At 32.1% G+C, this 115343-nt stretch carries 88 protein-coding genes and 1 riboswitch (1 of these 89 running past the window's edge); of the genes, 24 read left to right on the top strand and 64 right to left on the bottom strand.

Features of this window, described 5'->3' with window-relative positions:
* The 9 genes from ACO6OL_RS00710 to ACO6OL_RS00670 form a co-directional block, all read right to left on the bottom strand.
* A protein-coding gene (locus ACO6OL_RS00710; protein ID WP_485501797.1) for an HAD family hydrolase crosses the window boundary here: on the bottom strand, positions 1-345 show its 5' portion. 321 nt of this gene lie to the left of the window's left edge; the window shows 345 of its 666 coding nt (coding positions 1-345); its start codon is at positions 343-345; its stop codon lies beyond the left edge, outside the window.
* 170 nt (positions 346-515) lie between these two features.
* Positions 516-1166: a nitroreductase family protein gene (locus ACO6OL_RS00705; protein ID WP_314159781.1), complete on the bottom strand. Its 651-nt coding sequence runs from the start codon at positions 1164-1166 to the stop codon at positions 516-518.
* A 252-nt stretch (positions 1167-1418) separates the two neighbouring features.
* On the bottom strand, positions 1419-2093 hold the full coding sequence (locus ACO6OL_RS00700) for a hypothetical protein (protein ID WP_485501796.1): 675 nt from the start codon (positions 2091-2093) through the stop codon (positions 1419-1421).
* Between the two features lie 26 nt (positions 2094-2119).
* Positions 2120-3010, bottom strand: coding sequence for a DNA-processing protein DprA (dprA, locus tag ACO6OL_RS00695; protein WP_485501795.1), 891 nt, complete (start codon positions 3008-3010; stop codon positions 2120-2122).
* A 12-nt stretch (positions 3011-3022) separates the two neighbouring features.
* Positions 3023-4072 (bottom strand): competence protein CoiA, encoded by a 1050-nt coding sequence (locus tag ACO6OL_RS00690; RefSeq protein WP_314159784.1) that lies wholly within the window; start codon positions 4070-4072, stop codon positions 3023-3025.
* Positions 4073-4141: 69 nt separating this feature from the next.
* The gene (locus ACO6OL_RS00685; RefSeq protein ID WP_314159785.1) at positions 4142-4420 is read right to left on the bottom strand and encodes a hypothetical protein; all 279 of its coding nucleotides are present in this window, start codon (positions 4418-4420) and stop codon (positions 4142-4144) included.
* A gap of 44 nt (positions 4421-4464) precedes the next feature.
* Positions 4465-5280, bottom strand: a complete 816-nt coding sequence (locus ACO6OL_RS00680) for a methyltransferase domain-containing protein (RefSeq protein WP_485501794.1) — start codon at positions 5278-5280, stop codon at positions 4465-4467.
* Positions 5281-5705: 425 nt separating this feature from the next.
* Positions 5706-6170, bottom strand: a complete 465-nt coding sequence (gene tadA / locus ACO6OL_RS00675) for a tRNA adenosine(34) deaminase TadA (RefSeq protein ID WP_314395788.1) — start codon at positions 6168-6170, stop codon at positions 5706-5708.
* Positions 6171-6520: 350 nt separating this feature from the next.
* The gene (locus ACO6OL_RS00670; protein WP_485501793.1) at positions 6521-7558 is read right to left on the bottom strand and encodes a YdcF family protein; all 1038 of its coding nucleotides are present in this window, start codon (positions 7556-7558) and stop codon (positions 6521-6523) included.
* A gap of 400 nt (positions 7559-7958) precedes the next feature.
* Here ACO6OL_RS00670 and ACO6OL_RS00665 point away from each other — a divergent pair, with 400 nt between their 5' ends.
* Positions 7959-10487 (top strand): LPXTG cell wall anchor domain-containing protein, encoded by a 2529-nt coding sequence (locus tag ACO6OL_RS00665; RefSeq protein ID WP_485501792.1) that lies wholly within the window; start codon positions 7959-7961, stop codon positions 10485-10487.
* Between the two features lie 64 nt (positions 10488-10551).
* Here ACO6OL_RS00665 and ACO6OL_RS00660 read toward each other — a convergent pair whose 3' ends face one another.
* From ACO6OL_RS00660 to ACO6OL_RS00620, 9 genes are all read right to left on the bottom strand, one after another.
* A complete protein-coding gene (locus tag ACO6OL_RS00660; RefSeq protein ID WP_485501791.1) occupies positions 10552-12873 on the bottom strand; it encodes an ABC transporter ATP-binding protein/permease in 2322 nt (773 codons plus the stop codon).
* A gap of 390 nt (positions 12874-13263) precedes the next feature.
* The gene (locus ACO6OL_RS00655; protein WP_485501790.1) at positions 13264-13878 is read right to left on the bottom strand and encodes a DUF1648 domain-containing protein; all 615 of its coding nucleotides are present in this window, start codon (positions 13876-13878) and stop codon (positions 13264-13266) included.
* A complete protein-coding gene (locus ACO6OL_RS00650; protein WP_456916017.1) occupies positions 13865-14137 on the bottom strand; it encodes an autorepressor SdpR family transcription factor in 273 nt (90 codons plus the stop codon). The genes ACO6OL_RS00655 and ACO6OL_RS00650 overlap by 14 nt, the downstream gene beginning before the upstream one ends.
* A gap of 994 nt (positions 14138-15131) precedes the next feature.
* Entirely contained in the window at positions 15132-16571 is a 1440-nt protein-coding gene (pyk, locus tag ACO6OL_RS00645; protein WP_314159793.1) for a pyruvate kinase, read from the bottom strand.
* A gap of 109 nt (positions 16572-16680) precedes the next feature.
* Positions 16681-17643, bottom strand: a complete 963-nt coding sequence (pfkA, locus tag ACO6OL_RS00640; RefSeq protein ID WP_314159794.1) for a 6-phosphofructokinase — start codon at positions 17641-17643, stop codon at positions 16681-16683.
* 131 nt (positions 17644-17774) lie between these two features.
* Positions 17775-21044 (bottom strand): DNA polymerase III subunit alpha, encoded by a 3270-nt coding sequence (locus ACO6OL_RS00635; RefSeq protein ID WP_485501789.1) that lies wholly within the window; start codon positions 21042-21044, stop codon positions 17775-17777.
* A gap of 40 nt (positions 21045-21084) precedes the next feature.
* Positions 21085-21672 (bottom strand): flavin reductase family protein, encoded by a 588-nt coding sequence (locus ACO6OL_RS00630; protein ID WP_485501788.1) that lies wholly within the window; start codon positions 21670-21672, stop codon positions 21085-21087.
* Between the two features lie 52 nt (positions 21673-21724).
* Complete coding sequence (yaaA, locus tag ACO6OL_RS00625; protein WP_485501787.1) at positions 21725-22456, bottom strand: peroxide stress protein YaaA; 732 nt, start codon at positions 22454-22456, stop codon at positions 21725-21727.
* Positions 22456-22869 (bottom strand): hypothetical protein, encoded by a 414-nt coding sequence (locus ACO6OL_RS00620; RefSeq protein WP_485501786.1) that lies wholly within the window; start codon positions 22867-22869, stop codon positions 22456-22458. The genes yaaA and ACO6OL_RS00620 overlap by 1 nt, the downstream gene beginning before the upstream one ends.
* Positions 22870-23632: 763 nt before the next feature.
* Between ACO6OL_RS00620 and glpK the strand changes: the two genes are divergently transcribed.
* Positions 23633-25129 carry a glycerol kinase GlpK gene (gene glpK / locus ACO6OL_RS00615; protein ID WP_485501785.1) on the top strand — a complete coding sequence of 499 codons (1497 nt, stop codon included), beginning with the start codon at positions 23633-23635 and terminating at the stop codon, positions 25127-25129.
* A gap of 918 nt (positions 25130-26047) precedes the next feature.
* On the opposite strand, the gene ACO6OL_RS00610 is transcribed toward glpK, so the two are convergent.
* The 3 genes from ACO6OL_RS00610 to ACO6OL_RS00600 form a co-directional block, all read right to left on the bottom strand.
* Entirely contained in the window at positions 26048-26386 is a 339-nt protein-coding gene (locus tag ACO6OL_RS00610) for a DUF6161 domain-containing protein (protein ID WP_485501784.1), read from the bottom strand.
* A gap of 144 nt (positions 26387-26530) precedes the next feature.
* Complete coding sequence (locus ACO6OL_RS00605; protein WP_485501783.1) at positions 26531-27280, bottom strand: protein-ADP-ribose hydrolase; 750 nt, start codon at positions 27278-27280, stop codon at positions 26531-26533.
* 344 nt (positions 27281-27624) lie between these two features.
* Positions 27625-32976, bottom strand: a complete 5352-nt coding sequence (locus tag ACO6OL_RS00600; RefSeq protein ID WP_485501782.1) for a S8 family serine peptidase — start codon at positions 32974-32976, stop codon at positions 27625-27627.
* Positions 32977-33754: 778 nt separating this feature from the next.
* Here ACO6OL_RS00600 and ACO6OL_RS00595 point away from each other — a divergent pair.
* Positions 33755-35989 (top strand): HAD-IC family P-type ATPase, encoded by a 2235-nt coding sequence (locus ACO6OL_RS00595; protein WP_485501781.1) that lies wholly within the window; start codon positions 33755-33757, stop codon positions 35987-35989.
* 136 nt (positions 35990-36125) lie between these two features.
* Here ACO6OL_RS00595 and ftsH read toward each other — a convergent pair whose 3' ends face one another.
* The 4 genes from ftsH to ACO6OL_RS00575 all read right to left on the bottom strand — a co-directional run bounded on the left by ftsH (position 36126) and on the right by ACO6OL_RS00575 (position 40733).
* Positions 36126-38162, bottom strand: coding sequence for an ATP-dependent zinc metalloprotease FtsH (ftsH, locus tag ACO6OL_RS00590; RefSeq protein WP_485501780.1), 2037 nt, complete (start codon positions 38160-38162; stop codon positions 36126-36128).
* A 100-nt stretch (positions 38163-38262) separates the two neighbouring features.
* Positions 38263-38808, bottom strand: a complete 546-nt coding sequence (hpt, locus tag ACO6OL_RS00585) for a hypoxanthine phosphoribosyltransferase (RefSeq protein ID WP_003144217.1) — start codon at positions 38806-38808, stop codon at positions 38263-38265.
* A gap of 4 nt (positions 38809-38812) precedes the next feature.
* Entirely contained in the window at positions 38813-40129 is a 1317-nt protein-coding gene (gene tilS / locus ACO6OL_RS00580; RefSeq protein WP_485501779.1) for a tRNA lysidine(34) synthetase TilS, read from the bottom strand.
* Positions 40119-40733 carry a S1 RNA-binding domain-containing protein gene (locus tag ACO6OL_RS00575; protein WP_485501778.1) on the bottom strand — a complete coding sequence of 205 codons (615 nt, stop codon included), beginning with the start codon at positions 40731-40733 and terminating at the stop codon, positions 40119-40121. Before ACO6OL_RS00575 ends, tilS begins: the two co-directional genes overlap by 11 nt.
* A 604-nt stretch (positions 40734-41337) precedes the next feature.
* On the opposite strand from ACO6OL_RS00575, the gene ACO6OL_RS00570 reads away from it, so the two are divergent.
* Complete coding sequence (locus ACO6OL_RS00570) at positions 41338-41577, top strand: hypothetical protein (protein ID WP_485501777.1); 240 nt, start codon at positions 41338-41340, stop codon at positions 41575-41577.
* A 261-nt stretch (positions 41578-41838) separates the two neighbouring features.
* Here ACO6OL_RS00570 and ACO6OL_RS00565 read toward each other — a convergent pair whose 3' ends face one another.
* The 5 genes from ACO6OL_RS00565 to ACO6OL_RS00545 all read right to left on the bottom strand — a co-directional run bounded on the left by ACO6OL_RS00565 (position 41839) and on the right by ACO6OL_RS00545 (position 47648).
* Complete coding sequence (locus tag ACO6OL_RS00565) at positions 41839-43710, bottom strand: polysaccharide biosynthesis protein (RefSeq protein WP_485501776.1); 1872 nt, start codon at positions 43708-43710, stop codon at positions 41839-41841.
* Positions 43711-44028: 318 nt separating this feature from the next.
* On the bottom strand, positions 44029-44280 hold the full coding sequence (locus ACO6OL_RS00560) for a hypothetical protein (protein ID WP_485501775.1): 252 nt from the start codon (positions 44278-44280) through the stop codon (positions 44029-44031).
* A 2-nt stretch (positions 44281-44282) separates the two neighbouring features.
* A complete protein-coding gene (locus ACO6OL_RS00555; protein WP_485501774.1) occupies positions 44283-45245 on the bottom strand; it encodes a CdaR family protein in 963 nt (320 codons plus the stop codon).
* An 11-nt stretch (positions 45246-45256) separates the two neighbouring features.
* Positions 45257-46063, bottom strand: coding sequence for a diadenylate cyclase CdaA (cdaA, locus tag ACO6OL_RS00550; RefSeq protein WP_485501773.1), 807 nt, complete (start codon positions 46061-46063; stop codon positions 45257-45259).
* 418 nt (positions 46064-46481) lie between these two features.
* A complete protein-coding gene (locus ACO6OL_RS00545) occupies positions 46482-47648 on the bottom strand; it encodes a pyruvate kinase (RefSeq protein WP_314159812.1) in 1167 nt (388 codons plus the stop codon).
* 541 nt (positions 47649-48189) lie between these two features.
* On the opposite strand from ACO6OL_RS00545, the gene ACO6OL_RS00540 reads away from it, so the two are divergent.
* Positions 48190-49527, top strand: coding sequence for an MFS transporter (locus ACO6OL_RS00540; protein WP_314159813.1), 1338 nt, complete (start codon positions 48190-48192; stop codon positions 49525-49527).
* Positions 49528-49763: 236 nt separating this feature from the next.
* Here ACO6OL_RS00540 and ACO6OL_RS00535 read toward each other — a convergent pair whose 3' ends face one another.
* Entirely contained in the window at positions 49764-50858 is a 1095-nt protein-coding gene (locus ACO6OL_RS00535) for an NAD(P)/FAD-dependent oxidoreductase (protein ID WP_485501772.1), read from the bottom strand.
* Between the two features lie 386 nt (positions 50859-51244).
* Between ACO6OL_RS00535 and pepF the strand changes: the two genes are divergently transcribed.
* Entirely contained in the window at positions 51245-53053 is a 1809-nt protein-coding gene (gene pepF / locus ACO6OL_RS00530) for an oligoendopeptidase F (RefSeq protein ID WP_485501771.1), read from the top strand.
* 191 nt (positions 53054-53244) lie between these two features.
* On the opposite strand, the gene ACO6OL_RS00525 is transcribed toward pepF, so the two are convergent.
* Positions 53245-53694: a pyrroline-5-carboxylate reductase family protein gene (locus ACO6OL_RS00525; protein WP_485501770.1), complete on the bottom strand. Its 450-nt coding sequence runs from the start codon at positions 53692-53694 to the stop codon at positions 53245-53247.
* A 295-nt stretch (positions 53695-53989) separates the two neighbouring features.
* On the opposite strand from ACO6OL_RS00525, the gene ACO6OL_RS00520 reads away from it, so the two are divergent.
* Together ACO6OL_RS00520 and ACO6OL_RS00515 are read left to right on the top strand one after the other, a co-directional pair.
* Complete coding sequence (locus tag ACO6OL_RS00520) at positions 53990-55849, top strand: Dam family site-specific DNA-(adenine-N6)-methyltransferase (RefSeq protein WP_485501769.1); 1860 nt, start codon at positions 53990-53992, stop codon at positions 55847-55849.
* Complete coding sequence (locus ACO6OL_RS00515) at positions 55839-57035, top strand: HNH endonuclease (protein WP_485501768.1); 1197 nt, start codon at positions 55839-55841, stop codon at positions 57033-57035. The genes ACO6OL_RS00520 and ACO6OL_RS00515 overlap by 11 nt, the downstream gene beginning before the upstream one ends.
* An 85-nt stretch (positions 57036-57120) precedes the next feature.
* Here ACO6OL_RS00515 and proC read toward each other — a convergent pair whose 3' ends face one another.
* On the bottom strand, positions 57121-57912 hold the full coding sequence (gene proC / locus ACO6OL_RS00510; RefSeq protein ID WP_485501767.1) for a pyrroline-5-carboxylate reductase: 792 nt from the start codon (positions 57910-57912) through the stop codon (positions 57121-57123).
* A 143-nt stretch (positions 57913-58055) separates the two neighbouring features.
* On the opposite strand from proC, the gene ung reads away from it, so the two are divergent.
* On the top strand, positions 58056-58742 hold the full coding sequence (gene ung, locus ACO6OL_RS00505) for a uracil-DNA glycosylase (RefSeq protein WP_485501766.1): 687 nt from the start codon (positions 58056-58058) through the stop codon (positions 58740-58742).
* Between the two features lie 404 nt (positions 58743-59146).
* Here ung and ACO6OL_RS00500 read toward each other — a convergent pair whose 3' ends face one another.
* Together ACO6OL_RS00500 and ACO6OL_RS00495 are read right to left on the bottom strand one after the other, a co-directional pair.
* Positions 59147-59776 carry a sunset domain-containing protein gene (locus ACO6OL_RS00500; protein ID WP_485501765.1) on the bottom strand — a complete coding sequence of 210 codons (630 nt, stop codon included), beginning with the start codon at positions 59774-59776 and terminating at the stop codon, positions 59147-59149.
* 356 nt (positions 59777-60132) lie between these two features.
* Entirely contained in the window at positions 60133-61311 is a 1179-nt protein-coding gene (locus ACO6OL_RS00495) for an acetyl-CoA C-acetyltransferase (RefSeq protein ID WP_485501764.1), read from the bottom strand.
* A 227-nt stretch (positions 61312-61538) separates the two neighbouring features.
* Between ACO6OL_RS00495 and ACO6OL_RS00490 the strand changes: the two genes are divergently transcribed.
* On the top strand, positions 61539-62378 hold the full coding sequence (locus ACO6OL_RS00490; RefSeq protein ID WP_485501763.1) for a hypothetical protein: 840 nt from the start codon (positions 61539-61541) through the stop codon (positions 62376-62378).
* Positions 62379-62547: 169 nt separating this feature from the next.
* Here the strand turns inward: ACO6OL_RS00490 and ACO6OL_RS00485 are convergent, their stop codons facing one another.
* Both ACO6OL_RS00485 and ACO6OL_RS00480 read right to left on the bottom strand, forming a co-directional pair.
* The gene (locus ACO6OL_RS00485) at positions 62548-63816 is read right to left on the bottom strand and encodes a hydroxymethylglutaryl-CoA reductase, degradative (protein WP_485501762.1); all 1269 of its coding nucleotides are present in this window, start codon (positions 63814-63816) and stop codon (positions 62548-62550) included.
* 11 nt (positions 63817-63827) lie between these two features.
* Positions 63828-64997 (bottom strand): hydroxymethylglutaryl-CoA synthase, encoded by a 1170-nt coding sequence (locus ACO6OL_RS00480; RefSeq protein ID WP_485501761.1) that lies wholly within the window; start codon positions 64995-64997, stop codon positions 63828-63830.
* A 464-nt stretch (positions 64998-65461) separates the two neighbouring features.
* Between ACO6OL_RS00480 and ACO6OL_RS00475 the strand changes: the two genes are divergently transcribed.
* Positions 65462-66088, top strand: a complete 627-nt coding sequence (locus ACO6OL_RS00475; protein WP_060914609.1) for a superoxide dismutase — start codon at positions 65462-65464, stop codon at positions 66086-66088.
* A 358-nt stretch (positions 66089-66446) separates the two neighbouring features.
* A complete protein-coding gene (locus ACO6OL_RS00470) occupies positions 66447-67541 on the top strand; it encodes a metallophosphoesterase (protein ID WP_485501760.1) in 1095 nt (364 codons plus the stop codon).
* A gap of 71 nt (positions 67542-67612) precedes the next feature.
* On the opposite strand, the gene ACO6OL_RS00465 is transcribed toward ACO6OL_RS00470, so the two are convergent.
* Positions 67613-68068, bottom strand: coding sequence for a hypothetical protein (locus tag ACO6OL_RS00465; RefSeq protein ID WP_485501759.1), 456 nt, complete (start codon positions 68066-68068; stop codon positions 67613-67615).
* Between the two features lie 2 nt (positions 68069-68070).
* On the bottom strand, positions 68071-68343 hold the full coding sequence (locus ACO6OL_RS00460; RefSeq protein ID WP_485501758.1) for a hypothetical protein: 273 nt from the start codon (positions 68341-68343) through the stop codon (positions 68071-68073).
* Positions 68344-68505: 162 nt separating this feature from the next.
* On the opposite strand from ACO6OL_RS00460, the gene ACO6OL_RS00455 reads away from it, so the two are divergent.
* Complete coding sequence (locus ACO6OL_RS00455) at positions 68506-69720, top strand: lipid II:glycine glycyltransferase FemX (RefSeq protein WP_485501757.1); 1215 nt, start codon at positions 68506-68508, stop codon at positions 69718-69720.
* Between the two features lie 87 nt (positions 69721-69807).
* Here the strand turns inward: ACO6OL_RS00455 and ACO6OL_RS00450 are convergent, their stop codons facing one another.
* Complete coding sequence (locus ACO6OL_RS00450) at positions 69808-71163, bottom strand: MFS transporter (RefSeq protein ID WP_485501756.1); 1356 nt, start codon at positions 71161-71163, stop codon at positions 69808-69810.
* Positions 71164-71427: 264 nt separating this feature from the next.
* A complete protein-coding gene (locus tag ACO6OL_RS00445) occupies positions 71428-71763 on the bottom strand; it encodes a zinc ribbon domain-containing protein YjdM (protein WP_485480771.1) in 336 nt (111 codons plus the stop codon).
* Positions 71764-72061: 298 nt separating this feature from the next.
* On the opposite strand from ACO6OL_RS00445, the gene ACO6OL_RS00440 reads away from it, so the two are divergent.
* Both ACO6OL_RS00440 and ACO6OL_RS00435 read left to right on the top strand, forming a co-directional pair.
* Complete coding sequence (locus tag ACO6OL_RS00440) at positions 72062-73387, top strand: FAD-containing oxidoreductase (protein ID WP_485501755.1); 1326 nt, start codon at positions 72062-72064, stop codon at positions 73385-73387.
* A 210-nt stretch (positions 73388-73597) separates the two neighbouring features.
* Positions 73598-74797 (top strand): dicarboxylate/amino acid:cation symporter, encoded by a 1200-nt coding sequence (locus ACO6OL_RS00435; protein WP_485501754.1) that lies wholly within the window; start codon positions 73598-73600, stop codon positions 74795-74797.
* Positions 74798-75358: 561 nt separating this feature from the next.
* Here ACO6OL_RS00435 and ACO6OL_RS00430 read toward each other — a convergent pair.
* The 10 genes from ACO6OL_RS00430 to ACO6OL_RS00385 all read right to left on the bottom strand — a co-directional run bounded on the left by ACO6OL_RS00430 (position 75359) and on the right by ACO6OL_RS00385 (position 89570).
* Positions 75359-76423 (bottom strand): endonuclease, encoded by a 1065-nt coding sequence (locus tag ACO6OL_RS00430; protein WP_485501753.1) that lies wholly within the window; start codon positions 76421-76423, stop codon positions 75359-75361.
* A gap of 92 nt (positions 76424-76515) precedes the next feature.
* Complete coding sequence (locus ACO6OL_RS00425) at positions 76516-77409, bottom strand: DMT family transporter (RefSeq protein ID WP_314397409.1); 894 nt, start codon at positions 77407-77409, stop codon at positions 76516-76518.
* Between the two features lie 478 nt (positions 77410-77887).
* On the bottom strand, positions 77888-79693 hold the full coding sequence (locus ACO6OL_RS00420) for an ABC transporter substrate-binding protein (protein WP_485501752.1): 1806 nt from the start codon (positions 79691-79693) through the stop codon (positions 77888-77890).
* A 365-nt stretch (positions 79694-80058) separates the two neighbouring features.
* The gene (locus ACO6OL_RS00415; RefSeq protein WP_485501751.1) at positions 80059-81861 is read right to left on the bottom strand and encodes an ABC transporter substrate-binding protein; all 1803 of its coding nucleotides are present in this window, start codon (positions 81859-81861) and stop codon (positions 80059-80061) included.
* Between the two features lie 540 nt (positions 81862-82401).
* On the bottom strand, positions 82402-84204 hold the full coding sequence (locus ACO6OL_RS00410) for an ABC transporter substrate-binding protein (protein WP_314160518.1): 1803 nt from the start codon (positions 84202-84204) through the stop codon (positions 82402-82404).
* A 361-nt stretch (positions 84205-84565) separates the two neighbouring features.
* Positions 84566-85471 (bottom strand): ABC transporter permease, encoded by a 906-nt coding sequence (locus ACO6OL_RS00405; RefSeq protein WP_314160520.1) that lies wholly within the window; start codon positions 85469-85471, stop codon positions 84566-84568.
* Between the two features lie 14 nt (positions 85472-85485).
* Positions 85486-86451 carry an oligopeptide ABC transporter permease gene (opp4B, locus tag ACO6OL_RS00400; protein WP_485501750.1) on the bottom strand — a complete coding sequence of 322 codons (966 nt, stop codon included), beginning with the start codon at positions 86449-86451 and terminating at the stop codon, positions 85486-85488.
* Entirely contained in the window at positions 86451-87383 is a 933-nt protein-coding gene (locus ACO6OL_RS00395) for an ATP-binding cassette domain-containing protein (RefSeq protein WP_485501749.1), read from the bottom strand. Before ACO6OL_RS00395 ends, opp4B begins: the two co-directional genes overlap by 1 nt.
* Positions 87376-88380 carry an ABC transporter ATP-binding protein gene (locus ACO6OL_RS00390; RefSeq protein ID WP_314160523.1) on the bottom strand — a complete coding sequence of 335 codons (1005 nt, stop codon included), beginning with the start codon at positions 88378-88380 and terminating at the stop codon, positions 87376-87378. Before ACO6OL_RS00390 ends, ACO6OL_RS00395 begins: the two co-directional genes overlap by 8 nt.
* A gap of 374 nt (positions 88381-88754) precedes the next feature.
* Entirely contained in the window at positions 88755-89570 is an 816-nt protein-coding gene (locus tag ACO6OL_RS00385) for an MBL fold metallo-hydrolase (protein WP_485501748.1), read from the bottom strand.
* 493 nt (positions 89571-90063) lie between these two features.
* Here ACO6OL_RS00385 and trpB point away from each other — a divergent pair, with 493 nt between their 5' ends.
* Positions 90064-91272: a tryptophan synthase subunit beta gene (gene trpB / locus ACO6OL_RS00380; RefSeq protein WP_485501747.1), complete on the top strand. Its 1209-nt coding sequence runs from the start codon at positions 90064-90066 to the stop codon at positions 91270-91272.
* Between the two features lie 573 nt (positions 91273-91845).
* Here the strand turns inward: trpB and ACO6OL_RS00375 are convergent.
* From ACO6OL_RS00375 to ACO6OL_RS00350, 6 genes are all read right to left on the bottom strand, one after another.
* Positions 91846-93159: an APC family permease gene (locus ACO6OL_RS00375; protein WP_485501746.1), complete on the bottom strand. Its 1314-nt coding sequence runs from the start codon at positions 93157-93159 to the stop codon at positions 91846-91848.
* A 754-nt stretch (positions 93160-93913) separates the two neighbouring features.
* Positions 93914-95113, bottom strand: a complete 1200-nt coding sequence (locus tag ACO6OL_RS00370) for an ABC transporter permease (RefSeq protein ID WP_485501745.1) — start codon at positions 95111-95113, stop codon at positions 93914-93916.
* Between the two features lie 2 nt (positions 95114-95115).
* Entirely contained in the window at positions 95116-96018 is a 903-nt protein-coding gene (locus ACO6OL_RS00365) for an ABC transporter ATP-binding protein (protein WP_455486263.1), read from the bottom strand.
* A gap of 44 nt (positions 96019-96062) precedes the next feature.
* Positions 96063-96605, bottom strand: coding sequence for a hypothetical protein (locus ACO6OL_RS00360; protein ID WP_485501744.1), 543 nt, complete (start codon positions 96603-96605; stop codon positions 96063-96065).
* A gap of 4 nt (positions 96606-96609) precedes the next feature.
* Positions 96610-97125, bottom strand: a complete 516-nt coding sequence (locus ACO6OL_RS00355; protein ID WP_485501743.1) for a DUF2812 domain-containing protein — start codon at positions 97123-97125, stop codon at positions 96610-96612.
* Positions 97118-97450, bottom strand: coding sequence for a PadR family transcriptional regulator (locus ACO6OL_RS00350; protein WP_485501742.1), 333 nt, complete (start codon positions 97448-97450; stop codon positions 97118-97120). The genes ACO6OL_RS00355 and ACO6OL_RS00350 overlap by 8 nt, the downstream gene beginning before the upstream one ends.
* Before the next feature lie 584 nt (positions 97451-98034).
* On the opposite strand from ACO6OL_RS00350, the gene ACO6OL_RS00345 reads away from it, so the two are divergent.
* The 3 genes from ACO6OL_RS00345 to ACO6OL_RS00335 all read left to right on the top strand — a co-directional run bounded on the left by ACO6OL_RS00345 (position 98035) and on the right by ACO6OL_RS00335 (position 102779).
* Positions 98035-98841, top strand: coding sequence for a DUF6612 family protein (locus ACO6OL_RS00345; RefSeq protein ID WP_485501741.1), 807 nt, complete (start codon positions 98035-98037; stop codon positions 98839-98841).
* A gap of 1118 nt (positions 98842-99959) precedes the next feature.
* A complete protein-coding gene (gene glmS, locus ACO6OL_RS00340) occupies positions 99960-101762 on the top strand; it encodes a glutamine--fructose-6-phosphate transaminase (isomerizing) (protein WP_485501740.1) in 1803 nt (600 codons plus the stop codon).
* Positions 101763-101899: 137 nt separating this feature from the next.
* A riboswitch (FMN riboswitch) is annotated at positions 101900-102012 on the top strand.
* 206 nt (positions 102013-102218) lie between these two features.
* A complete protein-coding gene (locus ACO6OL_RS00335) occupies positions 102219-102779 on the top strand; it encodes an ECF transporter S component (RefSeq protein ID WP_314160611.1) in 561 nt (186 codons plus the stop codon).
* Positions 102780-102953: 174 nt separating this feature from the next.
* On the opposite strand, the gene ACO6OL_RS00330 is transcribed toward ACO6OL_RS00335, so the two are convergent.
* Entirely contained in the window at positions 102954-103310 is a 357-nt protein-coding gene (locus ACO6OL_RS00330) for a DUF1310 family protein (RefSeq protein WP_485491558.1), read from the bottom strand.
* A 325-nt stretch (positions 103311-103635) separates the two neighbouring features.
* On the opposite strand from ACO6OL_RS00330, the gene hemH reads away from it, so the two are divergent.
* Together hemH and ACO6OL_RS00320 are read left to right on the top strand one after the other, a co-directional pair.
* Positions 103636-104853 carry a ferrochelatase gene (gene hemH, locus ACO6OL_RS00325; RefSeq protein ID WP_485491557.1) on the top strand — a complete coding sequence of 406 codons (1218 nt, stop codon included), beginning with the start codon at positions 103636-103638 and terminating at the stop codon, positions 104851-104853.
* A 309-nt stretch (positions 104854-105162) separates the two neighbouring features.
* Entirely contained in the window at positions 105163-105678 is a 516-nt protein-coding gene (locus ACO6OL_RS00320) for a rhodanese-like domain-containing protein (protein WP_485501739.1), read from the top strand.
* A gap of 231 nt (positions 105679-105909) precedes the next feature.
* Here the strand turns inward: ACO6OL_RS00320 and yidD are convergent, their stop codons facing one another.
* Positions 105910-106161 (bottom strand): membrane protein insertion efficiency factor YidD, encoded by a 252-nt coding sequence (yidD, locus tag ACO6OL_RS00315; RefSeq protein WP_314397461.1) that lies wholly within the window; start codon positions 106159-106161, stop codon positions 105910-105912.
* A gap of 251 nt (positions 106162-106412) precedes the next feature.
* Here yidD and ACO6OL_RS00310 point away from each other — a divergent pair, with 251 nt between their 5' ends.
* Positions 106413-106847 (top strand): Dps family protein, encoded by a 435-nt coding sequence (locus tag ACO6OL_RS00310; protein ID WP_485501738.1) that lies wholly within the window; start codon positions 106413-106415, stop codon positions 106845-106847.
* A gap of 63 nt (positions 106848-106910) precedes the next feature.
* On the opposite strand, the gene yycI is transcribed toward ACO6OL_RS00310, so the two are convergent.
* From yycI to ACO6OL_RS00285, 5 genes are all read right to left on the bottom strand, one after another.
* Positions 106911-107711, bottom strand: a complete 801-nt coding sequence (gene yycI, locus ACO6OL_RS00305; protein ID WP_485501737.1) for a two-component system regulatory protein YycI — start codon at positions 107709-107711, stop codon at positions 106911-106913.
* Positions 107708-109021, bottom strand: coding sequence for a two-component system activity regulator YycH (yycH, locus tag ACO6OL_RS00300; RefSeq protein WP_314160618.1), 1314 nt, complete (start codon positions 109019-109021; stop codon positions 107708-107710). Before yycH ends, yycI begins: the two co-directional genes overlap by 4 nt.
* An 11-nt stretch (positions 109022-109032) precedes the next feature.
* Entirely contained in the window at positions 109033-110964 is a 1932-nt protein-coding gene (locus ACO6OL_RS00295) for an ATP-binding protein (RefSeq protein ID WP_485501736.1), read from the bottom strand.
* On the bottom strand, positions 110964-111668 hold the full coding sequence (yycF, locus tag ACO6OL_RS00290; protein WP_314160620.1) for a response regulator YycF: 705 nt from the start codon (positions 111666-111668) through the stop codon (positions 110964-110966). Before yycF ends, ACO6OL_RS00295 begins: the two co-directional genes overlap by 1 nt.
* A gap of 515 nt (positions 111669-112183) precedes the next feature.
* On the bottom strand, positions 112184-113182 hold the full coding sequence (locus tag ACO6OL_RS00285) for a Tle-like phospholipase domain-containing protein (protein ID WP_485501735.1): 999 nt from the start codon (positions 113180-113182) through the stop codon (positions 112184-112186).
* A gap of 281 nt (positions 113183-113463) precedes the next feature.
* On the opposite strand from ACO6OL_RS00285, the gene ACO6OL_RS00280 reads away from it, so the two are divergent.
* Both ACO6OL_RS00280 and ACO6OL_RS00275 read left to right on the top strand, forming a co-directional pair.
* Complete coding sequence (locus ACO6OL_RS00280; protein ID WP_485501734.1) at positions 113464-114018, top strand: flavodoxin family protein; 555 nt, start codon at positions 113464-113466, stop codon at positions 114016-114018.
* A gap of 601 nt (positions 114019-114619) precedes the next feature.
* Positions 114620-115343 (top strand): YhgE/Pip domain-containing protein (locus ACO6OL_RS00275; RefSeq protein ID WP_485501733.1); only part of this gene is annotated, 724 nt, incomplete at its 3' end.

Here is a 115343-nt window from a genome sequence, read left to right as displayed (position 1 = left end):
TTTTCCATTTGAAGCTACTGCCATTTTTATCCCATGAGTATATAAATATTCCATAAGTTCCGCAATACCTGGTAATACAGGTGCATTATGATAATTATCTAGAATACGCTTAGTAATCTCCGCTTCAAACTTATCATAATCCTCACTAGACATTTCATATCTTTCATTATAGTATCTCTTGCTTGTTTCTTCATTTGTTCCTGAAACATTTTTTATGTAGTCCATTTTATCTAATTTTTGACCTAATACTTCTTCAGTTAAGTCACGCATGTTTTCATAGTAAACTTTTTCCGTATCTACTATCGTTCCATCAAAATCAAATATTACCGCCTCTAATTTTTCCACTTTATTTCTCCTTTTTTCTATTTAAACATATATTTACTATTTTATAATGTATTTACTAAAATTCAAAATTATTTGGACGAAATAAAGAGCAACTTTGAGACTGAAACTTCAATTCCACCTAGTTGCTCCCTTTTATATTTTTCAATATTTATTGCAAAAGTACTATTATATTATTCAAATCTCACTAATTTTTCAGCTTTAATTCTTACAGACGGTCTTCCATCTTTTTCTTTTTTACCTAGTGCAATTAACATCACAGGTACTAAGTTTTCCTCTAACTCAAATAGTTCAGCAACTTTGTCTCTCATAAATCCACCAATAATATTAGTGTCATACCCTTTAGCATAAGCTATATTAGTAAATTGCATCGTCCATAGTCCACAGTCAAAGTAAACACCTTCTCTATTTTTATCAACCGGGATTTTTTCTAATTGAGGAACCATACCTTCTTCAAAGCCGTCTTTAACTTCTTGAGTCATATAACCTTTTTCTACAGCTTCACCATATATCTCATCAAACTTATTATAGTAGTTTAAATCACCTAGCACGATAATCATCGCAGCAGAAGTATCATTTTGAATTTTATTGTAGTTAGCACTACCTAACTTCTCTTTTCCTTCAGGAGTATCTACAACGATATATCTCCAAGGTTGCAGGTTACAAGATGAAGGAGCAATATTCGCTTCATCTAACATCTCTATAATTTCTTCACGTTTAATTTTAACATCAGCATCAAAATACTTAACTGATTTTCTTCCTTTTATCACTTCAAAAAACTCTGGACTCTTCTTACCTAATAGTGCATTAAAAAAGTTTCTCACTTATCTTCTCCTTCTATAAATCTATTTTATATATTCTCTCCGTAAAATCACCTTCTGATCTTAAACAACTTGTAAATTATACTATACTTGATAATTTCTATCAACTAATACAGCTTATAATATAAAAATTAAACAAGTAGCCAATAATATCTCAATCAGCTACTTGCTTTAAACAATAATTTTATATCGCAATAATAATGTGTTCCTTTTACACATCATCAAATTTTCCATTATAAAATTTATCATAATTCTCTATTTCCCTAATAATATATCCAAGATCATCTGTGGTTTTGTTACCATAAGAAGATGATCTGACTCCTCTATTTGCGTATAATTCATCCCTATTAGCTTGAAGTAAGAAAATACTGTAAGTTTATTAAATACATTCCTACTTCTTTTTAATAGTTCTAAATTATCTACCCCCGCATACAAAGATAAATAATCATACTCTGTTTGCGAGTTCGGCCTCACCATATATTCACTACCTTCTTTTCTCAGTTTTTTTAGGATTAACTCCACCAAAAACTCATCTTTCATCTCTTCTACACTAAGTGTCTTTGATAGATATTCTTCTTTACTAGTGAACTTTATCTCTGGTTCAAAATATGTTTTTAACACCGATTCAGGAGGTATAGGTTCTAAGCCCTCAATGATAATTAAATTAACACCATCAAGGTATTCACTAAAAATCTCTAAACCGTTAAGTAAAACAACCGTACCATAAGAAGCAGTTACAATATAACCCCCTCTTCTTACTCTTGTCATTTTATTTAATAGCACCTGCTCAATTTCTTTTTTTGATATAGATTTAAAACTCTCTTCGGTAAATTCAATAAAATCAAAGGTTTGGTCTGGCATATTTTCTAAGACTCTCGCCCAAATATATCTATCCCAACCTAGTGGATTAATAAATAAGATATCTGTCATTATAATCATCCTTTCAAATATCTACACTAAAATCCTAATTCATTACCAAAATCCTCTAATTTATTTACAAGTATCGCCCCCTCTTTAATGTACTCATTCATTGCATAACTCATCTTATCGCCAAATTTTCCCGGTAGGCAGAATACATCAGAACCTACATCTAAGGCGAAATCCACCGTCCTTTGCGTTCCACTTCTCTTTGCCGCTTCCGTCACTAAAAGAGCACATGACAACCCAGCAACAATCCTATTTCTTTCCAGAAATTTATATTTCCTTATAGGCGAAGTTGGAAAATACTCAGATATAATAAGATGGTTTCGTTCTAACTCTTTATAGAGCTTATAACTTTGTTCAGGATAAATAATGTTGTGCCCATGAGCTATTACACCAATAGTGTATCCTTTGCTTTTTAAAGCCCCCTCATGAGCAAGACTATCAACCCCAGTGGCAAGACCACTAACTATTACAAAATTATTCATCGTTAAATACGGCACTATACTATCGAGAGCATCTTTCGAATACGAGGTATTATTCCTACTACCCACTATAGCAATCTTTCTTCTAAATAGAAGTAAATCCTTATTACCTCTGTAAAAGATAACGTACGGATAATCATAAACCCTAAAAAGCTCCTTAGGATAATAAACATCATCACAAAATATATAGTTCACATTATAAAATTCAAAATAACTCTCGAAATCAAACTCCATATTATTATGAAGTTTGGTATAAACTTCCTCAGCATTATCTCCAAAATACACAGATAACTCTGGTATAGATAATTCTAAAATCTTCTCTATGCCATTTAAATCTTTAAACACCCTATGCATCTTTAAAGTTGTAACTTTCTCTATAGCTATTAAAGAAAGCAACACCCTTTTTTGTTCATCTGTAAAACTCTCAATGTACTCCCCCATAATTTTATCCTCTTACTTATCATTTTCTACTAATAAAGCATAATACGCTTTGAATACTTTTAAGAAAATTTCCCCTTGTTGAACATTGTTAATATAAATACTATCTTTAAATTCTATAATATTACTCATTATTCTTATAAGTTCAGAATAACTTTTGCCTTCTTTATAGAATCTATACATTAATCCTTGCCAATAGACAAGCGGCGTTCTAATAAGTACCTGTTCTAACATGTTAACACCAATTACTTCAGGAATATTATTCAACTCTATATGTTGATTATAGAACATGCTTAAAACTTTATTTTTTACAGTTTTATCGAACTTAATTTGTTCATAGACATAATTTTCAACATCCGATGGATACAACTTCGACGTTAAATCTTTGTCCAGTAGTTTTAAATCAAGTGGCACATCAAACTCATCAATACTTAATGAAGTTTTTATACAAACAGCATTTCGTTTTTTTAGATTATGAGCCCAGATTTGATAGAATTCAAATTTTTTGTTTATATTATCCCAACCGTAAAAGAACACTTTCCCTTGATAATAATTTAAAAAATTGTCCACAAATGGTGCATACCTAATATAACTTATACCATCGTAACTTTTTAATTCTTTTATAAATTTGTTTGTATCAATTAACCAGATTAACTTCAATCCAGCTTTCATATATCCTCTTGTTCTAGCTTTAATAAGATCAAAAGGAATAACTGATCTTTGATACTCAAAAGCTATGCTATTATCTTTAATAAATACATCCGCTATTTGAATATCATTATTTTCCCCTGTTTTAAAAATATGTTCGACTTCCACATTACGATATCTTTTTCTAAAATGTTCATAAAGATCTTTCTTCGCTTCTAGATGTTCACTACTCTCTTTCTTGTAAGTTTCAAACTCACAAGAACAATTTTTAGCATGAGCAAAATGCGATTGAATCTTCACACCTTTTTTGAAAATTACTTTCCCTCCACATATCGGACAGTGATACTCCTTATTTTTTTCTATATCGCTATCCAATGCATTAAAAACTTCATCTTTATTATCGTATGCCACGTACATAATGTTTCTCCTCTTTTTTTCGTACTACACTTACAAACTACTTCTAACGCCTCTTATTCAATTGTCAATTTATTTTAAATACCTATATTTTCTATAAACAGAATCATCAACTTCTACTTCTATAAAATCCGTAAGATCCATCCACGTAATCTCATTTTCATGATTATCACTGTCTACTAGGTAAATCTTACTACCCTTCTCACATAGATAAAAGTTTTTCTGTCTATCATACATCCCTTGCATAAAATCCATATCCTCTTCTAAAGAAAAGTCAAGACATCTTTTATACCAAGGTACTTTTGCATGTTTTTTCACCTCTACTACATGATCGTATTTGCTTGCGTTCATAATATCTCCTCCTTCATAATTTTTCCTCTTTTTTTAAACTTATATTACTTTTTACAAACTAAAAGCTCCAAATCTATCGTAATTTCTTTTAGTTTTTCAATATCAGCATCTGTGATAACTTTAGAAAATGTTAAAGGTGTCATCTTTAGAAAACTTGCCGCCTGCGTCTGCGTTAATCGAAATGTATCGCTTACCGTTATCCTCTCCACGATAGTACAATTCTCCTCGATTAGGCTCACAGTATCGCTATTCGTATATTCCTTACCACCGATTAACTCTCTAATTTCCCTTAGATAATTAGCATTAGGAATAACCTTAATCAAATACCCTTCATCTCCAAGCACTCTGAAAAACTCTTCATAATTCGCTGGTGTTAATATATTCAAGATACACGAAACACTGCCATCTTTGAACGGAAGATTAGCCAAGTTAGCAACCATATATGGATTCAATTTATCCTCTTTAACAGCTAATTCTATCGCGTCCTTACTATTGTCTAGACCATAAAAATATTTCTCAGGAAATACTGTCTTTAACTTCTTGATGTAATAGCCTTCTCCACACCCGATGTCTAACACCACATCTTCAGCATACTTTTCAACTAAATTTTGGATATTTTTTAAAACATTCATATAAAAATCATTACCAAAAACTTCGCTACGAGCTTTAAACAACTCTTCACTATATTTTGTAGGCTTATAATTATTTATTAAATGAATATATCCTTTTTTAGAAAAATCATAACGATGATTATTACTACAAACCAAACTAATATTCTCTATACAAGACTCTGATAAACACTTTGGACAAAGGTATATTTTTTCTTGATTAAACTTCTTTATTACATTCTCTATTCTCATTAAAACGCCTCTATACTTTCTAAGTTTATTGTATCAAATTTCCTTCAATATTGATAGCAAAAAACGGCTAAAATATTAGAAAATTTCATTTTTTTCAGTTTTCTTCAAAACTTTATTTTTATTAACTAATTACCGATTTCATTCCACTATTTTAAAACAAAAAATGACGACACAATCCTTTAGAATATTTTTATCGTCATTATATTTATATATTAATATTTTTTATTATTTTATACGGAAGAGACTCAGAAATCGTGATTTCGGAAAAATTGATTTCGTCAAGCCACTTCCGCAGTGGTTTATTAGTTATCGAAAAAGCTTTTATAAAGCGAATGTAGATATCAATAAAACCTTGCATCTATGAGTTTTTATATGAACTTTTAAAAAATTTAAGATCTTTGTATTAACCCTAATATATTAAACCGTTATTTCTTTTTTCGCTCTCTTAACTCTTTAAAAAAATTCTTCATCAGCATAGAGCACTCTTCTTCAAGCACCCCAGAGATAACCTTAGCCTGATGATTAAATTCATTCTCACCTACTAAATCAATGCAACTACCACAGCAACCGTACTTAGGATCACTCGCACCATAAATAACATTTTCAACTCTAGCTTGAACAATTGCTCCACTACACATAACACAAGGCTCAACAGTAGTATACAAATAACTATTGTCAAGTCTCCAAAAACCTTGCTTCTCGCAACCTTCTTTAATAACTAACATCTCTGCGTGGTTCAACGCCTGTTGATTTTCTTCACGAGTATTATGAGCCTTCGCAACAACCTTATCATCAATAACTAGCACAGCCCCAATCGGAACTTCCCCTTTAGCGTAAGCTCTCCGCGCTTCTTCTAACGCCATCTCCATATAATAAGAATGATCTTTCACACCACTACATCCTTCCACAAATACTTTTTTCAATTAATTATATCATATTTAGAAATCAATAGGGGTAAAAAATAGACAGTATAGAAATTCATTTGTTCCCTGAATTTAAAAAGGGAGTGATTCAAAAATCGTTATTTCGAAGAAATCGATTTTTTAGAGTCATCCCCGCACAGTTTATTAGATATCTAAAAAGCTTTTATAAAGTGAACTTAGATATCAATAAACCACTGCGTCTATGAGGTTTTATATAAACCTTGTTAAAATTTAGGGCTTTCGGGGCAGCCACGATAGAAAAAAACTTAACAAAATTAATTTCAAAACTAATTTTGTTAAGTCTCCCCTCTTAAACCCTAGTGATTATTAAGCCAATAATATACATTTAAAAATATAATTATAGCTATAAACAAGAATGTCAGCATCCCTAGAACTATAGCGTGTATTTTTCTTTTGAAATATAGATATCCAATAAATTCTCTAATGAAGGCATTTAGCGTAAAATAGAATTTTGTCGGTGCTCCATAACCAATACATCTAAAACCTAAAGTTCTTGCTTGGACTAATGCTCGGTAGACATGATAATAATTCGTCACCACAGCGAAACTTTTATCAGCTGGAATAAATTTCTTCGAAAAAATAATATTTTCTTCGGTAGAAGTCGATTTATCTTCTAGAATTATATCATTCTCATCAATCCCCTGCTCAAGAGCATAGTTTTTCATCGCAAAGGCTTCAGATACTATTTCATCAGGACCTTGACCTCCCGACATAATTAGTTTACTTCCAGGATTAGCTTTATAAACTTTTATCCCTTTTCTTATTCTACTAGCAAGAAGTGGTGTTACCCTCTCACCAATCAATCCTGCACCCAAGACTACTACATAATCAATCCTTCTCGGCAAAATATTAATGACATTTAGAACACTAGATACTAAGTAAGACATTGCTATACACAAAAAATACAATACTACTAATCCAACATAAGAATAAAGTGCACTCAATGTTAAATTACCATAAGTATAGTCAGCAACACGTGGCCAATATATAAAATAACCTACCAGAAAGAAGAACGTAGCTAGACTCAGTAGATTCCCAATCCTTAATCCTTCTCTTCTAATAAGCATAAATGAATTGTATAAAAACATAATTACTACTACAATTGGTAGCAAAGTGAATATTACCACCGCTATAACAAGTAATACTACACCAAAATTATAAACAAACTTATTACCTGCCGCATTATTAGTGATAAGTGCCATTACATAAAAAATAAAACTCAAACCTGTCGCTATAAAAAATATCCCTAGAAATAAATTTCTTCTGTCGAAATACAGAACAGATAAGAACAACAAAAGAAATATTACAAAAACTATAAACGAACCTATTATCATAAAAACCTCCTGCTTATATACTTATATTATAGATTATATTGTAAACTAACAGACATGTCAATTACACCTAAGAATATAAAAACTCTATTTTCATCTCTCCACTTAATATATTTCATGACAGACTTCAAATCAAACATATTTTTCATTAAAAAGAAGAGACTATATTTATATCAAAAAAATTTTTTATGTTTTTAATTATCAATAAAATATCATTATATTAAATTCGAAATCAAACCGTATTCTCTTTCTATAGACTATTTGTTCTATAGACGAATTATATTTTCAAATATATATTTTATATAAATTTCTTTATTTTTGAGAAAATTTAGCACTATTTAACATAACTCTACTCTGTGCTATAATAATCTTGTAAATTTAATAATAAAAGGAGGAAAGTTACATGCAGAAAAAAATCAAAACTTTTCTAATATTTTTAGGAACATTACTTCTATGTTTCGTTATAAGTAGTCTAGGAGAAAAAGATGCTAAAGCAGACGAAGTTACCACTCCAAAATCCGAAAACACTTTACCTACTACTGATACAAACACCGTTGTTAAACCACCTATTAAAGATTGTACAACAGTATACTTACCTTTATACAACCAAAATAAAGAAGAAGTTATGGACGATCTGACTTTTGAATTAAAAGGGAATAACGAAGTTATAACAGCTAAAAATGACGAAGGAGAAATTGGTGCAAAATTAAAAAATAATGTTAGTTACACTATTACTCTTCTTGAAAATGATAAATATACGTTAAAACCTTTTAGTTTCACAGTAAAAAATGGCTCTCCAATTAGGGATGACAACAACGAACTTATATACAATTTAGATTTAGAGAAAAAAACTAAAGCAGCTGTTGAAAAACCTAAGAGTAGAACTACTCTATATCTTTCTGTCCTAGAAGGCAAAGAAGAATCTGAAACTGACTTAACTTTTGAATTTAAGCATGGCGATGAAACTATTGTCTCAAAAAATGATGTTGGTCAAGTTGGTGCAAAATTACTTAACGATACTAGTTACCTAGTAAAATTACAAAATAATGATAAGTATGATTTCAAAGAATTCAGCTTTACATTAAAAAATGGAACACCTTATCGTGATGACAATAAAGAGCTATTAGTTAGTCTTGATATAATAAAAAAAGCCACTAACTCTACACCGCTACCAGAAGCTCCTAAACCGGACACTCCAAAACCAGAAACAAACAAACCGGATAAAGATCCTAATGATTGCGGATGCGAAACACCTAAACAAGATAAAGTAACTATTAAACAGCTTAAAGTTGTCGATATTAAAGACCCTGAAGGTGATACTATTAAAGAGCCTTTGACATTTGTATTCTTTAATGTATCAAAACAAAAACCTGCAGGAGAGTATACATCAACAGATGGAAAACTTCCAAAAGTTGAAATGTTGGTAGATGATGAATACGAAGTTTACCTTAAAACAAACGATAAATACGGTATGAGACATCGTCACTTCTACGCATTTATGAATCATTATCCAATAGATATGGAAGATGAACACGAAAGATATACTGATAGATTAGAAGTTATTAAAAAAGATAAAGATTATGTAGAACCTAAACAACCTGCAGTAACAGCTAGAATGCAAGTAAGATATAAAGGTAAATTACTAAAAGAACCTGTTACATTCGAATTTGTAAGCAACGGCGAAACACTAAAAGCTACTAGTAAAGACGGTCTTGTATCTGTTGATTTACATGAAAATACAGATTACATGGTAGGAGTTGTAAATAACGATAAATATGATATTGAAACTTTCCCAGTAGTTATTAAAAATAAACAAGTCGGGAAATTCCCTTATGACCACCGTACTTGTTGGTTAGTTGAACACCTTGACCTTTTAGATAAAGGTACAATTTCTACAACTAATCCTCACTATACTATTGCTACAAAAGATGAAAAAGTAAGAATCTCCGGTATGGATTTTAAAGATTTAAACCTTGATGTTAAAACAATTGACCCTACAACTATCCCAGCTTTAAAAGGAATGGATGCATTAGTATATGATATCAGCTTCATAAATATATATAGACATGAAATCGTAAATCTTAAAGGGGATTTCACAGTAACTGTTCCTAAAGATAGAAACAAAAAAGTTAAAGCAATCTACTACATCAATGACTTCGGTAAACTAGAAAAACAAGACGCTATCCCAGGTGAATTTAATAGTGTAATTACTTTTAAAACAACTCACTTTTCTAGATATGCTCTTGTCTATGGAGAAGATAAAGAAACTACTGTAAAACCTAATGAAGATTCTAATAAACCTGTAGCTCCTACAGTTAAACCTAACGATGATTCTAACAAACCTGTAGCTCCTGCGGTTAAACCTAACGATGATTCTAACAAACCTGTAGTTCCTTCAGTTAAACCTTTAGGTGACTCTACTAAACCAGTGAGCATGAACGTTCAAGATGCCCCTAGATTAGAGGTACCAGCATACGGTAATGCTGAAATCAAAAAAATAATAACTCAGATGGAACAAATCATCAACAAAATCAAAGATGGCGAAAAAAATGGAGCTAAAGCTGAGGATATCAAAGTATTAAAAGAAAGACTTGCCAACTTACAAGAAGCTTTCGATACACTAAGCCAAAACTTACCAGCTATCAATAAAGTTCCTGAATTCGACTTAACTAAACTTAGTATACCAGATAAAAACCAACAAGTTGACACTATTGACGAAAACTTCAATCAAACTAATTCTGTAACTAGAGATGAAGCTAATTCTGATGGCAAAATTAGCAATTCATCTAATTCAAAAACTACAACTAAACCGGATATTAAAACAAAAGAAGTATTACCAAATACTGGTATGAACTCTACTAGTTCTGCAGCAATTGGACTAGGATTAATTTCTTTAATAGGACTTGCTATTAGACGCAAACTTGCTAAATAATCAGCTAGTTGCTCTTATAACACAAAAGAGTATGGATTTTGACCTTTCCATACTCCTTTATTTATTATTCAGTTCTCAACGCTTCTACTGGATCTTTCTTCGCAGCTATTCTCGATGGAATGATACTAGCTATAAGTGTTAGTACTAAACTAAGAGCTATTAATCCTATTGAGGCTTTAGCATTTAATGACGCTGTAAAACTCTCCACTTCTAGTCCCTTAGCAACTGCTCTACTAATAGGAATAGATAGAAGCATAGTCACCACTACACCTACAGCACCGGAAATAAATCCAATTAATCCTGCTTCCGCGATAAAGATTCTCGTAATGTCTTTTTTACGAGCACCAATTGCACGAAGAATACCTATTTCTTTCGTTCTTTCTACTACAGATACGTACGTTAGTATCCCAATCATAATAGATGATACAATTAATGAAATTCCCGCAAATGCCGATAAGATTAATGAAATTGTATTAATCATCTGCGACATAATTGTTGTCATCTGCTTCGCCATATCAGCATATGTGATACTATATTTATGATAATCTGAGCTGTCTGATCCATATTTGTCAGCCACTTTCTTATTGAAATTGTTAATAACTTCTGCTATTTTATCACGATCATTGAAAGATTTTGGATAAAGCATAATTGCACTTGGTGTAGATTTTCCACCTATTGTCGCAAGAATCTGATCTGCCATATCCGCATCAATCTTCTGACGCGTCGCCACATTTACAGTTTTATCCTTTTCTTGTGCAACTACAATATCAGATTTAGCCTCTTTTTCCAGCATCTTATTTTGTAATGATTTTGTATATCCGATTGTCATCTGAGGTCTAGTGAAACTATCTTTAGCTTTTAATATTGCCACTACTTTAACCTTAGTTCCCGAATCATACATCTTAGTATCAACATCACGTGGAACAAAACCATCACCGATTTTTCTATAATAGTTATTATTATCTATAACGCTAAATTCTTTTCCAATAATATCTTCATACTTAACTTTTGAATTTTCATCAAAACCTAACGCTTTCAACGTAGATTTGTCAATTTCGTTATTTTTCGCAGTAAATAATACAACTTCATTATCACTAGGATATTCAAAATTATCTTTTGATGATTTTACCACTTCGTATTGATTCATAATCATATTCTTATCTTCTGGTAGTACTCCAAAAATACTCTCACCTAATGCATCTTGATCTTGTTTTACATCAATTACATCACCTTTTGCATTTTTAGTCAACGCCTGAATAGTATATCCTTGAGTAAATTCAATCGCAGAATAATAATCCTTCGCATTATTTTGAATATAGTTTATAAATGTTTCTCCATTTCCTAATGCGTCCACCGAATATAAGTTTCTATGTATATCACGGCTAGACTTCGGTACTAATTCTGAACCATTAGAATCTTTTTCTGAATTGTCATCATCAACACTAAGTCCGAAATTTACCTGATTTGCACTAATCATAATCGGCATCGATGATAAGTTTTCGTTTTGCATTGTTTGAATATATTTATCCATTCCTGATGAAATAGACAATACTAGACCTATACTAATAATCCCTATACTGCTAGCGGCAACCGTCATAAATGTACGAAATTTCTTCGTAAGAAGGTTCTTAAAACTAGATTTAATTGCACTACCAAATGCCATCGAAGTTTTCTTCAGAGAAAATTCATTATCAGCAATCTCGTTAGTCACATAAGGATTTGTATCCTCTTGAATCTCTCCATCTTTAACTCGTACTATTCTATCACTATATTTTTTCGCTATTTCTGGGTTGTGCGTTACCATTATAACTAACTTCGTCTTACTTATTTCTTTAATAAGCTCCATAATCTGAACACTAGTCTTACTGTCTAACGCTCCTGTAGGCTCATCAGCAAGAATAATCTTCGGATCAGTTACTAATGCACGGGCAATCGCCACCCTTTGCATCTGACCTCCAGAAAGTTGGTTAGGTTTTTTATACAGATGCTCCGCTAACCCAACATCTTCTAATACTTTCTTAGCCTTTTCATGATTTTCTGAATTAGAATGCCCTGAGATAGACAAAGCTAATTTTACATTCTCAATAACACTTAAATGAGATATTAAGTTATAACTTTGAAAGACAAAACCTATAGTCCCATTTCTATAACTATCCCAATCTCTATCTTTAAACTCTTTAGTAGAACGCCCCATAAGAGCCATATCCCCTGATGTGTATTTATCCAAACCACCTATAATGTTTAATAGCGTCGTTTTTCCACTTCCACTTGCTCCTAAAATCGATACAAACTCATTTTCTCTAAAATGAATATTTACAGATTTTAGTACTTCTACTTCACTACCACCAGTATTATACTTCTTAACTATATTTTTAAGTTCTAACACTCTATGTCCTCCTAATCTAATTTCATTGAAAATGATAATTTGTTCACATAAATCATTTCCATGATTTCCATTATAACACAAACTTCTAATCTCTAAAAGCAATATCCTAACTGACCAAACATAAAATAAATTTTAAGATAATTCCTAAAACAAGAGGAATGACTAAAAATCGTAATTTCTCAAAAATAGATTTTACCAAGTCACTCCTGCAAAGGATTGTTAAATATTTAAAAAACTTTTATAAAGCGAATTTAAGTATCAATAAACGACTACGTCTACAAGTTCTCATACAAACTTTTTTCGAAATTTAAAACTTTCAATTCTATTCCTCTAACCTAAGAATAATCTTCAGCTATAATCTACTTTAAAAGTTTAAAATACAATAAGCTACTAACCTTTATATTTCTTAACCAGGTAAAAAGGTAAAACCGTAGAGGCAATTGCCGAAATAACTATTAAAACTAACGCTACTGTTGAACTAAAGAATCCACTAATAAATATAGCAACTCCACTAAAGGTCATAAGCAATGCATAGGCTCTAATCACTTTTTGCTCATTGACACCTTTTTCTAAACCAAAAAGATTAAAATTGTATTTTCCCCAAAATTCTTTTTTAGGCAGATAGTTACCAAGTACAATAAACAATATCCCGATAACAAGAGCTGTTAATTTCGTTACATTAAAATTATTATCTAAGGCATAAGCTATTAGACCACCTTGAACTAGGACACTTATTATAGGAGTAATCCCCTTAATTATTAGCGCACCTTTTTTCGGAGTTTTATCAAAATCTACAACTAATGAAATTATAACCTGAACTATAGCAAAGAATATAGGAAGTTCGACAATCGCACGAGTTTTACTCACAAAATTATCTGACTCTCCTTTAGGATTGAAATGTACAGCTATTTGTTCAGGTAATACATCATAATAATAAACTCCTATTAATATCGGTAATAAACAAATACCGACACTTAAAAACAAACTTTTTTTATCTACTCTCATTGTCTTTTCCTCCTAAACCATAGATCCAAACCAGAACTTCTTCGAATACACTAGCATTCAATTCATAGTATATAAAATTCTTATGTCTAGATTCTAATATTAAACCTGCTTTTTTTAATTGTGTTAGATGATAAGAGACAGTAGCTCCAGATAGATTAAATTCCGAGGCTAATTCCCCTGCACTTTTCTTCTCTTCTTTCAACATTTCTAGTATATTTCTTCTTACTGGATCAGATATCGCCTTTAAAGTTTCACTCATCCCATGTATATCACTCCTTTAAAAATTTGAACTGTAATTCTATTTAGATATCTTTCTAAATAGATTATAACTCTATCCTTTTTCAAAGTCAAGAACTATTTAGAAAATTTTCTAAATAGCTCTTGTTATTTTGTTTTTTCCTAAGTTAACTCATAACCTTGTTTCTTTCTAGAATCTACTTTTAGATTTTACTAATAGTTCTTTTTTATAATTTTATATTTTATAAATGCCATTATCTGTAAGTTTGCATATTCTAAATATTTTTATTTAGTCTTTAAATTTCAATTTTTCTATTTGTATATACAAAATGAAAAATAAAATAATATTTTTTAGATTTAATATTTAGCTGTTTTATTTAATTTGACAAGCACTGATAATTTGATACAATAAAGATATAACAGTTATTGAGATAATTTTATCATTAAAATATTTTAGTATAATTAATATTATTCTATTTCTTTTCAATTATACTATTTGTTGCATATAGATATTAATTATTACTGAATTATCTGTATTGTGGGAATAATTCAAATTATATAAATTCACCAGTACAGCAAAAGTTGACAATTTTCCCTAACAATATGTGATATTTTTACATGAGTTAATAGATAAGCGATATACATCTATATATATCATGCAATCTTTTAGATTGTTCTTAAGACTGTGGAAGTGTCGTGACTTCCATTTTGAAGACTATATCATAGTCTAAACTTTCCTTTCGATTGTTAAATTTATTTAACAATAAACTTTTAATTTTATTTCAGGTTTTTCCTGATTTACTACAAAATAACAATTTACCCTAAATTTTATTTTGTGTTCATATAACGAAAAGCGGTCCATTACGGGCCACTTTTTGTTTTTATTATTCAGAATCTGTTTAATATAGCGTAGCTTCCTCCCTAATTTTCAAAATAAACCGCACTTGGCAAAGAGCCAAATATATAGAAAAAGAAGAAATAGGAGTTTTTCCTAATTCTTCTTTTTATTTTTTATATTAGTCGATTACAGAAACTTTTAAGAAGTTTGTTGTTCCTGCGTTACTTACTGAAGTATTGATACCACCAGTAATTACGATAGCATCTCCTTCTTTAGCGTATCCTGAAGATTTAGCGATTTTCGCTGCTGTTACTAACATTTCGTCTGTAGATTTAGCTTGTTCTGAAATTTGAGCATCAACTCCCCATACTAAGCTTAATCCACGAGCAACTTTAGCACTTGGAGTCACAGCTAAGATAGCTGCGTTTGGACGGTATTTAGAAATTAATCTAGCTGTTTTCCCTAATTCAGTGTAAGTTACAATTGTGTGTAAGTCTAAGTTTAGAGCTGTATATCCTACAGATACACCAATTGCATTTGTAATATCTTTAGATACAACTTTCTTAGAGCGTTCTTTTAAGATACGAGAGTAATCTTGCATTTCTTCAGTACGTTTAGCGATTGTAGCCATTGTACGAACTGATTCGATTGGGTAAGCACCCGCTGCTGATTCTCCTGATAACATGATTGCATCAGTTCCATCGTAAATTGCATTAGCTACGTCAGATACTTCAGCACGTGTTGGACGTGGATTTTTTTGCATTGAGTCTAACATTTGAGTAGCTGTGATTACAAATTTACCAGCTGCATTACATTTAGCAATAATGTCTTTTTGCATAATTGGTACTTCTTCTGCTGGCACCTCAACCCCAAGGTCTCCACGTGCGATCATAATACCGTCAGATACTTCGATAATTTCATCGATATTGTCAATAGCTTCTTGACATTCGATTTTAGGGATGATTTGAACGTGTTCGCATCCTTCTTCTTTTAAGATACGTCTAACTTCTAGTACATTTTCTTTTGTACGAACGAATGACGCAGCAACGAAGTCGATATCTTGTTTACATCCGAAACGAATATCTTCTTCATCTTTTGGAGTGATACCTGGTAATTTTGTAGATACACCTGGTACGTTAACTCCTTTTTTGTTTTTAAGTACTCCACCATTTTGGATAGTAGTGTAGATTAATCCACCTTCAATATCAACTTTGTTAACTGTTAATCCAATTAATCCATCATCAAGTAGGATTGTATCTCCAGCTTTCACATCGTGAACTAATTCACCGTAAGTGATTGAGAATTTATCTGTTGTTCCAAGAACTTCAGTCATAGAAACGATAACATCTTTACCTGTTTCTAACATGATTGCATCATTTTCCATGTTGTGAGTTCTGATTTCAGGACCTTTAGTATCTAAAAGGATAGCTAGGTTTGTTCCTGTAGCTTCTCTTACTTCTTTAATTGTTTGGATTCTTGCACCGTGTTCTGCATAGTCTCCGTGTGAGAAGTTAAGACGACAAACGTTCATCCCTAACTCTACCATTTGAGTTAATGTTTCTTTGGCCTCAGACTTAGGTCCGATTGTACAAATAATTTTTGTTTTTTTCTGTATCATAATATACCTCTTAAATTTTAATCTTTTATTATTTTAACTTATTTCCAATTTATTTTCAAACATTTTCCTAAAAAATAGCCATTTTTAGCAAAGAAAACGTTTTTTAAACCTAGATTGAAAGTTGTTTAGACACTTCATAGATATTTAGGTCTACGTTGTGAACATCTCCAAATACATCTTCAAACTTAGTACTTACAAGTTTATTATTTTGGATACCTACAGCACGTCCTGATTTACCAGCTAATAATAATTGAACAGCATAGTTCCCCAAACGTGATGCTAATACTCTATCTTGAGCTGATGGAGTTCCACCACGTTGGATATGTCCCAAGATTGTAGCTCGTACTTCTTCACCAGTACGTTCTTTTAATTCTTTAGCTAGCTCTTGTCCACCCATAACACCTTCCGCTAAAACGATGATTGAGTGTTTTTTACCACGATCTTCTCCGGCTTTAATACGTGCAACAACTTCATCGATGTCTTCTTTTCTCTCAGGAATTAGAAGACTTTCACTTCCTCCGGCGATACCAGCAAATAATGCTAAGTCCCCTGCATTACGTCCCATAACTTCGATAATAAATGCACGCTCATGACTTGATGCTGTATCACGTACTTTGTCAATAGCATCTACAATAGTATTAAGTGCAGTATCGAATCCAATTGTGAAGTCAGTACAACAGATATCGTTATCAATTGTTCCTGGTACACCAACAGTCTTAATGTTCATTTCGTTACTTAAAGCCATAGCCCCACGGTATGAACCATCTCCTCCAATTACTACTAATCCATCGATTCCTAGAGCTTCTAGGTTTTTAATAGCAATTTTTCTAACTTCTGGGTTAGCAAATTCTGGTAAACGAGCTGAGTAAAGCATTGTTCCACCACGGTTAATGATGTTACCAACATCCCCTACTTCTAGTTTTTTAATGTTGTTTTCTACTAGCCCTTTGTATCCTTGATATACTCCATAAACTTCTAATCCATTATAGATTGCTGTTCTTACAACGGCACGCACAGCTGCGTTCATTCCTGGTGCATCTCCACCACTTGTTAAAACTGCGATTTTTTTCATGTAGTCTTTACCTTCCTCATAATTTATTATTAATTATTTTTAAATTTACCTATCAACAATATCATATTTCTAAGATTTTTTCTAGTAAAAACAGAATTTTGTTTTATTTTTGTTCGATTTTTTTTGATTTTTTACATGTATGCGATTTTGATACGTTTTTCAGGGAATTTTTCCAAAAATTTCTGAACAAAATCATGTTCGTTATTGATTGTTATTGTCTTTCCTTTTGTAGAATCATTATCAAGTAGCGCTATTACCTTAACTCCACCAGCATCAACCTTATATTCTCTTAAAAGTGCCAATATTTCCTCATCAACAATTGTATAAATAATTTTTATATTACTAAGACAGTACTCTCTATAATTTTTTAAGCTTGCTATTTTTTCTAAAATGTACTGTTCTCTTCCATTACGAAGTTGTTTTTTCAATGTCATAACCGAAAAACTTCCTACTTTTATAAAAACATTAGCATACCTATATACACTTGGAAACACCGTAACATCATAATCATTTTTCCCATCGTTAACTGTTAGGAATGCCATGTAGTCACCATTTTTAGTCTTAATTTCTTTTTTCGTTATTATTTCTACATAACTATCACTTACTTCTCCACCAATATATTGTAGTGGCAGATAAGAATACTTCTCTTTTTCTACCTGTACCGGGTGTTTTAAAAAATAAGTTCCTGTCACTTCTTTTTCCATCTGAATTTTTTCAGTGATTGAATAGTCTTCTACTTCTTCTACCTTTAATGTCAGTCCACTCTCTGCTGATAAGGCAACGCGCACATTATTTATATATTGCCTATTATCTGAATAGTAGTCATTTACCTTCTTCATCAAAGTAGCTCGATTATATCCAAAAGTATCTAAAGCACCAGCTTTAACTAATGAAACTGCTGCTTGATAGTCAACCTTCTTATTCATTCGTTTTAAGAAATCATCTATATCTAAATATGATCCAAAATTAATTCTATCTTGGACTATTTCATAACTACTTCTATACCCAACATTCTTTATTGCGGTTAAGGCAAATACGATATCATTTTTAAAGACTCTAAAATTAGATAAACTCTTGTTTACATCAGGCTTTACCAAATTTATCCCCAAATTAGTAAGTTCTTGTTTATACTCATTAATCTTCTTCTCACTACTTATAACGTTATTCAATAAAGCTGTCATAAAATACTTAGTATAATAAACCTTTAAATATGCTAAGCGATAAGCTAGCATACTGTAAACAACCGCATGACTCTTATTAAAACCATAATTTGCAAAGGTAACAATAAGATCAAAAAGCTTTTCGGCAACTTTTATATCATAACCAGCAGCAACACTTTTCTCTACGAAGATTCTTCCATAATACTCAAGGTCTTCTTTTTTCTTCTTACTTACCGCTCTTCTCATATTATCCGCTTCGTTAAGGCTCATATGGGCGAAGTTCACCGCAATCAACATAATTTGTTCTTGATAAACAATGACTCCATAAGTATCCTTTAGTATTTTTTCTAAATGGGGGTGTGGATATACTACTTGCTCTTCTTTATTTTTTCTACGTACATAGACTTCGATTTGAGCCATTGGTCCCGGTCTATAAAGAGCATTCATCGCAACAATATCATTAAATTCAGTGGGTTTTAAGAGGTTCAACTTCTCCTTCATCCCACTCGATTCAAACTGGAAGATACCTTCTGTCTTACCTTTTGCAAATAATTCATAGACCTTAGGATCTTGATAATTTATCTTTGTTATATCAAATGTCGGATTCTCTTTTCTAATTTCTTCGACTATACTCGATACCATAGTTAGATATCTAATACCTAAAAAATCTATTTTTAATAAACCTACACTCTCTACATCATCCATCGTCCACTGTGTTAAGTACTTCGTCATGTTTGACTCAGCAAGTGGAGCATAGTTAACGAGCGGTTTATCATCGCTTATTACTATACCAGCCGCATGGACCGATGGATTCTTCGGTAGATTCTCTAAACTCAGTGCTATGCTGAACCAACGCTTATTAACATTACTCTGACCAATAAAACTTCTAAGAGCTTCCGAAGTTTCATAGCACTCTTTTAATGTTCTTGTCGAGCTAATATTACTACTAATAAATTTCAGAGTTTGTTCATCAAACTGCAAGATTCTCGCCGACTCTCTAGCTGCACTTTTCGATTGAAATGTTGTAAATGTAATAATTTGTGCAACTTTATCAGAACCATATTTTTCTTCCACATATTTTATGACTTCATCACGTCTAGTGTCTTGGAAGTCTATATCTATATCGGGCATAGAAATACGTTCTTTGTTTAAAAATCTTTCAAACAGAAGATTGTATTCTAATGGATCCGCTTCTGTTATATCTAGTAAATAACACACTAAACTTCCAGCAGCACTACCACGTCCTGCTCCTACTAAGATTCCATTGTCTTTTGCATATTTCACAAAATCATACACGATTAAGAAGTAATCATTAAAGCCCATTTCATCAATAATGTTCAATTCATAACTATAACGTTTTTTATAATGATATAAATCTTTACCTACTAATTTTTCCTTAACACCTTTTTGAACTAAGTAGTGCAAGTACTCTTTAGAAGATAACTTTGCGAAAATCTCTTCTTTTTCTCCGTAAATATACTTAGGCAAGTGATATCCTGAAAAGTTCAATTCATACTGACAACTATCGATTATTTTCTTTTGATTAGCAAATGATTTTCCAAAAATAATGTGTAATTCTTCATCTCCTGGAGCCAAGATTTCTTCAAAATCCTTTTGTTCTCTGACAAAATCATCTCCAGAGATAGTCGTAAGCTCCTGTATATTAAGCTTTTTATTATCGCGAATAGCGCGACTAACAATGACTTGCTGATAGTGCTCTTTATTTAGATAGAAACTTGGTTTTGTATAGACAATATTATCGTAATCACTATAGGTCCTCTCCTGGAAACTCTCATTAAAACCGAAATAAAAATCATACTTATTTAGTAAATTCTTTAAATAAGAAAACTCCATACTATCTCTAAGTTCATCAACAACGATTAAGACAAAATTGTCCTTATAATCTATCATTTCATTAGAAAAATCTTCTACAGTCCACTCTTCTCCATTCATAAACTTTGTAGAAATCTCTAATAATTTATAAAACATTCTTTCAGATTTACACAATAAATTAAATTTTAGAAGCCCAATTCCATAACCTAAACTAACTTCTAAACCTTGAATTAAATTTATTCCTGCTTTTTTAGCTTGCTTATGAGCTTTAATTGCACCATACATATTCGGATCAACAATAACCACTGATTTCTGATTATCTTTTGCTAACTTTGAGAACAGACTCTCATACTTAATTGTACTATTCAATAAGTCATATGCACTATGTACTTGCATATTGTAATACATACTAATATCCTCCTTTCTTCATTATTTTTGTTCAATTATATTATCCGCAAAGTGGGTTATAATCATCTTCTGAAGAACATCCCATGTTTTCCCCATGGTTTTTGCTCTGTTCATTAAAGTAACGGTAAACTCTCTTATTGTCATCACCCATAAAGTAAATCGGATTAAACTGTGTATATTTCAAACGTCCTTCTTCATCTAAAAGATTCTCACAAACAACCCTACGTTTTATAGATGCTATAAAATTTGTATAATTTCCAAATTCAGAAATACTTTCTACTTTACACTCAAGCGACAATATACATTCATCCATAATCGGAGCATCAACATATTTTGCTGGATCATATGTCATATCTGCCATACCAATTTTATTCTGTCCTGAATGGAAACCAGCAATTTCTACCTTACTAAGTATTTGTTGACAAGGTACATTAACGGTAAATTCTCCATATTCTTTAATATTCTCCACCGCGTTACTTTCTGTCCTAAGTCCAACTGTAATCATATCCCCTAGCGAATACGATGAGCTACAAGTTGTCACATTGTACTTCCATTTTTTATCTTTATAACCTATTAATATTACTGGAAATCCGTAATATAATTTACTGGTTTTAATTTCTAATTTCATCTTCTTTTGTCCTTTTTCTTATTTCTTTTTATACCTATTCTTTCCTATTTTATTATCTTTTTGCTATAAAAGTTAATGTTCTTTCATCTGAATTTTCTACGATAAATTTAAAATCATCAAACTGTATCTTCTTCATTTCATCTACTGATGAAACTTTATTTTTTACAAGCTCAGTTAAAAACTTGCCTCTAGCTTTTTTCGATATTGTAGAGTGCACTTTTAGCACTCCATCTTTTTCTTCCATGAAGTTAATTTTAATAAATTTCTCTCTTTGTTTTTTTGAAAATACTTCTTCAAATTCACTAGAAAGTAATGACACAACTAATTCTTCGCCCTCGATGCTCTTATCGTAATCTTCATGCCAGAAGTTTTTTAAAGATTGATTTTCGACTTTAATATTTTGTAAAAAATCTAGTCTGTGTTCTTGAATCAAGTCATATGCACCTATTACACCATATAAAGATGTTGCAATAAATATATTTTCTTCTACATATTTTTTATCAGACTCGTCAAAACCAGCACGATCTATATTTCTATACATCAAGCCATTGAATAACTCCAGTGCTTTGTAACTATTCGCCGTTTTATTTTTAATAGCCTGCCAACGGAAAAACTCTTCCGCAGCCTTCTCATCTTTGATTTTGTAGACCTTCGCCAAGTCTTCCACACTTAATTTAGCTATTTCACTTACTATTTCAGTACTTTTGTCACTTAGACTTACCGTACCATGCGAAATAGCCTTCTTGTTTAATTCTTTAGCTGTTGGTATTAAGATTTTCATCATTATTCCTCTTCTTCAGGTAATTCTAAGAAGCTATTTTCGATTAAACTTTCCACTTCCATTAGTACAAAGTTGTACTCTGTTGCTTCTAGCGTAGGATCAATAATTAATGTATTAAAGTAACCTACTACAAAATCACGGTTAGCAATCTCTAGTTTAAACATATATTCACTAATTTCATCTACTAAGAACGCTGTTTCTTTTAATTCTTTATCCTCATAAGTGTTAGCGTAGTGTACTGTTTCTAAAAGTCTGCGGATTTCTAAGTCTGCATGCTCTTTAGCAAAACGATCACGAATGTGTTTTGCAAGTTCCTCAGCTCTAAGATCTTCTGTGTTAATATTTTCTTTTTTCAGTACGTCTTTTTCTTCTAATTTTGCTAATAATGCTGTTAAAGATTGGTGTAATGTATTCATTTAATTTTCTCCTATATTTACAATAAATTTTTTAAAACTTCCTCTATATATTTTATAAGAAAAACATGAAAAACGCTAATAATACGCTACACACATAACTACGCTATATTTCAAAGAAATCTATATTATGTACTGTTATTATATTAGTGTAGTAGAACTGATCTAATATACAAATTACTAATGAAAATTACTACATATTGAAATCCATTTTACAATCTTTACTATTTTGGCAACGTTTTCTATAAATGTTCAATATAAGTAGAATATAATATATATTGTACTATATATTTAACATTATTATAAGATAGATTTACCACAAAAAAATTATTATCAATACAACAATAAAAAATTATGAAACTAATTAGAGAGATTTTATATAAGTAATAATAAATTAAAAAGCATAACAGGACTGACCTAAAAGTCCTAAAATTCAACAAAGTTCTCATGAGAACTCATAGACACAGTGGTTTATTGATATCTAAATTCGCTTTATAAAAGCTTTTTAGATATCTAATAATCTATGCGGGGGTGACTCAACAAAATCTTGTTTCTTCGAAATCGCGATTTTTGAGTCACTCCCTATTTTGACAATAATAACTATAATTAAAAGATTAGACTTGATTCAACATACTCTAAATCTCATTCGTAGCAGGATAAAGTACGTCTTTAAAGCAGTTAAAATCACAAATAAAGAGTCCTATTTATCTACGATTTTATTGTAAAAATGGTATAATATAAATGAAATAATTATTCGAGGTGAAGTATGAAAAAATATGTAATGGCAATAGATCAAGGCACTACAAGTTCTAGAGCTATAATATTCAATAAAAAAGCTGAAATAATAACAAGTAGCCAAAAGGAATTCCCTCAGATTTTCCCTCAATCTGGCTGGGTTGAACACGATGCTAATGTAATCTGGAATTCAGTACAATCGGTTATTGCAGAAGCATTTATCGAAAGTGGTATAAAGCCGAATCAAATAGACAGCATTGGAATTACAAACCAACGTGAAACGACTGTTATTTGGGATAAAGAAACTGGACTACCTATTTATAATGCAATAGTTTGGCAAAGTAGACAAAGTGCGGATATAGCTAATAAACTCGTTAACGATGGTTATAAAGATATGATTCATCAGAAAACTGGTTTAGTCGTCGATGCCTATTTCTCTGCAACTAAAATACGTTGGATATTAGATAACGTACCTGGTGCACAACAACGCGCCGAAAATGGAGAATTACTATTTGGAACTATCGATACATGGCTAGTTTGGAAGCTTACAGGTGGAAAAACTCACGTTACCGACTACACAAATGCGGCAAGAACAATGTTATTTAATATTAAAGACTTAACTTGGGATAAAGAAATTTTAAAAATTCTAAATATACCCGAATCTCTACTACCTGAAGTTAAATCTAATTCAGAAGTATACGGAAAAACTATAGACTATCATTTCTACGGTGGTGAAGTTACAATAAGCGGACTAGCAGGCGACCAACAAGCAGCACTTTTCGGGCAACTTGCCTTTGATAAAGGAATGATAAAAAACACATACGGCACAGGTTCGTTCATCATCATGAATACAGGTGAAACTATGGAACTTTCTAAAAACAACCTACTAACAACTATTGGTTTTGGAATCAATGGAAAAGTTTATTATGCTCTAGAGGGTTCAATTTTCATCGCTGGAAGTGCAGTTCAATGGTTAAGAGATGGATTACGTCTAATTAAAAAGTCATCTGAAACAGAATCGTTAGCTTACAACTCTAAAAACAATAACGAAGTATATCTAGTGCCTGCCTTTACAGGATTAGGCGCTCCATATTGGAATCCAGATGCTCGTGGGACTATCTTCGGCTTAACACGTGCTACTACTAAAGAAGATATAGTGAAAGCTACATTGCAGTCAATTGCCTACCAAGTACGTGATATTATCGATACTATGAAAATCGATGCTAAGGTAGAAATCCCCTTACTTAAAGTCGATGGAGGTGCTGCAAACAATGATTATCTTCTAGAATTCCAAGCAAATATCCTAGGCGTTAAAGTTGCGCGAGCTGAAAACTTGGAAACTACAGCTCTAGGTGCTGCATTCCTAGCAGGATTAGCCACTGGATATTGGGAAAGTTTAGATGAACTTAAGAACCTAAATACAGCCGGCAAACTATTTGTTCCTACGATGGAAAAAGCAGAACGCGAAAAACTTTACAAAGGTTGGAAACGTGCAGTAAAAGCTACACAGATTTTTGCGGAGGAATAATAAATAGCCCTCCAAAATTTGTCCAAATTTTGGGGGCTATTACCCTTTGACGAGATAAGATAATTATTTTTTAAAAATAACTTTATCGAGTCACCGTCTTTAAAACGGTGCCCTCTTTATAAATTTATTTTAACATAATTAAATTTATAAAGCAATTATTTTATTATCTTACAAAGTTACACAAACAATTTCTTATAAACTATAACTAGTCTTAAAATATTTTTAAATTCCCTTATTTTTCTTTGAAACCCAATCTATCTTTTGATATAATCAAAGATGGAGAGAGAAGTTAGGGAGTTTTATACTTCCTATAAAGATGGTGGCTACTTCTATATGAAAGGGGATGGTGCTATGCTCGCATACACTAAAATCTTGAAGAAAGGAGTAGCGAATTGTCTGCGTTTGAAATTATACAAACTATTATAGGTGTAAATCTTTTGATTGCAACTGTAGTTGGTGTATGTATCTCAGCATTAAAAAAAGACAATAAAAAATAACCATCTTTATTCTTTGACCGGTTTAAGATGGTTATTTTTAATCATAATTTTATCGAGTCACCGTCTTTAAAACGGCTCTCTCTTTTATGATTTAATTTTAACACAAATCTATATTTAAATCAAAAGTTTTGTTAGATAATATATACAACATCTTATTTTCAGAATTCAATAACTTTAGAAAAACAACAGACCTCAAGATTCAAATGATTTTTGAGGTCTATTGCTTATAAGTATAACTTTAACTACTTCCCCAATTTAGAAAATTAGCTGGGAGTGACTCAAAAATCGTGATTTCGTAGAAATCGATTTTGTCGAGTCACCCCCGCACAGTTTATTAGATATCTAAAAAGCTTGCATAAAGCGAATTTAGATATCAATAAACCACTGCGTCTATGAGTTATCATACACATTTTTTTGAAATTTAGGACTTTTGGGTCAGCCCCGAGTTATCACTTTTAATTAATCCTGTATCTGTTTTTCTAAATAAAGCATTAAAAATTATTAATTTTTCTTCCTTATCTACTTCTTTTCCATCTTGAATTAATGCTTGATAAAATCTTGTTAAAGCTGCCTTTTGTTCATATTCCATAGACATATGTTGACTTGAAACTATAATCTTAACAATAATTCTTATAATATATATTAGAAAAGATATTAATGCAACATAGATAAAAGATTTAGAAATAAACGGTACTTCCTTTACCATTTCTTGTACATAATCATGAATTTTGTCAGCAAAATAACCACCCGATACTAACAATCCCACTATAAAAATAAACAAAACACACGAAAATTTCGTTTTAAAAGTTACTTACTATTTAGTTTTCTAAATAATACTAATTTAACACTGGTTCTCTAAATTCAACTTCAAACTGAATATAATCTGACTATTTTTTTAACTTTCTTAGCCTAGCAATTCTTCATATAACTTCTTATCTAAATCTTTAAACACATTGAATACTACTTTTAAGTTAGCAGCAGGGGTTTCTTTAAGAAATTTCCTAACTTCAGCTACCGCTATTTCAGCAGCAAGATCATTTGGAAATCTAAATTCTCCCGTACTTATACAGCAAAAAGCAATGCTCTTAAGATTATTCTCTACAGCAAGTTTTAGCGAATTTCTATAACATGAAGCAAGAAGTTCCTTATCATCTTCTTCAACGACACGATATATTATTGGTCCAACAGTATGAATAACATGTTTAGCTGGTAAGTTATAACCCGCTGTTATCTTAGCTTGTCCTGTTTTTTCAAAACTTCCTTGAGCTTTTATAATATCATCGCATTCTTTTCTAAGTTGTAGTCCTGCTTGCGTGTGAATGGCATTATCGATGCATCTATGTAGAGGAATTAAACATCCTAATAGAGCCTTGTTCGCCGCATTAACTATAGCATCTACTCGTAGTGTTGTAATATCTCCTTGCCATACATAAATATTATTTTTAATTTCTGTTAAATCTTCTACTCTTGTTATTCCTTTAGCATTTAGAATCTCTTGTAGATATTCATCTTGAACTTCATAGAATTCACTCGGTAACTCCGATACTTTCCATGTGTTCATCAATGATCTAAACAAATCTTTCTTTTCTTGTTCCGTTTCTGGTATTTCTATTTCTGAATTTAGTGTTTTTATTAAATAATCTAGTTTTTCCATATTCTAAATACTTCCTCCATTTCGGTTATTATTATATACCTTATTACACTCCCTGTCTAACATTAAGATGGGGTTGACCCAAAAGTCCTAAAATTTAACATGGTTCATATGAGGACTCATAGACGCAGTGGTTTATTGATATCTAAATTCGCTTTATAAAAACTTTTTAGATATCTAATAAACTGTGCGGGGGTGACTCAAAAATCTTGTTTTCTTCGAAATCGCGATTTTTGAGTCACTTCCCTTATTTTATAAATCCCTACTAAAAGTACTTATTAACACTAAAAATTCGACTTCAGAAGCCAGGGGTTAAATCCTAACTTTTGAAGTCGATATATTTTATCTTATTTTTGTTTACGACGTTTTACATAAACAGTTAATCCTACTAAGGCTAGAACTGCCATCCCAGCATAAGCTGTCACATTATTATCTAACCCTGTTTTCGGTAATAATGAATCAGATTTTGAAACTTTTTCGAAATCTTCATCTACATTAAATGTGCTTTCTTTCTTAGTTTCTTTTCCAACGAAACCACCTAGTATATCTTTGATTGATTTTTTAGAAACTTTTTTCTCCGCTTCTTTTAACTCTTCTAATGCTTTATCTACTTCTTCTTGAGTAGCAGTTGCTGAAGCTAATAGTTCTTGTGCTTTTTGAACTGCATCTAGATAAGCTTTCTTATCTTCTGCACTTGCACTTTCAAAACTATCCTTCTCTTTAACTTCTGCTAAATGACTTAATTGTTCATTTAGGTTTTTCTTATCTACTTTTGGTGTTTCTGGTTGAGGTTTGTTGCCTTCTTTCTTAGGCTCCTCAGGTGTTGGTTTCGGCTCTTCTTTTGGTGTTTCAGCTGCCGGTTTCGACTCTTCTTTTGGTGTTTCGGCTGCTGGTTTTGGCTCTTCTTTTGGTGTTTCAGTCGCTGATTTTGGCTCCTCTTTCTTCGGTGTTTCAGCCGCTGGTTTCGGATCCTCTTTTGGTGCCTCAGTCACTGGTTTTGGATCTTCTTTTGGTGCCTCAGCTGCTGGGTTTGACTCCTCTTTCTTCGGAGTTTCAGGCGTTGGTTTCGGAACTTCTACTTCTTTACCATCAAGAGTATTTTCAGCTTGTTGTAATTTTTCTAACACAGCTGCAACTTCTTTTTCAGTAACATCTTTGTTATCAAGAACTACTGTCACTTCTTTTATAGTATTTATGAAGTTATCTTTTTTATCTTGTCCTGCATTTTTAAATTTAACCTCAGTTTGAAGTTTTTCAGTTTCTTTTAATTTTTCGATTAATTTAGCTTTATCTACTTCTTTCTTCACTTCTGGTTGTTGTGAATTAGCTAATGCTTCTTTAGCTTTATTTAGGCTTGCTACTGCACTGTTTACTTCGTCTTGATTTGCATTTTCATTTTCAAGAACTTTCTTAGCTGCCTCTAATGCTTTGTTATATGCATCTTTTGCTTCGATAGTAGCATTTTTGAACTCTTTAGTTTCATCTAACGCTTTATCCGCTGCTATTGCATTTTGAAGCTCTTCTTTATTCACTTCTGCTTTTTTCTCTACTGGAGCATTTTTTGGAATTAATGCTACGAAGTTACTGAAGCTATCAGTAGTGAATGTAAGTTTACCCTCTGCATAATTAACGCTATTTACAGCTGTTAATTTTCCATCTTTTTCATGGAAGAAGCGCTCTGGAGCTTTCGCTAAATCTAAAGTTACACTTCTATCACCAGGAACTTTAACTTCTTTTCCTGTTGCATCTACAATATGAATGTTAAAGTATTCGACATCATATTTACTTAAGTCTACATTACCTTCTGTTAATTGTTTTTGAATATTTGTTTTCTCTTCTGCAGTTGGCTCTGTTACAACAAGTTTGTAATTATTATAAAGTTTTTTCTCAGTGAAATCCACTGTACCTTGTGCTTTAGAGTTTTCAGTAGTTCCTACACTTGCTACTTTTTCTGCAACATTTAGAACAACTTGTTTCTTATTGTGCCCATCTTTTACTACTAATTCAAAGTTGTTTTCTGCTGGAGTATATCCTTCAGGCGTTACTATTTGAATTGTATATGTTCCATTTTCTAAGTTTTTCTGGAAGGCATTTTTTCCATATAAACTTGTTGGAAGTGATATTTTAGTACCATCTTGAGCTACTGCATAAACTTTTGTTCCTGCTGGCACTTGTTTATCAAAGCTGATTTCTGTTGCATTTCTGCTAATTTCATCTACTCTAAATTCAACCTCTTTTGTTGGTTTATCTTTTGTTATTTCGAAATCAACTTTTGATGGTGTAAGTAGTTTGTACTCTCCATCAACCATTACTACTTCAACAGTATACTTTCCGAATGGTAATGCTTGGTATGTACGTTTATTTCTAGAGAAGTCTTCCCCTACGATTTCACCTTTTTCATTAGTGATTTTGAAACGCAAGCGACGTGAATTATTTCCAGTTCCATCACCTTTCTTAACTTCTACTTCTAGACTTCCTTTACCATTACCTTCAACATTTGATAAGTTAATGCTATCTTTATTATTTGCAAAGTCTTTTACTTCAAAAGTAATATCTTTTAATTCTACACCTTCTGGAATTGTGTAACTTCCGTCTTCATTTGCTGCAATAGTATTTTTCCCATAGCTTAATTTTTTATAGAATACTCCACTTCCATCTTCTAGTACTGGGTATGGGGTGAATTTACGAGTTGCTTCATCGTAGTAACCACCGTTAGCACCTGTAATTTTCGGAGCTTTTCTATCGATTACTACATTGAACGTTGTCTCTTGCATATCTGCACCACTTACTGCTGCACTATAAGAAACTACATATTGATACTCACCGTCTGGAAGAGGGTTACCGTTATTGTCAACACCTTTCCAGTTTGTCATAGTTAATGATGTATACTTCTTACCAGTATTATTGTAGAAGTTTTTGTTACCAGAACCATTACCATTTTGGTAAAGTGGGTTCTTACGTTCTACATCATCCTTAGCATATACTGAAAGTTTTAGGTTTTCGAAGTTACGGTAGAATACCCCTCTCATTCCTATCTCATCATAAATCTCATCACCATTTGGCGAGAAGAAAATTTTATCAGTAAAGAATCTTTCACCAGTAACAGGGTTTACATATGCTCCTGCCAGTGTTCTCTTATCTTTTTTATCTTCTTTATAAGTTGTTAACACTCCTGTGAAGTTCATTTCTGTTAATGAATCCCAGTTATTAGGGTTAGAAGTATAACCATACTCATATGTTGGTTTTTCTCCATTTTTCATAGAATAAATTGGTTTTTCTAATACTGGTAGATTTTGGAACTGACCTTTAAATCCTACAAATGGAATATTAGCTTTTAATGCACTTTCTTCATCATAGAAAGTTACAAATCCCTCTAGATAATAACCATTAGTAAATACTTTTTCTAGTTCTTCTTTGAATTTCGTAGCATCAACTGTGATTTCTACTTCTTTTTCACCTTTTGCTGGAACTTCTACAGTAGCCCAATCGGTTGTCAATAACTTCTTAGGAGTCATTGTAAGTTTACCATTCCAATCTACTCCAGCATCTTCACCATAATAATTATCTGTAGTTAGGTGAGCTGCATATTGTAGGCTTTGAGCCTTATCTGCTAAATTGTGTAATACTAATTTAAAAGTAAATTTATCCCCAACATTTCCTAGAGAAACACTTCCATAGTTATTTTCTCCAGTCACATAAAGATCTCCATATGCTGCTTTATTCGCATCGATTAGACCTGCACCTTGAAGACGTGGTGATCTATATGCTGTTGTGTATCCATCAGAATATACCTGAGGATTTGCCGTACTCATGATTAATCTCTTCGCTAGTCCTTGGATTTCCTCTGCACTTAAGTTCGGGAATCTTTCTGATAATACTTGTTTCACAAGAGTTATTGCTCCTGCAACGTGTGGTGAAGCCATACTTGTTCCGCTGTCTAGACCATATCTTCCATCATTATAAGATGATAAAATATCTCCTCCTGGCGCTGTTACGTCAGGTTTTAAGTATCCATCAACACTCATTCCCCAACCAGTAGATTCATCGAATTCACCTTTTTTAGGATTATCTTGTTTATCCCAAGTGCCATTGAATGTTATTTTATACTCTCCTTCATGTGCAGAAAGTTCATTACCAAATTTGTAATAAGTTGTTACTACAGGGAAATCTTTATCTTGTCCATTTAGTGTAAGATTATAAATAGTATCTCCTTCATTGAAGTAGATTACCGCTCCAGCTGCTCCGTATTGTTTAGCTAGTTTAACTTTTTCTTCAAAGCTATTACCACCACGTTGGATAAGGGCAATTTTTCCAGTTAAATCTTTATCAGCGTAGTTCTCCGCTTTACCAACTCCTACATATACATAATCATATGCTTTTTTCTCGAATTGTTTAGTGTAACTGAAAATTGGCATTTTTCCATTATCGAAATCAGCGTTGTCTTTAAGCTGCTCGATATTCGCCACTTCTCTGTTAAGAACGCTGTTGCTTATATTTGCTACAGAAATTGCATCTTCTGAAACCGATGGTCTTCCCACAGTTCCATAATCAGGATTAGCTGCACTTGGGTTGGTTTGTCCACTAGCGAAGAATGCATTGTTCCCAGCCGCTGCAACTATATTAACACCTGCTTTTTTCGCAACATCCATCGCACGAACTAAACCGTCACCTACTTCTACTACTGAACCAGCCGGTGAACCTAAACTAAGATTTATCGTATCTGCACCTAGTTTAATAGCGTCTTCTATCGCTTTTGTATAAATATAAGACTCTGTTCCTGCATTTTTAGTATCTGAGAATACACGCATAAAAATTAACTGTGCTTCAGGTGCTATACCTGTTACGTAATCACCATTTGTGAATTTCTCCTTAGGATTACCTACTGCAGTCCCAGCAACGTGCATCCCATGTGATTTATATGCACTTTGTTTAATATCATTATTCCAGTCGTTATAGTTGAATGCAAATGGTAATTTTTCACTATACCACTTACCATAGTCTATACCCACTTCTTTTTTTATTTTTTCAATTTCATCTTTAGTTTTATATTTAGATTTTGAATTGTCTGATAATCTAAGCACTGGATGATTCGGATCAAGTCCTGAATCTAATACTGCAACAACTTTTCCTTGTCCTCTATATCCTTTATTCCAAAGAGGTTGTATATTAATAAGATTATAACTATCTAATGCTTTAGAAAAATCATTAGTTTCAGTACTTTCTTTCTTCTCTTCTTCGCTCGCTATATTTTCTGGTTTATTGTAGCTAACACTCATTTCAACAGTATCTACAAAATCTAACTCTTGAATTTTTTTAGCATTTGAGAATGTAGTTTCTAAGGCGAAACCATTCATTAATGTATCGTACTCAAACAATTTTTCATAATCGATACCTTTATCTTTAATATCTTTTAATGCCTTTTCCCTAGGTGCTTTTGTTGATTCGGTAACTTCTTTAATTCCTTCTTTAGTTTTTAACTTATTAGGATCAACATCACCCTTTAACTTAACAATTACTTTTACTTTATCATCATTTTGGAACTTATGTTCTTCACTTTTCGAAACATTTGATAGCTCATCTTTTTTATCTTCGTGAGCTAATGTTATTTTTGATGATACTCCATAATTAAATGTACTGATATTTCCTAGTAGTAATGCTGCACTCAGCACACTAACAGCTGTCTTTTTAGTCAGTGTCATTCCTTCATCTCCTATCTTTTTAAGTGTATTTAAAGCATATTTCTATATTTTAACATATATTATCTGAAAAACAAAGATTATTTTCAGATAAAAACGTTTTTATATATCTAAAAAGATTATATTTTTTAATATTTACAATAAGTTCGTTAGGAAAAATTAAAAACCAAGCATATCCTCTATGCCTGGTTTTTTAATAAAAAAGTTAATAAACGACTTAAAATGCAATCTTTTAGCTCTTTTATACACTAATCGACTAAATTTTTGTCGTTTAAAGTGTAACTATATAAATTAATATTAACTATATATACATCTTAATTATTTCATAATCTTTGAACTTTGTCAAAGCCTAATCTAACAGTACTATTCAAATTATACTTACCCTAGTAATAAATATAAATTGAATTGTTATCTTTAATTTATTTTCTCGAACAAAGATACCCCTCCCGATATATTTTATAGAATTTTAAAGATTACTCTTCTCAAAAAAATACAACAATATTATTTTTAAAGGAGGCTGACCCAAAAGCCCTAAATTTCAACAAAATATATTTGATAATTCATAGACGCAGTGGTTTATTGATATCTAAATTCGCTTTATTAAAGCTTTTTAGATATCTAATAAACTGTGCGGGGGTGACTCGACAAAATCTTGTTTCTCCGAAATCACGATTTTTGAGTCACTCCCTCCTAGGAAATTAACTATGCTTTAGTTTTCAAAACTATACTAAAGTGTGATAAAATAGAAGCTAATTAAAAATATAGTTATGGTGGAGGTAGAATGAAATATTTAACTAGTGAAGAAGTAACTAAAGCGAAAAAAAATATTAGTGAAATAAAACCTTATAAAACTACTAAAGAGATTATCTTTTCTAATATTTTTACTTTTTTCAATGCTATGAACTTAGTTTTGGCAGCATTTATAGCTACAACACTTAGATTTGAAAATATGTTGTTTTTAGGTGTAATTACTATAAATACTGCCATCGGTATTTTTCAAGAAATTCGTTCAAAAAATGCCCTTGAGAAGTTGAGTTTGCTAGGTAGAAGTAAATACCGAGTAAATCGCGATAATGAAATAATAAATATTGATTCTGAAGAAATCGTCCTTGGAGAATATCTACATTTAAATCTTGGTGATCAAGTTCCTGTTGATGCTGAAATCATTGAAGGTAGTATCGAGGTCGATGAATCACTATTAACTGGTGAAAGTGATAATATCTTTAAGACTACTAACGATAAAATAATGAGTGGGAGTAACGTAGTTAGTGGTAGCTGCTTAGTAAGAGCTATTGCTGTCGGAGAGGATAGCTATATTAACAAGCTTGCTAAAAGCACTAAAGAATTTAAAAAATATCCATCTAAACTTCGTGACTATATGGATAAAATTCTAAAAGTTATATCTATTCTGTTAGTTCCTGTCGCAATTATGCTATACATGCGTGGTGCTAGTCTGGGACGTGGTTATGTAGAAATAGTTCTCCGTAGTGCTGGAGCTTTAGTAGGTATGATTCCAGAAGGGCTAATCCTCCTTGTCAGCGTCTCTCTTGCGGTTGCTGCGATGAAACTTGCTAAGAAGAAAATTCTAGTTCAAGAATTATACTGCGTAGAGACTCTTGCTAGAGTAGATGTCCTTTGTTTCGATAAAACTGGAACTATAACTACAGGTAATATGAACGTTGTAGAAATTGATGATGAAGTTGCAGAGAAATTATCAAGTTACCTTTCATATTTCGATGATGAAAATGCAACATCTAGAGCTTTAAAAAATCATCTAACATGTAAAAAACAATGGGATGTAGAAGAATTAGGAGCCTTTTCTAGTAAAAATAAATATTCATTTATAAAACTAAAAAACGGTGGAACATATTTCTTCGGGGCATATGAATTTTTAGGCTTCTCAGCTGAAATGGATGAATATTACGAGAATCTGAAAAAAGAAGGTTATCGAATTTTATCATTAGCCTATACTGAAGATAGTACAAACACCCCTACTAATATGAAACTTGTAGGACATGTAGTTCTATCAGATGAGATTAAGGAAAATACAAAAGAAACATTCAAATACTTCGAATCACAAGGTGTTGAAGTAAAAATAATCAGCGGAGATAACCATATAGCAGTGTATGGCGTCGCTAAGAAAGCTGGTTTCAAAGAAGATGCTAAGGCTATTGACATGACTAAAGTGACTGAAGAGGACTTTGAAAAAACTATTCTTGAGAATGATATTTTCGGACGTGTTACCCCTGAACAAAAACAGAAAATGGTGGCCGTATTACAAAAAGCTGGAAAAACTGTCGCTATGAGTGGAGATGGTGTTAACGATGTTCTTGCCTTGAAAAAAGCTGATATTAGTTTTGCTATGAATGGTGCTACTAGTGCTGCAAAAAGTGTATCGAACACTGTATTCTTAACAGATGACTTCGGAGTATTCTACGATATACTTATGGAAGGTCGTCGTGTTATTAATAACATTCAAAAGGTAGCTTCACTATTCCTAACAAAGACATTCTTCTCGATTGTTTTCTCAATACTTAGTGTAATCTTCGCCCTAGAGTTTGCATTTATACCGATTCAATTTACGATAATTTCAGCGATAACAATCGGTATTCCATCCTTCTTCCTAACTTTTGAAGCGAATAAAGAAAAAGTAAGTAACAACTTCATGAAGGACATACTGACAAACGCTGCAATCGGTGGCGGTATTTTAGTAGCTACAGTACTACTGACAAACTTTGCCATCACAGACAATTCACAAGCAAAATTTATCTGTTTCCTTCTTGCGTTAATAAATGGATTATGCATGGTGGCCAAAGTCAGCCTACCTCTGAATAAATACAAACTTGCACTACTTTCTATGTTAAGTATCGCTGCAATTATAGGTGTGGGAGTTAATATATTTATCCTGAAAAATCACTTTACACCATTAGTATTTTCTCAAGTGATTTATATAATTATTCTTGGATTAGTGATTTCGACAGTCCACTTCTTTACGAGAAGAAAAGTGAGAAAATAGAATTTATCGCTCATTTATCGCTCATTTATCGCTCGCTTTAGATTATTAATATCATCTAAAAACTGGTGTAATAACTTTTCAAAAGAGTATAACAAAACCCTAGACTTGGTTATTTCCAAATCTAGGGTTTATTTTTTTATTCTTCGTCAGAAGGTTTTTCTTTTGATTTTTCGTCTTCTAGGTCTTCTTCTTCAACCTTTTCAACTTTATCTTCTTCGTTTTGAGCCTCTTCTTGAGCTTTTTTCTCAGCTTCTTCTTTGGCTTTACGAGCTTCTTCTTCGTAGTATTTCTTATTAACTACTTTATCTAGTTGATCTGCTTCTCTTTCATCTAAGTCTTTTGGCATTTTTCCAAATTGGTAAAGAGCAACGATTTCTTTTCTATCGATTGTTTCAACTTCAATAAGTGTTTGTGCAATAAGTTCTAATTGTTCTCTGTGAGTTTCAATGATGTGAAGAACCTTAGCGTAACATTCGTTAATAATTTTACGAACTTCGATATCGATTTCTTTCAGCATTTCTTCTGAGTAGTTACCGATACTTGAAAGTTGACGTCCACCATATGGATCGTGGAATGGAGCTTGCATTGGTCCTACAGCATCACTCATACCGTATTCTGTTACCATCGCACGAGCAATAGCTGTTACTCGTTCAAAGTCATTGTGTGCTCCTGTAGATACTTCATTAAAGAAGATTTGCTCTGCAGCACGTCCACCAAGTAATCCACAGATCTTGTCGATTAAATCTGTACGAGTTTGGAAGTATTTTTCTTCTTCCGGAATCATAAGGTTATATCCACCAGCATCACCACGTGGGATAATAGTAACTTTTTGTACTTTATCAGCACTATCAAGTACCATACCTACGATTGCGTGACCTGCTTCGTGATAAGCTACTAAACGTTTTTCTTTTGGAGTGTATACTCTACTACGTTTAGCTGGTCCACCGATTACTCTGTCCATAGCTTCATCTAGATCTTCTTTATCGATACTAGATTTATTTTCACGAGCTGCTAATAATGCCGCTTCGTTAAGAATGTTTGCAAGATCCGCACCAGAGAATCCTGGAGTTTTTTCCGCTAATGAACGAAGATCAACACCTTTAGCAAGTGGTTTGTTTTTAGCATGTACTTTAAGAATAGCTTCACGACCTTTTACATCAGGTGTAGAAACTTTAATTTGTCTGTCGAAACGACCCGGTCTTCTAAGGGCGTTATCTAATACGTCAGCACGGTTAGTAGCCGCAATTACGATAATACCTTTTTCACCATCGAATCCATCCATTTCAACAAGAAGTTGGTTAAGTGTTTGTTCACGTTCGTCATTTCCTCCACCTACTCCGCTTCCACGTTTACGTCCTACAGCATCAATCTCATCGATGAAAATGATACATGGCGCATTTTTTTCAGCTTCTTTGAATAAGTCACGAACACGACTTGCCCCAACCCCTACGAACATCTCAACGAAGTCAGATCCTGAGATTGAGAAGAATGGTACTTTCGCCTCACCAGCTACAGCACGAGCTAGTAAAGTTTTACCCGTCCCTGGAGGTCCCTCAAGTAGGACACCTTTAGGGATTCTAGCACCCATCTTAGTGAATTTACGGTGATCTTTTAAGAACTCAACCATTTCAGCAAGTTCTTGTTTTTCTTCATCAGCTCCGGCTACATCATCAAATGTAACTTTCGCTTCTCCACCATCGATTTTTTTAGCTTTAGATTTTTGGAAGCTCATTACTTTGCCTCCACCGCCACCTTGCATTTGTGTCATAAAGAAAACTAAAACACCCATAAACAAGATAAGTGGAATAATCTGACCTAAGAATGATAGAATTGCTCCAGTTTTTTCAGCCGGTTTATATTCTACTACACTTAGTTTCCCATCTTTAGCTTTTTCATTAATTTGTTTTTGTACTTCAGAATCAGATGCTGCAACTACACTCTCGAAGTTCTTATTACCATCTGTGTAAGTACCTTTAACATTGTAGTTCTCATCTTTTCTTTGTAGACTTATTTCTTTAACCTTGTCGTCTTTAATAGTCTGAACAAGTTTAGCATAGTCTATTTTTTCAGTTGTCCCAGGTAAGTCTTGCTGCCAATATGCAAATAATCCAATCGCGATTACGATTAATGCAAGCATACCAAGGATAGGGTTTTGCCTTTTTTTATTATTCATATAGACAATCTTCCTCCTATCATTTTTCTAAACATAATTTATTTTACCATATATAACTAAAGTTTGACTAATATTTTGACCTTTTTTGATTAAAATATTATTATGAGTAAATCTCTTCTTTTAGAACACCGATATAAGGTAAGTTTCTATATCTCTCATCATAGTCTAAACCAAATCCTACTAAGAATTCATTTGGTGAAACTATACCGATGTAATCAGCTTCAACATCAACTACACGAGTTTCTGGTTTATCTACTAATGAAGCACATGCTACAGAAGCAACATTTCTTTCTTTTAAGTTTTCGATAAGTGCTTTAAGCGTTCTTCCTGTATCTACGATATCTTCAACGATAATTACGTGACGTCCTTCAATATCCATTCCGCAATCTTTTTTGATTTTGATTACACCAGAAGATTCAGTTCCTCCATGATAACTAGATACATCCATAAAGTCAGTAACTACGTGAATGTCAATGTGTTTTAAAAGTTCTGCCATAAAAGGTAATGCACCTTTTAATGTACAAATTAGAACAGGACATTTATCTTTATAATCCTCTTCAATTTGTTTAGCAATTCTTTTACTAGCAACTACGATGTCCTCGTGTGTAAATAGAACTTTCTCGATATCTTTTAATAAATTTTCCACTGTTTTATCCTTTCGTGTTTATATAATAATCATATTTTTTGTTTTTGTTGACTTTAGTATTTATTCCTAAAACTCCTAAAACCCCATCTTTGTTACGAATCACTGGAAGTTTGTCTCTAAGTTCCTTGGGAATCTTTTCATCGATAAAAAGACGTGAAAGTTTTTTGCTAACCTTGCCTCTTTGAATTCGATCGCCATCCCTCTTAGTCGTAACTATTAAAGGCAAATCTTCTTTATTGAATCCAACCTCAGATGAGTTGTTAGTTGTCATTATTAAAAAATTACTCTGATGAAATGTATAAACTTTATTAATATCCACTTCATCTATTATTAATTCTATCTTATCATTATAACATTTTTTTTCGATTTTATGAACATAAATACTATTATATTCGCTAATAATTTTTAAATTATTTTTCAAATCATAACTTTTATTGTTATTTCTATTTTTCAAGTCTTCTATTATTGTAAAAAGCGCTCTTTGTTTCACATCAAAAATACCGAAATTATTTGCTAATATATCTCGTAGCAAGAAATAAATCTCTTCTTTGGTATTTTTCAATAATTTTTTCTTATCTAATTCAACTTTATCGTCTTCCAGTGAAATCATATAGTCATTTTTAGCCTCTAATACTTTATGTTTCAACTCAGTATTAATATTTTGATAATAACTAGAAAAATTAATCAAATTATCAAAACTCGCTATATTTACATCGTTTAACAATGGTACAATGTTATGCCTTATATTATTCCTCGTATAATCAGTATCGAAGTTTGTTGAATCTACATAGTATTTCAAGTCATTTTTGTCAGCATACTGCTCAAGGTCTGCTTTTAAGATATTTAATAATGGACGATAAACTTCTAGGCTTCCAATGGTCGTCTTCTCTTCTATCATCAAATTATAGTCCATACTGCGTCCACTAAGGAGCCTCATAAGGATATTTTCTACCTGATCATTTTTATGGTGAGCAGTTATTAACTTCACACCACCTTCTGATGAAGACATCTCCTCAAAAGCTTCATATCGCAGCTTTCTTGCGAGCATTTCCTCTGACGTGTGACTATCTCTTACTAAATCTTTCATATTCAGCTCTTTTTTGTAGAACTTAACATTGTAGTTTTTGACAAAATTCTCTACGAACTCAGCTTCTTCATAAGACTGTTCTCTTAGACCATGATTTATGTGGAACGCCACTAATTCTTTATAACTCTCTTTGTACTCTGTAACAAGTAGATGAAATAAAGCTATAGAATCCACGCCTCCTGACAGACCTAGTGCTATTTTATCAGTTTTTTGCCATAAAATATTAATGTCCATCTAGATAACCTCTTTCTTGAAGTTCTTTCTTAATTTTTTCGAACTTACCTTCAGCTTGCCTTGTAGTCGCAATTATATCTTCTAGTAATCCTTCTGGCGCTGGAGGAATTTCTTTTTTCTCTTCTTTCTCCTCAGATAACTCGGTAATATTACTCTTCTTACCTTTCCCTACAGAAATCTTCATATTTCCTATAAATTGAAGTTTTTTCAAATCTTTTAGAGTTTTTGTCTCCTGTTTAGGCTCCTCTTTTTCTTCCTTCACCTCTTGTTTTTTCTGAACTTCAGGCTGTTCTTTAGCTTCTTTTTTAATCGGTGATTTCAGTTTATTTTTCTTTTTGTTCTGTTTTTCCTTAGAGTTTTTCTCTACTTTTTTCTTCTCACCTTCTGCTTGTTTCAACTCTTTTTGTGTTAAAATCACTAAAGAATCCTTTGTACTTTTCTCCTCAGCCTTAATAACAAAACCAACAGAAAAAATCTCCTCTAACTTCTTCTTTTTACCTATAAACATATTTTCCTTTGGCAAGAATGCTTCTTTGCCATTTTCTAGCTTTATATATAATCCTTTGCTTTCAACTTTCGTTACCTTACCTGCAACTTTACTCATTTAATCACCTCACTATCAATTAGAAAGGGAGCGACTCAAAAATCGTGATTTCGTAGAAATCGATTTTTCAGAGTTACCCCCACACAGTTTATTAGATATCTAAAAAGCTTTTATAAAGCGGATTTAGATATCAATAAACCACTGCGTCTATGAACTCTCATATACACTTTGTTAAAATTTAGGTCTTTCAGGTCAGCCCCTACATCTTAAATCTTTTCTATTTATTTCACTTAAATATTATACCACACTATATTCATCTATTGAAATATCAAAGATAATCCGGGAGAGTAATATAACCCGTTATACTTTATTCCTTCGCAACTAAAAAACACCAACTTCAAAAAAGTTATTCTTCTGAAATCAGCGCTCAATTATTAAATCTTCTTCTAAATAGTGTTATGTTAACTATCTCTAGTAAAAAACACCACTAATCTTTATTATACCATAAAAATAAAGTTTTTATCAGTCTTTAATTTTTAAAGTTTTTATGTTATGTTAAAGTTACTAAAGGGGCTGACTCGACAAAATCTTGTTTCTTAAAAGATTATACTTTTTGAGCCACTCCATATGTAAATACACAATACGCGATTTCAGGGAGGTTACTATGTTAAATGCAGAAAAACTCAAAAAAAGATTTTATATATTTCTAGTGTTTTATTTTTTATTTGGTACTATAATCTATTTCTTGTTTGATGAAGTAGTTAGTCCAGATTTTACACATAAATATAAAACTATATTATTTATAATTAAACTTGTTTATATGAATTTACCTATAGTGTTAGCTTTGGTTCTAAATAACTATATAGATAAAAAAACTAAAAAAATAAAAAATAACACTCTCTAAAACTAGCTAGCAAGTGATGCGACAAGGGAGTGACTCAAAAATCGTGATTTCGGAGAAATCGATTTTGTTGAGTCACCCCCGCACAGTTTATTAGATATCTAAAAAGCTTTTATAAAGCGAATTTAGATATCAATAAACCACTGCGTCTATGAATTCTCATATACACTTTGTTAAAATTTAGGTCTTTTGGAGGCAACCCCTTCACGTCATTCCTATAGCTAAAAAGGCGACTCAAAATCATTTTTGAATCGCCCTTCTTTTTTATCCGTTATAACAATTTATTATTTCAAATAACTTGCTACGTATTTCTTCATTTGTTGAATGTCCTAGCATTGATTTTAACTCTACTAGTTTTTTATCTAATTCCTCAACGTCAATATCTAAGGTTGTATTTTTATAGATCATTTTGTTATCTGTCTTTTCACTGCTTTCGTAATCAAGCGATAACTCTTCATACATTTTCTCACCAGGTCTTAGACCAATCTCTTCGATGTCTATATCTTTATATGGTTCTAATCCTGATAATTTAATTAAGTTTGTCGCAAGATCTATTATTTTTACAGGTTCTCCCATGTCTAATAGGAAGATTTCCCCCTCACTTGCGTAATATCCAGCTTGTAGTACCAACTGCGCCGCTTCTGGAATCGTCATAAAGTAACGAATAATATTTCTATGCGTAATTGTGATAGGTCCACCTTTTTTTATCTGTTCTTTAAATATAGGAATAACAGAACCATTTGAACCTAATACATTACCGAATCTAACAGCAGCAAATTTCGTTTTATACTTGTTACCTTTTGATTGTAAAATAATCTCTGTTAAACGTTTTGAAGCACCCATAGCATTCGTAGGATTTACCGCCTTATCTGTAGAAATCATAATAAATCTTTCTACTTCTTTTTCGATGGCTACATCCATAACATTTTTTGTCCCAAAGACATTATTTTTAATCGCTTCTTGTGGACGACGTTCCATTAAAGGTACGTGTTTATGCGCTGCCGCGTGAAACACTACGCTCGGCTTATACTTATCGAATACCTCAGTTAACGCATCTTTTTCACGAATACTTACTATTTCAGAAATATAGTTTATATCATCATATTCCTTACTATGTGATTTTTCAAAATCTAAATCACGTTCTAACATATATAATGCATTCTCATTAACATCAACCAAAACAAGTTGACTCGGTTTGAATTTGAATATTTCTCTTACAATCTGGCTTCCAATCGAACCACCAGCACCCGTAACAAGGATACTCTTTCCTTTAATATAAGAACGAATCTCCCCTTGAGAAAGCTTCACTTCTCCACGTCCTAATAAATCCTCGATAGATACATCTTTTAAGTGTTTAGAGATACTCTCCCCGTCTTCTACAGCAACACCAGAGCTCATTACCTTAACACTAACATTAGCTTCTTTCAGAACATTTAATATTCTATTTTTGTTATAAGCACTAATCGATGGAATAGCTAAAAATACTTGTTCTACTTCATATTTTGGAATAAGTTTTAGTATTTCATAAGTTGTTCCAACTACCGTAAGACCACTGATTACAGAATTTTTTCGATTATCATCTATAAGACCAACTACATTAGCACGGAAAATATTATTTTTAGATAACTCTTTTAATAATATGTATCCAGCATCTCCTGCACCGATTATAAATGTATTTTTATACGCGCTTTCTCCATTTTTCCCTACTTCTCTTTCACGTAAGGCACGATATAACATTCTTGTAAACATCATACCCGCTATTATTAATAAAGGTGAAAAGATAGCGAATCTTACATTCGAGAAAGTATCAGGTAACATATACTGATAAAGAATACTTGTAATTAAGTCCCCAAGAACTACTGAAATACAAATATTTACTATCTCATTAACACCTAAATATGACCATAATGATTTATTAGTACCAAACAAATAAAAACTAAATGTATATATTACAAGTGACATCACAAGAAATTCTAATATTTCGACATAATGTCCATTTAACATAGCAAACGGATCTGATGCCTTACCTAGAAATATCGATGCCAAAATTCCTAACGTAACCGTCAGTAGATCTAATAACATAATGAGTTTAAATCTATGATTTATGTATATTTTTGATGAAAATAGTTTATTCATAACATCTCCTACAAATTTACCAAAGAGCATAAAGGTTGATTAACCCAAAATCATAAGTACTAAAAAGTTTTTTTATAACTAAAAAAACTATTAGTACTTAACAAACTATGTGGGGAACAGGGAGTGACTCAAAAATCGTGATTTCTAGAAATAAGATTTTGTCGAGTCACCCCCGCACAGTTTATTAGATATCTAAAAAGCTTTTCTAAAGCGATTTTAGATATCAATAAACCCCTGCGTCTGTGAGTTCTCATATACACGTTGTTAAAATTTAGGTCTTTTGGATCAACCCCCGCTCCCTCAGCTCTTCTACATATTTTAAAACAATCTATAACCAAAGTAACCTGTCGCAGCAATAATAATACATAATATTAAAATACTGACTTTTCTAGTTTCCTTGATTACTTTTATCTCTATTATTTTTTGAACTATTAATATAGTTATAGCTACAAAAATTGCAGTAGTCTTAACCCTTTGATTTTCTATAAACATCGTCGCAATTATTATAGCTAAACTAAGAACTGTAACAAGCATATTAACAGCCATAAATATTAATTTTTTATCTGCCATAATTATTTTTTCCTTATCTTAATTGTTACTTTAACAATCGGTGTATCCGTCGCAATTCGAATATTTTCTTTAGGATAAATCTTCAAATTGCTACGTTCTTCTATTTCTTCTTTAACATCACTTAAATCGACATCAACAAACATCTCTGTTATCCTAGCTAAAGCTACTGTATCTTCTGCCCTAATGGTTACTTTAGAAACATCCGCAGTCGCACTAATCAGCTCTAATCCTGATGGGAGAGTACCTATAGTATTTACCTCTAAAGGAACTTCTTTTTCTATATTTTTAAGTTCGATATTCATAACCGTTGAATTTGGCTCTATCTGAATGTCCTCAATCTTATTGTAATCACTATCATAGGCTACTAACTTAGCTTCTTCTCTAGTATTTCTATTAAGTTTCGTACGAGTATCACTCTCCGCACGAACCTCATTTATTCTATCAAGACTCTCTATAGCTCCAGAAATCTTAACAGTTGGATTAGATACGCTAAGTTTATCTACCTCATACCCAATCAATAGACGTTCTTTTTTTACTATCGGTGTAACTTTAAACTCTTTTGTCGCTTTTTCTCTGATAGATATCGTTATTATAGATGGTTCCGCGGTTCCATCTACACCTCTTTCTAAACCTTCTATCTCAATTCTAACCTTCTGATCATCGCCTATTTGGGCATTTCTAAGATTCAATTTCGCCTTGAAATTTTTAGCAATACTTTCTTTCTGAACCTTCGTTTGTGTCCCAGATAATTTCACAGATACAGTATTTGGAATACCTACTACATAAAGTTTATCTCTGTCATAATCAACATCCAGTGGAACATCGCTTACCCAAGCCGTTGCATTATCACTAGTATTATCTCCGAGAACAGAGAAGTTTTTAAAATTCTCATTAACCGATAAAAACAATAGTATCGCTATTAAAAATGATATTAACTTTAACTTATTATTTTCTTTTAGTTGCATAATATCACCTCTTATTTAATTATTTTCTCTTGTTGTTTCCAATTTTTCTCCAAAAATTTCGTTAAATCCTCTGTTGAAAAATCCGAAGTTAAAATTCCATTTTGACAAACGCTAATCTTTCCTGTTTCCTCAGATACAGCGATTATTATAGCATCTGTAACTTCAGACAATCCTAAAGCAGCACGGTGTCTTGTTCCATAGCTACTAGCTATTGATCTATTATCCGATAGAGGTAGAACACAGCTCGCAGCACGAATCTTATTTTCATCAATTATCATAGCACCATCATGCAAAGGTGTATTTGGAATAAAAATATTAATTATAAGTTCATTCGTCACCTCAGCATTGACCGTAATCCCACTTTCTACATACTCATCAAGTCCCGTATTATTTTCCAGTACGATTAACGCACCTATTCTTCGGCGCGCCATATGTCTAGATGAATCGACAACAGCCTTTATAATATGTTCAGTTGAATCTTTCTGAACATCTTTGTAGTTAATATTGAAGATATTAGACAGCTGTACCCTTCCTATATATTCAAGAGCTCGTCTTAATTCCGGTTGGAATATAATCATTATACCTAATACTCCCCAAGTTACCACTTGTTCAAATATGTATGTCATCGTCTTAAATCCGATAAAGTTAAAGAATATTTTTAATCCAATAACAATTAAAATACCCTTAACAAGTTGCATACCACGAGTACCTTTTAATAAACTTAGTAGTTTATAGACTAAAAACCAAACTAATAATATATCCAGTAAATGAATAATTAGTGTTAGCGTACTTACTCCTGATAAGTATTCAGCTATCATAAATAATCTCCTTCCTTTGATTAATAATATCATTACCACACATAATATGCCTATAGTTATACGTATAGCAATCCATATTTAATTATATCATAAAATGCAAACGTTGTGCTATTTTTTTATAAAAGAAAAAGGGAGTGACTCGACAAAATCGTGATTTCGTAGAAACAAGATTTTGTCGAGTCACTCCCGCAAAGTTTATTAGACATCTAAAAAGCTTTTATAAAGCGAATTTAGATATCAATAAACCACTGCGTCTATAAGTTCTCATATACTTTGTTAAAATTTAGGACTTTTTTATCAGCTCCACAAAATACCTCAGGTAATTTAAAACTATAACATGTAGAACACCGCCTACTAAAAACTATGATAAATAATTTAAATATAAATGTTCAAACCTACCGAGTATATTAACTTCTAATTAATCAACTTTGCTTACATATACAAAATCTGTAGGCGGCACAATACCTTCCCCCGTATCTGGTTGACCTGCAGTTATTAAGATGAGATCAAAAGCTTCAGCTAGTCCAGCTTTTTTAGAATATAAAGCAGCATTACTTAACATTTCTTCCATACTTAACATCTTAGGTTCGATGAACGGCACTATTCCCCTAGTAATAATTAACTTTCTAGCACTTTCTCTATCAGGTAAAACCGCTAGTATAGGTACATTTGGACGATACCTCGCAATAAAACGAGCAGTTGCTCCCGACTTCGTATAGGTAACAATATTTTTTACATCTACTGATTCTAAAAGGTGTTTGGTTGTCATTGAAACAGCGTGAGAAATACTCATTTTATAGTCATCAACTTCGAATCTTTCGGCATCAACAGCATTATTTTTTTCAACAGTTCTTATGATTTTATCTACGACCTCTAATGCTTCACACGGATAATCCCCAATCGCAGTCTCCTCTATTAACATAACCGCATCAACACCATCAAAAATTGCATTCGCAACATCAGATACTTCAGCTCTTGTCGGTCTTGGATTATAAACCATAGAATATAGCATTTGAGTTGTTAAAATAACTACTTTCGCAGCTTCGTTAGCTCTTCTTACAATATCTTTTTGAATTCCCGGTAAATCTTCATAGGGAATGTCTACCCCAAGTTCATCACGATTAATCATAATTGCATCTGCAATCTTTAGTATTCCATCAAGATTCTCATAACCGTCTTTACAATCTATTTTAACTATAACCCCTATATTTTTTCCATGTGATTTAATAAGCTCTTTCACCTTTGTAATTTCTTCTAAGTTACCAACAAAAGGACACGCAACAAAGTCGACGTCATTTTTACAAGCAAAATATATTTTTTCTTCATCAATTCTAATAAGTTTATATTTATTCTGAGCATATATGTGATCCACATCATAAATTATAGCTAAATCTCTACCTACTTCTTCTCTTAAAGACTTAATCTTCTCGATTCTCTCGATATTCTCTTCATTACTTCCATAAAAAGAATCTATCAATACAGCATCCGCTACACCCTCTACTATTTTTCGTAATACTTTATCAGTTGCATCGCCTAGAGTGGCTATTATTTTAGAATTTCTAATCATAATCTTATACCTATCCATACTTTAATTTTCACTTTTATTATAGCACAGCGAATTATAACATACCATAACCTAGATATTATAACAGATTTTAATACTCTCTATTAATATAACAAATATTATTATTAAATGCCACCATAATATCTATATAAAAATTCTATAACCGTAATAATTTTTGTTTTCAGCTGCATATTAAATTATTGTAAATTTTAAAATATAACTGGATATATCGTTTTTACCATTGAAATTAAAAATACTAAATAAAAGAAAAAACCTTACCTAGTTTGTAAGGTTTTTTCTTACATTTCAGGCTACATTTGTAGTTATTTTTATATGTGAATTGTGAAAAATATTTACAAAGTTCATTTTCATGAAAATGCTATATTTTCACAAAATATCAATATCCACTATTTAAACATTAAGAAAAAAATAATATTATCTAATATTTAAAAAACTATTGACAACCTCCCCTCTGTAGTATATAATTTTACATGCTGATATAACACATAGTTTTCAGTTATTCAAATTTATATATACAATAATTCTAGGAGGAACATATTTTATGTTATCATTTTTAAAGCCTAAAGCTAAATCACATACAGTTCCTGCCGATAAAGTTATGCCAACTTATAAAAAATTAAGATTTATTTCTTTCCTTGGAGTATTCCTTGGATATATGGCATTCTATATTGTTAGAAATAACATCAGTTTATCGAGTAGTGATCTTAAAGCATCTTTAGGAATTTCTAAAACTCAAATGGGTGCAATCATGAGTTACATGTTACTTGCATATGGATTAAGTAAAGGATTCATGAGTAGTTTATCAGATAAAGCCGATCCAAAAAAATATATGGCTCTTGGACTTTTCCTTTGTGCATCTGTAAACTTAGCACTTGGAGTTAGTCACACTGTATTCTTAGTATCAATCTTAGTAATCTTACTAGGACTTTTCCAAGGTATGGGAGTTGGACCAGCATTCATCACACTTGCAAGCTGGTACCCTAAAAAAGAACGTGGTCGTATGACTGCTCTTTGGAACATCTCTCACAACATCGGTGGAGGAATCGTAGCAAGTATCGTTACATTAGGTTTCTTCATCTTTGGTAAAGAACACTGGAAATTAGCATACTACGTATTCCCAGCAATTATCGCTATTATCTTCGTTATCATCATCCTTGTTTTAGTTAAAGGAAAACCAGAAAACGAAGGTCTACCAACAATGGAAGAAATCACTGGTGAAACTCAAAAAGTAGAAGTAAAACACGTACCAGAAGAAGCTGCAAACTTAAGTGCAGGACAAATCTTCGTAAACTACGTATTAAAAAACAAACACGCTTGGTATGTATCTCTAGTTGATACATTCGTATACTTAATTCGTTTCGGATTAATCTCTTGGCTTCCAATCTACTTATTAGAAACTAAAGGATTCACAAAAGGACAAATGGGTATCGCCTTCACATTATTCGAGTGGGCTGCTATTCCATCAACACTTCTTGCTGGATACCTATCTGATAAAGTATTCAAAGGTTACCGTATGCCTCCAGCAATCGGTGCAATGGTTATCATTTTCTTCTGTCTAATCGGATATTGGGAAAGTACTTCTCTAGTATGGGTAATCGTATTTGCCAGCCTTTCTGGATGTCTAATCTATGTACCACAATTCTTAGCATCAGTTCAAACTATGGAAGTTGTTCCATCATTTGCTGTTGGTAACGCAGTTGGTCTAAGAGGATTCATGAGTTACATCGTGGGTGCTTCATTCGGTACTTGGTTCATCGGATTCGTTGTTGACCGTGTAGGATGGTCTGGAGGACTTTACGTTCTTCTATCATCTGCAGTTCTTTGTATCGTATTCGCAGTACTAAGTCACCGCGGAGCTAAAGAACTAGCACATAAATAATTAACAATTAAAAACATTAAAAAGCACTGAACAAAATCGTCCAGTGCTTTTTTTATTGTTAGGGGCTGATCCAAAAGTCCTAAATTTTAACAAAGTGTATATGAGAACTCATAGACGCAGTGGTTTATTGACATCTAAATTCGCTTTATAAAAGCTTTTTAGATATCTAATAAACTGTGCGGGGGTGACTCTAAAAAATCGATTTCTCCGAAACACGATTTTTGAGTCACTCCCTCTTACTTACGTATTACATAGTTTCCAATATTGTAATCTCGCGGATCTAATTCTATATCGTTTCCTAAAATTATATTCGCTACACTATAACCTATTATTGGACCTGTAGTTAAACCTGAAGAACCAAGTCCACTAATTGCATAAACATTTTTCAATGTTGGAACTTCACCAAAGAACGGAGAATAATCACTAGTATAAGCTCTAATTCCAACACGTTCATTTATTATCTGTGCATTTTTTAATTCACCTAAGAAGTTCTCCGCTTCTTTGCCAAAAGCATCAAGTTGCTGTTTATCAACAGTTAAATCAAAGCCCATATCATTTTCGTGTGTCGCTCCAACACTAACAACACCTTTTTCAAATGGAATAATATCCAATTCACCCTCAGGCATAATAACTGGATAAGAGCCTGTATTTTCATCAGAAACTTTATAATCCCTTAATTGCCCTTTTTGCGGACGAACATCAACATCAAAGCCAAGGGATTCTAATATATCTTTTAACCACGCACCTGTCGCAAGAACAACAGTATCAAAAAACTGTCCATTAATCTCGTACTTATCTTCCACAACCTTTAGACTAACTTTTTCTTTAACGACATTAGCTTTCGAGGCAGTAAGTAAGGTATTAACGAACCTCTCTCCCTCTACACGTCCACCACCACTCGCATACAGTACGTCTCCATTGCTGTTGAAACTAGGAATTATCTTTTGAACCTCTTCTTTTGAGATTATCTCTAAATTCCCTATCATCGGTGATAATTCTTTGCGACTTTCTGCAAGTTCTTTTAACTCAGATAGCTTATCTTCATTTTTTTTCAATAAATATACTCCACATTGCGAATAAAAGTCAGTATTATAGCCATCAGCTTCTAAATCTTTAACTAATTTCAAATAAAAATCCGCACCTAGTCTCGCCATCTTATACCAGGGTTTATTACGTCTTTTAGAAAACCATGGACTTATAATCCCAGCTGATGCTTTGGTAGCTTGACCAACGCCATAATCAAAAACTACTATTTCATTTTTTTGTTCTTTTGACAAATAATAAGCACATGTAGCTCCTACTATTCCCCCACCTACTACTGCTATTTTCATAAGATACCTCGCTTTTTTTAATAAATCTACTAATTAAAATTATAACTCAAAAAAATTACAGAGTAAACTTTAACTTTGAAATCAACTATAAAATCTACATTTCACAAAAATTTATCGCAAACAATAACTATAACACACGATAATATTTCTTTTACCAATCATCCTGTAAAATAGAGATATATTACAAGTTTCTCTCAAATAAATTTTATTCACACAACAAAATTTATTTCTAATTATCCCTCGTAAAAGTTTCACTTAGGGTAACTTTATATGAATAATGAAATATTTTTCTAATCAAAATTATTTTATAGACTTATATTGCATATCATATTATAATAGTACTTAAGTCAAACGACTATAAAATTATAATTTACAGGAGGTAAACTATGACTAAAATGAAATTAATACCAAGAAATGAAGTCGAAGAGAAATATACTTGGGATATGACTCTTCTATATAAGACTGATGAAGATTTTAAAGCGAGCCTTGCAAATATTAAAAAAGAAATCTTAGATTTCAAGGCTACTTACGAAGGAAAATTAACGGATCACGCTACTTTAGATACTGCCGTTAAAAAATACGAAGAACTTTATGAAGAATATTATAAGCTATCTCACTATGCGGAATTACCAATGGCAGTGGATAGATTTAATGACAATGTAGTACAAAATGTAACACTATTTGAAGATGTTTCTACTTTATGGGCAGGGAATTTAAGTTTCTTCGACACTGAACTTGTAGAACTAGATGAACAATTCATTAAAGATTTCGTGAAAAACCATCGTCCCGATTTAGAATATTACTTCGAAAAAATCGTTCAGGAGAAAAAACATACACTATCAAAAGAAGCTGAACAAGTAATCGCAAACTATGAGAGTCTTCCTGGTTACTACAATCTATATGAGGTAACTAAGCACGAAGATATGCAATTCGACAGCTTTGAAGCAAACGGAAAAACTTTCGAAAATAGCTTCGTACTATACGAAAACTTACACGAAATGGATAACGATACTGAAGTGCGCCGTAATGCTGCGAAAAGTTTTTATAAAACATTAAATGCTTATAAAAACACTTCAGCAAACGAGTATATTTCACAAATCAAAAAAGAAAAAATGCTTGCTACAATGCGTGGTTATGATAGTGTTATCGACTACCTATTAGCCGCTCAAGATGGTAACCGCGAACTATATGATCGTCAAATCCGTACTCTTATGACAGATTTAGCACCCCATATTCGACGTTACATTAAACTTCTAGCTCGCGAGCACAAAATTGAAGATATGCAGTTTGCTGATTGCAAAATCAATCTTGACCCTGATTTCGAAGTTGATATGACTATCGACGAATCTCGTTCTTACCTTAAAAAAGCACTTGGGGTTCTTGGTGAAGACTACGTTAAAATGATTGATGAAAGTTATGACAAACGTTGGACTGACTTCCCTCAAAATATTGGGAAAAGCACTGGTGGATTCTGCGCAACAGTTCCTAATGTAGCTGGATTTATCCTACTTTCTTGGACTGGAAAAATGAATGAAGTTTTCGTTCTTGCTCACGAGCTTGGGCATGCGTATCACTTCATGAGTACAGGAAAACACCAAACAATGTTAAACAACGATTGCCCACTTTACTTCGTTGAGGCACCATCAACTTGTAACGAAGTTATCGTATCTAACTACCTACTAAAAACTAACACTGATGCTCGTTTCAAACGTTGGGTTATCAGCAATATGATTAGTAGAACATACTTCCACAATATGGTAACACATTACTTAGAAGCTGTTTATCAAGATAGAATCTACAAAATGGTAGATAACAATGAAATGCTAACTGCTGATGTTCTTTCTGAAGTAAAACGCAACGTTATGGAAGAGTTCTTCGGAGATAGTTTAGTAGTTAATGAAGGTGCAGAGCTTACTTGGATGAGACAACCTCACTACTACATGGGACTATATCCATACACTTACTCTGCAGGATTAACAATCGGTACAGCTATCGCTAATAAGATTGATAATGACAGTTCTTATGCCGACACTTGGTTAAATGTTCTTTCTAAAGGAAGCAGCATGTCAGCACTAGATCTTTCTAAACTTGCAGGTTGTGATGTAAGTACTGATGAACCACTAAAAGAAGCTATCACTTATGTTGGTCACCTAGTAGATGAACTTTACAACTTAACAGATGAATTAAATAAATAAGGAGTGACTCAAAAATCGTTATTTCGTAGAAATCGATTTTGTCGAGTCACCCTCGCACAGTTTATTAGATATCTAAAAAGCTTTTATAAAGCGAATTTAGATATCAATAAACCACTGCGTCTATGAGTTCTCATATGAACTTTGTTAAATTTTAGGACTTTTGAGGCAGCCTTTAATCTTAATCTTAAATTCTATTTCATTCTATCTAACTTATCGAAACAGGCTTTTTCACATTCTATAACTGCACTGCGAAAATTCTTTTCTTCTAAAACTCTCACAGCTTCGACAGTGCTTCCGCTCGGTGAACATACGTCATCTTTTAACTTACCTGGGTGCTCTTTAGTTTCGAACACCATCTTCGCAGCACCCAAAACTGTACTTGCTGCAAGTCTATAGGCGACATCACGTTTTAATCCATTTAACACAGCTCCATCAGCTAATGCTTCTATAAATAAATATCCATACGCAGGACCTGAACCACTTAAAGCTGTTAAAGCAGCCATGTCTTTTTCCAATATTTCCTCGGCAATACCTAAATTATTTAAGGGGTCTAATACTAATATTTTTTCTTCAGCTGCCACTAAAGAATTAAATGTAACACCCACTACACCACTCCCTATTTTTACGGGTGTATTCGGCATAATTCTAACTATTTTAGTCCCTGGAAGTTTCTTTTCTAAATCATTTATTTAGACAGCTGCAGCCATTGAAATAACAATCTTATTCTTCAAACTAAGGATCACTTCATCCAGCGTTGTTCCTATAATAAAACCATTATCATAAACGTAATCTTCACACACATAAATAATATTTTCCTTGCGAGTTTATGGCTAAATTTATAAAATTATGATATGATAAATAGAAATATATAGAATACATACTTCTGTATTATTCTTTTTATAATATATTAAATCTTTTTTAAAAGGAGAACTATCAATGCGGTATATTGGAAATAAATCATCCATACTAAATGATATTTATGAATTATTTGAAGAAAAGAATCTTTTAAATAAGGACTTAATTCTATTTGATGCCTTTTGTGGAACTGGATCAGTTTCTGATTATTTTAAGAAAAATTTCAAAATAATTATTAACGATAATTTAAATTGGGCAACAACTTATGCTAAAGGAAAATTAATAGCAAATAATTGTACTTTCGAAAAACTTGGAGTCAATCCATTCTCATACCTTAACAACAACACTGAAATAAGAAAAGGTTTTATATATAAGAATTACACTCCTGCTAACTCAAATAGAATGTATTTTTCTGAATATAACGGAGGCCGAATTGATTACTTCAGATGGCAAATAGAATATTGGAAGGTAAACCAAAAAATCTCACAAGATGAATATTTATATTTACTGTCTTCATTGGTTGAATCTGTCTCAAAAGTATCAAATACAGCAGGAGTTTATGGTGCATTTTTAAAAAAATGGGATACTAGAGCTCTTAAAGAAATAAAATTCGAGGCAGTTGAAAGTAGCAATGGTAATCCCATATCTGTAAAAGTATTTTGTGATAAAATAGAAAATATTGTTCAAGACATCCACTGCGATATCCTTTATCTTGATCCACCATACACCCAAAATCAATATGGCACTCAATACCACTTATTAGAAACACTTGTTTTATATGATGCCCCAGAAGTAAGCAGGGTTACTGGTTCTCGACCTACAGCTCCTATGCGTTCAGACTGGTCAAAAGATATTAAATCTCATATTTTATTCGATAAATTAATAGCAAAAACAAAAGCAAAATACATTATTTTTAGCTATAATACTGATGGTTTTATGTCAAAGGAATATATAGAATCTGTTTTAAAAAGATATGGCAAGAAAGAGACCTATACTTTTAAAAAAATACCTTATAAAAAATACAAAAACTGGAAATCTAAAAAATCAGATCAACACTATGAATATCTATTTTTCATTGAAAAAAAGAAAGATAATGATATAGTTTATGAATCCCCCTTAAATTATATAGGAAGTAAATTTAAAATAATACCTAAGATGAAAGAATACCTTCCTAAAAACTATAACACTTTTTGGGATATCTTTGGAGGAGGAGGTAATGTAGGAGGTAATATAAATAATCACAAGGTTGTTTATAACGATTTAAATTATATGGTGACTGAATTAATCTCTTCTTTCAAATTTAATGATACATACAAATATATAAAACTTATAAAAAAACAAATAAAAGATTTCAAACTTGAAAAAGGTAACAAAGAAGCTTTTTTAAATGCTAGACAATACTATAATAACTTACCTATCAATAAACGAAAACCTGAATTTTTATACATTTTGATAATGTACGGATTCCAGCAGCAGATAAGATTCAATAGTTCGTATGAATTTAACAACCCACCTGGCATACGTTGGTTCAATGACAAAATACTAGAAAAACTGATTAGTTTTTCTAGGCATATTAAAGAAATTGATTATCATTTTATTTGTAAGGATTATATAGAATTAAAAGAACAAATAAAAAAAAATGATTTGGTGTATCTAGATCCTCCATACAAATTAACCACAGGAAGCTATAATGATGGTAAACGTGGATTTAAAGGTTGGAACGATGAATTAGAAGCCGAAATGTTTGATTTTTTAAATCAAATTAATAGTTCTGGAATTAAGTTTATGCTTTCATATGTAGAAGAACATAAAGGAGAACGAAATCACTCCTTGTTAAATTGGATAGAAAATAATAATTATACAAAATTAAACTTAGGAGATGTTTCAGGCATCTCAGGAAAAAAAAGGAAAGAAATATTGGTGATAAATTATGAACTATAAAAAACCATCATTTTTTATAAAAAATAATTTCCAAAAATCAAAACAAACAAAAATATATTTTCGTGATATTCTAAATGATTCTATCCTTAAAGATATTTGTTATAAGATTACTGGAAAAACCGAATTTGATGTCCAATACGTTGATAACTCATACCAAGAAAACGGACTAGAGCAAGGTTATAATAAAGGAAGATTAATTATCCTTCTTTTCGATGGATATATAAATTATATCTCTGTTTCTGAAAAACATATAGGAGGAAGAAATTCTAGTACTCAAAGTGTTTCTACCGCCTACAATATGTTCTACAATAATAAATCATCCAATAAAAAACTTTATTATTATTTTTTACATGACAGCGGTAATGCTTCAACAGAATATCAATTATTGTTTTATAGGTTAATGAAAACTATAGGTTTTGAATTTTTAAATGATAAGGAAAAAATAGAGACTCATATTAGCCCCTTCTTATCAATTGAAGATATTATGTATGCAAAAAAACATAATTCAAATAAGAACAAAAGTAATAACTCATCTTACATTACAAAAAGTAGTATGATTAGCTATGATATTTACGGTAAAACATACGGAGCAAACAAATATGAAACTACTATGATTTGTTATGCAATTTCTAAACTGGCAAATAATAATCAAAAAATTACTTTATATGAGATGTTAGAAGGTAATCTGAAAGAACTACCAAAATCTTCATTAGATATAATTAATTCAATGAACAAAATAACAATCGTACCTACTGATTTGCAATTAGAAAAGAAAATTTTAGAAAATAAAACTAACATTAGGTCCCCTAAATATATATATAATCTACTAGAGAAACTTGGACCAAAAAAATGTGCATGTTGCAATTGTGAAATTCCAGAGATAATCCAAGGAGCACATATCTACCCTATCGCTAAAATCAAAAATAACCCTATGTGGTCACTCAATCAAAAAATTGAACATGCTACAAATGCCGATAATGGCATATGGTTGTGTGAAAACCACCACAAACTCTATGATCAAGGTATTCTTATTATATCTAATTCTGGCTACATAAAATTCAAAGATAATCTCTCTAATAAATACAAATCTTATCTAAATGAGATAACAACAATAAAATCATTAGATCAAACAATAATGACAGAGTCTCTCATTAATTATTTAAAACTGCGTAATTCTGTATACTAATAGTTTTTTTATTTTATTAGTACAACTGTACTACACTCAGAAACTATATGGGTTTAATTAAAAATATTATTTTTCTAGTTGAACCCTATTTCATTCTATCTAACTTATCGAAACAGGCTTTTTCACATTCTATAACTGCGCTGCGAAAATTCTTTTCTTCTAAAACTCTCACAGCTTCGATAGTGCTTCCGCTCGGTGAACATACATCATCTTTTAACTTACCTGGGTGCTCTTTAGTTTCTAACACCATCTTCGCCGCCCCCAAAACTGTACTTGCTGCAAGTCTATAGGCGACATCACGTTTTAAACCATTTAGAACAGCACCATCAGCTAAAGCCTCTATAAATAAATACACATAAGCAGGACCTGAACCACTCAAAGCTATTAAAGCAGCCATATTTTTTTCTAATATTTCCTCAGAAATACCTAAATTATTTAGTAAGTCTAGTACTAATAATTTCTCAGAGTCATTTACTAAAGAATTAAACGTAACCCCTATTACACCCATGCCTACTTTCACTGGTGTATTCGGCATAATTCTAACTATTTTAGTCTCTGGAATTTTCTTTTCTAAATCATTTATTTCGACAGCTGCAGCCATTGAAATAACAATCTTATCCTTCAAACTAAGGCTCACTTCATCCAGCACTGTTCCTACTAAATATGGTTTTACTCCTAAAAATACTATATCACTATTTTCTACAACTTCTTCTAGACTCTTACAGAATACAGCACCTGTTTCTTCAGCAACATTTCTAGTACTTTCATCCGAAGAATTTCTCACAAAGACATCCATACTACTAACTTTACCACTTCGAAGTAGTCCTTCTAATATAGCTTTTCCCATATTTCCTACACCGATAAAACCTAATTTCATACATATTCCTCCTAAGTATTCGTTAATAACATTATACTATAATCCAAACCCTTATGTCCTAGACAAGTTCAATCACAACTATTTCAATAAAAATTTAACTATGTTATACTTTTATAACAAGCAGTTATTCAAAGGAGTTTTATATGCATAGCAGTTGGAATGAAGTAATAAAAAATTATCCAAAAATAGATGAACTTAATAAATTGATAGAAAAAATAGATAAACAACGTCTTACTACAACAATCTACCCTCCAAAAGAACAAGTTTTTAGAGTTTTCGACTTAGCATTAGAAGATATCAAAGTCGTAATATTAGGGCAGGATCCCTATCATAATCCCAACCAGGCTTGCGGATTAAGCTTTTCGGTCAATGATGACGTCCCACTTCCAAAAAGTCTTATAAATATTTACAAAGAGCTTCATGATGACTTAGGTATAAATCCAGCAAAAACAGGAAATCTCGAATCTTGGTTTAATCAAGGTGTGTTTCTACTTAACGCGGTTCTTACTGTTGAAAAAAATTCTCCTGCGAGCCATAGTAAAATGGGATGGGAAAATTTTACGGATTACATAATTGAAACTATTTCTGAAAAAAATGAAAATGTAGTCTTTGTTTTATGGGGAACTTACGCAAGAAGTAAAAATAGATTAATTGATTCTTCAAAACATATGATTATTGAATCAGCACACCCGAGTCCATTATCTGCATACAGAGGCTTTTTCGGAAGTAAAGTCTTCTCTCAAATCAATGATTATTTAGAGTTGCACAATAGAAAAACTATAAACTTTGAATTAAAAATGAAAACAAATGAGCAAATTTCATTTTTTTAAAAAACTTTAAAAATTTTAAGTATATTTTAAGTACAAGGTTTATAATAATTACCTAAACAAAAGTAATGAAATTTCATTCTTAACGACACTTGTCGTTTCTCCCTTTTAAGTTTGAAATTATTTTTGTTTAAACCAATATTTCGGTTAATTCTTTATGATATTAACAGATAATAAAACTTTTTAATTTTTTTCATAATGTGGCTTGTCGCTCCCTAGGCAAGCCATTCTCCCTTTTAAAGAGTTAAAAAACTCTTTTGTTATTTGTATATAAGATTAGATATAAACAAGCAAGTAATTGCTTAGAACTTAATTTAGTTCACCAAAAAACGTGTTCCCCAAACACGTTTTTTTATTATATTTTAAAACAAAAAATCTCAGACATTTTGTCTGAGATCTTTTGTCTATTATGCTGCTCTTCTATACCCTGCTTTTTGGGCTGCTTCTTCTGAATTGAAAACTAATAAATTAGTAGCAGCGACATTATTATAAGAAGGGTGTGCTGGGGTATAGTAGTAACCACTCTTTTTACTAGCTCTAACTATGACTTTTCTAGGTTGTTGTACCTGCTGTTGATTTTGAGATATTTGAACAACTTCTTTTTTCTCACTATCACTCTCATTTGTTCTTTTTTTCGATGGAGGTGGTGGGGCTATCTGTTGTTCTTTATTCTCTGTTGAATTTTCTTCTTTTTTCTCTTCAGAAGATTGTTCCTCTACTTTTTTATCACGTTCTTCTTTTCTCTCTTGGAAAGTTTTTCTTTGTTCTTCCTTTTTAGCATCACTAAAATGATTAGTCATTAACATTGTTAACATCATAACAAGTGCACTTACAGTACCCAAGACAACTTTTTTCAAACGTGTTTTTCGTTGGATAAGTTTTACAATAGGCGGGCACAATAACACAAGACTTAGTACAAACACAACAATAGCATAGCCAATGCCGTGAGTAAACACCATACTAAGTGATATTATCATAAATACTAAAAAGATAAACCACAAAATAACTTGTCCATGTTCTTTCATGAATTTATTCACAATATTTCTCCTTAAAAATAATCACTTACCTATTTTAACACTTTCTTAGCTAATAGACAATTATTTTTATAAATAACTATATTTTCTATAGAATTTGTTAATTCCCTAAGTAAATTCCAGTTCAAAGTAAACCTGGAATTTAAACTGAAACTTATATTGGGAATTCAACTCTTATATAATTTACACCTTTTTAGACTTAGTTGACTCAAAAATTCTATTTTTTAAACTACAGAAATTCATAGCCTCAGCGATTTATTAATATCTAAATTCACTTTTTAATCACCTAATATACTTTGCGAAGTAACACTCCAAACTCGATTTCTAGAAAATTACGTTTTTTGATTCACTCCCTAAAATTATTTCCTAGAAACAACCATAGAGATACCTTGACCTCCACCTATGCAAAGAGAACATAGCCCTTTTTCTTTATTGTCTTTAATTAGTGCATGTACTAATGTAACTAAGATACGACACCCGCTCGCTCCTATTGGATGTCCTAGTGCTATTGCACCACCACGCGTATTAACCTTAGTCGGATCTAGGTTTAATAGACGTGTTACAGCTATAGATTGCGCTGCGAAGGCTTCGTTCATTTCGAATAAATCAATATCTTCAATATTTAAATTTAATTTTTCTAGAACTTTTTGTGTTGCAGGTACTGGTCCTAACCCCATTACCTTATTATCTAGACCTGTTGAAGCGTAACCTTCAATGTAACAAAGGACATCTAAACCTAATTCTTTAGCACATTTTTCACTCATTAAAATAACACAAGCAGCTCCATCGTTAATACCCGACGCATTCCCTGCTGTTACAGTTCCGTCTTTTTTAAAAGATGGTCTCAGCTTAGCTAGACTTTCTAAGCTACTATTAGCACGGACATATTCATCCACATCAAAGGTAATCTCCTCACGTCTTGTTTTAATAATTATCGGAGCAATTTCCTCAGAAAATAGATTATTCTCGATTGCTAAGACTGCCTTTTTTTGACTCGCTAGAGCAAATTCATCTTGTTCTTCTCTTGTAATACCATATTGCTCTGCGATATTTTCGGCAGTAATACCCATGTGATAATTCTCAAAAGCATCAGTCAGACCGTCATTAATTATAGTATCTTCTAATTCAAAGCTACCAAGTTTTTGACCAAAACGAGCATTTTTCGTATAATGTGGTGCTGCACTCATATTCTCTACTCCGCCACAAACTACGATATCATTGTCCCCTACCATAATAGATTGAACTCCAAGCACAACACTCTTTAATCCTGAGCCACAAACTTTATTGACAACAAAGGCACTTTTCTCTTTTGGAATACCTGCATTAACTGCGATTTGTCTAGCTATATTTTGACCAAGACCAGTCTGCAATACATTACCGAATATAATTTCATCAACAAGATGTGGATCAAGATTTATACTTTCTAATGCTTGTTGTACAAGATCTCCACCAATTTTCGCAGCAGAAGCATCTTTTAAACTTCCTCCGAAACTTCCTATAGCAGTTCTTTTAGCACTTACAATAGCAACTCTATTCATGTTTTTTATCTCCTAAATTTACTTTACTAGTATATTTTACTATAAAAATCACGCTTCTTCAAATAATGTTATAACACTAGACTGATTCTAAAAATTACACCACTGTAATATTTATTAAACAGTCCTGTAATATAAATGTAATATTTTTGTAATAAAAGATTGTTTTTTGTAACTTATAGATGTATAATATAAGTATAAAGAAGTTATACAAAAAGAAGGTGGAGAATATGAACAAACTTCTAAAAACAACAGGTGTATTTATTTTAGGAATAGGGCTTATGACTGGTTGTACAGATAAGGTAGCACAAAAAATTGATAACAATAATAATAATAGTATAACTAGCGAAGTAACAACCACTGAAGAAACACCGACTTCTTTAGCTAATCTACAAAAAGAAGTTGAAAATACTAAACAAGAAAGTACAAATTTTATTAATAGAAAAAATACACCTCATGTGGTGACTCCTACTAGACAAAACACTACAATCCGAGACACTACTCAAACTAGAAAACATGACCTAGCTAAAGCTGGAGAGATTTTACAACCTATGGCATACGGAATGTTAAATCTAAAAGGCAGCAGTACTGCCAATGTAGTGAGATTCATCGCTAGTAACGATGGTAGCGATAGTGTAGTAAAACAAATGACATTAACTAAAGTTTTAGACTTACTAAATACATACAATGCACAAACATTTCATAAACAAGACGTACTACAAAGATTACAAAATGATAAAGAAATTGAATTTGTTCAATTAAATAATAAGGTTACTGATTTCAGCAAACAAAACTTAGAAAAATTGATGAATCATAAAAATAAAGTAGTATACTTCGCAAAAGATCAAGTATTCTTAGCTAAAAGTGATATAGGATATGGAGGGGCTACTGATGCAATCTTCATGCCGGTGGAAAAATGGGTTATTAAAGGAGATAGAGTTCTTATTCCATACGAAAACATTGCTACTAGAAAACCTGTAGGCATGATGACACTTCGCTTAAACAATAAAAACTACGAAAGCGGAGCAAATAGAACAATGTATTACGTAGAAAAATTCGAATTATATTAAAAGAACAAGGCATTGATTCAAAAGTCCCAAAATTTAACAAAGTTCATATGAGAACTCATAGACGCAGTGGTTTATTGGCATCTAAATTCGCTTTATAAAAGCTTTTCAGGTATCAATAAACTTTACGGGAGTGACTCACGATTTTTGAGTCACTCCCGTTTTCATTATTTTATTTACTATATTTCTCTACTATTTTCTTAGCACTAGCTAAGTTCATGTGTTTTTCTTTTCTAAGTTCTTCTACGATTAATTCAATATTATCATTAGTAGCTCCAGCTAAAATCGCTAAAGATTTCGCATGCAATTTCATATGACCTTTTTGAATTCCATCTCCTACCAACGCTTTTAGCGCTGCTAGATTCTGGGCTAATCCGACAGAAACAAGTATACTCGCTAATGTTTTCGCATCTGGATTATTTAATAATCCTCTGGCTACTTTTACAGTTGGATTTATTCCGATAGATCCACCTACACTAGCAACCGGCATCGGTAACGTGATTTCTCCTACAAGAACCTTAGCCTCTTCATCACAATACCATGTAGAAAGTCCTTTGTACTTACCATCTTTAGCTGCATAGCTTTGACATGCCGCTTCTATAGCTCGCCAATCATTCCCACTCGCTATTACAACACTATCAATACCATTGAAGATACCTTTGTTGTGAGTTGCTGCACGATAAACATCAGCTTTAGCAAACTTACTAGCCAGTTCAATTCTTTTCGCAAGATACTCTCCATTTTCTCCTAAATTTTCGAATGGAATAGCACATTTCGCTGTAACAAGTGAACGTGTCGCATAATTCGATAAAATCGCCATTAAAGCTACACCTTCAGTCAATGATTCTAATGAAACTTTAAGCGCCTCTAGCATAGTATTTAACATATTTGCCCCCATCGCCTCTAAAGTGTCAACGATAAGGTAAACAACTACGAAATCTATTCCATCTTCTGATAGAACTTTAACCTCGATATCACAAGCACCTCCACCACGAGCCACGATAGACGGATAAGCTTCATCCGCTGTTTTTAAAAGCAAATCTTTACTTTGTAAAATACGTTTCACAGCTTCATCAGTATCCGCTATGTTATATAAAGCTACATGCCCTACCATCTTCCTATCTAGTACTTCTGTTTTAAAACCACCAGACTTCGCAACGATTTTCCCAGCATTACTACAAGCAGCAACTACCGATGGTTCTTCCGTAACGAATGGCACCACATACTCTTTATTATCAACGACAAAATTTGGTACAACGCTAAAAGGTAGCGAGAACGTTCCTATTACATTCTCAACCATATTATTAGCCATATCAAAGCCTAAAACTTCATTATTTTTTAAAACAGAAAGATATTCTTCACTTAAAATACCAGCTTGTTCTATAACCTCTAAGCGTTCATTAATATTTTTTTTATAAAATCCACTCCAAATTTTTCCCATGATTTCCTCTATTAAAATTGTTTTTTATATACTCGCTTATGATTTTCTATTTTTTCTAAGACAAATCTGCTTTCATCTTTAATATCAGAAATATCTAAGTTTCCTTCGTTGTCAACTGTAGTATCTCTGAAGAACATTTTTTCGTATTCATCTATTGAAATACGTGTTCTCTTATCGAAATCATCAAAACGATTATTTCTTAATTGATCTTTATAACCCTCTACTAAAGTTAAACTGAACACTTCCGCAACAGCTCCACTTCCATAACTGTATAAACCAATCTTGTTCCCTGCTTCTAATGTGTTATTATTTTCAAGTAGTGATAATAAACCTAAGAATAAAGAGCCTGTATATATATTACCTACACGTTGACTGTATAAAATAGACTCATTAAAACGAGCAAGTAATTCTTCTTTCTTCTCTTCTTCAGCTTGTTCTAATAATAGAGTTAAACCTTTTAATCCTAATTTAGGATATGGGAGGTGTAAACATACCGCTGAGAAGTCATTAAGGCTTTGTTTAGTTTTTTCAATATATCTATTCCAAGTAGTTGTTAAACAATCAAGGTATTGTTCAGTAGAAAATCTTCCTTCTACAAAAGCATATTGTGAATAGTTTGGACGCCAGAAGTCCATAACATCACGAGTTAAACAAACATTATCATTGTTGAACTCTAAAATTCTTGGATTACTGCTTACTAACATAGCGCAACTTCCTGCACCTTGTGTAGATTCTCCAGAAGATTTAATACCGTATTTCGCAATATCACTAGCGATAACCAGTACTTTTGACTCTGGGTTATTCATAACATGATTTTTAGCGAAATCTAAGGCAGCAGTTGCTCCGTAGCATGCTTCTTTAACTTCAATAGCGCGCACAAATGGTTGAATATCTAATAGCCCATGAATAAATACTGAAGAAGCCTTACTTTGGTCAACTCCAGACTCAGTCCCTACGATAATCATATCAATTTTTTCTAAATCATCTTTGTCTAGTATATCATATGCAGCTTGTGCTCCAAGAGTTACTATATCTTGAGACACAGGAGGAATACTCATTTCAAGTTGTAATAAACCTTTAGTGAATTTATCAGGTTCAATTCCTCGAGCTGTTGCTAAATCTCGAATATCTAAATAGTAATTCGGCATTGCAAAACCAATCTTATCAATTCCTATTTTCATTATCTAATTCCTTTCGATTAATTTCGAATCATTTATCTTCAAAAATTTCCAACTATATTATACTATTAAACTCTTAAAAATTAAAGTCTAATAACCATAATCTTTCTTTCATTGTTAAAACTTTCTATATAGATACTATTGTATAAGATTTTTCGAAAATAGTCCACAGATAGCCTTAAAAAGCGATAAAACTTAGAATATATCTTTTGTAAAACAGATAAACACATCATAAAACTAGCAACACAATTATCATTTATATTTCGTTAATTTCTAAATTTAATAATTACCTCATCTCGTCTTCAAAAGTTTCCCTCCCTTACTCCTTTAATTAATATCATTACCATGTTTGAAAAATAGTTTTTTTTTATAAAAAAATTTTTTTGTAAGCATTTTTGTTGTTTATTTTTAATATTTTTCTTATAATAGTTATATATTGATTAAAAAACCCTTGGAGGATTATTACTATGACATTTAAATTACCTGAATTACCTTACGGATTCGATTACTTAGAACCAGTTATCGACGCTAAAACTATGGAAATTCACCACGACAAACACCACGCTGCTTACGTTAACAACTTAAACGCAGCTTTAGAAAAACACCCAGAATTCGAAGCTAACTGTATCTGTGGTCTATTAAAAAACATCGATAGCGTTCCTGCTGACATCCGTCAAGCTGTTATCAACAATGGTGGTGGACACCACAACCACAGCCTATTCTGGCAATCACTAACTAAAGCTGATTCTTCTGAATTCGCTGGATTAGTTAAAGAAAAAGTTGAAGCTGAACTTGGTGGATACGAAGAGTTCGTTAAGAGTTTCTCAGCTGCAGCTGCTACAAGATTCGGTAGTGGTTGGGCATGGCTTGCTTTAGATAAAGAAGGTAAATTAGTTGTTACTTCTACAGCTAACCAAGACTCTCCATACTTAACAGGTCTTACTCCAATTCTTGGATTAGACGTTTGGGAGCACGCTTACTACCTAAACTACCAAAACCGTCGTCCAGACTACATTAAAGAATTCTTCCGTGTTGTAAACTGGGATTTCGTTAACGAACGCCTAGCTAAACACTTAGAAAAATTAGGTAAATAATTACATAGATAAAAAAGCTATCACATGATGGCTTTTTTATTTTTTATCGAATGATATTCCTTAAGCGACACTTATCTTATCTTTTTTTCAACCTAATTTAATGACAATTTAAACTACATATTGTATAATGAAAGGCACTCTGTTAGGGCTGACCCAAAAGTCCTAAATTTTAAAAAAGTATATATGATAACTCATAGACGCAGTGGTTTATTGATATCTAAATTCGCTTTATAAAAGCTTTTTAGATATCTAATAAACTGTGCGGGGGTGACTCAATAAAATCTTGTTTCTTAAGAAATCATAATTTTTGAGTCACTCCCTTACATTTGTTATTAAATAGTTTGAAGGAGAATTAATATTGAATAATTGGAAATTTATCGCTGGTTTTATCGGGATATTCGCAGTATATGAGATACTCGTATTCCTGATGTGGCTAGGCTTAAAATGGATGATCTCACCTTATGTTCCCCCTAAGGTTAAATTAGCTATTGGTATATCGCTATTTATCGTTGCTAACTTTTCTATCGTAGCTTATATGCTAAGATTAGATGCACCTTGGGTAAACTACGGAAACATTTGGTACTTCTACTTCCTAAATGGTGCTGTCATAGGTGTTATTTTATTGGTCGCTAAGTTATTACTGAAAATCTTTAAATTAAATCTTTCTCAAGGAACTAGTTTAAGCATAACAGCTCTATATTTATTAGGTATGACTGCTTTGGGACTATTTTGGGCATACTCACCTACTGTGATTAATAAAACTATCAAAGTAGATAAACATCTTAATACCCCTGTTAAAATTGCTATGGTCTCTGATCTTCATCTTGGAACATTTTTCTCAAATCCACAACTTGAAAAACTTAACAAGATTGTTAATGAAGAGAAGCCAGATGCTGTAGTTATCGCAGGAGACCTTATGGACGATGATATGGTTATGTACAAAAAGCGTAATATGCAAGAAAATCTTAGCAAGTTAAAAGCTCCTCTAGGAGTTTATACGACTATGGGAAATCACGACCGTGACGCACTAGAAATAGTAAACGAAGTTAAAAAAACAGGAATAATCCCACTATTTGATGAAAGTATTGCTATTAATAATGATGTTACCTTGGTTGGGCGTAAAGATAAAAGTGTCAGTCGCGATAGACTTGATACAGCTGAACTGCTTAAGAGTGTTGATTTAAGTAAGACTATCGTTCTTGTGGATCATCAGCCTGATGCTGTTGATTATCACTCTACCTTACCTATAGATGTTCAACTTTCTGGGCATACTCACCGCGGACAACTATGGCCGTTAAACTTCATCACAGATGTAGTTTATACCCTAGATCATGGCTACGCTAAAATTAATGGTAAACATTTCTTCACTTCTGCGGGTTATGGTTTCTGGGGACCACCTTTTAAAACTTCAGCCCGTAGTGAAGTTTGGATGATTACAATCGAAGGAAAATAAATAATATAAAATACCCCAAAAGTTAGTGTATTCTAACTCTTGGGGTTGAATTTTATTCACATTTTCGAATACTATTGTTTAACCTCATCTTTGATGCTTTCCCATAATTCTTTTGCTTGTACTATATCTAAATCATAGCGCTCTCTGATAATTTTAATATTTGCAATATCACCAACATCTGGATTAACAACTGCTTTTATATCAGAATATTTACTAGAAATTAATTCTTTAACTTCTAATGCACGTCTGTTTGAAGCTTCTTCTTTTACAGCTTCCCATAGTGCTTTTGCATCATAAAGTACTAGATCTGTATATCTATCTCTTATCATTTTAATATTGTGAATATCTCCTTTAGTAGCATCGACTACTGAAAGTACTTCTTCTCTATTACTATCTTTCATAAGTTCATTAAATTTTTCTTTACTAACTTTTTGTTTTTCTGCCCATTCTTCTTTTGACTTACTGTTTCTAGTTGAGAAGAACATAAAAATCGCTATTGCTAAAATAATAATTAATGCTATCTTCATAATTAAATTCCTTTGCTTCTTTTTACAATTTCTATTAATTTTTTCGCATCTTTTCCATTTAAAAAGTATGCTTTTCTTAATGCTGCAATGTTAAACGCATCATCTTGACTTAAGTTTATAACCTTTTCTAATTCTTTTTTATAAGCTGGACTTTGTAGTCTTTCAAATGCTTCTTTGCTCTTTTCATCACGCTTTTTTATCTTATCTCTTGCATTAGAAATCATCGCATAGACAAATATAAATCCTAGCATAATGTACAATATATTCATGTTCATCGTAATTACTTCCTTTTTTATTCTTTATAAATATTATATAGGTTTTATAGGTGCTTGTAAACATTTTAATTAACTTATTTATCGCTCATTCCTTCTAAAAATTGATTTTTCTACTATAATTTGTTATGATTAAGTGTACTTTAGTTAAAGGATTATTGAATAATGAAATTTTTAACAAATATTAACGATGAAAAATATACTGAATTTATAAAAAATCACAAACATGGTAATATGATGCAAGCTATCGAGTGGTCTCACATTAAAAACACATGGGAGGCTATAAGAGTAGCTGTCGCAGATAAAAATGACAATATTGTAGCGGCTGTTCAGATTCTAACTCGTCAAGGATTATGGTATGCACCACGTGGTCCAATTCTTGATTATACTAATACTGAGCTACTTAATTTCTTTTTAACTAACCTTAAAAAATTTGCCAAAGACAAAGGTGCTAAAATGGTTAAATTAGATATCCCTACCGCGGTAAAAGATGAGAAGTTAGCGGTATTTAAGGATTTTGAGGTAGATAGAGAGAACAACACTCTTATAAAAGTATTCAAGGAGAATGGCTATAAACACAAAGGTTTTAGCCTTGATATGAGTAGCACTATTCAACCACGTTTTAACACAGTTACGAAACTTGAACAGGAAGTCCCTGATCTTTTTCCAAAAGATACACGTCGCTTAATTCGTGATGCAGAGAAAAAATTCGTTGAAGTTAGACGTTGTGGTAAAGAGAATCTTGATGACTTTCTTTTCGCCCTAGCTTGTACCGAAAAAAGAAAAAACATCTCTCTTCGTGGGCGTGAATATTTCGAAAACTTACTAGATACTTTTGGGGACAATGCCTTATTATACATTTCATATATAAATGTAGAAAAAGCTGTAAATGAATGCCATTCTAGAAAAGAAACTATTGAAGCTGAAATTGAAGCTCTTGGAGAAAAATCACCGAAGAAAAAACGTACTCTTCTTGAGCAAGTAGCCGGAATTGAAAAGCTAATCGTTCTATTTGATAGCTTAGAGATAGAAGATAAAAGCAAGGATCAAGTTATAAGTGCTGCGATTACTATCGCTTATGGTAACCACGCAGAAATTATTTACGCTGGTATGAATGAGGATTTCGCAAAACTTCCTGCCCAGTATAAAGTCTTTTCTGATACAATGAAAAAAGCCCAGGAAATGGGTGTTAAAGAAGTTTCTATGGGTGGAATCGAAGGAGATTTAAACGACAGTCTACTTGGTTTTAAATCAAAATTCGCTCCAAATATCGTAGAATACTACGGAGAGTTCGATTTAGTAATCTCTCACGTATTCAATTTAATGTACAACTACGGATTACCACTAAGAAGAAAAATATTAAAACTAATCAAAAGATAAAAAAACAAGTCTGTAAATCATTATGGTTTACAGACTGTTTGTTTATTTTAATCTATTATTTTAATATATGTAAAAAGAAAATTATTATTATAATTTCCAAGTAATTTTGTTCATTATCCATCCAAATATAACTGCAACAGCTGCAATAATAAAGATTATATGTAATCCTTGATATGAGTGTTCTATACTGTTAATGCCATTAACTTGGCTAGCATATACTAAACCATAGATTGATGCCATAAGAGTTTGGCCCAATGTTCTTAATAATAAGCTAAAAGTAGTCGCTATATTAAGTTGTTCTTTAGGTACAACTTCTTGGAATGCTACTTGTGCTGATGGGAAAATCAAACCATGGCCAAGTCCAAGGAAAGCACCACTAATCGAAATATAGTAATAAGAAACACCTATTGGAGCAAAGGCCATCATAAATACTGAAACAGCCATCGCCATAAAACCTATATTTATAAGTTTTTCAAACGACCATTTACTTATAAATTTAGCAGAAAATCTCGTTGCTAACATAACTGCGATAGAACTAAAAATCTGTGTCCCACCTGCCATAGTTGCACTAGTTCCTAATACAACCTGCGCCCACATTGGAGCGTAAATACTATATCCGATGGCAAAAGCATAGACCAACACCATAATTAAGTTTTTCGTAATGTAAGACATATTCTTTAACAGACTGATTGGCAGAATCGGTTCTGTTTCCTTTTTTTCCCACTTCCATAGCATATAACCACTAACAATAACAAACATTGCCAGTAAACTATTCATAAATATATTAAGCTTCGGAAGATTACTAATCCAATAAAGAATAACTCCCGAAATAATCACTAACAACCCACTACCAATGTAATCAACTCTTGGTTTTTGTGAAATTACAGTTTCCTTATAAAAAATTTGAATTAATACTAAAGAAACTACTGAAAATGGAACAAGGCTAAAAAATATCCAAGACCACCCTAATACATCAACTACAAAACCTCCAGCAATAGGACCTAAAATACTTGCCACACCATAGAAGGCTGTTACCCATCCTAAGGCAACCGCTCTTTCTTTCGCATCAGGGAAAAGCTTAGCATATATTACAAAAGGAATAGAAATCATTCCTCCTATACCAATACCCATTAATCCTCTAGCAAATACCATCATCCAGATATTTACAGAAAATCCTCCTAAGATAGAAGCTATTATGAAGATTAAGATTGATAATTGAAATGCTTTTTTATTACCTATTACTTCTCCAAGCTTACCCCAAAGAACCGTTGTCATAGCTATAAAAAATAATAACATGGAAGTTAATAAACCTAATTGATTTATACCATTTAAATCCTTAATAATTTGCGGTAATGCAGTATTCAACATTGTTGTATCAAGTCCACCTATAAAATTAGCTAAAAGCAAAGCTATCATAGATAAACGTTTTTGAATTTTCGTCATTGTATTTCCTTTCAATTCTTTTCAATTTATTTTCAACACATTTATTTATTATATACTATTTTTTCTATTTTCGAAAGATTAAGAATACATAATAGGGAGCGACTCAAAAATCGTGATTTCGTAGAAATCGATCTTGTCGAGTCACTCCTTAAGCTACATTAAAACAGTAGAGTTTTAAAAATGATACCTCACATATAAATTAAAAGAGCTGAACTCCTTTGTGATTTCATTGAAATCATAACTACTGAGTCAGCTCTTTTTGTATTATATTTTTTTAACGAATTCAGATTTTAGTTTCATAGCTCCGAAACCATCAATTTTACAATCGATGTTGTGATCTCCATCAACTAATCTGATGTTTTTAACGCGAGTTCCTTGTTTTAATGTAGAAGAACTACCTTTAACTTTTAAATCTTTAATTACAGAAACTGTATCTCCATCTTGAAGTACGTTGCCGTTAGCATCGCGGTAGACTTTTTCCTCTTCTACTCCACTAGCATCTTCTGGTGACCATTCATGAGCACACATAGGACACACTAGCATATTTCCATCTTCATAAGTATATTCACTTTTGCATTCTGGACAATTAGGTAATGTCATTTTTTCCCTCCATAAAATTTCAAATTTGTACAAAGGATATTATACCATAATGAGAAACAATGTCAAAATAATATCAAAAAATATGTATTAGAACTTTGATGCAATAATAATTCTAACAAAATATCTATTCCCTAAAATTTTTTTGAAAAATTGTCTACTTTTGTAGGCAAACTACTTGAAATTTAGAAATAGAAGGAGTAAAATATGTATTAAAGAGTTAATCACATTATATTTATTGCGATTATTCTAAATTATAAATAATATACAATAAAATTTAAAACAAAAGAGGAATCAAATTATGGTTAAATATGATTTATTAGTAGTAGGATTCGGTAAAGCCGGAAAAACTTTAGCAGCAACATTCGCTAAAGAAGGAAAAAAAGTAGCAGTAGTTGAAGAAAGCAGTGCAATGTACGGTGGTACTTGTATCAATATCGGATGTATCCCAACTAAAACTTTAATCGTAGCTGCTGACAACAAAAAAGACTTCACAGAAGCTAAAGCTACAAGAGATGCTGTTGTGTCTAAACTTAACGCTAAAAACTTCGCTATGTTAGACAGTAGTCCAAATATTGATGTTTACACAGCTCGCGCTAAATTCGTTTCTAACAAAGTAGTAGAAATCTCTGCTAACGGAGAAACTAAACAACTTGAAGGTGAAATCGTAGTAATTAACACTGGAGCTAAAAATAATGTATTACCAATTCCAGGATTAACAACATCTAAAAATGTTTACGACAGCACTGAATTCCAACAATTAGAAAAAGCTCCTAAAACTCTAGGAATTATCGGTGGAGGTAACATCGGATTAGAATTCGCAAACCTATACGCTCGTCTTGGAGTTAAAGTTACAGTTATCGACTTCGCTCCTGGAATCTTAGGAAGAGAAGATAAAGATATCGCTGAACTTGCTCAAGGATACTTAGAAGAAGCAGGAATCGAGTTCAAATTAGGAACTGCAACAAAAGAAATCCGCAACAACGGAGAACTTGTAGTTGTTGATACAGAAAAATACGGTCCACTAGAATTCGAAGCAGTATTACACGCAACTGGACGTCGTGCTAACACTGAAGGATTAGGATTAGAAAACACTGACATTGAATTACGTCCAAACGGAACAATCGTAGTTGACGAATTCTGTCAAACAGCTGTAGAAAATGTATTCGCAGTTGGTGATGTTAACGGTGGATTACAATTCACTTATGTATCATTAGACGACTTCAGAGTAGTTAACGGATACTTACACGGTAACAAAGAATACACAACTGCTGACCGTAAAAACGTACCTTACTCAACATTCATCTCTCCAGCATTATCTCACGTTGGATTACACAAAGAAGAAGCTGAAGCAGCTTACCCTAACGTTGCAGTAGCATCATTACCAGTTGCTAACATGCCTAGAGGAGCTGTTAACCAAGATCCACGTGGATTATTCCGTGTAACTGTAGACAAAGACACTAACTTAATTCTTGGAGCTACTTTATTTGGTAAAAACTCAGAAGAAATTATCAACCTAATCAAAATGGCAATTGATAACAAAATCCCTTACACTTACATCAGAGATCAAATCTTCACTCACCCAACAATGGCTGAGAACTTAAATGATGTATTCAAATTAATCTAATAACTGCAAAAAGCTTAAAATCTCAATAATAATTTGAGGTTTTAAGCTTTTTTTGTTTTGTCAAATAGAATTTTTACTATAATAGGTTTATAAAGTTTTCAAATAATTAAAAAATATGTCTTAATCCCTTTACAAATCAATATTTTTCTTGTATAATGTACACATGTCTTTTTAAAAAATACAATAAAATAAAAAAAAGGAGATTGAACAATGAGTTTATATAAAAGAATTCCATTAATAGCAAAACTTATTATCGCTGTAACATTAGGGATAGTTTTAGGAAGTACTCTACCAACGTCAATTATTAGAGTTTTCGTAACATTCTCATCTATTTTCAGCTCATTCTTAGGATTTACAATTCCTCTTATTATCGTAGGATTTATCGTACCAGGTATCAGCCAAGTGTCAAACAACGCTGGTAAATTACTTGGATTATCAACAGGGGTTGCTTATATTTCTACAATTATCGCAGGAACATTCGCATTCCTATCAGCTCAAGCAGTATTACCAAGTATACTAGCTAACGCTACATTACAATCATTCAAAAATCCAGAGGATTTATTATTAAAACCTTTCATCGAGTTTAAAATGGCTCCGATTTTTGATGTTACTACAGCGCTTATTATCTCATTCATTTTAGGAATCGGGATTTCAGCAACTCAATCAGAAGGACTTAAACAAGGATTCGCAGATTTCGGAGAAATTATTGAAAAATTACTTGCTACAGTAATTATTCCACTTCTTCCATTCTACATCCTAGGTGTATTCATGAACATCACAGCTTCTGGTGAAGTATTCAAGATTTTAAAAATCTTCGCTATGGTATTCGTAATTATCATTATTATGCACGTAATAATCATTATTATCCAATACTTCGTAGCTGGAACAGTTAACGGTAGAAATCCATTCAAGATGCTTGTAAACATCTTACCTGCATACATGACAGCAATCGGTACTCAATCATCAGCTGCTACTATTCCAGTGACACTGAAAAGTACTAAAAAAATGGGTGTTGATAAAAATATCGCAAACTTCACTATTCCATTATTTGCGACTATCCACTTATCAGGAAGTACAATTACATTAACTACATGTGCATCTGCAGTATTCTGGTTACAAAACGGTGCTGCATTCCCATCAGCTGCAGTAATGATTAAATTCATCTTATTACTTGGAGTAACAATGGTAGCTGCTCCTGGTGTCCCTGGTGGAGGAGTTATGGCCGCTCTTGGATTATTACAATCAGTTCTTGGTTTCAACGAAATCATGTTATCTCTAATGATTGCATTATACATCACTCAAGATAGCTTTGGAACTGCATGTAACATTTCTGGAGACGGAGCTTTATCAGCAATCGTTGACAAACTAAACAAAGTCTTCTTCAAAAAAGACGCAAAACAAAACGCATAAAAAACAATCCCACAAACATAGGTTTGTGGGATTTTTCATATTCAATTAATTAGAGATGTCTCGCATCACAATTTCAAAAAACAGATTTCGATAGAATCTACCTAAGTAAAAAACATTAACTTACAGGAGAGGCTTTTAGTCCCTAAACATTATAATCAAATTCACCTACTATTTGAATTATTCTATTATTTGGTACATTAGAAATAATATATATTAACTTGTTCTTTATAGTGATGATAATAAAATGCGAATGCATTTTATTATCATCACTATAAAGAACAAGTGTCTATAGGATCTACTTTACTAAAAAGAAATAACTGTTCTTTATAATTTTGAAGATTTTTTACTATATAATTTCACCTACTGTTTATAGTAGCTGCAGTAAAACATATAGTTTTACTTAGAAAATCAAAGACTACAGGCTTTGATTTTAGCCGGAAAGTCCTTTTGCAATGCAAAAGAATTAAAGGCGTCTAAAGCTACATTAAAACAGTAGGTTATCGAATAATACTTAACAAAAAGCAACTCTTTGAACTTAATCTCCAAGCCGCTTCTTTTATTCTATTTTAATTTATATCTTAGTTTTACCGGGTTATGATCACTATATCTATACTCTTGATTTAGCGTCTCTACTCCAAGTACTTCTATATTATCACTAGCAATATATCCATCGATAATAAAGCCATAAGTACCTTCACTACCTTTCACGTAAGGTTTATTATTAAGTCTCGCAGAATTTTTACTTTCATCATACACTAAGTTAAATCCTGCAGGTAACATACTCTTATCTAGGTTCTCAGCACGCCATAATTCTTTTGGAACAATATTAATTTCATCTTGTGTTAAAGTTTTTAACGACTGATTAAAATCTGCCCCAACAAGGACATAATTACCTTTCTTATACTCATAATCGATAAATTCAAGAAGTTGTTTCATCTGAGCTTTTTTTCCAGAATTACCTTTATCATAAGCATCCAAGTGAGCATTTATCAATACTAGGTGTTTATCACTATTTTCTACTTTTGTATAAATAACAGAGAATCCTCGTTTTAAATTAGCAAGTCTTTCTGGGAATGTAAATGGAATCGCCATTTGGAATCTTCTTGCATTCTCCACATTGAAACTAGTCGCAGTATAGATACCACTTTTTACTTTCCCTAACGGAGGTACTGGATAAGGTACATATCTAACCTTGAAATTATATGCTAAAATACTATTTAAGCCAAGTATTTCATCGAATTTAGTAACCTGATTTATATTATAACTACGTTTTGAATCTTCATCTATTTCTTGAATAAAATTAACATTAGCTTTTTCATTTTTAACAATCTCTGTAATGTTTTTTAGGTTTTCTTCAACATGAGCTTTATCAAGTGGTAGAACCATCTTTCCACCATCCATGAAGAAGTCTTCATCTTTATCAAGACCAGCATAGCCTATGTTCCAGTTAAGAGCTGTGTACTCTGTTCCTACCTTAGCACTTTCTGAAGTACCTTGTTTAGTTACCTTTAAGCTCTCAACTCCATTAGGACTATATTCTGTAGCCCATAAATATCCAACTAATCCTGCAAACCCTAAAATCCCCATAAGCACTAACCCTAATACTATCTTTAATATTTTTTTCATCTTTAACCTCATAAAAAATAGAAGAAGCAAGGAAATCTATTTATAAATCATGATTTTCAAGCTGCCCTCCATTAAATTTCATTTTAAATTATTTAATTACTCTTTTTATCACGTAGTTGTGAAACTATAATACCTACAAAGACGATAAGCATACCTATTCCTTCTCTTAGCCCTATATGCTCACCAAGAATAAGCACTCCACCTATCGCAGCTACAACAGACTCTAAACTTAATATTAACGACGCTGTATGCGGTGGAACATCTTTTTGTCCTACAATCTGCAAAGTATACCCTACTCCACTAGAAAGTACCCCTATAGCAAGTAACGGCCAGATAACGCTCATTATGTCCGCAAAGACGATTGTCTCCTTGAAAATAGCTAGTACTAAACTTAATACAGATACAACGACTAATTGAACGATAGATAAGAACATTGAATTAACTCTAACAGCTGAATAATCAATAACAATTATATGAATCCCGAATAGAACTGCACTGATTAAGACGATAATATCCCCCATCTCTAAAGCAAATTCTTCTTTTACCGATAAGAAATAAAAACCAATTACTGATAAAATTAATCCTATAATAAAGAATTTATTAAGCTTATTACCTAAGAATACCCCGATAAATGGTACTATACAAATGTATAACACCGTAATAAATCCAGCTTTCCCTGCTGTTGTCATCCCAATACCTATTTGCGAAATATACATTGCAAAAAATAATACTATTCCACAGATACCACCAAGTATCCAACTCTTACTTTTTGTTATTGGCTCTGCCAAAATTTTAGGATCCTGACTTCTATACAAACTTGGAATCAGAAGTGCTACAGCACCAAGAAATACTACTGCGATTATTGATCTTATACCTACAACTGTAAGAGGTCCTAGAACCTTACTCGCAATATTTTGCCAGATAAAAGCTAATCCCCAAATAATTGTAACAATTATTAACAATAACTCTGAAATAAATTTTCTCATTAATACACCTTTCCTATAAATTTTTATGAATTTTAAAATTCTAAAAGTATTCACTATCATAGTAATAAATACAATACACTTTTATAATTTTATACGTTATTTACAAAAAATTCAACTGTTAGCTATCACATACGACAACTAATATTTTCTGTTAATCCTCAAAGTAAGGAAGTGACTCAACAATCGCGATTTCATAGAAACAAGATTTTGTTGAATCACTTTTCACTGTGATTTACTAGATATCTAAATGCTTTTTTAAAACGAATTTAGATATCTATACACCACTGCGTATATAGGTTCTCATATAAAAATATAGATCTTTTTTGGTACCTTAACCTGAAACTAATTTTCAACTGAAACTCAGGTTTGAAATTTTCCAATGATTTTATTAAACATTTTGAATATTCCCAAGGAAATACTAATAACCTAAAAAACGACATAGACAACCAAAGTTATCTATGTCGCATTTTAATTTTTATTATTTAGCACCTTCGTTAGCTGTTAACTCAATGTCATAAAGTTTGAATTGGTTTTTCTTAGCTTTAGCTAAATCGTATGATTTAACACGTTTGTTGAAGAATGTGATACTTGTATCCCAGCTTAATGGGAAGAATGGTAATTCTTCAGCTACTTCTGTGTCAAATTTGTTGTAAGCTGCTTTTAATTTAGCCTCGTCGAACATATCTGCTGATCCTTGAGCTTTGAAGCTGTTTTCGAATGCTTCAGTAGTGTAGCGGTATAAGTTTAATGGAGCTTTTTTACCTAGTAACTCTTGACGGTTAGGGTTTGTTCCAAATTGCCATGCAGCTTGGAAGATGTCGATTGATGGATCATCTGCTTGTACACGTTGAGAGAAGTCTTTTGGAGACATAAGTTTTCCATCTACTAATTTAACATCTAATCCTACTTCTTTCCAAGATTTAACGAATACGTCAGCTAATGCTTGGTCATATTCAGCACCTGTGTTACGGATTGCGAAGTTGAATGAAAGTTTATTTCCGTTTTTGTCTTCACGTAGTCCGTCACCATCTTTATCTTTATATCCTGCATCATCTAATAATTTTTTAGCTTTTTCTACATCTTTTTTAGCTGCAGTCGCATTTTCGTTTACTAATTTACCTACAGCTGCCGGGTACATACCAGATCCAGTTGGAGTGAAACGTAATCCTTTGAAGATTTTTTCATTGATTTGGTCACGGTCAACTGCATATAGGAATGCTTGACGTAAGTTTTTGTCAGCTAATTTAGAGTTAGGATCAACTACGTTTTCTCCCTTAGCTTTGTCGAATTTACCTAGTTTAAATCCAACATATGACATGTAACGAGAAGCTTCTCCTAAGAATGTTCCGTTCTTGATATCTTTAGCTCCTTCGTAAACACTTGGAGTAACGCTATCGATATAGTCAACTTCTCCATTTTTGATTACTTGGCTTGCTTGAGCTGGAGCTACTGTTTTGAACTCGATTTTTTTAAGTTTCATCTTATCTTTATTGTAGTAGTGAGGGTTTTGTTCTGCAAGAACACTTTCTCCATTTACTACTTTAGTGATGTAGTAAGGACCATATGATAATGGTTTTTTGTTTAAGTCTGCTTCAGCAAATTTAGCGAAGTCTTTAGAAGCTTCTTCAACTTGTTTAGCGTTTAAAAAGTCAGTAACTAAACCTTCACCCCATAGTAATGCTGGACGTACTTCAGTGTACTTAAGTACTACTGTTTTGTCATCTTTAACTTGGATTCCTGAGATGTTTTTTGCTTTTCCAGCATGGTATTCTTTCATACCTTCGATTAATTCAAATGATTCGTTGTAACGAGTGTTTGTAGTGAATTTAGGGTTGCCCATAAGTTCGTATGTAGCTACGATATCTTTTGATGTGAATGCTTCACCGTTACTCCATTTAGCACCGTCGTGGATAGTTAATGTAACTTCTTTTTTCTCACGATCTAAGTGGAATTTAACCGCTGCATCAGCATCATCTTGGACAACACGTCCCTCTTCATCAGCAGGGAATGTTCCACCCATAACTGCTTGGTTTACGTATTGATCTTCTGCTTTATCAGAGAATACTGGGTTCCAAAGACCTGTTAATGGTTGAGCTGATAAGATACCATATTTTAATGTAGCACCATCTACAGCTGACCCACCGTTATCAAAACTTGTTTTAAATTCTACTTTTGCTTTAGGAGCGTTTTTGCTTCCAGAATTACTTGATGTTGAACATCCAGCTAAAATTACTGAAAGAGCCATCGCTGAACTAAATACTTTAAGAAACTTATTCTTTTTCATTTTATTTCCTCCATGTTATATAAAAACTTATTTTCAATTATTTATGAAATAATTTTAACATCATTTCAAAAATAAGTCAAGTGAATTTTCAGAAAATAATATAAAAATAACAAAATTCTTTTTTGAAATTTCTGTTCGTTTCTTTAAAAACATAAATTTAATATCAATAAACTATCTTGTAAATTATTATTTATAAAACGCACATATCTTTTACTTTACTTACATATCAAGGATATTCAGTATCCATAAACTAATTATTCTTTTCAAAATTTTGTTAAATTGACATATTTATTTTCTTATATAAAGAAGGACTACTCAAGTTGTTTCTTGAGTAATCCTTATAAACTTAATATAAACTTTTTAAATTATCCTTTAGCACTATCTTTATTAGTAAGCTCTAATGCATATAGTTTTTGTTCACCATAAGCGTATTTTTTAACATCGAAGTTTTTGATACGTTTATTTACCCATGTGATATCTGTACTCCAGCTAAATGGTAACCAAGCAGCCTCTTCTGCAAAGTCTCTATCGAATTTCTTGTATGCTTCTTTTCGCTTAGCATCATCTAACATTTCTTTAGAGTTAATTGTTTCTAAGTCTTTTTTAAGCACATCACTCATATATCTTTGATAGTTAACTTTAGCTTTATCACTTAATAGACGTGCTGGGTTCGGATTCGTACCTAAGCTCCACGCCCCTTGGAATAAATCGATAGACGGATCGTCACTCGTTACACGTTGTGTCCAATCTTTTGATGACATTAGTTTTCCATCAGCTAGTTTTACATCTAGTCCAACTTCTTTCCATGATTTAATGAATGCATCAGCAAGAGTTTGATCATAGTCTTGACCTGTATTACGGATGGCGAAGTTAAATGTTAATTTTTTACCATCTTTATCCTCTCTTAATCCATCTCCGTCAACGTCTTTAAGCCCCGCTTCATCAAGAAGTTTTTTCGCTTTTTCTACATCTTTTTTGTACTTGAATCCATCTTTATCATAATAATCTTCTGAACGTGTTGGATAAATACCTGAGTTTGTAGGTGTGAAACGAAGTCCTTTGTAGATTTTTTCATTTAATTGATCCCAGTCTACCGCATAACCGAATGCTTGACGTACACGTTTATCCGCTGCTTTTGCGTTCGGATTTACTTTAACTTCATTTTTCTCTTTATCCCATGTACCTAGCTTAAATCCTACATATGAAATATAGAAATCTGGTTGTCCTAGTAATGTTCCATTTGAGTAATCTTTTACCGCACTCCATACATTTGGAGTTACTTGTGACATGTAGTCAATTTCACCATTTTTAATTACAGAGCTTGCCTGAGCTGGCGCAACTACTTTGAATTGGATTTCTTTTACTTTTACATCATCTTTTTTGTAGTAATATGGATTTTGTTTAGCAAGTACACTCTCTCCATTTACTACTTTATCTAAGTAGTATGGACCGTAAGATAATGGTTTTGTATTTAATTCCGCTTCTACAAATTTGCTGAAATCTTTTGATGCTGCAGCTACTTGATCTTTATTAAGGAATGTTGTTATGAAGCCACTTCCCCAAAGAAGAGCTGGTTTTACATCTTTATATTGAATAACTACTGTTTTGTCATCTTTTTTAGTAATACCTGAGATTTTTTCAGCTTTACCTTCGTGATAATCTTTTAATCCTTCTATTGTTTCAAATTCGCTCTTATAACGAATATTATCTTTATACTTAGGGTTAGCCATAAGTTCGTATGTTGCGATAATATCGTCCGCAACTACGTCTTGATTATTACTCCATTTTAAATCTTTACGAATAGTAAGTGTTACCTGTTTTTTATCTTTATCTAAATGGAACTTAACAGGTGCGTCTTCATCATCCTCTTTTAATTTATATGAATGATCAAAAGCGAATGTGTGTGCCATAGTATCTTCCATTACTGCATTGTCTGTTGCTTGTAGGTGAAATACTGGGTTAAACATACCTGTTAGTGGATCAGCACTTAAGATACCAACTTTTAGCACAGAATCACTTACTGCACTTCCACCGTTATCAATAGATGTTTTAAATTCTACCGCAGGTTTCCCATCTTTTGATGATTTTGATGATGTTGAACATCCTGCAAGAATGATTGATAGTGCCATTGCTGAACTGAATACTTTTAAAAATTTATTTTTCTTCATTTTTCCTCCAATATAACTCTAGTTTGTTGATAATTAAAAATAACAAAATTTAAGACGAAGTATCCTTGCTACATTAAAGTACGATACTTCGCCTTAAATCTATGTAAAATAGTAGCTCTACATATTTTATTAAGAATATGAGTATGACTTAAAAATTATAATTTCAGAAAGATTGATTTTATAAAGCCATCCCATCAAAGTTTAATAATATCTAAAAAACTTTTTAAAAGTAAATTTAGATATTACTAAACTCCTGCGTCTATGAGTTCTCATATAAACTTTTTTAAAATTTAATATTTTGGGTTATCCCCTCGTTAATTAATTCTCTATTTAAAAAGTTATATCTATTTTTTAATTAATATTTCTATAATATAAACTGTATATTTATATTTTCAAAGTTGAGAGGGCTTCAATCAAAATATTCTATGAAATTCTAATTTTCCATCCCTCTCAAAATTAATTGAAAATAAAATGAAATATAAGTTTATTAGGGGGAAATTCAACTAAGTGCCCTTAGCCAAATCTCATTCCTAAACTAAATTAATTTTTTGCTGGTGCATCAGCTGTTAACTCTAAACTGTAAACATTTTGTTCACCAGTTTTTAGTTTCGCTAAATCAAGTGTTTTAACACGTTTGTTAACCCATGTCATTTGTTGTTGCCAGCTGAATGGTAACCAAGCAGCTTCTTCTCTGAATTGTTTATCGAATTTTTGATATGCTTCTTTAAGTTTAGCATCATCAAACATATCACTACTTCCCATTGCATCTAATGATTTTTGTAGTTCTTCAGTTGTGTAACGTTGTAAGTTAAGTGGTGAAGTTTTTCCTACTAATCCACTTGGGTCAGGGTTACTTCCTAATCCCCAAGCTCCTTGGAAGATGTCGATTCCTGGATCATCTGCTTGTACACGTTGAGACCAGTCTTTAGATGACATAAGTTTTCCATCTACTAATTTAACATCTAATCCTACTTCTTTCCAAGATTTAACGAATGTATCAGCTAATGTTTGGTCGAAATCTTGACCTACGTTACGGATAGCGAAGTTGAATGTAAGTTTTTTACCGTTTTTATCTTCTCTTAATCCGTCTCCGTCAGTATCTTTAAGTCCTGCTTCATCAAGAAGTTTTTTCGCTTTTTCTACGTTCTTAGTATATTTTTCACCGTCTTTGTTGTGGAACATTTTAACGATTGGTGGATAGAATCCAGAACCAGTTGGTGTGAAACGTAATCCTTTATAGATTTTTTCATTGATTTGATCCCAGTCTACTGCATATCCAAATGCTTGACGCACTCGTTTATCTGCAGCTTTTGCGTTTGGATCTACTTCTACTTCACCTTTTTCTTTGTTGAATTTACCTAGTTTGAATCCAACATAAGAGATATAGTAATCAGATTCTCCTAAGATTGTTCCGTTCTTAGCGTCTTTAGTACCATCCCAGATACCTGTAGTTAAACTATCCATTAAGTCTACATCACCGTTTTTAAGAACAGCACTTGCTTGAGCTGGTGATACTACTTTGAATTGGATTTCTGGAATTTTCACTTCAGATTTTTTGTAGTAATAGGGGTTAGCTTTCGCTAATACACTTTCCCCGTTTACTACTTTATCTAAATAATATGGTCCATAAGATAATGGTTTTTTGTTTAAGTCTGCTTCAACAAATTTAGTGAAGTCTTTTGATGCAGCTTCTACTTGAGCCTTGTTTAAGAATTCTCCGATGAATCCATTACCCCATAATAATGATGGCTTAATTTCTTTATACTTAAGTACTACTGTTTTATCATCTTTTTTAACTACACCAGAGATGTTTTTAGCTTTTCCATCATGGTACTCTTTCATACCTTCGATTACTTCGTATTCATCACTGTAACGAACGTTTTCTGTATACTTAGGATTCCCCATAAGTTCATAAGTCGCAACGATATCATCTGCTTTTACATCTTCTCCATTACTCCACTTAAGATCCTTATGGATAGTTAATGTAACTTCTTTTTTGTCACGATCTACGTGGAACATAACCGGTGCTTCTTTATCATCTTGTTTTTGACGGTTTGCATCGTCAAGTGGGAACGCTCCTGCCATTGTATATTTCATTACATCATAATCTGTTGATTGTAAATAAAATACTGGGTTAAACATCCCTGTTAGTGGATCTGCAGAAGCAATACCAATTTTAAGTTGTTGGCCACTAAGTGCATTTCCACCATTGTCTACAGCTGTCTTGAACTCGACAGCAGCTTTGCTTCCTTTAGAATTGTTACTTGCGCTTGAGCATCCTGCAAGTAACATTGTGAGAGCCATAGCTGAACTAACTACCTTTAACATTTTTTTCTTTTCCATTATCTTATCCTCCATGCTGTATTACATACAGCCTTTCTTTAAAATATTTATTTTTAGCAATTATAACAAAAAATCTCATACTAGTCAAGTAATTGTCAGAAAATTTTACAATGTTTTTTTAATTTTCACTGAAATAAGATTTTATATTTACCAGAAATCTAAATCTAACACTTGAAATTTATGTAGTAACACACGAAATTTAAGTTTATTTTACTATGATAATCAAGATTTTTATTTTCAAACTTATTTATTTAACATCTTTTAAATTATAATTCTATAACAATGAAATTGGATATTATTTGTAAATAATATTTTATAAATAATAAAGGTCATGTAGAAAATCTCTACATGACCTTTAAAATTATAATCTTTGTCTAGCATCTAAACTACGTCTTAATGCTCCACCGATAGAGTTGATACATAATACGATAATTAAGATCGCAAGGGCTGCTGGCAGCCAGATGTACATTTTGTTAATAAGTACGTCTGCATCTTTTGCATAAGATAACATAGTACCGATACTTGGTGTTCCTGCTGGAAGACCGAATCCAAGGTATGTTAAACCTACCTCGATACCCATATTAGCCGCTAATGATAGCGTAGCTTCTACGATAATGATAGAACTAATGTTAGGTAAGATGCCTTGTAACATGATTTTCCAATCAGGTGTTCCCATTGTTTTTGAAGCTAATACGTAATCACGACGTGATTCTGATAAAGCTTTACTACGTACTAAACGAGTAGAACTCATCCATGCAAATGCTGATAAGATCAAGATGAACAGCACAAGACCGTAATCACGTTTGATACTTACGAATACGATAATTACCATTAAAGTTGGGATAATTACCATAAAATCTACTAAACGCATCACAATATTATCGACACGTCCACCGTAATATGCAATAACTAATCCTACTGCAGTACCAAAACCAATAGTTATAACCGTTACTGCTACTGCGATAAGAATAGAGTTAAGCATTCCCATCATTAGCCATCCAAAAACTGAGTGGCCACCTACATCTGTTCCCAGTAAGAATCCATCTTCACCAGGTTTTAAGAAAATATTTAATAAATCTACATCAAAGTAAGTGCTATATACACCACTGACACGGATATAAATATTGAAAAGTACTACAAACACTAAAATTGCACTTAGTGTAACTAGGGCTGTAAGCGCCCCTTTGTCTTTTTTAAACTCACGAGCTACAACTGAAAATCCAGAAGGAGTTTTAGTTATAACTTTTTCTTCTTTTGCTTTTGTCATTGTTCAACTTCCTCCTAGTCCAATTTAATACGTGGGTCTACAATCGCCATAATAATATCACTTAATGTACTACCAAGCAGTGTTAAGAATCCAGAGAATAACATTAATGTTGTAACAACACTATAGTCTCTATCTTGAATACTTTGGTAGAACAGTTGCCCCATTCCTGGGTAACCGAAGATTGTTTCTACGAAGATACCACCACTGAATAATCCAGTAATAGAGAATCCGAAGAATGCTGCGATTGGTAAAATAGAGTTTCTGAAGATGTGTCCTGAGTAAACTTTTTTAACTGGTACACCTTTAGAACGAGCTGTTTTTACATAGTCACTTTGTTTCGCATCGATAACTTCATTACGTAAATATTGGACAGTCGATACTGTTGATAATAACGCTAAACAGATACCTGGTAAAACTAAGTGTTGCAGTTTATTGATATAGTATGAAAATGTTCCTGGATCAAGGTTAACATCTACAGATCCACTTGTTGGGAACCATCCTAAACCAAAACCGAACAATGCAATCATGAATAAGTATAATACGAATGATGGAATCGCTAGGAAGAAGAAGTTATAAAAGTTTACGAATTTATCGAATTTAGAACCATTATAACGTCCTGCATACATCCCCATAGGAATAGCAATCGCATACATGATTACCGCTGTAAATAATGACAGGTTAAATGTATTAAAAATTCTTTCTCCAAGAAGTGTTCCTACTGATTTACCAGTAGTATAACTTAGTCCGAAATCTCCATGCATGAAGTTTTTCAGCCAAGTTAGATATTGTTGATACCAAGGCTCATAGAATCCACTCGCTTGACGAATAGCTTCAATTTGCTCTTGAGAAATTTTTGGGTTTTCTGCTAAACCACTGAATGGGTCCCCAGGCATAAGTTTAGCTAGACCAAACACTAGTACACTAAGGATGAATAACTGTGGTATCATTACTAAAAATCGTTTTAAAACTACTTTCCACATTACACTTCTCCTCCTTTCATTGCTACATAGTGTGTTTCTGTTAATTTCTTAAGTGGATATACTCTTCCATCTTTATCGAAGTAATCGTTATAATGTTTTTGATATTCTTCTTCAACAGCTTTTCTTATTTCTTTTACTTCTTTAGCTTTGTCTAAGTTAGTACTTGGAATAGCCGCAATAAGACGTTTTGTATAAATGTGTTGTGGATTATTATAAATATCTTCACGTGTTCCACGCTCTACGATTCGACCACGGTACATGATATAAATATAATCACACATATGTTTAACAACCCCAAGGTCATGAGAAATGAATAGGTAACTTATATTAAAGTCTTTTTGAATCTTCTTCATGAAGTTTAAAACCTGTGCTTGAACCGAAAGGTCAAGAGCTGATACTGGTTCGTCAGCTACGATTAGACGAGGATTACATGCAATCGCACGCGCAACCCCGATACGTTGACGTTGTCCACCTGAGAATTCAAATGGATATTTGTACATAGCTTCTTCACCCATACCAACGATGTTTAGAAGTTCTAACACACGTTTTTTAGTATCTTCTTCAGATAAGTTATCAAAGTTACTAATTGGCTCTGCGATAATATCTATAATACGTTTCTTAGGATTTAAACTAGACATTGCGTCTTGGAAAATCATTTGAACATCGCGATTATATTTAAGTTTTTTACGGGCTGCTTTCTTAGTAACATCTTCTTCTTTATAGATAATTTGTCCATCAGTTGCTTTTTCTAAACCTAAAACAACTTTACCTACAGTAGTTTTTCCACTACCACTTTCTCCTATTAACCCATACGTTTTCCCAGCTTCAATCTCAATATCAACACCATCTACCGCGTAAACATGGTCTTTAATTGTATTGAAAAATCCACCACGAATAGGATAATGCACTTTTAGATTTTCAACTTTAAGCATTGTTTTCCTCCCCTTCAAATTCAAAGTTTCTGTAACATGTACAACGTACATGGTGTCCTTCTTCTACTTCATGTAGAGTCGGATTATGTTCGTGATGTTCGTCTTTAAGCCAAGGAATACGATCAGCAAAACGACATCCTTGTCTATCTAAAGTTTTTAAAGATGGAACCATCCCTTGAATAACGTAAAGTTCATCACTAGCATCTTCATCATCAAGTTGAGGAATACTACGTAATAAACTACGTGTGTAAGGGTGCTGAGGATTTTTAAAGATTTGCTCCGCAGTTCCAATCTCTACCACCTCACCAGCATATAATACAGCCACTCTATCCGCCATTTCAGCAACTACCCCAAGGTCATGCGTAATCAGGATAATTCCGGCTTGCATTTCTGATTGAAGCCCTTTAACAAGGTCTAAGATTTGCGCCTGGATTGTAACATCTAGAGCTGTTGTTGGTTCGTCCGCGATAAGAACACTTGGTTTACAACTCATCGCCATCGCTATCATTACACGTTGACGCATACCACCAGATAATTCATGTGGATACTGTTTTGCACAACGTTCAGGATTTGGAATACCAACTTGTGTTAATAATTCAATAACACGTTTTTGTCTTTCTTCTGCACTTAATTCAGTATGATAAATTAGAGCCTCTTCAATTTGTTTCCCAATTCTGTGTAGTGGGTTTAATGAAGAAAGCGGATCTTGGAATATCATCCCAATATCTTTTGTTCTAATTTTATTCATTTCATCTTCTGTTAAATCTAGTATGTTTTTCCCTTTGAAAATAATTTCTCCAGTAGACTTCGTTAGATTTTCATTGTGAAGACGCATAATTGTTGTCGCTAATGTCGACTTACCACAACCACTTTCTCCAACGATAGCCAAAACTTCGTTTTTATAAAGGTCTAAACTAACTTTATCAACAGCGTTAAAATAATCATCTTTGATTCTAAATGCTGTCTCTAGATTTTTAATCTCTAATAGTTTTTCCATTCGCCTATCTCCTTCCAATAACATTACTCAATAAATTAATACAATTTTAAACTTTATTTCATTTATTTTCTTTTTTATCTTATTTTATTATAAATCATAACTTATTTTGTTATCTGTAACTTTTTTCATTAATCATAACTTTTTAAAAAACTACATAATACTATATTATAAAATTTTTAGAAAAAAAGCAATAAAAAAATAAAAATTTGGCACTAAAAAACTAGAATTTTCTGAATATTTACAGAAAAGCCTCTCATTTTCATATAAAAATTACTCAATATAACAACTCATTTTATATAGTAGAAAAAAAATAAGATCAACTTCTAAAGATAATTCTTTGAGGGACATTTTTTATAAGTTGACCTTATTTCTTATTATATTTCTATTATCTTAGTTGGAATTACTGGATCAGTATCCATTATAATTATTTTATCATTACAATCGATAGTTTTATCAGCTTCTAAAACGCAATCTATATCCTTATGTTTAAGAGTCATGTCCGCTGCCATACGAGCTAATTCCTTCGTATTGTTTTGCTCACTTAGGTGGGCTAAGAAGACATTTCTCGTATTATCTCCTACTATTTTCGTTAAATAATTGGCAGAGTCTGTATTTGACAAGTGCCCCATATCTGATAGAATACGCTGTTTCGTCGTCCACGGATAAGGTCCACTAAGCAGAACATTCTCCTCATGATTACTCTCATAAACAATTGTATGAGAGTCCTTCACATAATCAATCATCTTGTCAGATACATATCCCGTATCCGTAAGAATACTAACCCTTTTTCCATCACACTCAAAAGTATAAAATTGCGGATTAATCGCATCATGACTAACTCCAAAACTATTAACTACCACATCATCAAAAATTTTACTTTCCTCTTTTTCAAAATGAAACTTAAGATCCGAACTGATTTCACCACATTTCGTCATATTCTGCCAAGTAAGGGCATTGGCATATACAGGAATATTGTACTTTCTCGCTAGTACCCCTACTCCTTTAATATGGTCAATATGCTCATGTGTTACAAAAATTGCATTTATATCTTTAATATCTCGCTCAATTTTCGCTAAGTTCTCTACTACTTTTTTCCCAGTCAGTCCAGCATCTACTAAACATCTAAAATTATTGTGCTCTATATAGATACTATTTCCACTACTACTGCTGGCTAATACCGATAATTTCAAATTGCACCTCCATACCTGATTTTTTCACTTTTCTATTATATCACTTTTACAGCGGTTTAGGTAGAAAGAACTATCGCCTTGAACATTCCTAATCATCTCTTAATATATTTTAAGTAAACACTCCTTTAGAATCTTGTTACAATAGGCTACTCCTGTAAATTGTCAGAAAAATTTAAAAAATTACAAAAAAAGACTTGCATTCTAAAAAAATAATGTGTATAATGAATACAACAAAACGAAAAGGAGGAACTACAAATGAAACAAACAACAACTTTAAAATCTTGGCAAAACTGGCGTAGATAATGTTGTGTGTATGTTTTTATGACGTAGACGCAACTTTAGTGTACTCTAAAAAGTGTCTATGTCGGCTGTAGAAAAATCGTTTTAAATTTTGCAAAAGGGCCGTATAGAATTCTATACGGTCTTTTCTTTTTGGGGTAAAACAAAAAAATTATACAAATCTTATAAACCATTCGAAAGGAAATAAACAATTATGACAAACTTAGAAAATAACTTAAACAACTTAAAAGGATACTTTGGAGAATTTGGGGGAAGCTTCGTACCTGAAGTTGTACAAAAAGCTCTTGATGAACTAGAAGCAGCTTATGATAAATACAAAGATGATGAAGAATTTTTAGCAGAATATGCTCATTACTTAAAAGATTACTCAGGACGTGAAACTCCACTATACTTCGCTGAAAGTTTAACAAACCACCTTGGAGGAGCAAAAATCTACCTTAAACGTGAAGATTTAAACCACCTTGGAGCACACAAACTAAACAATGTTATCGGACAAATTTTACTTGCAAAACGTATGGGTAAAAAGAAAGTTATCGCTGAAACTGGAGCAGGTCAACACGGTGTAGCTACAGCTGCTGCCGCTGCCAAGTTCGGTATGGAATGTGAAATCTACATGGGAGCTCTTGATGTAGAAAGACAAAGATTAAATGTATTTAGAATGGAAATGCTTGGAGCAAAAGTTCACGCAGCTCAAGAAGGAGAAAAAACTCTTAAAGAAGCTGTTGACGCTGCATTCAAAGCATGGATTGAAAACATCGACGATACTTTCTACGTACTAGGATCTGCAGTAGGACCTCACCCATATCCTACTATTGTAAAAGACTTCCAAAAAGTTATCAGCCAAGAAGCAAAACGTCAAATCCTAGAAAAAGAAGGTCGTCTACCTGACTTAGTAGTAGCTTGTGTAGGTGGTGGTTCTAACGCAATCGGTGCTTTTGCTGAGTTCATTCCTCACGAAGAAGTAGCATTACTAGGAGTTGAAGCCGCTGGACGTGGTCTTGATACAGACCGTCACGCAGCAACACTAACACTTGGTACTGTCGGTGTTGTTGATGGTATGAAAACTTACGCATTATTCAACGAAGATGGTTCAGTAAAACCTGTTTACTCAATCTCTCCAGGATTAGACTACCCAGGTATCGGACCTGAGCACTCATTCCTAAAAGATGCAAAACGCGCTGAATACGTAAGTGCAACTGATGATGAAGCTGTTGATGCTTTACTTCTATTAACTAGAACAGAAGGAATTATCCCTGCAATCGAAAGTTCACACGCTCTTGCAGAAGTGATTAAACGTGCTCCAAAACTGGATAAAGATAAAGTAATTATCGTTAACGTATCTGGACGTGGGGACAAAGACGTAGCCGCAATTGCAGACTACTTAGAAAATAGAAATAAATAACAACAAAACATCGCATACTAGCTTTTCTAATATGCGATGTTTTTTTCAAAAATTACACCTTTATAACATTAAATTTATAAGTAAAAATTACTATAATTAACAAGTTAAAAACACTGATATATCAACCCTTGTAAATAGTTGATTATCTATATTTAATTTGATATAATCAAAGTCGGAGAGAGAAGTTGGAGAGTGTAAAGCTTCCGGTATGGATGGTGGCTACTTTTCTATGGAAGGAGATGGTGCTTATGCTCATAAGTAACAGAATCTGGAAGAAAGGAGTAGCAAGTTGTCTGCGTTTGAAATTATACAAACTATTATAGGTGTAAATCTTTTGATTTCAACTGTAGTTGGTGTATGTATCTCAGCACTTAAAAGAGACAATAAAAAATAACCATCTTTATACTTTGACCGGTTAAGATGATTATTTTTTATAATTCTTAATTAGAGTCACCGTCTTTAAAACGGCTCTCTCTTTTATAGCTTTATTCTAACATAAAAAAATATATAACGCAATAAATAATATCAAAACATCGCATACTAGATTTTCTAATGTGCGATGTTTCTTTTTTATTATTTTTTAAATTTTTTATGTAATTCTGTATAGAATAATAATCCTATTAACGTTAAGGCTATTCCTCCCATAGCTAATGATGTTTGTGAGATTAAAGTACTTACTAAAGTATAAACTCCACCAAGAATAGCTATTATAGGAACAATCGGATATAACGGAACTCTATATGGTCTTTCTAATTTTGGTTCTTTTTTACGTAGTATAATTACCGCAAGGAAAGTTGCTGTGTAGAAGAACCACATTACGAATACTAATAGGTCTGTTAACATATCAAAACTACCAGTTAACATCATTAAGAATGCTATTACTAGAAGTAATAATCCCGCATTGACAGGAACAGCACCTTTGTTTAACTTCGTCCATACATTTTTAAATGGAATCTGTTCACTTTTTGCCATTGCATAAGGCACACGAATCCCAGCCATCGAGAATCCGTTAATCGCTCCATATACACTAATCAATATACCAATTGTGATAATTTTACCACCAATACCACCGAACAACTTAGCAGCTACTTCACTGGCTACAGTTTGATTACCTGCAACATGATCTAATGGTAAAGTCATAAGGTAAGCTACATTTATAAGTACATATACAACCATAACAACCGCAAGCCCTAGGAAAATCGCTCTTGGTAAATCTTTTTTAGGATTTTTCATCTCTCCTGCCATACTTCCTACGTTAGTCCACCCTTCATAGGCAAACATCGCAGCAAGCAAAGCTCCTCCTAGTCCACTAGCAAACGAAATATCTTTCCCCGCTTCTATAGGGAATAATTGCAACGGTTGTGAGTCAGTTTGAAATAATCCAAATGCAATAATTACTATTAATGGTATCAATTTACAAATAGTAGCTACAGTCTGAATCGTTCCTCCGATTTTCCCACCTAAAAAGTTTAGAAACATTAACGATGCTGCTGCAGCAATGGCTATAGGAAGATGCCAAGTCTTATCTAAGTTTAATAAATTTAAAACTTGTGTAGAGAAGATAACCGCAAGAGCCGCTATCATCGCAGGGAAATAAATCACCGACTGAGCCCATCCTAATAAGAATGCTGCAGTTTTCCCATAAGTTCTTTCTATCCAAACGACCATCCCACCAACTTCAGGAATAGATGCCGCAAGTTCCGCAACGGTAAGACCTGCACAAATAGTAATAATACCAGCAAGCACCCAAGCAAGTAACCCTAAGCTCATCGTCCCTGTAGTTTTATAAATAACAGCAGCTTTAAAAAATACACCTGCTCCTATTACTGAGCCTATTACCGTCATAAAAGCCGGCATAAAGCCTATCGTCCTTTTTAGTTCATTCATTAAATAATCTCCTTATTTTACAGATTTTTTATACCTAATTATAACCTTTTATACACTAAAAAGAAAAAAGAAAAGACTCAAAATTTGAATTTTTTGAATCTTACTTCTAGTTCATTAAAAATAACACTTTTCTAAATATATAATTAAATTTTATATATTTATATTTTATTTATTTTGTATACGATAATTATTTCCATTGTAATTGTCATTTTCGTGTAATTCTTACTATTATTAACAATATTAAAATAATAATATTAATTCCTTAAAATCATTGATAATCACTAATTAATCTGATATAATCAAAATCGGAGAGAGAAGTTGGAAATTATAATACTTTCTACAAAGATGGTGGCTACTTTTTTACGAAAGGAGTTGGTGCTATGCTCACATACACTGAAAACTTGAAGAAGGGAGTAGCAAGTTGTCGGCATACGAAATTGTACAAACAATTATTGGAATAAACCTTTTAATTGTTTCAATAGTTAGTGCATGTATTATGGCATTAAAAAAAGACAATAAAAAATAACCATCTTTAAAACTTTGAACGGTTAAGACAGTTATTTTAAACTATAATTAATCAGAGTCACCGTCTTTAAAACGGCTCTCTCTTTATAATTTTATTTTAACATAAATATAAAATAAGTGCAATGAATAAATAATACTACAACTAATTTTATGAATAGTCATCTTAGATACACAAAACACACCACATACTAGATAATCTAATATGTGGTGTTATTATATTTTATATTTTCTACTTCCCAAATAATAATTTGAAGAAGTTTAATTTTTGACCATATCTTAATGTTGCTAATCTATATACTTTAACACTTGCAAATGCTACAAGTAATGTAGTTACAGCTAATATACCATAAGATAATCCTAATTCTTGGATAGATACATTGCTTATTGCATAGCGCGTAAACATTACAAAATATGATGTGAACGGAACATATGATAAAATCTCTGCAAGTTTAGTGTCTCCTGTTGACCCCATAATATAGTAGTTCACAAAGAATGCACCCATAAATGTTAACATTGGTACAGTTATCGCTCCGTTGACATCCTCAATTTTACTAACTAATGATGCGAATGCCGCATACATGAACATAAACATTACAAAGCCAGTTAAAGCAAACAGTAATCCGACACCAAGGACTTTCAAGTCTACATTTTCTATAATATGTTTAATATTATCGCTATATCTAGAACCATTAATTTTTAGACCTGCAAATAAACCACCTATGATTAAACCCATTTGAATAAGTACTGCAACCGATAAAGCTAGTACTTTTCCTAAAATTAACGTTCTAGGATTTACAGTAACTACTAATAATTCCATAGCTCTATTACTTTTTTCTTTAACAACATTTGTCGCAACTACACTACCGAATTGAATTACTGTCATATAAACGATGAATGTAAGAGCATAAACTACTACAACATTTATTACTTGAGTTTGAGCATCAGAATCTCCACTTACATTTACAGGAGTCGGTTGTGGAAGATGTGCTTTTACGTTAGTTACTTTATCATAATCTAAACCATTTTGTTTATAGACTAATTTTTCTACATTTTTTCCAAAAGCTTCTTTAAATTCACTGTTACCTTTACTAAAAATAGATTGTCTAGATAAATACTCATAACTATCTTTAGTTAAAACGATACCCTCATCTAATTTTTTAGCTTTAATGTCTTTTTCTAAATCCTCTTTACTATCATATTTTTTAGCTTCTTTTAGATCATCTAACTTAATATTTGCATCTTTTACAACATATGCACTACGATTGAAATTATCATTGCTCTCACCTTTAAAAAGATTACTGTTCGCAATCGATGGTATGAATGTTATACCTATAGCTATAATGAAATATATTGCCATAATAACCTTTGTTGATGTTTTGGCAAAAAATTGTTTTAATTCAAAATTAAATACTGTACTAAAATTTTTCATAATTACTTACCTACCTGTTCTTTGAAAATCTCTTCTAACGTTGGTTTATAAAGTTTAAATTCTTCTATGTTAAACGTACTTCCAGCTAATCTTGCTAAAAGTTCTTTTTTAGCTCCCTCTTCTTTGAAATCAAGAAGCACTCCCTCTGGCACTAATGAATACTCAATATCTAGTGGCACAGCTTTAAGATTAGCAAGCAGTTCCTCTTTCTCAAAACCACTAACACTCAAGATCATTTTTCCATGTCCTAATTGTTTTTTAATATAATCTAAATTACCACTTAGAGTAATTTTCCCTTTTTCTAGTATATTAATATCCTCACAGAATGTTTCCACAACTGGCATTTGGTGAGATGAGAAAATAACAAGTTTATCTTTTTTAATAAAATCTGTAATTATTTCTTTCAGTTTAGATACATTCACCGGGTCTAGTCCACTGAATGGTTCATCAAAAACAAGAATATCTGGATCATTCATAACACTTTGAATAATTTGAATTTTTTGCGCATTCCCTTTAGATAAAGTTTTTAATGCTTGTTTACTATCCTCTAATTCAAAGTACTCTAACCATTTTTTCGCTTCTGTTTGCGCTGCTTTCTTCTTCATGCCTTTTAACATTCCAAAGTACGTAAGTTGATCTACTAGTCCAACACCATCATACATTCCACGTTCTTCTGGTAAATACCCAATTTTCACCTTACTGTGATCTAGAGGTTTTCCGTCTAGTAAAATCTCACCTTTATCAGGTTTAAATATATCTAACAGAATTCTAAAACTTGTAGTTTTACCACTACCATTTCGTCCAAGGTATCCGTTAGCTACTCCACTTTTCGCTGTGAAGCTAACACCTTTAAGAACCTTTTTATTACCAAAGCTCTTCTCTACATTTTTAAATTCTAAAATCATAATCCATGCCTCTCTTTCTAACTTTTTAAAAGTTAAATCCCCTTTTATTCATCATTATTTTTTATTTCTTTTGTTAACTTGAAATATTTTGGTATGAACATTCCAAGTCCACCTATACAGTAACCAAATATACCACCTATTAATCCACCTAGCAACATGGCTAACACATCAGGTATTCCACTATTAATTACCCATTTAATATTAGTAAAATACGATACCCCTATTATACTTATTAAAATAAACAAAACTATAAATCTTAACAATCTGTACCTGATAAATTCTAATTCCGTCTCGGTATCAGTATATATTGGATACGAACTCGAAGTTCCTTCAGCTAGCCTAAACAAATTATAAAATTGAAACTTATGAAGCTTCCAGCCACTTACTTTATAATACTCTTCTATCTCTGGTGTAAAGTCTTTGTCAAAGATAAACTTATATTGCTTATCGCTAGTCTCTGAGACTTTCTTCATTCTAATCGCCACTATAGCCTCTTTATCGTATTCATATCCTTGAGCAGCAAGATGATTCATTTTATCCGCTACTTTATCATAGCTTATAAATACCGGAACATATTTATACTTCATAAATTCAATCCTTTCTTCTCTTCAAAAATAAATATTTTATAAAGAATGCTATATTTACAGCACCTAGCCCTAGACCAAAGCCAAAAAACATACCTGTAATAAAATCTATTACTTCAGATGGCATTAAAAATTTATTTATAATATGCGCCACCAAAGCTATAAGAAAGCATCCTAACATGATTTTCGCATTAAATCTTATTCTATATAGCCACATGTATTCTTCGCTTAAATTATCTGTATATAATGTAGTTGCCGTAGGTTCACCACGTAGTATCTGCCAAAAAATACCATTTCTAACTACTTCCCAACCGTTAAATCTGTAAAAATCTTGACGTTCTGCATCGAACTTTTTATCATATACCAGTTCGTATTTATAATCGGTTCTTTCTCCTTTTTCTAATAAAATTAAGAACCCCAGAAACTTTTTAAAATGCCAGCCCTTTGCACTATATCTTTCTAACTTTCTCATGAGTCTTTTATTTGTTAAAGCAAAGGTATGTATCACCTTATAGCTACTCATTACTTCCACCACCTATAAACTTCTTAGCTACATCGAGTAAAAACTGTCGAAGTTTTAAATTTTTCTCCAAAACTTCCATACCCTTTGGAGTAATATGATATTCTTTTTTTGAATTATCGATTTCCTTATCTTCTATCCAGCCTACAGAAACCATCTTACCTAAAGTTGTGTACATTGTCGCAGGTCCAATAATAATATTATTATCAGTAATTTCTGCCACCTTTTGCATTATTAAGTATCCATGAATAGGTTCTGTTAAAGCTAGAAGCGTAAAAAATATACTATCCGTTAATTCGCCCGTTTCATAAGGGCTTAACTTTGCCATTTTATCCCTCCTAACTTAATTAGAGATACTCTTTTTATATATCCATCATCGATATATCTATCTTTGATGTAATTATATATCCATCATTGATATAAGTCAAGAGATTTTTTATTAATTTTCTCAAAAACTTCCAGTAGTTAATTCCTAAAGTAAATTACAATTTAAAGAAAACTGGAATTTAACCCAAAACAAATAACTTCTAATCACAAATCAAATACAAACGAACTAATTAATTCGGGGGGACTGACCCAAAAGTCCTAAAATTTAACAAAGTGTATATGAGAACTCATAGACGCAGTGATTTATTGATATCTAAATTCGCTTTATAAAAGCTTTTAGATATCTAATAAACTGTGCGAGTATGACTCAACAAATCTTGTTTCTCCAAAATCGCGATTTTTGAGTCACTCCCTATAACCTACTCTCCATAAATTATCCTTCAAGCATTCAGCGTTAAAAGTATTTTTAAAAATGAATTTATATATGTAGTAATATAAACTATAATATGATAGAATAATCCTATAAAATAAAATCTATAAAGTAGACTGTATTCGTCTATTTTACTCAAAGTTAAGGAGAGACAAATGACAAAATCACTAAAAAAATACTTAATGATTATTGCAACAGTTATTCTTTCGATAACTCTTGCTGCTTGTAGTACAGGCGCATCTAATGAGCAAATTATAAGTAAATCAATAGAAACATCTAAAAATCTAAAAAGTACTGACTTTGTAGCAACTAACAGTTCTGAAATCTTAGTTGGTGAACAAACTCAAACAGTTGAAAATACTGTATCAGGATCTCTTATTATCGATCCATTCGCAATGAAAGCTACTACAGAAGTAAAAGCTCAAGGTCAAAGCCAAACACTAGATCTTTACATTAAAGACGGTACTGCTTACGCAAAATCAACAGGACAAGATGAGTGGGTGAAAAGTGCAAACAACAATATCACCGCTCAATTCGAAAACCTTAAAAAAATTGCCAACTCTGATCAAATCTTAGATTTTTATAAAAAAATCTCTAAAGATTTTAAAAAGACAGAAGAAAATGGAAACTACGTTCTAACATATACTGGAAGTGGAGATCAATTTAAAGAGCTTATGGTAGCTATTGCTAATGCATCTTCTGGAAACGAAGTTAATGCTGAAGCCTTCAACAATGTAGAATTTAAAAACGTTTCAATCAAACTTGTAGTTACTAAAGACTTTACACCTGTAACTAACGAAGTTTCTATGGAACTTGCTACTAAAAACACATCAACTCCAACTACAATGAAAATCAAACAAAACATCAAATACTCTAACGTGAATAACGTTAAAGAAATCAAGCTACCTGATGGAGTGAAAAACGCTAAAGAAGTAGCGACTGATACTCAAAAATCAGAATAATAATATTGCCTACTTACTCGAATAGTAAGTAGGTTTTTTATTAATCAATTTTATATTTCTACAATTTAAAAATTAAGGTTAAATTTTTAAATACTTTATTTGAATATCTGAGTTTATGTAAATATATCCTTTCAGTTTACAACGCTCTTTTCATCTAGTATAATAATATGTACGATTAAAATATTAGGAGGTAATTTAAAATTATAATTATAGCGCCCGAACTAAGTTCTAAAGGTTAAATTGAATTTAGTTGACGAGGAAAAAAGTTATCGAAAATTCGGCGGATGCTTTTTCGGAACCAGAGAATTTCGTTAGATAATGTACAATGGGGTGTACCTTTGTATCTTTAGGAACGTAGTGACGACAAGATACTTAGGTACAGCGTATGCAACAGCAACTTAGTTTTTAAGGAAGAATGACGCTAAAAACTTTAGTTGCCACTGCTGGGGTGTACTTTACTATTTCTAGGAACAAAGTGACGACGAAATAGTTAGGTGCAGCGTATGCAACAGCAACTTAGTTTTTAAGGAAGAATGACGCTAAAAACTCTAGTTGCCACTGCTGGGGTAAATCTTAATATTTCTAGGAACGAAGAGACGACGAAATATTTAGATATAGCGTATGCAACAGCAACTTAGTTTTTAAGGAAGAATGACGTAAAAAACTTTAGTTGCCACTGCTGGGGTGTACCTTTGTATCTTTAGGAACACAGTGACGACGGAATATTTATGATAGATAAAAGTATAATATTTCTCAATGTATGTTAAATCATACCTAGTCGCAGTGGTTTATTGATTTCAAAGTTCGCTTTAAAAAGCTCTTTTGAAATCTAATAAACTGTGCGGGGGCGACTTGACAAAATCGATTTCTTCGAAATCACGATTTTTAAGTCGCTCCCACAGCGTATGCACCATCTAAGGAACGTAGTATTAGATATAATCACCCTTCAAAATCATTATCACCTCTCTATAGGCTCATTATGTCTTCTTTTAAGATTTACATAAACTCGAAGGAGTATATTAAACTCAATGAAGTATAATATTTTTGAGCATAGGTATAAAACTTTATAGTACTTTCTATAAAAAATAAATTAAATAAAAAAGCGAGGAATTTTTAATATGTGTGGAATTGTAGGATTTGTTGGAGAAGCAAATGGAGTTAAATTTTTAATTGATGGACTTAGCAGCCTTGAGTACCGTGGATACGACTCAGCTGGTATCGCTGGTGTTGTTAACGGAGAAGCTAGCGTTACTAAGTCTGTAGGTCGCATTAAAAATCTAGAAGCCCTAATCCCTGAAGGACTTCACCTAGAATTAGGTATTGGTCATACACGTTGGGCTACTCACGGTGGAGTTAACACAACTAACTCTCACCCTCACCAAAGCTTCAACAAACGTTTTATTTTAGTTCATAATGGAGTTATCGAAAACTTCCAAGAACTTAAAGAAAGATTTTTCAAAGGTGTAGAACTTGTTTCTGAAACTGATACTGAAGTTATCGTTCAATTAGTACAGGTTTATAGTGACCGTGGTCTTGACACTAAAGAAGCTTTCAAAAAAGCTGTATCAAAACTTCAAGGTTCTTATGCACTTTGTTTAATCGATACTGAAGATAAAGACACATTATATGTAGCAAAAAATAAGAGTCCACTTCTTATCGGACTAGGAGAAGAAAATAAAAACTATGTTGGTAGTGATGCTTTAGCAATGATTAAATATACTAACAACTTCTTAGAAATCAACGATGGTGAATTTGTTATCGTGAAAAAAGATAGCGTAACTATCGAAGATAAAGAAGGTAATGTTGTAGAGCGTGAAAGTTTCTCAACTAACTTAAACGCTGGAGAAATCGATAAAGGTATCCACGAACATTACATGATTAAAGAAATTCATGAGCAAGTAGGAGCTATGCGTAACATCATCTCTCACTACTTCGATGGACATGATGTTAATATTGACAGCGAAATTATTAACAATGTAAAAGATGCTGATAGATTATACATTATCGGATGCGGTACAAGTTACAACGCTGGTTTAGTAGGAAGAAATTATTTTGAAAAATGGGCTGGTATTCCTACAGAGGTACACTTAGCATCAGAATTTGCTTACAACGTACCATTATTATCTAAAAAACCAATGTTCATCTTCCTTTCTCAATCAGGAGAAACAGCTGACCTTCGTGCCGTACTTACAAAATTACGTAGCGTAAGTGCAGATTATAAGTTCTTAGTACTTACTAACGTTGATGCTTCAACTTTATCTCGTGAGTGTGATTACACATTATTACTTCATGCAGGTGTTGAAATCGCCGTTGCCTCTACTAAAGCATACACTGCTCAAATCGCAACATTAAGCATACTAGCTTATGAAGTAGCTAAACAACTTTCTAAACAACCTAAATTTGATATCGAGCAAGAATTATCAGTAATTACTTCTGCAATCGAATCAATTTTAGATGATACAAAAACTATCAAAGACTTAGCTAAAAACTTATTCACAGAGCGTAATGCATTCTATATCGGACGTGGAATCGACTACTATAGTGCATGTGAAGCAGCATTAAAACTTAAAGAAGTTTCTTACATTCAAACAGAAGGATTTGCCGGAGGAGAATTAAAACACGGTACTATCGCTCTTATCGAAGAAAGAACACCTGTTGTAGCTCTTATCACAAGCGCTAAACTAGATTTAAACACACGTAGTAACGTAAGTGAAGTAGCTAGCCGTGGTGCTAATACTCTAATTATTACATTAGAAAAATTAGCTCGTAAAGGTGACTACGCTATCCCTAACGTAAACGAAGATCTTGCTCCAATCGCAAGTATCGTAGTTACACAACTATTCGCATACTACGCAGCCTACACTAAAGGACTAGATGTCGATAAACCACGTAACTTAGCTAAATCAGTAACAGTAGAATAATTTTAAAAATAAAATATTTGAGCAGCTCTAGAAAATTATTTCTGAGCTGCTTTTATCTATTTTTTAAAAAAAGTTAAACCTTTTCACTTTACAACCTAGCAACTTCGGTTTATAATAAACGTATAAATAATAAATTTAATTATCTTCGGGGCAGGGTGAAATTCCCGACCGGCGGTCAAAGTCCGCGAGCGCAAGCAGATTTGGTGAAATTCCAAAACCGACAGTACAGTCTGGATGATAGAAGATATAGAATAAATAAACTTACACATACAGTACATTACGTATGTATATTTGCTGTACTTCGCTTAAGTGTAACGCTTATTTTTCATACCTTTCAGTCCCGCTTTAAAATTTTTAAAGTGGTGTTTTTTATATCTAACGTGATTTAGAATACACCTTTTTAAGAATAATATTGCGGCTATTTTATTGCCTATGAAGATAGGAAAGAGGTTTTAAATGTATAAAAAAAATGTTCACTCACTAGTTTTGAGTGGTATGCTTGCAGTTATTGCTCTACTTCTATCTTTTTTTAGTTTTGCTGTGCCATTCTTGCCACCATTTCTAAAATTTGATTTTACGTTCATCCCGCTATTCATGGCGTTGTTATTATTAGGATATAAAGATGCTCTTTTAGTATCATTCTTAAAAAACTTCCTACACTTCGCTTTATTATCACATGAACCAATCGGATCGATTGCTAATATAGTAGTAGAATTCACTTTTATCAGTATCATCGTTCTTTTCTATAAAAAAGGTACTGCTAAGACTATTATTGGTGGAATCTTAGGAACACTAGCAATAACAGTATTCATGTCACTTCTTAACTACTTCGTATTACTTCCAGCATATGGATATATTATGAATCTAGCAGACATCGTGACTAATGTAAAAACAATCGTAGCTGTTGGTATCGTGCCATTCAACCTACTTAAAGGTGCCTTAGTAACATTCTTATTCTTCGTTACTAAGAGTGTTTATAAATCAATACCAACTAGTATTCGTAGCCGTTTCGCATAATAATATTGGATACTAATTAATTTAACCATGAAAAATCCTCCATTACATCACCTTACTGTAATGGAGGATTCCTTTTTTATTAATTTCCTAGGAAATACTTATCATAATTATTCAAGAAAATCCAAGTTAAGGGGGCAGAAAAATAAAAAAAATCATTTTCTGCCCCCTTAACTGCTATTTATTCAATAATTCATCCAGTTTTTCTGAATGTGATACTTCTTCTACATTCGTATCTTTCTCACTTATCACTGTATCGATATTTAATTTTTCATCATTATTAACTATTAGACGAGCATAGATTTTCTCTCCGACATTTCTAATACTCTCATAATCAATCTTATAATCTTTAATCTTCGCTTTTGCTGTAAATGCAAGTTTATCTTTTTCTAAAATTATTTTTTCATAAAAACCACGTGCATCAGCAGTCTTCACGACTCTAACAATCTCCTTATATTTAGGATTATTTTTCATATAAATAACGCCACCAACAGCTGCAATAAAAGTTATCGCTCCAAATATTTTCTTTCTCATTTAAACATTTCCTCCTTTTTTCTTCAACCAATTGGAGATTCTTAAACTCCCTTATTAGTAAACTTTTTTAGTTAACTTTTATATTATAACTTTTTAGACTTTTTTGCAATAGTTTTTTTAAATTCAATTTTATCAAACTCAAAACAACCTCAATTACCTTATTTTGCCATAATTGCCTATCAGTAAAATAAACATATTAAATCGCCTTTATACACCTTTTATTCCTAATCAATAATGGTTATCTGTAACAATTTATTAATACGTGTGTTTTAGTACAAAAAATGTTATAATTATACATGACTAGACTATTTAGAGAGGTTATAAAATGAGTAAAGCTATTTTAGTAATGACATATGGAACACCTGAAGAATATACATTCGAAGGTATAACAAAATTTTTCACAAATATTAGAAGAGGAGTCCGTCCTAACGACGAAGAAATCAATCTACTTTTAAAAAATTATCTTCGCATTGATGGTTCTCCCCTTCAAGATATAACACTTAAAGAAGTTGAACTTTTAAGAGAATCTGTAAAAGATGAATATAAAGTATACTTTGCCAATAAATTTTCTTCACCTTATATCCCTGATATAATTTCAAAAATGGAAGATGATGGTATAGAGGAATGTATTTGTTTAATTCTTGAACCACATTATTCATTCTACTCTATTATGGGTTACGAAAGATTTATTAAGAGTGATAAAATTAAATTCAATATAATAAAATCTTGGTACAAAGAAGAGAAGTTAATTGAATTCTGGGCAGATGAAATCAAAAAAATTATTACTGAAAAAGTAAAAGAAGATAGCTACAAGGTAGTTTTTTCTGCACACAGCGTACCCGAAATTGCTTTAAAGTATAATGATCCATATGTAGATCAGATTTTTGATATGACAAAACTTATAGCTGAAAAAATAGGTCTTGAAAAAGAAAACTATACGAATACTTGGCAAAGTGAAAGTGATATTGGGATGCCATGGATTAAACCTGATGTTCTCGAGTACTTAAGAGAGCAAGAAGAACATCCTAAGCATTATATATTTGTTCCACTTAGCTTTATAAGCGAGCACATCGAAGTTCTTTTCGATAACGATGTTGAATGTCGAGAACTTTGCGAGGAGTTTGGAGTGACTTATCATAGACCACCTATGCCGAACTACGATTCTCGTTTAATTGAGGCTCTTGTATCAACGATTGAAGCTAACAAAAACAATCCTTTTATTTCTCATAATCCAGAGAAAACAACATTTAATGAAATGGATAAACCAACAGGAGAAATGCCAGACTTCGTTAAAGCAATGTTAGCCAATAAAAAAGATGGTGAAAAACCTGAAATGCCAGACTTCGTTAAAAAAATGCTAGCTAATAAAAAAGATGGTGAAAAGCCTGAAATGCCAGACTTCGTTAAAAAAATGCTAGCCAATAAAAAAGATGACGAAAAGTTAGAGATGCCAAATGTCGTTAAAAAAATGTTAGCTAACAAAAATACTAATACAAAAATTAAAATCCTCCATCTTATAAAAAAGATAATAAGTAGAAAATAAAACTGAATAAATTTTTTCCAAAATTAAAATAAAACTCTGTTACCTTCTTTCCAGTAGCAGAGTTTTTAAATTGCACAAAATATATAAACTTATTGTAACTCTACCTATGAATATCATTTTAATAAACTATATATTATTTTACTATTTATACTATATTCTAAAGTATAAATTTATGCTTACATATAAATATAAATGTAATATTACGATAATCTATAATTTTAAATTAGCTAAATTTTATTTTATATTTAGTTTAAAAATTCACTCTTTTATGTTATAATAAAAGTGAAAATTAAAGGAGGACTAACTTTTATGAAAAAAAATAAAATTACACTAGCTTTATCGAGTATATTACTTTCTGTGTCTTTAATAGGATGCAGTAGTGGAGATGGCCTTAACCGTTCTGCAAAAGATGGAAAAGAAAACGAAGTAGAGAAAGCATCGATAAAATTAGTTAAAGCAACAAAAACAGGGGACTACAACCTAATCAGTGCAGACGAATTAAAAAAATCTATCGATAGCAAAGAAGACATGCTTTTAATTAACACAATTCCTGCAGATCGTTTTGAAAAAACAAAAATAAAAGGTGCTGTTAACGCTGGTCTACCTAAAGAAATGAAAGATTTGAAACCAGAAGAAAAAGAAGCATTCTTAAAAACATTAGGAGACAATAAAGATAAAAAAATAGTTATCTACTGCGGTTTTGTAGCCTGTGAAAGAAGCCACGTCGGTGCAGTATTAGCAAAAGAAGCAGGATACAAAAATGTCTATAGATTCCCGGGCGGAATTGCCGCATGGCTAGATGCAGGAAATAGCATCGATAAATAGTATAAACCCTTGCATCTGTGGATAATTATAAGGGTTTACCTCACTCTTGCAGTATATATTTTAGAATTTGTGGATAATTATGAGGATTTACTTCACAAACACTTTAAACAGATAAATTTTATAAAAAATTATTTTTGCTAAATCGACTCCCTTTTTTTGGCAAAACATGATTATTATTTTATCAAAAAACAATTTCGCCCTATAAAGAGGCAACTTTCTCCCGTTGCCTCTTTATTTTTTTCTTGTAAATTTGAAAATATCCCTTTTAAACAAAGGTACATTATCAAAGTACTCACCTTTATAAAAGGGATGACACTTTAACAGCCTCTTCACCGTTAAATACGTCCCTAAGAAAAAACCAAATCTCTTATAACTCTCTAAAGCATAACTTGAGCATGTAGGAGAAAATCTACACGTTGGTTTTGTGTAACGAGATATGTATCTCCTATATAAATTTATTAAAAATATGCACAATCTTGCCATCGATTCTACTCCTTTCATAAATAATTTTATCAACATAAAATGTTTATTTCAACTTATTCAACCAAAATCCCCAGCCTTCATCATAAATAATGATTATCATTTATAATTTTTCACCTCAGGAAACATTGATAAATCAACATTCTTTTTAGAGAATAATTCTCAATAACTTTTATGAGCTTATTAACTTTACATGAGAAATTCATAGTGCTATAATTTAATCATAAATTAAAAATAAAGGAGAAAAATTAAAAATGACACGTAAAACAGAATTAAACAAACTTGTTGCTAACTTAACAGTATTATACACAAAATTACACAGCTTCCACTGGTATGTAAAAGGACGTAGCTTCTACACACTACACGAAGTATTTGAAAACTACTATGACTACACAACAGAATCTTTAGACGAAGCAGCTGAAAGATTATTAGCAATCGGAGGTCGTCCAGTTTCTACACTTAAAGGTGCTTTAGAAATCGCAACAATCCAAGAAGCAACTGAAAAAGAAACAACTAAAGAGATGGTTGCAGCTGTATTCCACGACTTCGAATTATTAATCAATGATTTAACTCACCTTATGAGTGTAGCTGAAGAAGAAGGAGATCAAGGTACTTCTGACTTAGCATTAGGATTAAAAACTCAATTAGAGAAAAACGTTTGGATGCTAAAAGCTTACTTAGCAGACTAATATTAAAAAACTATTCATTGCTTTTATCGCAGTGAATAGTTTTTTCTTTATTTAAACACCTATCTATGAGCTATAACCTTTTCTATTCAATACATTTAGGTTTATAGCATCTACATAGTAATTACTAACTCGTCCATCTTTATCACTTATTTCTACATTCCACGTCGGTATCAATACTTGATTTTCCGTTTGCGAAATATAAGTATAATAGCCTAAAGTAGTACGAACACGGCAGTTTTTAGGAATTAAATCCTCATGATATAACCTATTTATCGCTTGATTAGACGAGACCAATGTTTCATTCTTGTCTTTTCTTATATTCGAAACGCCTGTTAATGTGAAGTTTTTTATATCTCCATTTTTTTCGACACTAAAAACTATTCGTGCATTCTTATTCGAAAATACTCTAAAGTTATCTATTTGTTGCTCATAAATAACTTCATTTTTAGATGAATTATAACTAGAAAAAATATAATTTGCACTCAGCTTCATCTTCTCTAATAGGAATGAATCTAACTCACCTCTATAACTACTTTTATTTACATTCGTAATAGAATTTTCCGAACTAACTTTTAAAGTAGATGTCTTATCTATATTTTCAACTTCGTACTTTAAACTGCCTTCTTCTTTTCTAACATCTTTCAAATCAGAAATCGTTACATTTACATAGCCAAGATTATCACGTTTTGTAGTATTTTCTTCTACAGTTATGTTATCATTTTTCATAGCACGCTCTATTATTTCTTTTTCTTGAACTATTTCAGTTTTATTTTTCTGAACAGTATACACATAAAATGTTAACAAGACAGCATTTAACGCAACGAATAGGTAAATAAATAATGTCTTCATCTTACCCCAGTTCATAGTCTCTCTCCCTTGTTTATCATTTCTTTTAATTTTTTGAAACTTACATATCTATCATTATATTTCACATACCATGCTGGTACATAACTAAAACTATTTCTATCTTTGTTATAAATCTTATCATACCCCAAAACTATATCACTTATCTCTTTAAGGTTTACTCTATCATAGAGATAGTTAATTACATATTCAGTCTTCTCAACAGAATACAGTTCCGCTTCTCTTGATGAAAGATACGTTTTTGTCAGTTTTTTCGGTGATGTTAGTCTATATATTCCACTACTGTTATCCTCTGAAATAATATCCGCATGCCCATCTTTGCTAAAAGCTATCGAATCCTTATAAGCTTCTTGGAAAATAGTAATTCCTTCTAGAGCAGTAGTAAGTTGATAATCTGTATCACCTACATACCCCAACTCTAAAAAGCTCATCGTATTATTTATAGCAACGGTAGCTCCAACTTCTTTTCCACCTTCATTAGATGGATTTGTATACAATAATCTATTATTTATAGATCTTAATATTCCATAACCATCAGTCACTTCGTCTTCATTACTAATTCTAAGATTATCTTTTTTCTCAAAAATATCCTTAGCCAGTTTGTTTAAGTTAACATCTTCTGTACTATATTCATCTATAGTATTATCCTCGTCAGATTCTTTCAAATAGATAAACTTATTATTTAAACTGTATTTGGCATAAGTTTGCTTTTTCTCATTAAACTTATTATTTACTTTTCCATATATTTCTTCCTTCAAAGTAATCTGTAGATAGTTTTTATCATCTTTCTTATATAGATAAATCATATTAGGTCTATCTTTTAGTAAAACTATCGTATCAAATTCTAAACTTATATTAGAATTTTCCTCTGAAAAGAATAGTGGTTTTACCAATGCAGAGTCTAAAGTTACCTGATAATTTATCATGATTTTTTCAACATTATTCGTTGTAATATCCTCTATATTTCGGTTTCTAACCCTAGACTCTGTACTCTCACTATCTGAGATTATCGACAACAAATCTTTCAATACCCTTTTATTCTTTATAGCATCGACGGTTGCCACCTTCGTTATAGAATTCTGAACTATCGGCTCTTCTCTTGATCCCTCATAATTTTTTACAACACTATCAGGAATCAAAAAATTTAAAAGATTATTTTTATCTGATTCAACTGTCTTCTGAGTAGATCTTTTCGTAAAAATCTCATAATCTGGTTGATAAGTAATAATAAGATAGGATAGGGTTAAACTCATTAAAACTAGCATTCCTAATACAACTGATTTAACAGTTTCTTTCCTTTTTCTTTTCATATTATTTACCTCTATAACCATTCATCATCAATTTGTTCACAAGGGAGCGTTACAAATATTATACTTCCGTACCCTTCTCTACTTTGTGCCCAAATACGACCTTTATGGGCATCTACAATAGTCTTAGCTAACGCTAATCCTAAACCTGTTCCTCCCATACTTCTTTGCCTACTCTTATCAACTCTATAGAATCTATTAAAGATTTTGTCAATATGAACTAATGGAATACCCACACCTTCATCTTTAATTGATATACTTACCCTATTATGGTGATAATTTTGTCTAACTCTCACCGTGATATTTTTACCATCTGGAGAATATTTAATCGCATTATTTACAATATTATCGAACACCTGTGTAAGTTTATCCTGATCTCCTTCTACGAATATCGGACTCTTAGGAATATGTTTTATAAAGTTTTTCTCAGGATGTGTTAAAGCGAATCTATCCGTAATCTGTTCAAGCATTTTGTTTATATCTATAAACTCTTTTTCATAATGCTCCTCTTTAATATCCATCTTACCAAGTTGCATTAATTCATTTACCATTCTAATCATACGAGTAGTCTCTTTGTGAATAGTATCAATAAACTGCGGTGCCAACTCCTTATCTTCAAGTACCCCTTCTTCTAATGCTTCGATATAACTGTTCATCGTCGTTAGAGGTGTACGAAGTTCGTGTGATACAGTCGATACGAATTCACGACGCTCTTTTTCTTGACGCTCTTGATCAGTTACGTCATAAAGCACGATAATGTATCCCTCTAACTCCGTTGACATCTGAGTTAAATCTTCCTTATCTTCTTTTTCTATCTTAGAAATTTCAGCTCGTAAAAGCAATTCATCATCACTTTTTGAAGCATTCACCAGAAGACTATCTTCCGCTTCCAATATTTCTTCTATACTCTCGTATTCAGTAATATTAAGAATTTTCAGCACATCTTTTCCGATGAAAATTTCATCATTACGACCGCCTAGCATATCCTCAGCACTTGTATTTATAAGGATTATTCTACCATTATTATCTGTTGTAATAATCCCATCCATCATACTTTCGATAATCGTCGCAAGCTTCCTACGTTCCGTTTCAGTCACAGCCTGCTCTTCTTCAATTCTTTTAGAAATTTGGTTAAACACTTTTGCCAAATCTCCAATCTCATCATCTGCATCTATTCCAACTACCGTCCCATAGTTTCCTAAAGCCATCTTCTTAACCTGCGAACTCATCTTCTCAATAGAACTCGTTACCGTTTTTGAAGCAACAAATCCAATAACCGTAGTAATCAATATAGATAGGATAGTTCCTACAATGAAAATTTTAGAAATACCATTTACCTCTTGATAAACACTTTCGATATCTGCCATAAGAGAGACTACACCGACAACCTCATTATCCTTTTTAACAGGACTTACATAAATCCAAACACGCTTATTACTATCAGCATTATTTTGAATCTGCTTAATACTCTCACCTGTTTTTATAACCTGACTTACAAGAGGATCAAATGATCTTTTAGCAAGATATTCATCATTTCCATTTTTTGATGAAGTCGCTAAGATTTTTGAATCATTATCTATAACATTTACTAATAATAACTTTTGAATATTAAATTCACTAACAAGCTTAGCTATACCACTCTTCGAATCTCTACTACTTTTTGTAGAATCATCCGGAACAAGGTTATCACCTAAAACTTTTGAATTATCATTATTATTGCTGCCATTAATCTTATCAAGTTCTTCTCTCACATGGTAGTTTAAGATTTTTTCTTGTTCAATAATATTTTGTTCAAATGTATTTATATTACTATTTCTTAATTGTGTTGTAAAGAACAATCCGATAAGCTGCAATGAAATTATATTAACTAATACATAAACTATTACGAACTTAGTTCGGATTGATGAAAAGAATCTTTTCTTAAATCTCTTCTCGAAAAAGCTCATTACTCTTCACCTATAAAGTACCCAACACCACGGCGTGTCATTATATATTCAGGTTGTGATGAATCATTCTCTACTTTTTCACGTAGTCTTCTTACAGTCACGTCCACAGTTCTCACATCACCGAAGTAATCATAACCCCATACTGTCTGTAATAAATTTTCACGTGTTAAAACTTGTCCACGGTGTTGCGCAAGGTAGTAAAATAGGTCAAATTCTCTACGCGTTAAATCAATTTCCTCACCATTTTTCTTAATAACGTAAGCCTCTGGATAAATAACAATATCCTTAATCACAAGATCTCCACCGATTTTTTCTTCAACAACTTCTTCTTGTTGCTTAGTAACACGACGTAAGTTTACCTTAACCCTTGCCATAAGTTCACGTGTTGAGAAAGGTTTCGTTACATAGTCATCCGCTCCAAACTCAAGTCCAAGAACTTTATCTATCTCACTATTTTTCGCCGTTAACATAATGATAGGAATATTCTTTTTAGCACGTACTTCTCTACACACTTCCATTCCATCTTTTTTAGGTAGCATTAAATCTAACAAAATTAAGTCTGGATTATCATTAAAAGCAAGTTCTACCGCTTTTTCTCCATCATTAGCGACGATTACATCGTAACCTTCTTTTTTTAAATTAAACTCTAGTATATTAGCAATCGGTTCTTCATCATCGACTACTAGTATTTTATATTCTGCCATTTTCTTCCTCCTTAGATTTGTACTAAGTATTAAATAATATATATTCCTAATTATATTTTTTATAAAACATTTTTTAGAGTATACTTTCTATTTTTTAACCTGCATATTCTCATCATTGTGAGTATATATATAGCTATCAATATTATATCATTTTTTTCTATGAAGTTACAACTTTAAGCAAACGATTAACTCTCTATCAGTGTAGTGTTACAATTGATGTGAAACAAAATATAAAAAAAGAAGAGTAAATCCTGTATAATGAAATTACGACAAATCAAAAAAAGGCAAGAGTTACAGAGAAGCTATCTTCTCTGTAACTCTATCATATCAAGTATTTATTTTTAACTTTTTTTATCTCACATCATTTACAAATGTACAAAGCAAACGATTAACTCTCTATCAGTTATGCGAAAAACACAAAATTTTATAACAAGCTGCAACCCATGTTAAACAATTCCAGTAATCTTACAATAAAAAGACTCCTCATCTGACAAAAACGTCAGACAAGGAAGCTATTATAGTTCTTCTTTTTTCTTCGCAATATTGTCTAATATAGCTTTGATAAAAAACTTAAAATTAACATTATAAGGATTTTTATTCAAGGTATCGATCACAGTATCACTTACTAATAGTGTATTCAGTTGATTCTCTAATTCTTCTATGCGCTCTTCTGAAAAATTACTAAGAATACCCACCTCGGCTAGGCTAAAATCCTTATATTCTAACGATAAAAGATCACCATCTTTTTCTTTGTTCTCAAAAGAACTACCAAAAGATTTTTGGTATATATCTAAGAAACTCTTTATACCATGCATTCCAGCTTCTTTTACAATAATTTCATCACCCACATAGTAACCAATCGACAGTAGCTCAGAAATTCTTGTAAATATATCATATTCAGAAACAACTCTCTTTACATCACCTGTGAAAGTTGCTTTTTTAATAGCCGTTTTCTTTACATTTCTAAGATATTTTTTCATGCGCATAGCATACAGTTCACCATCTTTTTCCTTATCCATAAAAATATCTATACCGCCTATTAAATAAATAGGTGCAGCATTAAAAACTATACTTTCTTGAACATCATATTCTATCGCAACACGTTGCGCAATACTTCCACCTAATGAATGACCCGTCAGAATAATATTATCACCATACTTTTTCTTCATGCGTGTATAAAATCTATAACATGGTGTCATATGCTCCGCTTGTCCGAGACAAATACCTACTACATCAGCATACATATCTTTCTGCCTATCGAGATAAAAATTCGTTCCCGTATAAGATAAAATATAGTTCCCTTTTTCAGTATTTTCAAACAGCGTTCCACTACTACCTGTCTTCACATCATAAAAACTACTGACATAATTCAGATCTTCCGGGAAACTTCCTACTGTTTTTTGAAGATTGATATATTCTCTTATCATGGTTTTTGGAATTTTTATTTTATCCATCGCTTCTATATGGTATACAATAAACGATGCGTAACTCGTTATCGCAAACAATCTTTTCATCCTCTTCTCCTATCACTATACTACTTGATTTTCTTTATTATCAATTAGTATTTTATCATAAACCATGAATTATTTCCTATTTTTTAGTTAAAATCAGATTCTAATAGGTTAATTTTTCAATTTTTTTAATTTTTATTCTCCTCGAATTTTATAATTGATTATTATTTTCAGTTATTAGTTTAAAATAGAATATTTTTTTGTTATAATAATTATATCAATTTAATTAATACGGGATTAATTTTTAAAAATATTATTCCAACATCCTAGGTAGGAGGCTTATTATGAAAATTTTACTTGCTTACTCTAGCAAAACAAAAAACACTAAAAAGGTAGCAGAAGCAATCTACGAACAGATAAAAGCTTTAGGAGAAGTAGATTTACTCGACATAAAAAAACAGCGAAAAAAACTAGAAAAAGAATATGATTTCTATATTCTAGGGGCTTGGACAGATAAAACTAACGCCAACAAAAATATGCAACGTTTTATCGATCAACAAGAAATATATGGTAAAGATGTCGCATTATTTTTAACATGCGGTGTCCCACGCGAGCATTACCACGCTGATGATTCTATTAATAATTATATTGCCTTTATGGAAGAGAGAAACAATAGAATCCATGAAACTTTCGTCTGTCAAGGCAAGGTTGACCCAAAGGTTATGATAGTTTTCAAAATCCTTACTTGGCGTGATCCTAACTTTATTCACAAAGTTACACCAGATCTTGCCGACATGGTTAAAGAATCAAAAAAACACCCAAATTCGAAAGATTTAAAAGACGCTCAAAGTTGTTTTAACAATCTACTAGAACATAAAATATCACACGCATTAGTATAACTTAACACTAAAACAAAGGTAGTTATCCGTTTTTAACAGGTAACTACCTTCTATGTTTTTATAATATCAAATACTACCTTCCCTTCAAGATAACTTTAATTAATAGTGAACTATTTTTTTCATTAATTAGGACTTTAAACAATATAAATTAACAAAACTATTTTAATTAATATATATCAATTTATAAGTTTACTTTATAAAAATCATATCCTTATAAAACTCATAATACCAGTGATTTTTAGATTAGAAATCACTCTTAAGAGTTATAGCCGCTGTCTCTTATATAAACAGTACACCTTATGTTTAAATATTAAAATTTTACTATTACTAAAAAATATTTTGACTTTTATTAAAATTAATTGTAGAATAACTAAAGTGGGAGTGACTCAAAAATCGTGATTTCAGAGAAATCGATTTTTTTAGAGTCACCCCTGCACAGTTTATTAGATATCTAAAAAGCTTTTATAAAGCGAATTTAGATATCAATAAACCACTGCATCTAAGAGTTCTCATATGAACTTTGTTAAATTTTAGGACTCTTGGATCAGCAATATTAAACTAAATATTGAAATTTTAGCTATAGAATTTCTTAGGAGGAATTATGATAAAAAAAGAATTTAATAGTCTTCTGAAAAGTAAAGGGCTAATTATCACCATGGCTATCGTTCTTCTGGTACCAATTTTATATGCAGGAACTTTCTTAAAAGCAGTCTGGAATCCATATAATAACACCGGAAATATGAAAGTCGGTGTTGTTAACTTAGATAAAAAAGTCGACCTTGATGGAAAAACTCTAGAAGTTGGAAATTCAATGGTCGAAAAACTAAAAGATAACAAAAAAGTAAATTGGCAATTCGTCGATAAAGATACAGCCGATAAAGAATTACGAGAAGGAGATTACTACATGGTAGTTACTATTCCTGAAAACTTCTCTAAAAATGCTAGCTCATTATCAAACGAAAATCCAGAGAAAATGAACATTGATTTTACAACTAACTTTACAAAGAGTAAAAATGGTGAAAAAATCATGGAAACTGTAGCGAGTAATTTAACAAATACAGTTAAAGATCAAGTTGTAAAAACTTATACAGCAACTCTATACAGTAAATTTTCTGAACTAGGTTCTTCACTTCAAAAAGCTGCAGACGCTACAAACCAACTGAACAATGGCCTTGGTCGTCTTAGCGAAGGGGGGCAAAAACTAGGTGGTGGTATTAATCAACTTACTGATGGTTCTGGTCGCCTTGCTGCCGGGCTTGGTCGTCTTAGTGAAGGGGGGCAAAAACTAGGTGGTGGTATTAATCAACTTACTGATGGTTCTGGTC

The organism is Gemella sp. (genome assembly GCF_057272915.1).
Note: the sequence above shows the minus strand (reverse complement) of the source record. Positions and strands in the feature narration are given on the sequence as shown.

Excerpts from the sequence above, each read along its gene's own strand:
- ACO6OL_RS00295 (WP_485501736.1), bottom strand. The coding sequence starts at position 110,964 with ATGAGCTTTTTCGAGAAGAGATTTAAGAAAAGATTCTTTTCATCAATC.
- ACO6OL_RS00280 (WP_485501734.1), top strand. The coding sequence starts at position 113,464 with ATGAAAATTTTACTTGCTTACTCTAGCAAAACAAAAAACACTAAAAAG.
- ACO6OL_RS00555 (WP_485501774.1), bottom strand. The coding sequence starts at position 45,245 with ATGCAACTAAAAGAAAATAATAAGTTAAAGTTAATATCATTTTTAATA.
- ACO6OL_RS00605 (WP_485501783.1), bottom strand. The coding sequence starts at position 27,280 with ATGGAAAAACTAGATTATTTAATAAAAACACTAAATTCAGAAATAGAA.
- proC (WP_485501767.1), bottom strand. The coding sequence starts at position 57,912 with ATGAAATTAGGTTTTATCGGTGTAGGAAATATGGGAAAAGCTATATTA.
- ACO6OL_RS00485 (WP_485501762.1), bottom strand. The coding sequence starts at position 63,816 with ATGGGAAAAATTTGGAGTGGATTTTATAAAAAAAATATTAATGAACGC.
- ACO6OL_RS00570 (WP_485501777.1), top strand. The coding sequence starts at position 41,338 with ATGTTAAATGCAGAAAAACTCAAAAAAAGATTTTATATATTTCTAGTG.
- ACO6OL_RS00685 (WP_314159785.1), bottom strand. The coding sequence starts at position 4,420 with ATGAACGCAAGCAAATACGATCATGTAGTAGAGGTGAAAAAACATGCA.
- hemH (WP_485491557.1), top strand. The coding sequence starts at position 103,636 with ATGAGTAAAGCTATTTTAGTAATGACATATGGAACACCTGAAGAATAT.
- ACO6OL_RS00655 (WP_485501790.1), bottom strand. The coding sequence starts at position 13,878 with ATGAGAGTAGATAAAAAAAGTTTGTTTTTAAGTGTCGGTATTTGTTTA.
- ACO6OL_RS00410 (WP_314160518.1), bottom strand. The coding sequence starts at position 84,204 with ATGGAAAAGAAAAAAATGTTAAAGGTAGTTAGTTCAGCTATGGCTCTC.
- ACO6OL_RS00680 (WP_485501794.1), bottom strand. The coding sequence starts at position 5,280 with ATGAGAATAGAGAATGTAATAAAGAAGTTTAATCAAGAAAAAATATAC.
- ACO6OL_RS00535 (WP_485501772.1), bottom strand. The coding sequence starts at position 50,858 with ATGAAAATAGCAGTAGTAGGTGGGGGAATAGTAGGAGCTACATGTGCT.
- ACO6OL_RS00540 (WP_314159813.1), top strand. The coding sequence starts at position 48,190 with ATGTTATCATTTTTAAAGCCTAAAGCTAAATCACATACAGTTCCTGCC.
- yidD (WP_314397461.1), bottom strand. The coding sequence starts at position 106,161 with ATGGCAAGATTGTGCATATTTTTAATAAATTTATATAGGAGATACATA.
- ACO6OL_RS00665 (WP_485501792.1), top strand. The coding sequence starts at position 7,959 with ATGCAGAAAAAAATCAAAACTTTTCTAATATTTTTAGGAACATTACTT.
- ACO6OL_RS00475 (WP_060914609.1), top strand. The coding sequence starts at position 65,462 with ATGACATTTAAATTACCTGAATTACCTTACGGATTCGATTACTTAGAA.
- ACO6OL_RS00285 (WP_485501735.1), bottom strand. The coding sequence starts at position 113,182 with ATGAAAAGATTGTTTGCGATAACGAGTTACGCATCGTTTATTGTATAC.
- glpK (WP_485501785.1), top strand. The coding sequence starts at position 23,633 with ATGAAAAAATATGTAATGGCAATAGATCAAGGCACTACAAGTTCTAGA.
- ACO6OL_RS00525 (WP_485501770.1), bottom strand. The coding sequence starts at position 53,694 with ATGCCGAATACACCCGTAAAAATAGGGAGTGGTGTAGTGGGTGTTACA.
- ACO6OL_RS00390 (WP_314160523.1), bottom strand. The coding sequence starts at position 88,380 with ATGGAAAAACTATTAGAGATTAAAAATCTAGAGACAGCATTTAGAATC.
- ACO6OL_RS00575 (WP_485501778.1), bottom strand. The coding sequence starts at position 40,733 with ATGAGTAAAGTTGCAGGTAAGGTAACGAAAGTTGAAAGCAAAGGATTA.
- ACO6OL_RS00460 (WP_485501758.1), bottom strand. The coding sequence starts at position 68,343 with ATGAACATGAATATATTGTACATTATGCTAGGATTTATATTTGTCTAT.
- ACO6OL_RS00490 (WP_485501763.1), top strand. The coding sequence starts at position 61,539 with ATGAACAAACTTCTAAAAACAACAGGTGTATTTATTTTAGGAATAGGG.
- ACO6OL_RS00320 (WP_485501739.1), top strand. The coding sequence starts at position 105,163 with ATGAAAAAAAATAAAATTACACTAGCTTTATCGAGTATATTACTTTCT.
- ACO6OL_RS00630 (WP_485501788.1), bottom strand. The coding sequence starts at position 21,672 with ATGAAATTAGAAATTAAAACCAGTAAATTATATTACGGATTTCCAGTA.
- ACO6OL_RS00405 (WP_314160520.1), bottom strand. The coding sequence starts at position 85,471 with ATGACAAAAGCAAAAGAAGAAAAAGTTATAACTAAAACTCCTTCTGGA.
- ACO6OL_RS00545 (WP_314159812.1), bottom strand. The coding sequence starts at position 47,648 with ATGGATAGGTATAAGATTATGATTAGAAATTCTAAAATAATAGCCACT.
- dprA (WP_485501795.1), bottom strand. The coding sequence starts at position 3,010 with ATGGGGGAGTACATTGAGAGTTTTACAGATGAACAAAAAAGGGTGTTG.
- ACO6OL_RS00670 (WP_485501793.1), bottom strand. The coding sequence starts at position 7,558 with ATGATAATAGGTTCGTTTATAGTTTTTGTAATATTTCTTTTGTTGTTC.
- glmS (WP_485501740.1), top strand. The coding sequence starts at position 99,960 with ATGTGTGGAATTGTAGGATTTGTTGGAGAAGCAAATGGAGTTAAATTT.
- ACO6OL_RS00445 (WP_485480771.1), bottom strand. The coding sequence starts at position 71,763 with ATGACATTACCTAATTGTCCAGAATGCAAAAGTGAATATACTTATGAA.
- ung (WP_485501766.1), top strand. The coding sequence starts at position 58,056 with ATGCATAGCAGTTGGAATGAAGTAATAAAAAATTATCCAAAAATAGAT.
- ACO6OL_RS00415 (WP_485501751.1), bottom strand. The coding sequence starts at position 81,861 with ATGAAGAAAAATAAATTTTTAAAAGTATTCAGTTCAGCAATGGCACTA.
- ACO6OL_RS00455 (WP_485501757.1), top strand. The coding sequence starts at position 68,506 with ATGAAATTTTTAACAAATATTAACGATGAAAAATATACTGAATTTATA.
- ACO6OL_RS00430 (WP_485501753.1), bottom strand. The coding sequence starts at position 76,423 with ATGAAAAAAATATTAAAGATAGTATTAGGGTTAGTGCTTATGGGGATT.
- ACO6OL_RS00560 (WP_485501775.1), bottom strand. The coding sequence starts at position 44,280 with ATGGCAGATAAAAAATTAATATTTATGGCTGTTAATATGCTTGTTACA.
- ACO6OL_RS00345 (WP_485501741.1), top strand. The coding sequence starts at position 98,035 with ATGACAAAATCACTAAAAAAATACTTAATGATTATTGCAACAGTTATT.
- ACO6OL_RS00440 (WP_485501755.1), top strand. The coding sequence starts at position 72,062 with ATGGTTAAATATGATTTATTAGTAGTAGGATTCGGTAAAGCCGGAAAA.
- ACO6OL_RS00515 (WP_485501768.1), top strand. The coding sequence starts at position 55,839 with ATGAACTATAAAAAACCATCATTTTTTATAAAAAATAATTTCCAAAAA.
- ACO6OL_RS00595 (WP_485501781.1), top strand. The coding sequence starts at position 33,755 with ATGAAATATTTAACTAGTGAAGAAGTAACTAAAGCGAAAAAAAATATT.
- ACO6OL_RS00425 (WP_314397409.1), bottom strand. The coding sequence starts at position 77,409 with ATGAGAAAATTTATTTCAGAGTTATTGTTAATAATTGTTACAATTATT.
- ACO6OL_RS00620 (WP_485501786.1), bottom strand. The coding sequence starts at position 22,869 with ATGAATACATTACACCAATCTTTAACAGCATTATTAGCAAAATTAGAA.
- ACO6OL_RS00635 (WP_485501789.1), bottom strand. The coding sequence starts at position 21,044 with ATGTATTACAATATGCAAGTACATAGTGCATATGACTTATTGAATAGT.
- ACO6OL_RS00480 (WP_485501761.1), bottom strand. The coding sequence starts at position 64,997 with ATGAAAATAGGAATTGATAAGATTGGTTTTGCAATGCCGAATTACTAT.
- ACO6OL_RS00365 (WP_455486263.1), bottom strand. The coding sequence starts at position 96,018 with ATGATTTTAGAATTTAAAAATGTAGAGAAGAGCTTTGGTAATAAAAAG.
- yaaA (WP_485501787.1), bottom strand. The coding sequence starts at position 22,456 with ATGATGAAAATCTTAATACCAACAGCTAAAGAATTAAACAAGAAGGCT.
- ACO6OL_RS00600 (WP_485501782.1), bottom strand. The coding sequence starts at position 32,976 with ATGACACTGACTAAAAAGACAGCTGTTAGTGTGCTGAGTGCAGCATTA.
- ACO6OL_RS00370 (WP_485501745.1), bottom strand. The coding sequence starts at position 95,113 with ATGAAAAATTTTAGTACAGTATTTAATTTTGAATTAAAACAATTTTTT.
- ACO6OL_RS00700 (WP_485501796.1), bottom strand. The coding sequence starts at position 2,093 with ATGACAGATATCTTATTTATTAATCCACTAGGTTGGGATAGATATATT.
- pyk (WP_314159793.1), bottom strand. The coding sequence starts at position 16,571 with ATGATACAGAAAAAAACAAAAATTATTTGTACAATCGGACCTAAGTCT.
- ACO6OL_RS00495 (WP_485501764.1), bottom strand. The coding sequence starts at position 61,311 with ATGAATAGAGTTGCTATTGTAAGTGCTAAAAGAACTGCTATAGGAAGT.
- ACO6OL_RS00360 (WP_485501744.1), bottom strand. The coding sequence starts at position 96,605 with ATGAAGTATAAATATGTTCCGGTATTTATAAGCTATGATAAAGTAGCG.
- ACO6OL_RS00435 (WP_485501754.1), top strand. The coding sequence starts at position 73,598 with ATGAGTTTATATAAAAGAATTCCATTAATAGCAAAACTTATTATCGCT.
- yycF (WP_314160620.1), bottom strand. The coding sequence starts at position 111,668 with ATGGCAGAATATAAAATACTAGTAGTCGATGATGAAGAACCGATTGCT.
- yycH (WP_314160618.1), bottom strand. The coding sequence starts at position 109,021 with ATGAAAAGAAAAAGGAAAGAAACTGTTAAATCAGTTGTATTAGGAATG.
- ACO6OL_RS00335 (WP_314160611.1), top strand. The coding sequence starts at position 102,219 with ATGTATAAAAAAAATGTTCACTCACTAGTTTTGAGTGGTATGCTTGCA.
- ACO6OL_RS00420 (WP_485501752.1), bottom strand. The coding sequence starts at position 79,693 with ATGAAAAAGAATAAGTTTCTTAAAGTATTTAGTTCAGCGATGGCTCTT.
- pepF (WP_485501771.1), top strand. The coding sequence starts at position 51,245 with ATGACTAAAATGAAATTAATACCAAGAAATGAAGTCGAAGAGAAATAT.
- ACO6OL_RS00565 (WP_485501776.1), bottom strand. The coding sequence starts at position 43,710 with ATGAATAAACTATTTTCATCAAAAATATACATAAATCATAGATTTAAA.
- ACO6OL_RS00450 (WP_485501756.1), bottom strand. The coding sequence starts at position 71,163 with ATGACGAAAATTCAAAAACGTTTATCTATGATAGCTTTGCTTTTAGCT.
- ACO6OL_RS00355 (WP_485501743.1), bottom strand. The coding sequence starts at position 97,125 with ATGAGTAGCTATAAGGTGATACATACCTTTGCTTTAACAAATAAAAGA.
- ACO6OL_RS00350 (WP_485501742.1), bottom strand. The coding sequence starts at position 97,450 with ATGGCAAAGTTAAGCCCTTATGAAACGGGCGAATTAACGGATAGTATA.
- cdaA (WP_485501773.1), bottom strand. The coding sequence starts at position 46,063 with ATGATAGCTGAATACTTATCAGGAGTAAGTACGCTAACACTAATTATT.
- yycI (WP_485501737.1), bottom strand. The coding sequence starts at position 107,711 with ATGAACTGGGGTAAGATGAAGACATTATTTATTTACCTATTCGTTGCG.
- ACO6OL_RS00395 (WP_485501749.1), bottom strand. The coding sequence starts at position 87,383 with ATGCTTAAAGTTGAAAATCTAAAAGTGCATTATCCTATTCGTGGTGGA.
- tilS (WP_485501779.1), bottom strand. The coding sequence starts at position 40,129 with ATGGACATTAATATTTTATGGCAAAAAACTGATAAAATAGCACTAGGT.
- ACO6OL_RS00465 (WP_485501759.1), bottom strand. The coding sequence starts at position 68,068 with ATGAAGATAGCATTAATTATTATTTTAGCAATAGCGATTTTTATGTTC.
- ACO6OL_RS00375 (WP_485501746.1), bottom strand. The coding sequence starts at position 93,159 with ATGAATGAACTAAAAAGGACGATAGGCTTTATGCCGGCTTTTATGACG.
- ACO6OL_RS00520 (WP_485501769.1), top strand. The coding sequence starts at position 53,990 with ATGCGGTATATTGGAAATAAATCATCCATACTAAATGATATTTATGAA.
- ACO6OL_RS00310 (WP_485501738.1), top strand. The coding sequence starts at position 106,413 with ATGACACGTAAAACAGAATTAAACAAACTTGTTGCTAACTTAACAGTA.
- ACO6OL_RS00650 (WP_456916017.1), bottom strand. The coding sequence starts at position 14,137 with ATGAGTGAAACTTTAAAGGCGATATCTGATCCAGTAAGAAGAAATATA.
- pfkA (WP_314159794.1), bottom strand. The coding sequence starts at position 17,643 with ATGAAAAAAATCGCAGTTTTAACAAGTGGTGGAGATGCACCAGGAATG.
- opp4B (WP_485501750.1), bottom strand. The coding sequence starts at position 86,451 with ATGTGGAAAGTAGTTTTAAAACGATTTTTAGTAATGATACCACAGTTA.
- ACO6OL_RS00690 (WP_314159784.1), bottom strand. The coding sequence starts at position 4,072 with ATGTACGTGGCATACGATAATAAAGATGAAGTTTTTAATGCATTGGAT.
- ACO6OL_RS00330 (WP_485491558.1), bottom strand. The coding sequence starts at position 103,310 with ATGAGAAAGAAAATATTTGGAGCGATAACTTTTATTGCAGCTGTTGGT.
- ftsH (WP_485501780.1), bottom strand. The coding sequence starts at position 38,162 with ATGAATAATAAAAAAAGGCAAAACCCTATCCTTGGTATGCTTGCATTA.
- trpB (WP_485501747.1), top strand. The coding sequence starts at position 90,064 with ATGACAAACTTAGAAAATAACTTAAACAACTTAAAAGGATACTTTGGA.